The sequence below is a fragment of the Streptomyces monashensis genome (assembly GCF_001866665.1).
In the GTDB taxonomy this organism is placed as follows: Bacteria; Actinomycetota; Actinomycetes; order Streptomycetales; family Streptomycetaceae; genus Streptomyces; species Streptomyces monashensis.
Map to the genome: position 1 here is coordinate 1 of NZ_MLYO01000063.1, position 114,746 is coordinate 114,746.

The window sequence follows — 114,746 nt, forward strand, 5'->3', positions numbered from 1 at the left end:
TTGGCGACCTTGACGTGCAGGTCGAGGAAGACCGGCGTACCCAGGAGCGCCTCGATCTGCTTGCGGGACTTGATGCCGACGTCCTTCAGGCGCTTGCCTTTGGGGCCGATGATGATGCCCTTCTGGCTGGGACGCTCGATGTAGACGTTGGCGTGGATGTCCAGCAGCGGCTTGTCCGCCGGGCGGTCCTCGCGCGGGAGCATCTCCTCGACGACCACCGCGATGGAGTGCGGCAGCTCGTCCCGCACGCCTTCCAGCGCGGCCTCGCGGATCAGCTCGGCGATCATGACCTGCTCGGGCTCGTCGGTGAGGTCGCCCTCGGGATAGAGCGCCGGGCCCTCGGGCAGGAGCGGGATCAGGAGGTCGGCCAGCAGGCTCACCTGCTTGTCCCCCACCGCCGACACCGGCACGATCTCCGCCCACTCGATGCCCAGTTCCCTGCCCAGCTGGTCGATCGCGATCAGCTGCTCGGCGAGGGTCTTCGAGTCCACGAGGTCGGTCTTGGTGACGATCGCGACCTTCGGGGTCTTCTTGATCCCCGCCAGTTCCTTGGCGATGAACCGGTCGCCCGGGCCGATCTTCTCGTTCGCCGGGAGGCAGAAGCCGATCACGTCCACCTCGGCCCAGGTGGTGCGTACGACGTCGTTGAGCCGCTCGCCGAGCAGCGTGCGCGGTTTGTGCAGCCCCGGGGTGTCGACCAGGATGAGCTGGGCGTCCTCCCGGTGCACGATGCCCCGCACGGTGTGCCGCGTCGTCTGCGGCTGGTTCGCGGTGATCGCCACCTTCTGCCCCACCAGAGCGTTGGTGAGGGTGGACTTGCCCGCGTTCGGGCGGCCCACGAAGCAGGCGAAGCCGGCGCGGTGGACGGCCTCGGCCGACTGCTCGGATGACTGGGTACGCACGCTCATGCCGTTCATTGTCCCTGATCCACGACCCCCCGCCGCACCGTGAGGTTTCGGTAACCCTCAGGCAATGAAACGTCACGGAAACACACCCGTACACGGCCGGAAACGCGCGCCGGTGACCCTCTGACGCAGCCCCCACCTCGTTGGAGACGCCCGTGACCCTCGCCGCCGCACCCCAGGTGAACACCGTGAACACCGGCGACACCGCCTGGCTCCTCGCCGCGACCGCCCTCGTCCTGCTGATGACGCCGGGCCTCGCCCTGTTCTACGGCGGCATGGTCCGCACGAAGAGCGTCCTCAACATGCTGATGATGAGCTTCGTGTCGATCGCCCTGGTCACCGTGGTCTGGCTGGCCGCCGGCTACTCCCTCGCCTTCGGGAACGACGCGTTCGGCGGGCTGATCGGCGGGCTCGGCCACGCCGGGATGCGCGGCCTCGGCCCGGGCAGCGTCCACGGCACGGTCCCCACCCTCCTCTTCGCCACCTTCCAGCTGACCTTCGCGATCATCACCGCCGCCCTGATCAGCGGTGCGGTGGCCGACCGGACGAACTTCTCGGCGTGGCTGGTCCTCGTCCCCGTCTGGGCCCTCGTCGTATACGTCCCCGTCACCCACTGGGTCTGGGGCCCCGGCGGCTGGATCGCGAACAGGCTCGGCGCGCTCGACTTCGCGGGCGGTCTGCCGGTCGAGATCACCTCCGGTGCCTCCGGTCTCGCCCTGTGCCTGGTCCTCGGGCCCCGGCTCGGGTTCAAGAGGGACGCCATGCGCCCGCACAACCTGCCCATGGTGATGCTCGGCGCGGGTCTGCTCTGGTTCGGCTGGTTCGGCTTCAACGCGGGCAGCGCGCTCGGCGCGAACGGCCTCGCCGCGGCCGCCTTCCTCAACACCATGGCCGCCGGCTGCACCGGCCTGCTGGGCTGGCTCTTCGTGGAACACCGGCGCGACGGCCACCCGACCACCCTCGGCGCCGCCTCCGGCGCGGTGGCCGGTCTCGTCGCGATCACACCCTCCTGCGGCACGGTCTCCCTGCTCGGCGCCCTCGTCGTGGGCCTGGCCGCGGGCGTCGTCTGCTCCTCCGCGGTGAGCTGGAAGTTCCGGCTGGACTACGACGACTCCCTCGACGTCGTCGGCGTCCACCTGGTCGGCGGCGTCATCGGCACGCTCCTGATCGGCCTGTTCGCCGACAAGGCGATGACCGGCGGCGCCGAGGGCCTCCTCTACGGCGGCGGGCTCGCCCCGCTCGGCAGGCAGCTGCTCGCCGTGGTGGTCGTCGCGGTGTACGCCTTCGCGGTGACGTACGGGCTCGGCAAGCTGCTCGACAGGGCGATGGGCCTGCGGGCCAGCGAGGAGCAGGAGCACACCGGCCTGGACCTTACGGTGCATGCGGAGACGGCATACGATCACGGCGTCCTGGGCCACGGCGCCCCGGTCAGCGCGTCCGTCGTCCCCTCCGCCCAGAAGGTCGAGCGCCAGGCATGAAGCTCATCACCGCCATCGTCAAGCCGTACCGCCTCGACGAGGTCAAGACCGCCCTGCAGGAGCTGGGCGTGCACGGTCTGACCGTCACCGAGGCGAGCGGCTACGGCCGGCAGCGCGGCCACACCGAGGTGTACCGGGGCGCGGAGTACCGGGTCGACCTGGTGCCGAAGGCGCGTATCGAGGTCGTGGTGGAGGACGCGGACGCCGACGCCGTGATCGACGCGGTCGTCAGGGCCGCGCGGACGGGGAAGATCGGGGACGGGAAGGTGTGGTCCGTGCCGGTCGAGACCGTCGTACGGGTGCGGACCGGCGAACACGGCCCCGACGCGCTCTGACCAGCAGCACCCCGGCCGCCACGCCCACGAGGAACACCAGCGCCGCGGCGAGCCACGGCAGCGCGAGGAACGAGGCGCTCGCCGACTGCCGGGTGCCCGGCGCGCTCGCGGTCAACGTCACGTCGCCCCAGTCGAGTTGGGGCGCCCCGTCCCAGGGCTCGGTGAGCCGTACCGTCTGCCCCGGCAGCAGCTCGGAGGGGACCCGGGTGAGGGTGCGGTCGAGCAGCGTACGGCCGAACAGCCCGTGTGCCGTCAGCTCCACCTTCGGGTCGAGGGTGACGTTGCCGGTGTTGCGCAGGGTGTAGGAGACGGTCGCCGTACCGGCGCCGAGGCCCGGGATCAGCGGCTGGTGACGGCTGATCCGCACGTGTTCCACGGACACGGCGGGCAGCGTGGGCCCGCCGACCCGGAGATAGACGCGGGCGCCGACGGCCTGCCGCACACCGAGGGCGAGGGAGCCGCTGCCGCGGTCCACGTTCCCCCACTCTCGGCTTCGCTCGAGCGGGGGGACCCCCATGTCGAGCGCGACGATCGCGCCGGGGTGGTCGCCGGGCTCGGCCCCGTCGGGCACGCGCAGGGTGAACGGCACGGTGACGGTCCGGTGCCCCGGCACGGTGATCCGGGAGCCGGCCGGTCTCGCCCAGGCGCCCACCCCGTGCATCCGCTCCGCCGGGCCGCGGACCGCGAATCCGCCGTCGCGCGCGGTGTTGTACGCGTCGGCCGCGTAGAGGCGGAAGGTGAGCGGCGCGCCGGTCTTGTTCTGGACGGCGACCTTGTCGGTGAGGGTCTGGCCCGGCTCCGCGGAGAGGTAGAAGTACGGGCGCGCGGCGGCCTTGGAGGCGACCGGGTAGACGGACCAGCTGCCGTTGTCGGCTGCGTGTGCGGGCGTGGCCTGCGCGGTGAGCAGGAGGCCGAGGAGGCTCAGGAGGAGGACGTACGGCTTGCGCATGGGTGCGGACCCCTACGGGCGGGAGACGGAGGGACGGGCGGGTGCGGACGCCCGCACGCTCAGGTGAGCGTCAGCGTGAGCACGCCGGAGTACGCGCCCGGAGGCGTGAACGCCGGTACGTCCAGGGAGAGTCCGGCGTCGACGGTGAACTCACCGCCGGTGAGCGTGCCGTTCGGGGTCTGCGCGAGGGTCGCCCCCGAGCCGCCCACGGCGCCCGCCGAACCCGCCTTGCAGGTGCTGGGGCTGCCCGCCTTGGTCGCACAGGCGGGAGTCCAGCTCAGTCTGCCGGCGTCGATCTTCGCGCCGGGTCCGCTGAAGTCGGTGACCCTGGCGGTGAGGGACCAGCCGGCCGGTCCGCCGCGGAAGTCCTTGACGGTGACGGTCTGGAGCTTGCCGGTGGAGGCCCCGCCCTGGCCGAAGTCGACCGCCGCCAGCGCGACGGAGTCCCCGGCCTGGGACATGGCCAGCGTGCCCGGCTTCACGCTGGTCGTCAGCTTCTGGCTGCCCGGCGGGACGGGCGTGGTGTCGTTGACGACGTAGGCGGCGGGCCCGGCGCCCGTGTCCGCGCTCCAGGAGCCGCCCTCGTACGCGACGATCCCCGTCGTCGTCCTGTCGTTGACGACGAGGGACCCGCTGAAGGAGCCCTGCGCGTTCGCGGTCACGGTGGCCGTGTCGGCCGTCTGCCGGTCCCCGGCCCGCCCGGCGAGGGTGACGCTCGCACCCGGCGTGAAGTTGCCGCCGGTGACGGTGACGCCGGCGCCCGGGTCGCCGGAGGCCGAACTCAGCGAAATGGTACGGGTGTTGGCCGGAGTGCCGCTGGTCGCCGTGACGGTCTCGGAGACCGGGGCGGGCGGGGTGGTGACCGTGCAGGGGGTGTCCAGCTCCATGATGTAGCTGGTGTGGATGTTGTAGTCGCCCGGCGAGAGGGTGATCCGGCCCGGCTTGGTGACGGTGAACGTGCCGGTCATGGAGAAGGACGGGAACGCGGCCTTCCCGGGGACCGGCGGGTTCTTCTTCGGCCCGGCGACCGTCACGTCCCCCGTCTGCGCACCGCCGAGGGTGACCTTCCCGGTCGGGGTCATGATGTCGGCGGGCAGGGCGAGTTCGGTGGGGTTGGCCGCGGCGGCCGTGACCACGGTGTACGTGACGGTGACGGTGTCGCCGACCTTCGGGCTGGTGTTGTCCACCGAGACACCGGCGGTGGTCGTGCCGTCGATCGGCGGCAGGCCCGCGACGGCGGGCGGGATGCAGTGCGTGGCGAAGTCCACGTTCGTACCGGCGGCACCGGCCGGACACGCCAGCGCACCGCCCGCGGTGACCGCGAGGGCGGTCGCCCCGAACAGTGTGATCCAGCGCCGTCGCAGGGATCTTCGTGAGCTTGGGGGTGTGGCACCCATGGGCCCCCTCCTGAGGGTTGCGGGCGCAGCGGCTCGGCTGCGCCGACAGGGGGCATTGATGTGGAGCCGGGGTGAGAAGTCAATGGAGATGCCGCAGAAATCTGACGGATCATCAGCTTCTGCGGCATCCATGGGATTTCCGGCCCGAACCGGAACAGATCGCTCAGGCCGGCCCGGTTCGGCCGTTCGCGGGCGTCAGTCGAAGACGAAGGGACCGGGGGACTGCGGGCCGTTCGCCGTACAGGTCACGGTGACCCCGAAGATCACCATCTTCAGCGTGCCGCCATTGGCGTCCAGGCTGTCACCGGAGGCGACGGTGCCGGGCAGCGGGCCGACGCTGACCGAGTCGCCGGCGCTCATGGCGGGGTTCTTGGTCCCGCTGAAGACGACCGAGCCGCCGCCGGACTTGGCCATGGTGAGGGTGGAGGAGATGGAGTCCGCCGCCACGGCGACCGGCGCCGTGATCGCGGAGGAACTGAGGGAGATGGTGGCCGAGGTGCCGCTCTGGGTGGCGGTCAGCGTCGCCGATCCGCCGCCGAAGACGCCGCAGCTCGCGGTGATGGTCGCCGTCTGTGGGGTGACGGCGGCCGCGGAGGGGGCGAAGGCGAGACCGGTGACCGCGAGGGCCCCGGCGGCCAGTGCCGCACCCATTGCCGTGCGCTTGCCTCTCATGGAGATCCGCTTCCCTTCCCTGGTGGGGAGTGCCAAGTGGGGGGACCGACGGACAAGAGGCCTGAGCAGGCGGGTGCGGGCGCGCTGCAGGGCGGTGCGGATCTGACGGTCCGTCGGAAAGTTACGGCTCCATTGATGCGCAGGGGCAGGAACCGAACAAGGTTGAATTCCAGCCGACCTTTCGTTCGGCGGCCGTCGCCCGCATCGGCACCAGGACAGAGCCGTGGTCAGCCCGCGGAGACGGTGCTCCGGACGGTTCCGTCCGGCCCGGCGAGCAGGACCGGGGTCTGCGGCCCGCCGAGGTCGGACACGGCGTCCAGGTCCTGTGCCGGCACGGACTCCGCCTCGCTCACCACGGCCGCCGCCTCCAGGGACGTCGCCCCGGAGGCCACCGCCATGGCGACGGCCGTACGCAACGCGCTCAGCCGCAGCGACGCGAGCTCCACCGACCCGGCGACATACGTCCGCCCGGTCTCGTCCCGTACGGCGGCCCCCTCGGGCACACCGTTGCGGGCCCGCGCGGAACGGGCCAGGGTCACGATCTTGCGGTCCTCGGGATCAAGCGCGCTGCTCTCGGTCATGCCCCTAGCTTAGAGATCCACGCGCCGGCGGCACCGCCCGGGAGACCGAGTCCGCCTGCCGGGCGGGCGGCGCTACCCCAGCCACCCCCGCAGCAGTTCCTCCCGCTCCGGCCCGCGGGGGGATCCCCCCTCCCACGCGCGGCCCCACTGCGACATCGCCGCCAGCGTCGTCTCCATCGTCGCGGCGCCCTCCGTGAGACGGGCCAGAAGGGCCTGGGAGATGTCGGCCTCGCTCCGGGCGTAGCCGACGGCCGCGGCGACGTGGGCGGGCAGCTGGTGCTCGCCGTCGGACGCCTCCACACGGACTGTCATGAGCGGCGGGGCGTCGTCCCCCCAGGCCGAGCCGAGGGGCGTGGCCAGCTCCAGCACCGTGTTCAGCGCCAGGTCCTTGACCGCGTTCACCTGCCGCAGCAGCGACTTCACGGGAACGTCCGCCACCGTCAGGGCGCGCACGTCCTCCCACAGGTGGAGGCCGGACCGCCCGTCGCCGAGCGCCACCACGCCCTCGGGGGTCAGCCGCACCCCGGGAGCCAGGCCGGCCGGCTTCGCGCCCACGTACAAGCGATCCAGAACAGGCCGACCATGGCCACGGGTTGCCCACTTCCCCCGAACGATCAGATCCTCCCCCGCAGCGCGCGCGGGAGTCCGGAAGTTCCCGTACCCGACCGGGCTCAGTCCAGGGTCTGCACGATCCCGCTGCGCGCGGCTGTGTGCAGCACGCGCCCGCGCGCGCCGTTGACCAGCGGCAGGAAGGGCGCGACGTGCCCGCACTCGACGTCGGCGACGATCGGCACCCCGAGCGGGCCGAGCGCGTCGAGCACGGCCTCGTGCTGGGTGAGGGTGCGGCTGTCGGGGGCGTGGGTGCGGCCGACGAGGACGGCGGCGGCGCGGTCGAAGAAGCCGGCGAGACGCAGGCCGTGCAGCTGGCGGCAGATGGTGAACGCGTTGCCCTCGCAGGCCTCGACGTAGACCAGCGACGGCGCGTTTCCGGCGAACCGCGAGGTGTCGAGGTACGGGCTGCCGGTGAGCGGGCCGAGGGTCTCGATGCAGCCGCCGATCAGCCGCCCCTCGACATCGACGTCGCCGCTGCCGTCGAGCCGGGTCCAGGTGCCCTCGGCGTCCAGCGTGAACTCCCGTACCTCCGGGTGTCGTTGCCAGTCGTCGTACCCCCCGGACCGGTACCGCCCGGGCGGGGTCTGGGTGAACGGCTCGCCCTGCGGCGCGGCCACGATGTCGAGCCAGGACCGCAGCCCCTCGGGCACCCGGTACGGCGTGTCCATGAGGTTGCCGCCGTGCACGGTCGCGACCCCGGTGAGCAGGGTCAGCGGGGTGATCACGGTCGACATGTCCGAGTAGCCGACGACCCAGGTCGGCTCGGCCCGCCCGATCGCCTCGAAGTCGAGCAGCGGCAGCAGGTCGATCGCGGTCTCCCCGCCCCACGGAGGCACCACGGCCCGGATCGTCGGGTCGGTCAGCATGCCGGTGAGCTCGGCGGCGCGCTCGGCGGCCGGGGCGCTGACGTGTGTCGAGCCGTCCATGCACCGCCCGACCACCACCTCGTACCCACGCGCCTCGATCTCCCGGACCGCGACGTCGAGCCGCCCCCGAAGTTCCTTGGCCACTCCGCTGGACGGAGAGGTCACACCGACACGGTCACCGGGGCGCAGGGGGCGCGGGTATCGAACAGTCATGGGCCCGATCCTTCCGGCGCCCGGCGGGGCCGGCAACGCGATTACGGCCGGTCCAGCCGCAGCCGCTCCGCTCGTGGCAGGCTCGCGACGACCAGGTCGTAGGAGTCCTCGATCAGCTCCCGGAGCAGCCGCGGCGGCAGTCCGCCGTCCACCGTCACGGTGTTCCAGTGGCGCTTGTTCATGTGCCAGCCGGGGACGATCAGGCCCTCGTGCTCGACGCGCAGCCGGACGGCGTCCTCCGGGTCGCACTTGAGGTTGACCGTCAGGGGCCGCCCGGCGAGGTGCGTCAGGGCGAACATCTTGCCCAGCACCTTGAAGACCGAGGTCTCCGGGTTGAACGGGAAGTCCTCCACGGCCGCGTTGAAGGACAGGCAGAAGGCGCGCAGTTCCTCGGGGGTCACCCGGCTCCCTCCTCCGTGGCCCGCCCGCCCTTCCCGGAGGGTTCGACCAGGACCGTGACGATCTTGTTGCGGCGGCCGGCGGCGGCTTCCGCCGTGAGCTTCAGGCGGCGCTCGTCGGGCAGTTCGACCTCGGCGGACGCGCCCGCGATGGGCACGCGGCCGAGGGCCTTGGCGAGGAGTCCGCCGACCGTCTCCACGTCCTCGTCGTCGTACTCGTCCAGCCCGTACAGCTCGCCGAGGTCGGTGATGTCGAGGCGGGCGGTGACCCGGTAGCGGTCGTCGCCGAGCTCCTCGACGGGCGGCAGTTCGCGGTCGTACTCGTCGGTGATCTCGCCGACGATCTCCTCCAGGATGTCCTCGATGGTGACGATGCCGGCGGTGCCGCCGTACTCGTCGATGACGACGGCGACGTGATTGCGGTCCTTCTGCATCTCGCGCAGCAGGTCACCGGCGTTCTTCGTGTCGGGCACGAAGACGGCGGGCCGCATCGCGGTCGACACGACGTCGTTCTCGGACTCGCGGTTGATGTGCGTCTTGCGGACCAGGTCCTTCAGGTACACGACCCCGACGATGTCGTCCTCGCTCTCGCCGGTGACCGGGATCCGGGAGAAGCCCGAGCGGAGCGCCAGCGTCAGCGCCTGGCGGATGGTCTTGAAGCGCTCGATGGTGATCAGGTCGGTCCTCGGCACCATCACCTCGCGCACGAGCGTGTCTCCGAGCTCGAAGACCGAGTGCACCATCCGGCGCTCCTCGTCCTCGATCAGCGACTCCTGCTCGGCGAGGTCGACCAGCGCGCGCAGCTCCGCCTCGGAGGCGAACGGGCCGCGCCTGAAGCCCTTGCCCGGGGTGAGGGCGTTGCCGATGAGGATGAGGAGGTACGGGATCGGGCCCATCACGCGCGCGAGCGGCAGCAACACGTAGGCCGCCGCCGTCGCGGTGTTGAGGGGGTGCTGGCGGCCGATGGTGCGCGGCGACACGCCGACCGCGACGTACGACACCAGCACCATGACCCCGATGGCGACCAGCAGGGCCTCCCAGGTGGCGGTGAACTCCTTCAGGCAGGCGTACGTCACCAGGGCCGCGGCCGCCATCTCGCAGGCGACGCGGACCAGCAGGGCCACGTTCAGATAGCGGGTGGGGTCGGCGGCGACCTGGGCGAGCCCGGCGCTGCCGCGCCGGCCGGCCTTGACGGCCTCCTCGGCGCGGAAGCCGGAGACGCGCGCGAGGCCCGCCTCCGCGCAGGCGGCGAGCCAGGCGACGACGACCAGCGCGATCGCGCCGATCACGATCTGCGGGGACACGGGAGACGACCGATCCGCTTACGAGACCGTGGGCGCCGGGGACGGGCCGGTCAGGCCCTGCTCGCCGCGCCATCCGTCGACAATGGCGGCCTGCAGCCCGAACATCTCGGCCTTCTCGTCGGGCTCCTCGTGGTCGTACCCGAGCAGGTGCAGCACGCCGTGGACGGTGAGCAGCTGGAGCTCCTCGTCCATGGAGTGCTGCGTCGGAGCCTCGGCCCCCTGCTTGGCGGCGACCTCCGGGCACAGCACGATGTCGCCGAGCAGGCCCTGCGGCGGCTCGTCGTCGTCCTTCGACGGCGGCCGCAGCTCGTCCATCGGGAACGACATGACATCGGTCGGCCCGGGCAGGTCCATCCACTGGATGTGCAGTTGCTCCATGGCGTCGGCGTCCACGACGATCACCGAGAGCTCGGAGAGCGGGTGGATGCGCATCCGTGCGAGTGCGTAGCGGGCGATGTCGAGGATCGCCTGCTCGTCGACCTCGGTTCCGGACTCGTTGTTGACGTCGATCGACATGGTCGTGCTGGTCTACTTCCCCTTGGAGCCCTTGGCACCGGACTTGCCGTGGCCGCCCTTGTGGGTGCCGTTCTCGGTGCCGTGCTTGCTGTCGTACAACTCGTACGCGTCGACGATACGGCCCACCAGCTTGTGCCGTACGACATCGTGGGACGACAGCCGGGAGAAGTGGACGTCCTCGACGCCCTCCAGGATGTCCTGCACCTGCCGCAGACCGGACTTCGTGCCGTTCGGCAGGTCGACCTGCGTCACGTCACCGGTGATGACGATCTTCGAGTCGAAGCCGAGCCGGGTGAGGAACATCTTCATCTGCTCGGGGCTCGTGTTCTGGGCCTCGTCCAGGATGATGAAGGCGTCGTTGAGCGTGCGGCCGCGCATGTAGGCGAGCGGCGCGACCTCGATCGTCCCGGCCGCCATCAGCCGCGGGATCGAATCCGGGTCGAGCATGTCGTGCAGCGCGTCGTAGAGCGGGCGCAGGTACGGGTCGATCTTCTCGTAGAGCGTGCCGGGCAGGAAGCCCAGCCGCTCGCCGGCCTCGACCGCGGGACGGGTGAGGATGATGCGGTTGACCTGCTTGGACTGGAGGGCCTGGACGGCCTTGGCCATGGCCAGGTAGGTCTTTCCGGTACCGGCGGGGCCGATGCCGAAGACGATCGTGTGCTGGTCGATCGCGTCGACGTACCGCTTCTGGTTGAGGGTCTTCGGGCGGATCGTGCGGCCTCGCGAGGACAGGATGTTCTGCGTCAGCACCTGGGCCGGGGTCTCCGGGCCGTCGCTCGTCCCGTTCTCGCTCGCCTTCAGCATGGCGATCGAGCGTTCCACTGCGTCCTCCGTCATCGGCTGCCCGGTGCGGAGCACCAGCATCATCTCGTCGAACACGCGCGAAATGAGGGCGACGTCGTCCGCATCGCCGACCGCGCTGATCTCATTGCCCCGGACATGGATGTCGGCCGCCGGGAAGGCCCTCTCTATGACGCGCAGGAGGGAGTCGCCAGAACCCAGCACGGTCACCATGGGGTGCTGGGCGGGGACGGTGAACTGCGCTCTCGCCTGCTCCTGCGCGGGGGTGGTGTGAGCTGTGGATGTCTGTGTCATGGGCCGGCGCTGAAGGCCTGCGCTTCCTCCTCGTCACGGCCGCCTGGCTGAGGGCGGCCTCGCGACTCCAGAGTACGACGGGGGGCTGACAACACCGTAGGACTTTTCCCGGACCTCCATGACCCGCCCGTCAGCCCGAGCGCCGGAACCCGATCGTCGGCACCGCCCGCCGCAGCGGCCACGGCCGGTCCAGCTCCTCCGGGACGAGCCCGTCGAGGAAGGCGTACCGCCGCAGGGCCGCCGGGTCCTGCCCGGGAAGGGCCTGCACCCGGCGCCACCACGCCCCGATCTCGGACCACCCCGGCGCCGACAGGGACCCCCCGAACTCCTGCACCGACAGGGCCGCCGTCAGCCCCGCGAACGCCAGCCGGTCGGCCAGCGGCCAGCCCGCGAGGGACCCGGTCACGAAGCCGGCGACGAACACGTCCCCCGCCCCGGTCGGGTCCAGCGCCTCCACGGCGATCGCGGGCACCTCCGCCGCCTCCCCCGTCCGCCGGTCCACCGCGTACGCCCCCTCCGAGCCCAGCGTCACGACGGCCACCGGCACGTACGCGGTCAGCGCGTGGGCGGCCACGCGGGGGCAGCCGGCCCCGGTGTAGCGCTTCGCCTCCTCCGCGTTCGGCAGGAACGCCTCGCAGTGCTCCAGGTCGGCCAGGCTCGACAGATCCCAGGCCCCGGTGTCGTCCCAGCCGACGTCGGCGAAGATCCGGGTGCCCTCGCGGGCGGCCTGCGCGATCCAGGGCGCGCGCGTGCCCGGCGTCAGCGACGCCACGGCGGCACGCGCGCGGGGCGGTCGGTCCGGCGTGCCCTCCCGGAGGAACGCGGCCCCGGAGGGCGGCTCGTGCCCGTGGGACACCATCGTCCGCTCGCCCTCGTACGCCATCGACACCGTCACCGGCGAGTGCCAGCCGGGCACGGTCCGCGAGGCCGTGAGGTCGATGCCCTCGCCCTGTGCCAGCGCGTCCCAGCAGTACTCGCCGTAGTGGTCGTCGCCGAAGGCCGCCGCGAGGGAGGTCCGCAGGCCGAGCCGGGCCAGGGCGGTGGCCATGTTGGCGACCCCGCCGGGGCTGGAGCCCATGCCCCGGGCCCAGGACTCGGTGCCGCGCACGGGCGCCGTGTCCAGGCCGGTGAAGATGATGTCGAGGAAGACCGTGCCGGTCAGGTAGACGTCCCAGGGCGGGTCGCCGGGTGCGCGCAGCGCGGCGAGCGGGTCGACGTCGGCCCGTCGGCTCCCGGCCCGGGTGAGGTGGTCCGGTTCCTCTGCGGCGATGGCGTGCGAGGGGGTCACGGTGCGCTCCCTGACGTGGTGCGGGTCTGGCCAGTGTGCACCAGGGAGCGCTCCGCACGAGGGGCATACGGGGGGATATGCGCGGGGTGTGTACGGGGTGTGCGCGCGGTATGCCCCGGGTTACCAGCGCGGCATCACCGGCTGCCGCCACCCGGGCTCGCCGGTCCGCATCGCCGCCGCGTCGTCGCGGTCGCGCAGCGTGCCGTCGTCCTCGGTCCACCTGCGGTGCAGCCGCTCCAGTTCGTCGCGGTCGAGGGTGACGCCGAGGCCCGGCGCGTCGGTCACGGCGACCCGGCCGCCGTCGAAGGCGACCCGCTCGGTGAGGACGTCCTCGGACTGCCAGGGGTAGTGGGTGTCGCAGGCGTGGTGGAGGTTCGGGACGGTGGCGGCGACCTGGGTCATCGCGGCGAGGCTGATGCCGAGGTGGGTGTTGGAGTGCATGGACACCCCGACCCCGAACGCGGCGCAGATCGCGGCGAGTTCACGGGTGCCCCGCAGCCCGCCCCAGTAGTGGTGGTCGGAGAGGACCACCTGGACGGCGTCCTTCGTGAACGCCTCCTTGATCTCCCCGAAGGTGGTCACGCACATGTTGGTCGCGAGCGGCACCTGCGTGCCCGCCGAGACCTGCGCCATGGCCGGGGTGCCCAGCGTCGGGTCCTCCAGGTATTCGAGGACGTCGCCGAGTTCCTTCGCCACCTTCAGCGAGGTCTCCACGGACCAGGCGCCGTTGGGGTCGAGGCGCAGCGGGTGCCCGGGGAAGGCCTCGGCGAGGGCGCGGACGGCCGCGATCTCCTCGTCGGGCGGGAAGACACCGCCCTTGAGCTTGAAGGAGGTGAAGCCGTAGCGGTCCTTGAACGTCCGCGCCTGCGCCACGACTCCGGCCGGGTCGAGGGCGGCGCCCCAGTCGTCGGGCTCGGCGGTGACGCCCGCCGGGTGGCCGGCCCACTTGTAGAACAGGTAGGCGCTGTACTCGACGGAGTCGCGCAGCCTGCCGCCGAGCAGCGCGTGCACGGGCAGGCCGAGCGCCCTGCCCTGGGCGTCGAGGCAGGCGACCTCGAAGGCGGAGAGCACGGACAGCCGCAGTTTGTCGGCGCTCTGCACGCCGCGCAGCCCGCCCGCGTCGACCTGCCCCTGGACCCGGGACGCGTCCACGCCGAGGTCGAGCGCGAACAGCCCGTTCACATCCATGACCGATCGCCCGGTGAGCCGCTCGGCCAACGGGCGGGCGATCTCCAGGTACTTGGTGTCGCCGTAGGTCTCGCCGAGCCCGGTGATCCCGTCGGCGGTGACGATCTCCACGATCAGCCGGGGGGTGTACGGCTGGTGCACGCCCTGGGTGTTGAGCAGCGGCGCGTCGGCCACCAGGATCGGCGTCAGGCGCACCTCGGCGATGGTCAGGTCACGGGTCGGTGCGGTCGTCGCGGTCGTCACAGGGCGGCTCCTACGAGGTCGAGTCCGGTGGTGAGCAGGGCCTTGAGGCCGGCGAGGTCGGCGGGCGCGGGGTCGGCGAGCGGGGCGCGCACGGGTCCGACGCGCTGTCCGCGCAGCCGGGCCGCCGCCTTCACCAGGGACACGGCGTACCCGGGCGCGCGGTCGCGCAGTTCGACGAGGGGGACGTAGAACTCCCGCAGCAGTTCGTCCATGGTCCCCCGGTCGCCGTCGCCGAGCGCCGTGAAGAAGGCGCCGGCGATCTCGGGGGCGAAGGCGTGCACGGCGGAGGAGTAGGCGGGGACTCCGACGGCGGCGTAGGCGCGGGCCTGGATCTCGGCGGTGGCGGCGCCGTTGAAGAAGAGGAAGCCGTCGGGGGCGGCGAGGGTGAGGCGCTGGAGCCGGTCGAGGTCGCTGTGGCCGTCCTTGAGTCCGATGACGTTCGGGATGCCCGCGATGCGCCGCAACGCCTCGATGCCGTAGGCGACTTGGCCGCGCTGGTAGGCGATCAGGGGCAGCCGGGTGCGGGCGGCGAGCCGCTCCAGCTGGGCGGCGAGGCCGGACTGCGGGGCCTCGACGAGGTAGTGGGGCAGGGTGAGCAGGGCGTCGGCGCCGGCCTCCTCGGCGATCCGCGCGAACCGGGCGGCCTGCGCCCAGCCGTACCCGGTCCCGGCCACCACGGGCACCTGCCCGGCCGCCTCCTCCACGGTGATCGAGACGACCGTCCGGTACTCCTCCTCGTCCAGCGAGAAGAACTCCCCGGTGCCGCAGGCGGGGAAGACGGCGCCGGGACCGGTGGCGAGCCGGCCGGCGACATGGGCGCGGAAGCCGTCGGGGTCGAGGGAGCCGTCGTCGTGGAAGGCGGTGAGCGGGAAGGACAGCACACCCCGTGTCATGCCCTCCCGCAAGCGCCGCGCCACATGCTGCGGACTCGGGTCGCCATCCACCGTGAGCATCTCCTCTTCTGAATATTGTCCATATATGAGAACAGCTGTCGAAGATTCCGACTACCCCCACCAGCACCCTGCAAACCGGAAAGTGACTCGGATCACCCGACCCCGCCTTCTTCAAGCCCCGCCCGCTTGATACAACTTGCTCGCCTCCCCCTCTCCCCCTGTCGAGCCACGGCTCCTCACGCATGCCCTGGAAACGCCCGTGCCCGCCCCCCGCACCCTGCCCTGGCCCCTCGTCGCCCTCTTCACGGCCGGCTATCTCGCCCCCTACCTGCTGCCGACCACCGTCGGCCGACTCGGCAGCGGGCTTCCGCTGACCGCCACCCAGGCCGGGGCCATCGGCAGTGCCCTGCTGCTGAGTTCGGCGACGGCGGGCTTCCTGCTCGCGTCCCGGGTGGACCGGATCGGCGCCCGCACCCTGGCCCGCGCCGGCCTCGCGCTCGTCGTCCTCGGCTACGGCGGCGCCGCCCTCGCCGGCGTCGTACCGGTCGTCGTCGCGGGCGCGGTCCTCGGCGGCCTCGGCTCGGGCACGGTCACGGCGGTCGCCGCGAGCGGCATCGCCGCCCAGAGAGACCCGCACCGGGTCACGACGCTCGGCCTGCTCGGCGTCTCGGCGCTCGCCGGGGCCCTGTACCTGGCCATCCCCCGGCTCGGACCCGGGCACGGCTCGCCGCTGGCCGCGATCGCGCTCACCGCGCTCGCCGTCTGGCCGCTCACCGGCCGGCTGTCCGGCCCCACGACACCGGCCCGTACGGCCGCCGTTCCGCACGGCCGGCTTCCGCACCTGCGCGCGGGTCTGCTGCTGGCCGCCGCCCTGACCTGCTGGTCCCTCGCCCAGAACTCCCTGTGGGGGGTCAGCGGCCGGATCGGGCTCGTCCAGGCGCACCTCACCGAGGTGGGCGTCGGCGCGGTGTTCGCGGTCGCGCTCGGCGCCGGGCTGCTCGGGGTGCTGGGCGCGGGCGTGCTCGGCTCCCGGCTGGGCCGCGCGCTGCCCATCGGGGCCGGTACGGCCCTGATCGCCGGGTGCATCGCGCTGAGCGCGTCGGCCCGGGACCTGTCCGCCTTCGCGGCCGGCGAGATCTCCTGGAACCTGCTCTACCCGGTGGTCCTGTCGTACGTCCTCGGCCTCGCCGCCTCCCTCGACCCGCGCGGCCGCTGGGCGGTCCTGGTCGGCTCGGCCTCCTCGCTGGGCACGGCGGCGGGCCCGCTGGCCGGGAGCGTGCTGGCGTCGGGGGTGGGCTTCCCGGTCATGGGCGACGTGCTGGCCGCCGGGCTGCTGCTGATCGCCGTCCCGATGACGGCGGTGGCGCTGCGCACGGGCAGGCGCCCCCTGCCGGTGACGGACCTGCCCGTCGTGGAACTCCCGGTGGAGACGCCAGCCCTCTCCGCACAGCGGGCTTACGACACCGCGTCGCCCGCGAACTCGTAGGCGTCGACCTCGGCCAGGCAGCGCGCCCGCCGCTCCTCGTCGTCCTCCAGGAAGGAGGCGAGGAAGGAGTTGCGGGCCAGTTCGCGCAGCCGGTCCTCGGTCAGGCCGAGGGTGTGGTGCACGGCCGCGAAGTTGTCGCCCGCGTAGCCGCCGAAGTAGGCCGGGTCGTCGGAGTTGACCGTGCACACGAGGCCGGCGTCGAGCATGGCCGGCAGCGGGTGGTCGGCGAGCGTGTCGACCGTCCGCAGCCGGACGTTGGACAGCGGGCACAGGGTCAGCGGGATCCGCTCCCGGACCAGCCGCTCGACCAGCGCCGGGTCCTCCATGCAGCGCAGCCCGTGGTCGACGCGTTCGACGCCGAGCGCGTCCAGGGCCTCGGTGATGTACGCCGGCGGCCCCTCCTCACCGGCGTGCGCCACGCGCCGCAGCCCGAGCGCGGCGGCGGCCTCGTACACCTCGCGGAACTTCACCGGCGGATGCCCGACCTCGGCGGAGTCGAGCCCGACACCGGTGATCCGGTCCAGGTACGGCCGCGCCGCGTCGAGCGTCCGCAGGGCCGACTCGGCGGACTCGTCACGCAGGAAGCAGAGGATGAGCCGGGTGGAGATCCCGTGGTTCTCCTCGCTGCTGCCGAGCGCCCGCCACAGCCCCTCCACGACGGTGCCCATGGACACGCCCCGGGCGAGGTGGGCCTGCGGGTCGAAGAAGATCTCCGCGTGCCGGACGCCCTGCGCGGCGGCGCGGGCGAGGTAGGCGTTCGCCAGGTCCGCGAAGTCCTGTTCGGTGCGCAGGACGGCCATCAGCTCGTAGTACAGGTTCAGGAAGGACTGGAGGTCCTCGAAGTCGTACGCCTTGCGCAGCTCGTCGGTGTCCGCGTACGGCAGGGTCACGCCATTGCGGGCGGCCAGCTCGAACGCCAGCTCCGGCTCCAGGGTGCCTTCGATGTGGAGGTGCAGTTCTGCTTTCGGGAGGGGCATCGACGTATCGTACGGGGGCTCTACCGCTGTTTCGCGTCAGCGCCGCTTCGGCACCGGCACGCGCAGCAGATCGTGCGCCACGGTCAGTTCGCCCTCGAAACCGGCGGCCCGCGCCTGCCGCTCGAACTCCTCCGGCTCGGCGTAGCGCTGGCTGAAGTGGGTCAGGACGAGGTGCCGCACGCCCGCGTCCCGGGCGACGGCGGCGGCCTGCCCGGCGGTCAGGTGACCGTGTTCCACGGCGAGTGCGGCGTCCTCGTCCAGGAAGGTCGACTCGATCACGAGCAGGTCGCAGCCCTCCGCGAGCGCGTGCACGCCGTCGCAGAGCCGGGTGTCCATGACGAAGGCGAACCGCTGTCCGCGCCGTACCTCGCTGACGTCCTCCAGCCTGACGTCCCCGATCCGCCCCTCGCGCTGCAGCCGGCCGACGTCCGGCCCCTTGACGCCGTGCATGGCGAGCCGGTCGGGCAGCATCCGGCGGCCGTCGGGCTCGATGAGGCGGTAGCCGTAGGACTCGACCGGGTGGGACAGTCTGCGGGCCTCCAGGGTGTACGACGAGGTCACCGCGAGGATGCCGTCGGCGGCGACGGGCGCCTCGGTGATGCCGACCGTCTCCCGGTAGGCCGTCGCGTACCGCAGCCGGTCGAAGAAGCGCTGGCCGGAGCGCGGGTAGTGCGCGGTGACCTCGTGCGGCACCTGGTCGAGGTTGATCCGCTGGATCACGCCGGCGAGGCCGAGGCAGTGGTCGCCGTGGAAGTGTGTGACGCAGACGCGGTTCAGGTCGTGGGCGGCGACCCCGGCGCGCACCATCTGGCGCTGTGTGCCCTCGCCGGGGTCGAACAGGATGCCCGTGCCGTCCCAGCGCAGCAGGTAGCCGTTGTGGTTGCGGTGCCGGGTCGGGACCTGGCTGGCGGTGCCGAGGACCACCAGTTCACGTACGGACACGATGAGTTACCCGGGGGGCCATTCCAGGCCGCGGCCGCCGAGGACGTGGGCGTGGGCGTGGAAGACGGTCTGGCCGGCGCCGGAGCCGGTGTTGAAGACGGTGCGGTAGCTCTCCAGCTTTTCCTCCTCGGCGACCTCGCCGATGGTGCGGAGGACGTCGGCCGCGCTCCGCGGGTCGCCCGCGCCGAGCGACGCCGCGTCCGGGTAGTGGACCTTGGGGATCACCAGGATGTGGGTCGGCGCCTGGGGGTTTATGTCCCGGAAGGCGACGGTGGTGTCCGTCTCGCGGACGATCGTCGCCGGGACGTGTCCCGCGACGATCTTGCAGAACAGGCAGTCGTCCTGCGGTTCGCCGGCCATACGCGTGCGCTCGCTTTCGCCAGTGATCGATACGGGGGCCAATCGTAGTCGTTCGGGTGCGGCCCGGTGGGGGCCGTTCGCGCCCCCGCGGCGGAGCCGCACATCGATACGGCCCCGCGCCCCTAAGTCGGCAGCCCCGGGGGCGTCTTCGCGGGTGCCGCTTCCAAGGCCTCGAGCGCCAGCCCGATCGCCGCGTCGAGCTGCGCGTCCGTGCCCGATGCCCAGTCCTGGGGACGCTGGACGACCTCCACGTCCGGGTCCACGCCGTGGTTCTCCACGTCCCAGCCCAGGCCCTCCAGCCAGATCGCGTACTTCGGCTGGGTGACCAGGGTGCCGTCGAGCAGGTGGTAGCGGCTGTCGATGCCGATGACGCCGCCCCAGGTGCGGGTGCCGACGACCGGGCCGATGCCGAGGGCCCTGATCGCCCCGTTGACGATGTCGCCGTCGGAGCCGGAGAACTCGTTGGCGACGGCGACGACCGGACCGCGCGGGGCGTCGACGGGGTAGCTGGTGGGGCGCATGCCGCGCGGGACGTCCCAGCCGATGACGCGGCGGGCGAGTTTCTCGACCACGAGCTGGGAGGTGTGGCCGCCGCGGTTCTCGCGGACGTCGACCACCAGGCCCTCACGGGCGACCTCGACACGCAGGTCGCGGTGGATCTGGGCCCAGCCGGGGGCCTGCATGTCGGGGACGTGGAGGTAGCCGAGGCGGCCGGCGGAGGCCGCGTGGACGTGGGCGCGGCGGCCGGTGACCCAGGCGTGGTAGCGCAGGGGTTCCTCGTCGGCGAGGGGGACGACGACCGTGTGCCGGGGTTCGCCGCCGCCCGCCGGGGAGACGGTCAGCTCGACCGGGCGGCCCGCCGTGCCGACGAGGAGCGGGCCCGGTCCCGTCACCGGGTCGACCGGGTGGCCGGCGACCGCGATGATCGCGTCGCCGGGGCGGACCGCGACGCCGGGCGCGGCGAGCGGGGAGCGGGCGTCCGGGTCGGAGGTCTCCGACGGCAGGATGCGGTCGATGCGCCAACTGCCGTCCTCGTGGCGGGAGATGTCGGCGCCGAGCAGTCCGTGCCGGGCGCCGCCGCGGCCGCCGGCGGGGATGACGTAGGCGTGCGAGGTGCCGAGTTCGCCCTGCACCTCCCAGAGCAGGTCGGTCAGGTCGCTGTGGGTGGCGAGGCGGGCCAGCAGGGGGCGGTAGCGGGAGAGGACGGCCGTCCAGTCGGTGCCGCCCAGGTCGGGGCGCCAGAAGTGGTCGCGCATGAGGCGGCCGGTCTCGTCGTACATCTGGCGCCACTCGGCGACCGGGTCGAGGGTCTGCCGGACCCGGGCGAGGTCGACGGTGACGCTGGTGTCGCCGTCGTCGTCGGTGCCGGTGCGGCGGTCGCCCGGCACGACGCGCAGCCGCTCGTCGCTCCACAGCAGGACGCGTTTGCCGTCGCCGCTGACCTCGAAGTGGTCGGCGTCGGAGGCCAGTTGCTCCAGGCGCCGCTGGGCGAGGTCGTAGCGCTCCAGCTCGGTGTGCGGGTCGGGGTCCTCCGGGTGGGCGCGGGCGGAGCCGAGGACACCGTGCACGGGGTGGCGCAGCCACAGGACGCCGTCCTTGGCCGCGCGGAGGGTGGAGTAGCGCCCCGCCTCCACCGGGAAGGGCACGATGCGGTCGGCGAGGCCCTCCAGGTCGATGCGGGTGGCGGGGGTGCCCTCGCTGTCCGGGGTCTCGTCCTTGTCCGGGGTCTCGAAGGGGCGGCCGTGCCGCTGCGGGCCGAAGGGCGAGGGCGTGGTGGCCGCCAGGGTGATCAGGTGCGGGCGGGCGCCGACGACGAAGGCGAGGTCGAAGACGTGCTCGTCGTAGACCGGGTCGAAGGCGCGATTGGACAGGAACGCCAGGTGCTTGCCGTCGAGGGTGAAGGCGGGGGCGTAGTCCATGAAGCGCAGCGGGGTCGCCTCGGTGACCGAGAGGTCGGTGGTGTGGGCGAGGCGCAGCTGGGAGAGCGGGCGGGGGCCGGGGTGGGCCCAGGCGAGCCAGGCGGAGTCGGGTGAGAAGGCGAGGCCGCTGACCTCGCCGTCGTCGCTGTGGTCGACCTCGCGGACCTCGCCGGTCTCGCGCTCGACGAGCAGCAGCCGTCCGTCGTGCGCGGCGACGGCGGCACGGCTGCCGTCGGGGGCCATGGCCAGCTCCAGGACCCGGCCGAGCTGTCCGGCGGCGAGGCGGCGCGGGGTGGCGCCGGGCACGTTGCCGGTGGCGGGGGCGAACTCCAGGGCGTCGTCGCCCTCGGCGTCCGTCACCCAGACCACCCACTCCTCGCCGTCGGCGCGGAAGGTGCGGGGCAGCCGGGCGCGCACGCCGGGGGTGGCGGCGAGGGCGCGGGCGGGGCCGGAGCGGTGGGTGACCCAGTGGATCCCGCCGCGCACGCAGACGGCGCTGCCGCGCGCGGTGTGGTCGGGCGACGCCGCCCCGAACCAGCGGGCGGCGTCCACCGGGCGGGGGCGCAGGTCGACGCGGGGCCCGCCGAGGCGGACGTCCAGCCGGCGCGGCTCGGCGCCCTCCAGGTCGTCCAGGAGCCAGAGTTCACCGCCCGAGACGTAGACGACGCGGGTGCCGTCGCCGGCGGCGTGGCGGGCGTAGAAGCCCCCGACCGGGGTGTGGCGGCGCAGGTCGGAGCCGTCGGCGAGGGAGGAGTACAGGGCGCCGGTGCCCTCGTGGTCGGAGAGGAAGGCGAGCCGGTCGCCGGCCCAGACCGGGCACTCCAGGTTCCCGTCGAGCTCGGCATGCAGCCGGACGAACTCCCCGTTCCCCTCCCGGTCGATCCACAACCTGCCCGCCGTGCCGCCCCGGTAGCGCTTCCAGTACGCCGCCTCGCGGCCCATCTGCGCGGACAGCAGCACGGTGGCCGGGCCGGGCGCCACGTCGCCGACCGGGCCGTACGGCAGGGTCTCGGCGGGGCCGCCGTCCAGCGGGACGGCGTGCGCCCAGCTCTGGCGGAAGCTGGGGCGGCCCTGCGCGCTGAGCGCGAGGACCCGCCCGTCGGGGGTCCAGCCGCGCACCTCGGTACGGCGGTTGCCCCAGTACGTCAGCCGCTCGGCGGGGCCGCCGTCGACGGGGGCGACATGCACCTCGGGTGCGCCGTCCCGGGTGGAGGTCCAGGCGAGACGGCGTCCGTCCGGGGATATCCGGGGGTGGGTCACGGGCCGGTTGTCGGCGCTGACCCGCCAGGCGCGACCGCCGTCGACGGGGGCGAGCCATACGTCGTCCTCGGCGACGAAGGTCACCAAGTCGCCGTGCACATGGGGGAATCGGAGATAGCCGTCGGACGCCGAGGTTCCCGTCGTTCCCGTCGTTCCGGTCGTTCCCGTCGAAGCACCCTGAGTCACCCCGTCACTGTACGCAGCGACCGGCGTGCCCCGCCCGGGTTTCGATCACTTGCCCCGGACGGGCCAGCAGGTCGGATCGCCCTTGCACCACAGGGTGCGGGTGACGGTGACCGTGACGGTGGGCTGCCCGCCGCCGGGGTGGTACGTGGGCGGCTCGTACGTCGGTCCGGGCGTGGCGGAGCAGTCGCCGAGCCCGCTGACGTGGAACACCTGCCGGCCCCCGACCCTGGCGGTCAGGCTGCCGCGCACACACGCCCCGCCGACGGCCTCGGTGACCCTCCCGGTGACGGTGATCTTCTTCCCGCTCCTGGTCTCGCCCTGGCACTCGACGGAGACGACGGTGGTCTCGGTCGGCGAGGGCGTGCCCGCCTTCCCGTTGTCGCCGTGGTTCCCGGTGCAGTTGAGCCAACTGACGTCCACATGCTGCTGTTTCAGCCTGGCCGTGGCGGTCGTGCCGGTGGTGTAGGCGGCGGAGGAGGAGTTGAGACCGGTCGGCTGACAGCCCACCAGCGCCCCGCCGGCCACGACGACGACCCCCACCGCACCCGCGACCCGCACCCCGCGCGCCCCGCACCCGATCCGCCCGAAAGCCCCCATGCAGGGCAGACTGCCACCGCCCCGCCCCGGGGGGAAGGCGGCATACGGCCACTCACCCGTTCGGAGTGCCGGGCCTTCCCGTCCGGTGCGGCACACGGCGGACGTAGTGTGGCCGGGTGCGCGGTGAACGCAGGCTCAGGCGGCTCGTGCTGCCGGACGGAACGGTGTGGGGGTGGACGGTCCGGCACCGGCACCGGGACGGCGGCCCCTGCCAGGAGGTGCTGACGCTGTACCTGGACGGGACGCCGGTCCGGATCGTGTTCCCGGGCACGGGTGGCGCCTACGGGCACTACGGTCTCGTCTCCGACCGCCGCGGGAACGCCGTCAATCTGCACGAGCCCGGCGTCGTACGGGCGTTCGTGGACGCGGTGCGGCGCCGGGGAGCCTCGGGCGGTGAGGTGGACGGGTGGGCGCTGCTGCCCGGCGTCGTCGTCAGCCTCGCAGCAGCAGCCACTCCTGAAGCTCCACCAGGTTGCCCTCCGGGTCCTTGAGGTGGGCCACGCGCATGCGGTCGGTCATGGGGGCCGGGCCGTGCAGGACGGTGGCGCCGCGGGCGGTGATCTGCGCGCAGTAGGCGTCGAGGTCGTCCACGCGCAGCACCACCAGGGAGCGGTGGCCGTTGACGGTGTCGCTCAGCTCGTCCAGGATCTCGGCCATCATCGCCCGGTCCTGGAGGGCGATGCCGGCGGAACCGGTGTGCGGGCTGAACTTCTCGTACGGGCCCTCGGTCGCGCCGGACTGCGGCTTCAGGCCGAGGACGTCGGCGTAGAAGTGGTAGCAGGCGGCGAAGTCGGTGACCAGGAGCCGGACTTGGGCGAGTTCCACGGTGTCCCCCAGGTGGGTGTCAGGACCAGCGCCCGGTGCGGCCCAGCAGCAGGGCCGCGGCGGCGGTGCCGGCGGTGGACGTGCGCAGGACGGTGGGCCCGAGGACGTACGGCCGCGCACCGGCCTGCGCGAAGAGCGCCAACTCCTCGGGGGAGACGCCTCCTTCGGGGCCGACGACCAGCACGATCTCGCCCTCGGCGGGGAGTTCGGCGGTGGCGAGGCGTTCCTCGCCGCTCTCGTGGAGGACGGCGGCGAAGTCCGCCGTGGCCACGAGCGCGCCCACCTGCTTGGTGGTCGCCGCGTCCGCGACCTCCGGGAAGCGGACCCGGCGGGACTGCTTGCCGGACTCGCGTGCGGTCGCCCGCCACTTGCCGAGCGCCTTCAGGCCGCGCTCGCCCTTCCACTGGGTGATGCAGCGCGACGCCTGCCAGGGCACGATCGCGTCGACGCCGACCTCGGTCATCGTCTCCACGGCGACCTCGCCCCGGTCGCCCTTGGGCAGGGCCTGGACGACGGTGATGCGCGGGGCGGCCGGCGGCTCCTCGTGGACCGACGCCACGTCCACCACGAGCCGGTCCTTGCCCTCGGCCGCCGTGACGACGCCCTCGGCCCAGCGGCCGAGCCCGTCGGTGAGGACCACGTCCTCGCCGGGCCGCAGCCGCTTCACGGAGACGGCGTGCCGCCCCTCGGGTCCGTCGAGCACGAACTCCGGCCCGGCGAGGTCGAGTCGGTCCACCACGAAGACGGGTGCGGTCATCGCGCGTCACCTCCGGCCGACAACGCTGTCCGGGCGGCGGCGAGTTCGGCCGCCAGCACCTCCACCAGCTCTCCGGCGGGCAGCTCCCGGGCGAGCCGGTGGCCCTGGCCCGCGAACAGCGACATGCCCTGCGCGTCCCCGGCCCTGGCGGCGGCCTTGCGCAGCGGCGAGGTCAGATGGTTGACCTCGGGGTAGGCGGCGGGGGCGTACGGGCCGTGCTCGCGCACGAAGCGGTTGACCAGTACGCGCGCCGGGCGGCCCGAGAACGCGCGGGTCAGCTCGGTGCGCGCGTACAGGGGGTTGGTCAGCGCCTGCTTGTGCAGGGCGTGGGCGCCGGACTCGGGGGTGGCGAGGAACGCGGTGCCCAGCTGGGCCGCGCTCGCGCCCGCCGCGAGGACGGCGGCGATCTGACCGCCCCGCATGATGCCGCCGGCGGCGACGACCGGCAGGCTCACGGCCTCCCGGATCTGCGCGACCAGCGACAGCAGTCCGATGCCGGAGCCGTCGTTCTCGGGCAGGTCCCGGTGCGTGCCCTGATGACCGCCGGCCTCCACGCCCTGCGCGATCACCGCGTCCGCCCCGGCCCGCTCGACCGCGCGCGCCTCCTCGGCGGTGGTGGCGGTGACCAGGGTGAGGGTGCCGGCCCGGCGCAGCCGGTCGAGCACGTCCCGGCCGGGCACGCCGAAGTGGAAGGAGACCACCGGCACCGGGTTGTCGAGGAGTACGGCGAGCTTGGCGTCGTAGCCGTCGTCCCGGCCGCTGTCGGGGTCGCCCAGCTCGGTCTCGTACCAGGCTGCCTCGCCGGCCAGCTGATGCGCGTAGACCTCTACGGCGCCCGACTCGGACAGCTCGGGCTGCGGCACGAACACGTTCACGCCGAAGGGACGGCTCGTGAGTCCCCGCAGCTGTTTGATCTCCTGGTACATCCCGTCGGCGGTCTTGTAACCGGCGGCGAGGAACCCGAGGCCACCGGCCTCGGAGACGGCGGCGACGAGCTGCGGGACGGAGACGCCGCCCGCCATGGGGGCCTGCACGATCGGGTGGGGGAAGAGATCGGTCAGTGCGGAGGACATGACCGCATGTTGTCACGTCCTTCGAACAAGTCCGAATCCGGGCTTCCCACGGCATAGGACAGGGGCATACGGGCCCTCCGAGCGCCCCGCACGCCCCTGATCCAGCAGGTCTCAGCGACCGTTGAACGCGTCCTTCAACCGGCTGAACAGACCCTGCTGCCCCGGCCGACTGTGCCCGCCCGGAGGCCACCCCCCGGACCCCCGGCCCACCCGGCAGCTCGCGTCAGCGCCCGTTGAACGCATCTTTCAGCCGCGAGAACAGACCCTGCTGACCCGGCTGGAACTGCCCCTGCGGACGCTCCTCGCCGCGGAGCTTGGCCAGCTCGCGCAGCAGTCGCTCCTGCTCGGGGTCCAGCTTGGTCGGCGTCGTGACCTCGACGTGCACGATGAGGTCACCCCGGCCGCCGCCGCGCAGATGCGTGACGCCGCGGCCGTGCAGCGGGATCGACTGGCCGGACTGGGTGCCGGGCCGGATGTCGACCTCCTCCATGCCGTCCAGGGTCTCCAGCGGCACCTTGGTGCCGAGCGCGGCCGCGGTCATCGGGATCGTGACCGTGCAGTGCAGGTCGTCGCCGCGCCGCTGGAAGGTCGAGTGCGGCAGCTCGTGGATCTCGACGTACAGGTCGCCCGCCGGACCGCCGCCGGGACCGACCTCGCCCTCGCCGGCGAGCTGGATCCGGGTGCCGTTGTCGACACCGGCCGGAATCTTGACCGTCAGCGTGCGCCGGGAGCGGACCCGGCCGTCGCCCGCGCACTCCGGGCACGGGGTCGGCACGACGGTGCCGAAGCCCTGGCACTGGGGGCAGGGGCGGGAGGTCATGACCTGGCCCAGGAAGGACCGGGTGACCTGCGAGACCTCGCCGCGGCCGCGGCACATGTCACACGTCTGGGCGGTCGTACCCGGAGCCGCGCCCTCGCCGTTGCAGGTGTTGCAGACGACCGCCGTGTCGACCTGGATGTCCTTGGTGGTCCCGAAGGCCGCCTCGTCCAGCTCGACCTCGATGCGGATCATCGCGTCCTGGCCGCGCCGGGTGCGCGAGCGCGGCCCGCGCTGCGACGCCGTGCCGAAGAACGCGTCCATGATGTCGGAGAAGTTGCCGAAGCCACCGGCTCCGAAGCCGCCCGCCCCGGCGCCGCCGCTCTGCGAGAGGGGGTCGCCGCCGAGGTCGTAGACCTGCTTCTTCTGCGGGTCCGAGAGCACCTCGTAAGCGGCGTTGATCTCCTTGAACCGCTCCTGGGTCTTCGGATCGGGGTTGACGTCCGGGTGCAGCTCTCGCGCGAGCCGACGGAACGCCTTCTTGATCTCATCCTGCGACGCGTCGCGGCGCACGCCGAGAACGGCGTAGTAGTCCGTGGCCACTTACGACTCCGCCAGGATCTGTCCGACGTACCGTGCCACTGCGCGTACCGCTCCCATCGTTCCCGGGTAGTCCATGCGGGTCGGTCCGACCACGCCGAGCTTGGCAACCGCCTCGCCGCCCGAACCGTAGCCCACCGACACCACTGAGGTGGAGTTGAGTCCCTCGTGGGCGTTCTCGTGGCCGATACGCACGGTCACGCCCGGATCCTTCGCCTCGCCGAGGAGTTTGAGGAGCACGACCTGCTCCTCGAGGGCCTCCAGGACGGGCCGGATCGTGAGGGGAAAGTCATGTCCGAAGCGGGTGAGATTGGCGGTGCCGCCGATCATCAGCCGCTCCTCGTTCTCCTCCACGAGTGTCTCCAGAAGAGTGGAGAGCACTGTGGAGACCGTACCGCGGTCCTCCGGATCGAAGGCGTCCGGAAGGTCCTCGACCAGCGTCGGCACGTCCGTGAACCGGCGCCCCGCGACCCGGCTGTTGAGCCGCGCCCGGAGATCCGCCAGCGAGGCCTCGCCGAACGGGGCCGGGCAGTCGACCATCCGCTGCTCGACCCGGCCGGTGTCCGTGATCAGCACGAGCATCACGCGCGCGGGCGCGAGCGCGAGCAGCTCGACGTGGCGGACGGTGGACCGGGTCAGGGACGGGTACTGCACGACGGCGACCTGCCGCGTGAGCTGCGCGAGCAGCCGTACGGTACGGGCCACGACGTCGTCGAGGTCGACGGCGCCCTCCAGGAAGTTCTGGATGGCCCGCCGCTCCGGAGCCGTCATCGGCTTGACGCCGGCGAGTTTGTCGACGAACAGCCGATAGCCCTTGTCGGTCGGAATCCGCCCGGCGCTGGTGTGCGGCTGCGCGATGAACCCCTCGTCCTCCAGGGCCGCCATGTCGTTGCGGACGGTGGCCGGGGAGACCCCGAGGTTGTGCCGCTCGGTCAGTGCCTTGGAGCCGACCGGCTCCTCGGTCCCGACGTAGTCCTGGACGATCGCGCGCAGCACCTGAAGCCTGCGTTCACTCAGCATGCGCGCGCACCTCCAACACGTCGTCCCCTCGCCCCGCTCGTCCGCCGGGGTCGGCCTCCTGGCACTCTTCCCATACGAGTGCCAGCCCTTTCCCGGCCCCAGTGTACGGCTGTCCGGTACACCCGGGGCAAGGTCGGTGCGCCCGCCACGGTTCGTACGGCTAGCGTCGCGGTATGACCGTGACTTGGGAAGAGCTGGGGTGGGACCGGCTGGCCGCCGGGGTCGGGCGGTGCCGGCTGCCGGGCTGGGACTGCACGGTGGGGCTGGTCCTCGGCGAGGGTACGGCGCTCATGGTGGACGCCGGCTCGAGTCTGGCCGAAGGCGCGCGGCTGCGGGCGCGGGCCGAGGAACTGGCCGGCCGCCGTGTGACCCATCTCGCGCTCACCCACCCCCATTTCGACCACGTCCTCGGGGCGCCGGCGTTCGCCGGGGCGCGGGTGTACGCGGCGGTGGGGGTGGACGCGGTGTTCGCCCACGAGCGTGAGGAGCTGCGTCTGGACGCGATCAGGAACGGCCTGCCGGTGGCCGACGCCGACGAGGCGGCGGACGCGCTGGTCCCGCCCACCCACCTGGTGTCGGGCGAGTGGACCCTGGACCTGGGCGCCGGCCGCCAGGTCCTGCTGGCCAACGTGGGCCCCGGCCACACGGCGAACGACCTGGCGGTCCTGGTCCCGGGCGACCGTGAGGTGGTCTTCTGCGGCGACCTGGTCGAGGAGTCCGGCGAACCCCAGGCGGGCCCGGACGCGGTCCCGTCCCGCTGGCCCGCCGCTCTCGACCGGCTGCTCGCCCTGGGCGGCGAGGACGCTCTGTACGTGCCGGGTCACGGAGCGGTGGTGGACGCCGGCTTCGTCCGCGGGCAGCGCGATCGGCTGGCGGCCCGCTTCGGCGTGTCGTAGGCGCTGGTCCGCGACTTCTCCTATCGTCACTCGAATGCGCCAGTACTCCGCCGATCTGACCCCGCCGTGGAAGAAGTCCCCGCCCGTGCCGGAGGTGGCGGCGGAGCCGGGGCTGGTGGTGGAGGAGCCCGGCACCGGGTTCTGCGGGGCGGTGATCCGCTGCGAGGCGGGCACGGTGACCCTGGAGGACCGCTTCGGCAAGCATCGCGTCTTCCCGCTGGAGCCACGCGGCTTCCTGCTGGAGGGGCGGGTGGTGACGCTGGTGAGGCCTTCCGCCGCTCCGGTACGACCGACCCGCACCGCCTCCGGTTCCGTCGCCGTCCCCGGCGCCCGCGCCCGCGTGGCCCGGGCCGGCCGTATCTACGTCGAGGGCCGGCACGACGCCGAACTGGTCGAGAAGGTCTGGGGCGACGACCTGCGCGTCGAGGGCGTGGTGGTGGAGTACCTGGAGGGCGTGGACGATCTGCCGTCGATCGTCGCGGACTTCGCGCCGGGACCGGACGCGCGGTTGGGGGTGCTCGTGGACCACCTGGTGCCGGGCACGAAGGAGTGGCGGATCGCCGAGTCGGTGACGAGCGAACACGCGCTGGTCGTCGGCCACCCGTACATCGACATCTGGGAGGCGGTGAAGCCGTCGTCCCTGGGGATCGCGGGGTGGCCCAGGGTCCCGCACGGCCAGGACTGGAAGACGGGCGTGTGCCGCGCCCTGGGCTGGCCTTCTGAGAACACCAGCGCGGTGTGGCAGGCGATCCTGAAGCGGGTGGGCTCCTACAAGGACCTGGAGCCGGAGCTGCTGGGCAGGGTGGAGGAGCTGATCGACTTCGTCACGGGTAGCGGTGGGGCCTGACGTTGGGGAGCGTTCCGAACTCGCTGGTGTCCAGTTCGAGTCCCAGAACGTCCAACGGAACGGGATCGCCGAATTTGATGATCTCCTGACTCAGGTAGTCGGCATCCTCGCCCTCGCCCGCGGGCTTCGTCAGCAGGACACAGTGCCTCATGATCGGGTCGAGGATGAGGTAGGCGGGGATCTTCCCGCCGGCGTAGATCGAGCGCTTGATCACGTAGTCCTGATGGACGCTGGACTTGGAGACGACCTCCACGACCATCGCGACCAGTTTGGAGGGCAGCAGACGGCCCGAGTCGGGAAGGGCGTCTCGCGCCACGACCACCAGATCCGGTACCGGCTCACTGGCCTCCTCCAGGATGTTCACGTCCTGGGTCTGAAGGCGAGACCAGCGCTGTCGCGGGATCTGGTCCTGCACATCGGCAACGATCATGTTGTGCACGATGTCAGGGCTGGCCATCATCACGATTACCCCCCGGAGAAGCTCCATCTTGACGCCCTCAGGAGGCTCAAGCTCCTCGAAGATCTTCACCATGCCGGTGGTCATCGGTCGGTCGTCCACAGCGGTCATCTCCGCAGCCCTCCGGTTCCCGCCACCGTGCAATTACGGCGGCAGCCTACGAACCAGGTTAGGGACCGAACCGGAGTTCCGGGGCGAATCACTCGCCGGAGTGATCAGTCCACCAGATCCCGCACCACCGCGTCCGCCAGCAACCGCCCCCGCAGCGTCAGCACGGCCCGCCCCTCCTCGTACGGCCCCTCCTCGAGCAGCCCCTCGCCCAGCGCCCGCCGGGATGCCGCCAGTCCCTCCTCCTTCAGCAGGGACAGCGGTACGCCCTCGCGCAGGCGCAGCTCCAGGAGGATGCGCTCGACCCGCCGGTCCTCGTCGGAGAGCAGTTCGCGCCCGGCGCCCGGTGAGCGGCCGGAGGCCAGGGCCGTCGCGTACGCCCCCGGATGCTTGACGTTCCACCAGCGCACGCCGCCTACGTGGGAGTGCGCCCCCGGGCCCGCGCCCCACCAGTCGGCGCCGCGCCAGTACAGCTCGTTGTGCAGGCAGCGGCCGGCGTCCGAGGTGGCCCAGTTGGAGACCTCGTACCAGTCGAAGCCCGCCGCGGACAGCAGTTCCTCGGCGATCAGGTAGCGGTCGGCGTGGACGTCGTCGTCGGTCATCGGGATCTCGCCCCGGCGGATCCGGCGGGCCAGCTGCGTGCCCTCCTCGACGATCAGCGCGTAGGCGCTGATGTGGTCCGGGCCCGCGCCCAGCGCCGCCCGCAGCGACGCCCGCCAGTCGTCGTCGCCCTCGCCCGGCGTGCCGTAGATCAGGTCGAGGTTGACGTGCTCGAAGCCCGCCGCCCTCGCCTCCGCCACACAGGCCTCGGGACGGCCGGGGGTGTGGGTCCGGTCCAGGATCCTCAGCACGTGCTGCTTCGCGCTCTGCATGCCGAAGGAGATCCGGTTGAAGCCGCCCTCCCGGAGGGTCGCGAGGTACGCGGGGTCGACCGACTCCGGGTTCGCCTCCGTCGTCACCTCCGCGTCCGGCGCCAGGCCGAACTCGTCGCGGATCGCGCCCAGCATCCGGACGAGATCGTCGGCGGCCAGCAGCGTCGGCGTACCGCCTCCGACGAAGACCGTGCGAACCTCGCGCGGGTCGTCGCCGAGGACCTTGCGGGCGAGGCGGATCTCGTCGGTCAGCGTCTGAGCGTAGTTGTCGCGGGAGGCCAGCACCCCGCCCGTGCCGCGCAGCTCGGTCGCGGTGTAGGTGTTGAAGTCGCAGTAGCCGCAGCGGGTCGCGCAGTACGGCACGTGCAGGTAGAAGCCGAGCGGGCGGTCTGCGGCCCCGGCGAGCGCGGACGCGGGCAGCGCACCGTCGGCGGGGACGGGCTCGCCGTCGGGGAGTGCGGAAGGCATGTCCCCATTGTCCAGCACCCCGGGCGTCACTCCGCCTGGAGGACGAGCAGCGCCAGATCGTCCTCGGGCTGGCCGCCGCCGAAGTCGTGCACCAGACCGCGGATCGTCTCCGCGATCAGCTCGGCGTTCAGGCCCGCGCAGCCGGACAGGGCGCGGGCGAGTCCGTCGCCGTCGTCGAACTGGCGGGAGCCGGAGCGCCGCTCGGTCACCCCGTCGGTGACGCACAGCAGGCTGTCGCCGGGCCGCAGGTCGAGGGTCTCGCTGGTGTAGGTCTCGTCCTCGATCACGCCGAGCAGCGTCTGCGGGCGGGCCGCCGTACGCACCGTGCCGTCGGGGCACAGGACGAGCGGCAGCGGGTGGCCGGCGGAGGCGAGCGTGCAGCGGACCCCGCCCGCGTGCGGTGTCAGCTCGCCGTAGAGGAGGGAGAGGAATCGTGTCTGCGGGCCGTCCCCGGTGGCCACGGGACGGCCGCCCGCCGCGACCAGGGCGCGGGCGGCGGCGTCGGCGGCCTCGGTGGCGTCGTCCAGGAGGAGCTGGTTGAGGCGGTCGAGGACGTCGGCGACCCGGTAGCCCTCGCGGGCGAGCAGGCGCAGCCAGGGCCGGGCGAGGCCGATCACGACGGCCGCCTCGGGGCCCTTGCCCTGGACGTCGCCGATGGCGAAGCACCAGCGGCCGTCGCCCGCCGGGAACAGGTCGTAGAAGTCGCCGCTGGGTCCGCCCTTGTCGCACGGCTCGTACACGAGCGCGCTGCTCATCCCGGGGATCTGGGCGACCGCGCCGGGCAGCAGACCGCGCTGGAGGACGGCGCTGATGGTGGCCTGGCGGGCGTACTGACGGGCCGCGCCGATGGCGAGCGCCACCCGGCGGCCCAGGTCCTCCACGAGCCCGGTGACCTCGTCGGGGAAGGCGGCGGGGCCGCACCGGCCGATGACCAGCGTGCCGAGCGGCCGGCCGCCCGCGATCAGCCGGTACGCCAGCGCCGTGCCCTCGGCGCCGCGCGGGCCGAGCGCGTCGCCGGGCCAGGGGTACGGCTCGGGGCCCGAGCGCAGTCCCTCGCGCGGAGCGGGCGGCTCCTTCTCCAGGGTGCGGTGCAGCTCCTCGACGAGGCCCTCGCAGGTGTGCCAGACCCGGGCGGGTCCGCCGCCGGCGCCGCCGCGCGCGCTCGCCTCGTCCTCCAGCCACACCGCGCACCAGTCGGCGAGCCGGGGCACGATGAGCTGGCCGGTGAGCGCGGTGACCAGGGTCTCGTCCAGCTGCCCGGCGAGCAGGTCGGAGGCCTCGGCGAGGAAGGACAGCGCGCCCCGGCCGAGCCACTCGCCCTCGCCGCCGGCCCGCAGCGGCTGCGGGGCCAGCTCCTCGGCGACCGCGAGGGCGGCGCCCGGGGCCGGTCCGTCCGGCTCGCCGACGCCGCCCGGGGGCAGCCGCGCCCAGACGGTCTTGGCGCCGACGCGGTAGGTGACGCCCCAGGACTCGGCGAGCGTGGCGACCAGCCGCAGCCCGCGCCCGTACTCGACGGCGTCGTACGGCGCCTCGCCGCCGAGGGGGTCGCGCGGGGCGCGCGAGGGGTGCCGGTCGCACACCTCCACGGTGAACGCGCCGGTCTCCTCCAGCCACCACTCGACCTCGACGTCCGTACCGGCGTGCACGACGGCGTTGGTCACCAGCTCGCTGACGACGGCCATGGCGTCGTCGGCGAGCCGGGGCGCCACGCCCGGCTCGTCGGCGAGCGCGGCCCGCACCAGCGACCGCGCCGCCCCGGGCGCCAGGGCGCTCCCGGGCAGCGCCGCCCGCCCCCGTGCCTCCCTGGCCCGTGGCTCGCTCTCCCGCTGCGTGGGTATGGCCGCCATGTCCATGCGGCCAGGGTGACAGACAGGGGGTGATCGGAAGCGCTCAGTTATCGAAGTGGCCAGAAGATAGCGACTTTTGAACGGCCGTGACTATCGCGCTACTTCTCCCTCGTCCCGGCGTACATCTCGTCGATGAGGTGCCTGTACTCCCGCTCCACGACGGGCCGCTTGAGCTTCAGGCTCGGCGTGATCTCGCCGTGCTCCACGTCGAGGTCCCGGGGCAGCAGCCGGAACTTCTTGATCGTCTGCCACTTCTGCAGCCCCGCGTTGAGCTCCCGCACGTACCCGTCGACCATCTCGACGGTCTGCGGCGCGGCCACGACGTCGGCGTACGACCGTCCCTCCAGGCCGTTCTCCTTCGCCCAGTCCAGGATCGCGATCTCGTCGAGGGCGATGAGGGCGGTGCAGTAGTTCCGGTCGGCGCCGTGCACCAGGATGTTGGAGACGTACGGGCACACGCCCTTGAACTGGCCCTCGACCTCGGCCGGGGCGACGTACTTGCCGCCGGAGGTCTTGATGAGGTCCTTCTTGCGGTCGGTGATGCGCAGGTAGCCGTCGGGGGACAGCTCGCCGATGTCGCCGGTGTGGAACCAGCCGTCGGACTCCAGCACCTCGGAGGTCTTGTCGGGCAGCTTGTGGTAGCCCTGCATGATGCCGGGGCCGCGCAGCAGGATCTCGCCGTCCTCGGCGATGCGGACCTCCGTGCCGGGCAGCGGCTTGCCGACCGTGCCGGTGCGGTAGGCCTCGCCGGGGTTGACGAAGGAAGCCGCGGAGGACTCGGTGAGGCCGTAGCCCTCCAGGATGTGAATGCCGGCGCCGGCGAAGAAGTAGCCGATCTCGGGCGCGAGCGCGGAGGCGCCGGAGACACAGGCGCGCAGCCGGCCGCCGAAGGCCTCGCGGAGCTTGGCGTAGACGAGGGTGTCGGCGACCTTGTGCTTGGCGGCGAGGCCGAAGGGTGCCGCGTGGGTGCCGGTGCGGCGGAAGTTGTCCTGGGTGACCTTGGCGTACTCGCGGGAGACCTCGGCGGCCCACTGGAAGATCTTGTACTTGGCCGGGCCGCCCTCGCGGGCCTTGGCGGCGACGCCGTTGTAGACCTTCTCGAAGATGCGCGGCACGGCCGCCATGTACGTCGGCTGCACCACCGGAAGGTTCTCGATGATCTTGTCGACGCGGCCGTCCACGGCGGTGACGTGCCCGACCTCGATCTGCCCGGAGGTGAGCACCTTGCCGAAGACGTGCGCGAGCGGCAGCCACAGGTACTGCACGTCGTCGATGGTGACCAGGCCGGTCGCGGCGATCGCCTTCGCCATGTACGACCAGTTGTCGTGCGGCAGGCGCACGCCCTTGGGGCGGCCGGTGGTGCCGGAGGTGTAGATGAGGGTGGCGAGCTGGTCCTTGGCGATCGCGCCGACCCGCTCCTTGATCAGCTCGGGGTGCTCCTCCAGGTAGGCGGCGCCGCGCAGCTCCAGCTCGGCGAGGGTGGTCACCCAGTCGTCCGTCTCGACGCCGGCCGGGTCGATGACGACGACCTTGGTCAGCTCGGGCAGCTCGGCACGCTTCTCGACGGCCTTGGCGACCTGCGCCGCGTCCTCGGCGATGAGCACCCGGCTCTCGGAGTCGGAGAGGATGAAGGCCGACTCGTCGGCGTTGGTCTGCGGGTAGATCGTGGTCGTCGCACCGCCCGCGCACAGGATGCCGAGGTCGGACAGGATCCACTCGACGCGGGTCGAGGCCGCGAGTGCCACCCGCTGCTCGGGCTGGAGGCCCAGCTCGATGAGCCCGGCCGCGATCGCGTACACCCGCTCGGCCGCCTGCGCCCAGCTCAGCGACTTCCAGTCGTCGGGCCCCTGGCCCGAGGACGGCGGCACGGGGTAGCGGTAGGCCTCGGCGTCCGGTGTGGCGGTGACGCGTTCCAGGAAGAGGGACGCCACGGACGGCGGTCGGTTCTCGATCAGGGTCTGTGTGTCGCTCACGACATCCTCCGGGGCCCGCGACGGTGCGGCTGGCTCAGTGCGGCTGGGGTGACTCACGGGTGGGGTCCGTGCGGTGGCCGCACGGTTGTTTAACTCGTGAGTAACTATCGAGCAGGGATCAGAGTAAGCCGCGACCGGCCGCTGCGTAAGGGGCATCGGGCTGTCTGTTTCCCCGCGCGTTCCACGCAGAGCGACGTTACGCACGCGTAGGGGCCCGCCGCACTTTCGTACGACGAGCCCCTTCATGCCCGGTTTGCGGACGTAACCCGTTGTTACCCGTGGTTACTTCTTGCCCTTGGCCGACCCCGCGCTGTCATCGCTGGACAGGACGGCGATGAAGGCTTCCTGCGGAACCTCCACGGAACCCACCATCTTCATCCGCTTCTTGCCTTCCTTCTGCTTCTCCAGCAGCTTCCGCTTACGGGAGATGTCACCGCCGTAGCACTTGGCGAGGACGTCCTTGCGGATGGCGCGGATGGTCTCGCGGGCGATCACCCGGGAGCCGATGGCGGCCTGCACCGGCACCTCGAAGCTCTGCCGCGGGATCAGCTCCTTGAGCTTGGCGACGAGCCGCACGCCGTAGGCGTACGCCTGGTCCTTGTGGGTGATCGCCGAGAAGGCGTCCACCTTGTCGCCGTGCAGCAGGATGTCGACCTTGACCAGGGAGCTGGTCTGCTCGCCCGTGGGCTCGTAGTCCAGGGAGGCGTAGCCGCGCGTCTTGGACTTCAGCTGGTCGAAGAAGTCGAAGACGATCTCCGCGAGCGGGAGGGTGTAGCGGATCTCGACGCGGTCCTCGGAGAGGTAGTCCATGCCGAGCAGGGTGCCGCGCCGGGTCTGGCACAGCTCCATGATCGCGCCGATGAACTCGGTCGGCGCGAGGATCGTCGCCCGCACGACCGGCTCGAAGACCTCGTCGATCTTCCCCTCGGGGAACTCGCTCGGGTTGGTGACGACGTGCTCGCTGCCGTCCTCCATGTTCACGCGGTAGACCACGTTGGGGGCGGTGGCGATCAGGTCGAGGCCGAACTCGCGCTCCAGCCGCTCCCGGATCACGTCCAGGTGCAGCAGGCCGAGGAAGCCGACGCGGAAGCCGAAGCCGAGGGCCGCGGAGGTCTCCGGCTCGTAGACCAGCGCGGCGTCGTTGAGCTGGAGCTTGTCCAGCGCCTCGCGCAGCTCGGGGTAGTCGGAGCCGTCCAGCGGATACAGACCGGAGAAGACCATCGGCTTCGGGTCCTTGTAGCCGCCGAGGGCTTCCGTGGCCCCCTTCTGCTGGCTGGTGACGGTGTCGCCGACCTTGGACTGGCGGACGTCCTTCACACCGGTGATGAGGTAACCCACCTCGCCGACGCCCAGGCCGTCGGCCGGCAGCATCTCGGGCGAGTTGACGCCGATCTCCAGCAGCTCGTGGGTGGCGCCGGTGGACATCATCCTGATCCGCTCACGCTTGTTGAGCTGACCGTCGATGACACGCACGTACGTCACGACACCGCGGTAGGAGTCGTAGACCGAGTCGAAGATCATCGCGCGGGCGGGGGCGTCGGCGACGCCGACCGGGGCCGGGATCTCCTTGACGACCTTGTCCAGCAGCGCGTCCACGCCGAGGCCGGTCTTGGCGGAGACCTTCAGCACGTCGGACGGGTCGCAGCCGACCAGGTTCGCCAGCTCCTCGGCGAACTTCTCCGGCTGGGCGGCCGGCAGGTCGATCTTGTTCAGCACGGGAATGATCGTGAGGTCGTTCTCCATCGCCAGGTAGAGGTTGGCGAGGGTCTGGGCCTCGATGCCCTGGGCGGCGTCGACGAGGAGGATGGTCCCCTCGCAGGCGGCCAGCGACCGCGAGACCTCATAGGTGAAGTCGACGTGCCCCGGGGTGTCGATCATGTTGAGGATGTGGGTCGTGCCCTGATCGGGGCCCTCGGTGGGGGCCCAGGGCAGACGCACCGCCTGGGACTTGATCGTGATGCCGCGCTCGCGCTCGATGTCCATCCGGTCGAGGTACTGAGCACGCATCTGCCGCTGCTCGACCACACCGGTCAGCTGGAGCATCCGGTCGGCGAGCGTGGACTTGCCGTGGTCGATGTGCGCGATGATGCAGAAATTGCGGATCAGCGCCGGGGCGGTACGGCTCGGCTCGGGCACATGCTTAGGGGTCGCGGGCACGCAGGGTCCTGTCTCTTGAGGCGCCTTATGCCTCGGGTCGGATCGATACGTAGTCTCCATGGTCCCACGGAGAGCGACCGGGGACCGTTTTGGGCTGTCGGCAGAGCCGCTGGTACTGTAGATGGCTGTGCCTCATGCCCTCTCAGCGCGAGGCACGTCCGAGAAATTTTGGATCACCGGTACGGGACCCGAGCGGCCCCGCACCAGAACCTGAAAAGGCTCCTTCGTGGCGAACATCAAGTCCCAGATCAAGCGGATCAAGACCAACGAGAAGGCGCGGCTGCGCAACAAGGCCGTCAAGTCCTCCCTGAAGACCGCGATCCGCAAGGCCCGTGAGGCCGCTGCCGCGGGTGACGTCGAGAAGGCCACCGAGCTCCAGCGCGCCGCTGCGCGCGCGCTCGACAAGGCCGTCTCGAAGGGCGTCATCCACAAGAACCAGGCTGCCAACAAGAAGTCGGCGCTCGCTTCCAAGGTCGCGACCCTCAAGGGCTGAACCTCCTTTTGATCTGACCGCCGGAAGGACCCAGAGCGGGCCCTCTCTCATCCGCTCCCGTCCGGCGCCCACGGATTCGCACGCGGCCTGCGTTCGCCACGCGGGTGCGAATCCAGCAGCTTCAGTCGCAGACCCCGGTATCTCTCCCTTCCCCAGGGCGGATGCCGGGGTTTTCGGTGTCCGGGTGCGGCCTACCCGCGCCCGCGCGAGCGAGCGGCCCGGGCGACAGTCACGACCGCCTTCTCCAGCGCGTACTCCGGATCATCGCCCCCGCCCTTCACTCCGGCGTCCGCCTCGGCGACAGCGCGGAGCGCCACCGCGACACCGTCCGGCGTCCACCCCCGCATCTGCTGCCGCACCCGGTCGATCTTCCACGGCGGCATTCCCAGCTCACGGGCCAGGTCGGCCGGCCGCCCGCCCCGCGCGGACGACAGCTTCCCGATGGCCCGCACGCCCTGGGCCAGGGCGCTGGTGATCATCACCGGCGCCACCCCCGTGGCCAGCGACCAGCGCAGCGCCTCCAGCGCCTCCGCAGTACGCCCCTCCACGGCCCGGTCGGCGACCGTGAAGCTGGAGGCCTCGGCCCGGCCGGTGTAGTACCGCCCGACGACCGCCTCGTCGATCGTCCCCTCCACGTCGGCGACCAACTGCGACACCGCCGAGGCCAGCTCGCGCAGATCGCTGCCGATGGCGTCGCAGAGCGTCTGGCACGCCTCGGGCGTCGCCGAGCGCCCCGCAGCGCGGAACTCCTGCCGTACGAAGGCCAGCCGGTCCGCCGGCTTGGTCATCTTCGGGCAGGCCACCTCCCGCGCCCCCACCTTGCGCGCGGCGTCCAGCAGGCCCTTGCCCTTGGCCCCGCCCGCATGCAGCAGCACGAGGGTGATCTCCTCGGCGGGCGAGCCGAGATACGCCTTGACGTCCTTGACCGTGTCGGCCGAAAGGTCCTGTGCGTTGCGTACGACCACGACTTTGCGCTCGGCGAAGAGCGAGGGACTGGTCAGCTCGGCGAGCGTGCCGGGCTGCAACTGGTCCGGGGTGAGGTCGCGTACGTCCGTGTCGGCGTCGGCGGCCCTGGCGGCGGCCACCACCTCCTGCACGGCACGGTCGAGCAGGAGGTCCTCCTGGCCCACGGCAAGCGTCACCGGGGCGAGAGGGTCGTCATTCGCAGTCTTCCTGGCCATCGCCTACAGCATCCCACGCGGCACTGACAACGAGTCCGCCCGCGCACCCCGAGCGGTCCCTGAACCGACCCGGAGCCCGCCTCGGGGGCCCGGCTCAGGGGTCTACTGGCTCGGGGACCGGAACCGGGGACCGGAACCGGGGACCGGAACCGGGGACCGGAACCGGGGACCGGATTCAGGGGGGGGAGAGATTCGGGAGGCCAGATTCGGGAGGCAGGCTCGCGAGGTCAGGGCTCCTCGCGCCAGCCGTCCCACTCCCCGGCGAACGCGTCCAGTTCGGCAGGGTCCAGCCGCCCGCCCTCGTCGCGCAGGACCAGCAGCCACTGCGCGTCCTCGGCGTCGTCCTCGCCGGCCAGCGCGTCCCGGACCAGTTGGGGCTCCTCGGCCAGGCCGAACCGCTCCCCGAGCGCCTCGGCCGCCTCCTCGGCGGCATCCCGGTCGGGCAGCACCAGCACATGTCTCACATCGCTCACCCGCCCATTCTCCGGCACGCGGCAAGCCACGAACCGCCAGGTCGGCCCTCGACCGCGCCCCGGTCAGCCCTTGGCCACGAGCTGCACGTCGAGGTCGACCCGGACGCTGGATCCGACCACCGCGATGCCCCGCGCCAGCATGGACTGCCAGTTGACCGTGAAGTCGTCCCGGTGCAGTTCGGTGGTGGCCCGGCAGGCGGCCCGCACCTCGCCCTCCATGCCGTTGCCGAGGCCGAGGTACTCGGTGTCGAGCGTGACCGTGCGCGTCACCCCGTGCAGCGACAGCGCGCCGGTGACCGCCCACCGGCTGCCGCCCTTGTGCACGAACCGTTCGCTGTAGAACTCCAGGGTCGGGAACCGCTGCACGTCGAGGAAGTCCGCCGACCGCAGATGGTCGTCCCGCATCCGCACCCCCGTGTCGATGGAGGCGGCGTCGATCACGACGTGCATCGCCGACCGCTCCACCCGCTCGCCGATCCGCACCGCCCCGGCGAAGGAGGTGAACTGCCCGTGGATCCGGGCCAGTCCGATGTGCCGCGCGGTGAAGCCGATCGAGGAGTGCATGGTCTCGATCTCCCAGTCGCCCGGCGCGGGCGGCTCCGGCGGATGGGACACCTGGAGGGTCACGTCGCCCAGCGAGGCGAGGGAGTTCTCGCCGACCAGCGCGGTGGCCCGGTAAGGGGTGTACCCCTCGGCCGACAGCGCGAGCCGGTACTCCCCCGCCGGCACCGTCGCCATGAACGTCCCGTAGGGGTCCGTGCCGCCGTACACGACCTTGCGGCCCATGGTGTCGCTGACCGTGAACTCGGCGCCCGCGACCGGCTCGTGGACCGGATCGACCACCCGGCAGCTGAGCACCCCGGCGCCCGGCGGTGTCCGCACCGCCGCCAGGGGACTCGTCCGATCCTTCTGGTCCGTCCGGTTACCCAGCCAGCGGCCGAACATCTACGACACCCCTGTACGCCTCGACATCACCTGCTGCCGAAGACCCATTCGATCACCGATGCGGCTTTCGGGGCAACACGGGATCACATCGCGGGAATCCGCAGCATCCGCCGGAACTGATCCGAATTAGGGGGCCGGATTCCGGTTTCGCACAGCCGGAACACAGCTCAGCTCGATCCCGAACCACTCCCGGTACGCCGCCAGCACCTCCTCGTCCGTCCCCAACTCCCTTGTCTCGCGCGCACCGTCCGCGTCCGTCGTGGTCAGCGTCCGCCCGCCGAGCGTGATCCGCCCTCCGTCGTCCGCGACCCGTGAGCAGACCAGCGATCCGGTGAAGTGCGACAGCGGCGAGGTGCTGTGCCACCACGCACCCGCCCTGAAGTCCGCGAGCACCCGGGGCCGCGTCTCCAGCCGGTACTGCGGCACCCCGTCCCGCACGACGTCCAGGTCCGGCTCCCCGGACCCCGCCGGGCCGTCGCCGCGCATCCCCGCCGCGTCCGGTGCCGCCCGCGCGATGCGGAACACCCCGGCCGGGTCGGCCTGCTCCCCGCGCTCGGCGAACCGCAACGGGTAGTGGCTGTTCGCCCCGAACCCGACGTCGGCGAGCCTGCTGTCCCCCTCTGCCGTCCGCACCCGCAGCGCGAGATGGTCGTACGGGACACCGAGCCGCCCCTCGTCCCCGTACACCCGCGCCGCGAGCAACTCGACCTCGTAGCCGAGGGCGGCGAGCAACGCACCGAAGGCGCCGTTCAGTTCGTAGCAGAAGCCGCCCCGGGCCGCCCCGACCAGCTTGTCCAGCAGCCGTTCCTCCTCCAGCACGATCTCCTCGCCGAGGTGGACGGAGAGATTCTCGAAGGGGACGGTCCGCAGATGGCACAGATGCAGCTCGCGCAGCGCCTCGCCGGTGGGACGCTGCGGGCGCCCGGCCCCGATCCGGCGGAGGTAGGCGTCGACCTGGCGTGAGTTCATGCGCTCAGTCTCTCGTCACCCGCACCTCACCGCCCGGCCCTCCCGTCCCGGCGACCGCGAGGGCGCCGTCCCGGTCGGTGCGCAGCACCAGCGCGCCGCCCGCCCGCAGCGCGGCCAGGGTCGCCGGTGCCGGATGGCCGTACGGGTTGCCGGCCCCGGCGGAGATCAGGGCAACCCGGGGCGCCGCGAGCCGGATCAGGTCCGGGTCCTGGTAGGCCGAGCCGTGATGGGCCACCTTGAGCACGTCCACACGGGCCAGCTCCGCCGCCCGCGGGGACCGCAACAGCGCCTGCTGGGCGGGGGGTTCGAGGTCACCGAGCAGCAGCAGACGCAGCCCGCCCGAGCGGACCAGCATCGCCACGCTGGCGTCGTTCGGCCCGTCCGGCACCGGCTCCGGGCCGGCGAGCGTGCCCGGCCGTCCGGGGACCCCCGGCTCCGGCGGCGTGCCGCCGCTCGGCGGGGGCCAGAGCACCCGCCAGGCGAGCGGACCGGTGCGCCGCTCCTCCCCGGCCACGGCCCGCGTGAGCGGGATGTGCCGTCTTGCCGCCTCCTTCCTGACGAACTCGGCCTGGTCGGCGGGCTCTTCCAGGCCGGTGGTCTCGATCGCGGCCACCGTGCGGCCCCGCAGCACGCCGGTCAGTCCGGCGACGTGGTCCGCGTGGAAGTGGGTCAGGACGAGCAACGGGATCCGCGTGATGCCCAGCTGCCGCAGACAGCGGTCCACCGGCACCGGATCCGGTCCGGCGTCCACGACCACCCCGGCGCCGTCCCCCGCCGCCAGTACCGTCGCGTCGCCCTGTCCGACATCGCACATCGCGAACCGCCAGCCGGGCGGCGGCCAGCCCGTGAGCACCCGGGTCAGCGGTGCCGGCCGGACCACCGCCAGCAGGAGCAGCAGCGCGAGCAGCCCGCACCACCACGGGTGCCGTGACAACCGCCGCCCGGCCAGGACGACGCCCACGGTGACGGCCGCGAGCGCCAGCGCCCCCGCCCAGCTCCCCGGCCAGTCCACACCCGCGCCGGGCAGCGAAGCCCCGGTCCGGGCGACCCCGGCGATCCATCCCGCGGGCCAACTCGCGCACCACGCCAGCGCCGTGGCCACCGGCATCACCACGGGTGCCGTCACCAGCGCCGCGAACCCCAGCACGGTCGCCGGTGCCACCGCCGCCTCGGCCAGCAGATTGCACGGCACCGCCACCAGGCTCACCCGGGCCGACAGCACCGCCACGACCGGCGCGCACACCGCCTGCGCGGCGGCGGCCGCCGCCAGCGCCTCCGCGAGCCTCGCCGGCACCCCGCGCCGGTGCAGCGCCTCTCCCCAGCCCGGTGCCAGCACGAGCAGCGCGCCGGTGGCCAGCACGGAGAGCAGGAAGCCGTAGCTCCGGGCCAGCCACGGGTCGTGGAGCACCAGCAGCAGGACGGCCGTGGCCAGTGCCGGGACCAGGGATCTGCGGCGCCCGGTGGCCAGCGCGACCAGCGCGAGCGTGCCGCAGGCGGCGGCGCGCAGCACACTGGGGTCGGGGCGGCACACGACCACGAAGCCCAGGGTGAGCACCCCGGCGGCGAGCGCGGTCGCGCGCAGCGAGAGCCCCAGGCGCGGGGCCAGGCCACGGCGTTCGGCCCGCTGGGCCAGCCCGGGCGGCCCGATGAGCAGCGCGAGCAGCACGGTGAGGTTGCTGCCGGACACGGCGAGCGTGTGCGCCAGGTCGGTCTCCTTGAACGCCTCGTCCAGCTCGGGGGTGATCCGCGTGGTGTCCCCGACGACCAGCCCGGGCAGCAGCGCCCGCGCGTCCTCCGGCAGGCCGTCCGTCGCCTCCCGCAGCCCTGCTCTGAGCCGGCCCGCCAGCCGCTGCGGCCCACTGGGCCCCGCGACGATCCGCGGCCCCGGCCGGCCGCGCACCCGCAGCACGGCCGCGGTCCGGTCGCCGTCCGTCAGCGGGGGCGCCAGCCGTCCGCCCAGTCGGAGCCGCGTGGACGGCAGCAACCCGAGCCATGCGGCCCGCGCCTGCTGCGCCCGCCGGGCGGCGACCGCCGGTGCCGCCCCGGAAGCCCCGCTCCCTGCCCCGCCCCCGTCCGCCGCATCACTCCTCCCTCGGGCGCTCCCCTCGGGTGCCGGGACGTCGGCGTCGACGACCAGCAGCACCGGGCTCCGGGTCCGCACCCGGGTCCCGTCGCTCCGCTCGACGCCGCGCACCTCCGCGCGCGCCAGCACCGCCAGGGGTGCCGTGTGATCGCCGCGCACCTTCGGCCGGCTGAGCCAGGGGTCGCCGCTCACCTCGATCTCGGCGGTCACGGTCGCGAACCGCCGGGCCAGCTCGGGCACCGGCCCGCGCCGCGCGTCGGCCCCGTGCAGCCCGGCGGAGACGGCGGCCGCGGCCATACAGAGCAGCACGGCGGCGACCGAGGCCCGGGCCCACGCGAACCGCCTCGGCAGCAGCACACCGCCTACCCCGCGGAACCACAGCAGCGCGGCCCCGCCCACCAGGCAGACCCCTGCCGCCGCGAGGGTCCAGCTCACCGGTGTGTCCAGCGTCAGGGCCGCCGTGGCCCAGGCCGCGAGCGCGGGCGGCACGAGGCGCAGGTCCAGGGGCCCTCCCCGGTCGTCGCGTGAGCTCCCCCGCGCCTCGCGCGACGCCTCCCGCCTCTCTGGTCCACGGCTCGCGGCGGTCCCGGGCGGTCCGGTGCCGGTCGCGCGGCTCATGGCCGTACCAGCTCGCGCAGGTCGCTGAAGCGGCGGTCGCCGATGCCGTTGACCTGGCGCAGTTCGTCCACCGAGCGGAAACCGCCGTGCTGGGTGCGGTAGTCGACGATGTGCCGGGCCAGCACCGGGCCGACGCCGGGCAGGGCGTCGAGCTGGTCCGCCGTGGCCGTGTTGAGGGAGACCGGGGCCGAGGGGACCGTGCCCGCCGCCGCGGAGGCCGCCCCGCCCGCCGGACCGGACGGCACCGCCGCCCCGGCGGGCACGCCGACGACGACCTGTTCGCCGTCGACCAGGAAGCGGGCCCGGTTGAGCCCCTCGACGCTCACGCCCGGACGGACCCCGCCGGCGGCCCGCAGCGCGTCTGCCACCCGGGAGCCGGCCGGCAGCCGCCGGATCCCCGGTTCCCGCACCTTGCCGCTGACGTCCACGACGATCTCCCCAGTCGGCGCCCCCGAGGCACCCGCGCCCACCCCCGCACTCGCCCCGCCGCCCCCACCGGCCTTCGCGTCCTGCCCCTGTCCCTCTCCCCTCTTGCCGTACGGCGCCTCGGCACGCACCACCTGAGGGGCTTTCAGGGACTCGGCCCGCCCGGCCCAGAAGTGCTGGACGGCGAGCACGGCGGCGACCGCGAGCAGCACCGTGAGCGCGACGACGCCCCGCCGCTCCACCCCGCACCGCGTCTGCAACCACACCGGCATCCGCTCCCGCACCGCCAGCCCCACCCGCTCCCGCACACCGGGACCGGAGGGGCCGGCGGGGCCCGCAGGTGGCGGCGGCTCCAACCGGCGTGCGGAATCGGCTGGTTCGGGATCGAGCGTCGCGGTGGCAGGCGCCCGCTCCTGCCCCCGCTCCTCCCCCTGCGGCGGTCCGTGGTCCAACTCCAGTCGCCGCACCGCTCGTTCGCCGAAGAGGAGTTCCGCTCGACGGCGCAGTTCGTCCCCCGGCGCCGACGGACGGCGGCCGGCGCGACGGTGATACCGGACCCGCCCGTCCGACGCGGGCCCGCGGCCGGGTCCACTGCTCGCAGCGGTGATGCGTGTGCGTGATCGAAGTGCCATGCGACGAGGATGGAACATCTCGCCGAATCGCGATGATCTTGGTCAATTCCCGGGTATTACCGCCCGGTTGTGGAAAACTCCGCCACCCGCACGAGTGAGACGGGAGACCCGCGCACCCGGGTCAGCGGGGCGAGACCACCGCTCCCAGCAGCCCCGGCCCGGTGTGCGCCCCGATCACCGCTCCGACCTCGCTGACATGCAGGTCGGCCAGGCCCGGCACCCGTGCCCGGAGCCGGTCGGCGAGGGCGGCGGCGCGCTCGGGGGCGGCGAGGTGATGGACGGCGATGTCGACGTCGGCGTCGCCTGCCCGCTCGGCGGTCAGCTCCTCCAGGCGCGCGATGGCCTTGGACGCCGTACGGACCTTCTCCAGCAGCTCGATACGGCCACCGTCCAGCTGGAGCAGGGGTTTGACGGCGAGCGCGGAGCCGAGGAGGGCCTGGGCGGCTCCGATGCGGCCGCCGCGGCGCAGATAGTCGAGGGTGTCGACGTAGAAGTAGGCGGACGTGCCCGCGGCGCGCTTCTCCGCGGCCGTGACGGCCTCGTCCACCGTGCCGCCGGCCTCCGCGGTCTCGGCCGCGGAGAGCGCGCAGAAGCCCAGGGCCATGGCGACCATGCCGGTGTCCACCACCCGCACCGGCACTGGCGCTTCACGCGCCGCGAGGACCGCCGCGTCGTAGGTGCCGGACAGTTCGGCGGACAGGTGCAGCGAGACGATGCCGTCGGCGCCGGACTCCGCCACCCTGCGGTAGGTCTCCGCGAAGACTTCGGGGCTCGGCCGGGACGTCGTGACGGGGCGGCGCTTCTGCAGCGCCTGGGCGAGCGAGCGGGTCGAGATCTCCGTGCCCTCTTCGAGCGCCTCGTCGCCGAGGACCACGGTCAGGGGTACCGCCGTGATGCCGTGACGCTCCATCGTCCGGGGCGGCAGGTAGGCCGTTGAATCGGTGACGATCGCGACATGGCGGGACATGAGCTGGAGGTTACCTGCCGTAGCGCGCACGCGGCAGCCCGGCCCCCGTCGACGGGAACGCGCCGCTCCGCTCAGGCCGTGCTCTCCGGGCGGGGCTTCTTCTGCCAGGGGTGGGCGGGGCGGGGTGCCGGCGGGGTGATCGCCTGCGGAGCCGGTGGGTCCTCGGCGGGACGGGAGCCCGGGGCCCAGGACTGGGTGTGCTGAGCGGCCGGGTCCCCGGCGTCGGAGGCGTCGGGCCACGGCGAAGCCGGCTGGGCCGGCCCGGCCGGCGTCCAGTGGCGCAGGGCGTCCGCCTCGAGGTCGATCTGGTCGCTGAGGGCGTCGAGATCGTCGTCGGAGAAGCGGTGGGCGCGGTCGCGCACGGCCCGGCGCAGGGAGTCCGCGGACTTGGTGATCCGCTCGGTACGGCCGCGCAGCTCGGCCAGCCGCTCTGTGACCTCGGCCCGGTCGGGCTCGGTCTCCAGGCGCCTGAGGTCGGCGTCCAGCTGATGTCCGTGGGCGCTGAGCCGCTCGAAGAGGGCGAAGGACTCCTTCAGGGACTCGTCCTCGGCGGAACCCGTGCGCAGCGCGTCCTGGGTGGCGCGCATCGACGTGCGCAGCGTCAGCCTCAGCTGCGCGATCTCGGCGGTGGGGCCGACCTGGACGAAGGACTTCGCGCGCAGGGTGTGGTCCTCGACCGTGCGCCGAGCCTGCTCGATCGTGCGGTCCACGCCGCGCTTGGCGGCACCGATCGCCTTCACCGTGGCGTACGCGCCCAGGCCGACGAACAGCAGGAAGAGAAGGGCGAAGACGGCGATCACTGCTTCCACGACGCTCCTCCTCCGGCCGGCGCGGCACTCGCCGCCGCGCTCTCCACGGTAAACGCCGCGGGCAGGCCCGGAGTTCCGGAAGAACCCCGAACCTGCCCCGAGTCTGCCCGTAGGGGTCGGCCCTCAGACCTCAGCCGCAGGCCGCCGCCCTCCCAGCTGACAGCCGTCGGCCGTCAGCCCGTGACGATGTTCACCAGCTTCGGTGCGCGCACGATCACCTTGCGGACGGTCGCGCCGTCCAGTGCCCGGACGACGGCCTCGTCGGCCAGCGCGACCTTCTCCAGCTCCTCCTCGGAGATCGCCGGTGCCACCTCCAGGCGGGCCTTGACCTTGCCCTTGATCTGCACGACGCAGGTCACGGTCTCGTCGACGACGTACTGCGGGTCCGCGACCGGGAAGTCCTGGTGGACGACCGAGTCGGTGTGGCCCAGCTTGCGCCACAGCTCCTCCGCGATGTGCGGGGCCAGCGGGGCCACCATCAGCACCAGCGACTCGGCGACCGGACGCGACACCGCGCCGCCGGCCTTGGTCAGGTGGTTGTTCAGCTCGGTGACCTTGGCGATGGCGGTGTTGAAGCGCAGGCCCTCCAGGTCCTGGCCGACACCGTCGACGGCCTTGTGCAGGGCACGCAGCGTGTCCTCGTCGGGGGCCGTGTCGACCACCGTGACCTCGCCGGTGTTCTCGTCGACGATGTTGCGCCACAGCCGCTGCAGCAGCCGGAACTGGCCGACCACCGCGCGCGTGTCCCACGGGCGGGAGACGTCCAGCGGGCCCATCGCCATCTCGTACAGGCGCAGGGTGTCGGCACCGTACTCGGCGGCGATCTCGTCCGGAGTCACCGCGTTCTTCAGGGACTTGCCCATCTTGCCCAGCAGACGGGAGACCTTCTCGCCCTGGTAGTAGTAGGCGCCGTCGCGCTCCTCCACCTCGGCGGCGGGCACCGCGATGCCGCGGCTGTCGCGGTAGACGTAGGCCTGGATCATGCCCTGGTTGAACAGCTTGTGGAACGGCTCCGCGGAGGAGACGTGGCCCAGGTCGTACAGGACCTTGGACCAGAAGCGCGCGTACAGCAGGTGCAGCACGGCGTGCTCGGCGCCGCCGACGTACAGGTCGACACCGCCGTGCGGCTGGCCCGCGCGGGGGCCCATCCAGTACTGCTCGATCTCGGGGTCGACCAGCTTCTGGTCGTTGTGCGGGTCCAGGTAGCGGAACTCGTACCAGCAGGAGCCGGCCCAGTTGGGCATGGTGTTGGTCTCGCGGCGGTACTTCTTCGGCCCGTCGCCCAGGTCCAGGGTGACGTTGACCCATTCCTCGTTGCGCGACAGCGGCGTCTCGGGCTGGGTGTCGGCGTCGTCCGGGTCGAAGGTGCGCGGGCTGTAGTCCTCGACCTCGGGCAGCTCCAGCGGCAGCATCGACTCGGGCAGCGCGTGGGCGGTGCCGTCCTCGTCGTAGACGATCGGGAAAGGCTCGCCCCAGTAGCGCTGGCGGCTGAACAGCCAGTCGCGCAGGCGGAAGTTGACGGTGCCCTCGCCGATGCCCCGCTCCGCCATCCACGCGGTGACGCGGGCCTTGGCCTCGGTGACGGCCAGGCCGTCCAGGGAGATGTCGTCGTTCGAGGAGTTGATGATCTTCGCGTCGTACGACCCGAAGGCGTTCTCCCAGGTCGCGGTGTCGGTGCCGCGGCCGTCGGTGGGCTCCACGATGCAGTGGATCGGCAGGTCGAAGGCGCGCGCGAACTCGAAGTCGCGCTGGTCGCCCGCGGGGACGGCCATGATCGCGCCGGTGCCGTAGCCCATCAGGACGTAGTCGGCGATGAAGACCGGGACCTGCTCGCCGTTGACGGGGTTGGTCGCGTACGCGCCGATGAAGACGCCGGTCTTGTCCTTGGCCTCGGCCTGGCGCTCGACGTCGGACTTCGAGGCGGCCTGCGCGCGGTAGGCGGCGACGGCCTCGGCCGGGGTGGCGTGGCCGCCGGTCCACACCGCGCGCGTGCCCTCGGGCCAGGCGGCCGGGACGAACTTCTCGACCAGCGGGTGCTCGGGCGCCAGCACCATGTAGGTCGCGCCGAACAGGGTGTCGGGGCGGGTGGTGAAGACCGTGATCTTCTCGCCGTCGATCGGGAAGTCGACGCGGGCGCCCTCGCTGCGGCCGATCCAGTTGCGCTGCTGCAGCTTGATGGCCTCGGGCCAGTCCAGCTCCTCCAGGTCCTCCAGCAGCCGGTCGGCGTAGGCGGTGATGCGCATGTTCCACTGGCGCAGCTTGGCCTTGAAGACCGGGTAGTTGCCGCGCTCGGAGCGGCCGTCGGCGGTGACCTCTTCGTTGGCCAGCACGGTGCCCAGGCCCGGGCACCAGTTCACGGGCGCGTCGGAGGCGTAGGCCAGGCGGTACTCGCCCAGGACGTCGGCGCGCTCGCCGGTGCTCAGCTCGCTCCACGCGCGCGTGGAGCCCGGGATCGCACGCTCACCGGACTCGAACTGCGCGATCAGCTCGGCGATCGGGCGGGCCCTCCTCGCCTCCTCGTCGTACCAGGAGTTGAAGATCTGCAGGAAGATCCACTGGGTCCACTTGTAGTAGTCCGGGTCGATCGTGGCGAACGAGCGGCGCTTGTCGTGGCCCAGGCCCAGCCGGCGCAGCTGGGCCTTCATGTTCTCGATGTTGGCCTCGGTGGAGACACGCGGGTGCGTGCCGGTCTGCACGGCGTACTGCTCGGCGGGCAGGCCGAAGGCGTCGAAGCCCAGGGTGTGCAGGACGTTGTGGCCGGTCATGCGCTGGAACCGGGCGTAGACGTCGGTGGCGATGTAGCCCAGCGGGTGGCCGACGTGCAGGCCCGCACCGGAGGGGTACGGGAACATGTCCATGATGAACTTCTTGGGCCGGGCGACGATCTCGGGGTCGCCCCCCAGGTCGCCCTTGGGGTTCGGGGCCGCATAGGTGCCGTCGGCGTCCCAGAAGTCCTGCCAGCGTGCCTCGATGTCGGCCGCCATGGCGGCCGTGTAGCGGTGCGGCGCGACCTCCGCCGACGTGGCGGCGGCGGCAGCGGGGTTCGTCTCGCTCATGATCCTCAAAGCTCCATCGATCGTCTCTGCCTGCGGCTGTTCAAAGAAACGAAAAATCCCCTCACACAGGAGGGGACGCCGCGCCGATGCCGACCTCACGGGTTCGACCGGGGTCGGTGCTGATCAGCGCGGCCCGCTAAGCAGAAGGCGTACGGCACGCATGGCGTTAGGGTACCGCAGGCCCCGAGCGGGCCGCGACGGCCTTGAGCAAGCCGGGACGCGCGTCCGTATCCCTGATGGACATGCCAGGAACCCGCCGTAACTGAACCAAGGTCAAGAAATACATCGCGTACTGTCCCCTAAGGGACGCCGTCCAGTCATATTGCCCGTTGATAACAACGCAATAACTGAAACCCCCGTACCGATCGGTATGGCGCCGCTTAGAGTTCGGCAGCGGGACCGCTTTCCCGGAACTGCTCGGAGTTGCCCCCATGAACCCTCGTCGTAGTGCCAGCTCACTCCCCAAACCGGGCCGCTCGGCCTATGGGGTGGCGACCGCTGTCGCCCTGCTGCTGATACCCGTGATCGTGCTGGTCGGAGGCGGCCCGCTCCGCGACTTCCTGAACTTCGGCGCGGGCGTGCTGTCCCTGGTCTCGCTCAGCTGCTCGGTGATCTGGGGCCTGTTCGCCCAGGACCGGATCTTCCTGAACATCCGGCAGCGGATCGTCGGCCAGGCCGTCCACCGCACGCTGGGAATCGCCTCGATCGCGTTCCTTCTGCTGCACATCGTCACGAAGATCGCGCTCGGTCACACCCAGGTGATCGGCGCGATCATTCCGTTCTCGCTCGGCGTCACCGGAATCGGCGGTCTGATCGGCCTCGGCTCGACGGCGGGCCTTTTGATGATCTTCGTGGGTGTCACCGGCGCCCTCCGCAGCAATTTCGCCACCCCCGCCCCGGTCGCCGCCCGCTGGCGCGCGATGCACATGCTGGCCTACCCGGCCTGGTGCGCGGCGCTGATCCACGGCCTGTACGCGGGCCGCGCGGCCAAGCCGTTCTTCGTGATCTCCTACGGCCTGTCGCTGCTCGGCGTGATGGCCGCCCTGACCCTGCGCTCCGCCCCGCGCCCGGTCAAGCGCAGGGTCGCCGACCGCCTGGTGGCGCTGTTCGGCAGCTCGGAGCGGCCGGGGCTCGACGAGCTGGAGGCGAGCCGCTCCCGGGTCGCCGAGGCGGGCCTCGCCGGCTTCGGAAGCACCCGCGAGCCCGATGCGACGGCGGCCACGGCGGCCCCCTCGGCACCGCTGTACCAGACCCCCGCGGCCCCCTCCGGGCAGCCGGCGTCGGGCTTCGCGGCCGCCTACCGCGCGGTGTCCCCGCGCGGTGGCGCCCAGCAGCCGTTCGCGGCCGGCCAGACCGCGCGCATGGACCTGCCGCCGGACTTCCAGGCCACGGAGGCCATCCCGCGCGTGGACGGCCCGTCCAGCACCTCGGGCAGCTGGCCGATCCCGTCCCCGCCGCCGGTCGGCGAGGCCCCGCCGTCCGTGTACGACCCGCTCCAGGACACCGGATTCAACATTCCGGTCTACGACAATCCGGGCACGTCCGGATACGGCGGAAGTGAGATGTACGACACCGGTGAGACAAACGGCCGGTATGGCACGTACAACGCCAGTGACACGTACGACAACGGTCCCTCGACCGGACCGCTGCCAGGTTCGTCCTTCGACGCACCGGGTTCGGGCGAATCCTGGAACACCCCGTCCGGAGGCTTTAAGTGAACGAGGCCCTGCCCGACGTCCCCGAGGTCCGCGTCGTCGGCCTTCCGCAGCTCACGTCGGGCTTCGACCTTGTGGAACGACTCGACCTGCCCATGCACCTGAAGGTGCACGGGCCGCTCGATCCGCTGGGCGGCGAACAGCTCGCGCAGCTCGCCGAGAACATCAACCTCAAGGGCCGCGGCGGCGCCGGCTTCCCCTTCCACAAGAAGCTGCGCTCGGTCGCCGAGTCGGCGATCAAGCGCGGGGTGCGCCCGGTCGTCGTGGTCAACGGCAGCGAGGACGAGCCGGCCTGCCGCAAGGACACGGTGCTGATCAACCGCGCCCCGCACCTGATCCTGGACGGCGCGCTGCTGTGCGCGGAGGCGCTCGGCGCACGCACGCTCGTGATCGGCGTCACGCGCGAGTCGACCCAGCGCTCCATGGAGGCCGCGCTCGCCGAGCGCGGGCTGAGCAACAGCCGTAGATCGGCGCTGCGCGCGTGGGTGCAGCGCAACCCCGTGCGCATGGTCACCGGCGCCGCCGCGTCGCTGATCCGCTCGGTCGACGGCGGCCCGGCGATCCCACCCGGCCGCAAGATCAGCGCCTCGCAGAGCGGTGTCGGCGGGGCGCCCACGCTGCTGTCGAACGCCGAGACGTTCGCGCAGCTGGCCATCGCCGCCCGCATCGGCCCGGAGCGCTACGGCAACACCGGCCTGTACGACGAGCCGGGCACGGTCATGCTCACCGTCTCCGGCGCGGTGGCCCGCCCGATGGTCCTGGAGGTCCCCACGGGCGTGCCACTGCGCTACGTGCTCCAGCTGGCGGGCGCCCCGCCGGTGCCGCAGGGCGTGCTGACCGGCGGCTACCACGGCAAGTGGATCGACGCCGCGACCGTCGACGAGGCGATCGTCTCGCGCAACTCCCTGGACGCGGTGGGCGGTTCGCTGGGCGCGGGCGCGATCCTGCCGATCAGCCAGGAGACCTGCCCGCTGGGCGAGTCGCTGCGGGTGGCGCAGTGGCTGGCCGAGGAGAGCGCCGGCCAGTGCGGCCCCTGCTACCTCGGACTGCCCGCGGCCGCGCGCGGGATGGAGGACATCCTGAACGGCGGCGGACCGGCCGCCCTGGAGGCGCTCAAGCAGGTCGCGAAGAACGTCAAGCGCCGCGGGGCGTGTTCGCACCCGGACGGCTCCGCGATGTTCCTGGAGTCGACCATCAAGGCGTTCACCGACGACCTGGCCGCCCATGTCCTCGGCAACGGCTGCGGACGGCCCGTGGAGGGCGTTCTGCCGCTCTTCGAGGGAGGCAGGGCCCCTACGGGCATCCCGGGCGGCCAAGAGCCCGAGGAGACCGGCGCGAGCCGTCAGAAGATCTACGTCGACTGGACGCTGTGCCGGGGCCACGGGCTGTGCGCCGACATCCTGCCCGAGGTGTTCGAGCTGGGCGCCGACGGGTTCCCGACCGTCGCCCAGGCGCAGGTGCCGCGCTACGCCGAGGCCAAGGCGCTGCGCGCGGTGCGCCGCTGCCCGGCGCTCGCCCTGCGCCTGGAGGAGGACACGCGCGGGCAGGCGCCGTCGCGCAACCTGCCGGTCCTCTCGCAGGGCCGCGGACGGCGGGCCCTGGGCCGCTGAGCGGAGCGACCAACACGTCGAAGGCGGACCATCCTCGGGATGGTCCGCCTTCGACTTCTGTGGAGCTAAGGAGAATTGAACTCCTGACCTCCTGCATGCCATGCAGGCGCTCTACCAACTGAGCTATAGCCCCTTGTTTTGTTGTTTCGCCCGGTTCCCCCGGCGACGTCGTAAACATTACAGGGCCGTGGGCGGAGCGCAAAATCGGTTTCGGAGCCGCACCAATGTGCTCACGTATGTCCGTTTTGCACAGCAGTTGTCAGGCCGTCACGAACGAGTAGAACCGCTTGAGCGTGCAGTGTTCTTCGAGGAGGCGGCCGTAGATCGGCTCGCCCTCCAGCTCCCGGTACGTCTCGATCGGGTCGCCCTTTATGATCAGCGCCCGCGCGCATTCCTCGCACCAGTACTGGTAGTCGGGGTTGATCGGCTCCATGTCACGGACGATCGGCGTACCGCTGCCGCACCAGTCGCACTTTCGCCTGTGTGCACCCATCGATCAGCTCCAGCTGTGGCCGCAGGCCGTGCACACGTAGGAGATCCCGCCGTTGTCGCCGAGGACTTGGGCCACATGCAGGGAACCGCAGGAAGGGCAGAGCAGCCGGGTCGTCGTGTTCCGTATCAACGCCGCACCGAGGAGGTCGCCGCCCTCCCCAAGGATGCTCGCAGGCATCGCTACTCCCTCCCGTCGGGCCGCGCCCCCTTCCGGCCGTTTGATTCTGCCACGGGAACGCCTCCGGAGGGGTATACGAGCACGGGACCCCGAGCGACTCAAAGGCCGCCGCCGACAAACAGAAGATCCCGCCCCCTCGGGGGACGGGATCTTCTCACCGATCTCTGACACTCGACAGAGTGTCGATCAGTGGAGCTAAGGAGAATTGAACTCCTGACCTCCTGCATGCCATGCAGGCGCTCTACCAACTGAGCTATAGCCCCTAGTCACGCGGCGGAGCCGCATGATGTTTCGCTTCCCGCTCGGCGGGGCGAACAAGAAGAACTCTAGCCTGTGACCTGCCAGAAAGTGAAATCCGGGGTTCGGGAGCCCCGGCGGGCCGGCCGGCGGGTCAGTCGTCGTCGCCGAGGACGGGCTCCGGGAGGGTGCCGGCGTTGTGCTCCAGCAGGCGCCAGCCGCGGGCGCCCTCGCCCAGCACGGACCAGCAGCAGTTGGACAGACCGCCGAGGCTCTCCCAGTCCCGGGCCGCCAGCCCGAGGAGCCGGCCGATGGTCGTGCGGATGGTGCCGCCGTGGCTGACGACGACGAGCGTGCCGTCCTCGGGCAGCTTCTCGGCGTGCCGCAGCACGACGGGGGCGGCCCGGTCGGCGACCTCGGTCTCCAGCTCACCGCCGCCGCGGCGGACCGGCTCGCCGCGCTTCCACGCGGCGTACTCCGCGCCGTGGCGGGCGATGATCTCCTCGTGCGTCAGCCCCTGCCACACGCCCGCGTACGTCTCGCGCAGACCCTCCTCGCGGACGATGTCGAGACCGGTGAGGGCGCCCAGCTCGGCGGCCGTGTGCGCCGCCCGCTGGAGGTCGGAGGAGACGATCGCGTCCGGCCCCAGGGAGGCCAGCAGCCGGGCGGCGCGGCGGGCCTGGCCGACGCCGGTCTCGGTCAGCGCGACGTCCGTGCTGCCCTGGAAGCGGCGCTCGACGTTCCACGCGGTCTGGCCGTGCCGCCACAGGATGATGCGGCGGCCGCGGCCCTTGCGGTCGGTGACCTCTCCGGTGGCGCTCATCACCACTCCCCGCCCGGCCCCTGGTCTGCCTCGGCGGCCTGCTGCTTCGCGTGCGCCTCGGCCTTGCCGCGGGTGGCCTTGGCGTCGGCGGGCAGCTCCAGCTCGGGGCAGTCCTTCCACAGCCGCTCCAGGGCGTAGAAGACCCGCTCCTCGCTGTGCTGGACGTGGACGACGATGTCGACGTAGTCGAGCAGGATCCAGCGGGCGTCGCGGTCGCCCTCGCGGCGCACCGGCTTGGCGCCGAGTTCCTTCTGCAGGCGCTCCTCGATCTCGTCGACGATGGCCTTGACCTGGCGGTCGTTCGGCGCGGAGGCCAGCAGGAAGGCGTCCGTGATCGACAGGACGTCGCTGACGTCGTAGGCGATGACGTCGTGGGCGAGCTTGTCGGCAGCCGCCTGGGCGGCGGTGTGGATGAGCTCAAGGGAACGGTCGGTGGCGGTCACTACATGGCTTTCCGTCGGCGGTCTTTTGCCCCCAAGGGTCTCACGGACCGACCGGGGCACCCCACGTGATTAACGGGTCGCGCAGGGTGCCCCGGTCACCCCGGCCGGGAGGCGGCCGGGAGGCCGGCGGTCAGGAGGCGGACGGTTTGTAGTCCAGGCCGAGTACGACCGAGACGTCGGCGCCCGAGGAGACCGTGCCCTTGGCCACGGAGCTGCTCGGCAGGCCGAGGGTCTTGGCGACCTCGGTGGCGTTCCGCTGGGCGGAGGCGCCCGAGTAGAGCACCTTCGAGACGGCCTGGGTGCCGGTGGCGCTGCCGCCCTCCAGGAACGTGAAGCCGCCGTTGAGGAGCACCACGCGGGCCTTCTCCGTGTCGTCCTTCACACCGGTGGCGTTCTGCACGGAGACCCGGACCGCGGAGCCGGCGTCGGGGCTCTTCGCGGTGCCGCCGAGGATGTCCTTCACCACGCTGTCGCTGGTCTTCGCGCTCAGGGTGCCGTCGGTCTGCACGGGCAGCAGGGCGGTCTTGTAGTCGCCGCTCTTGGCGAGGTCGGAGAGCTTGGCGAGGAAGGTGCCGAGGTCCTTGTCGGTGAGCGGCGGGTCGAGGATCTGCGCCAGGGTCTGCACCGTGGTGATCGCCGCCGACGGGTCGGACGACAGCTTGCGCAGCGTGCCCTGCATGACCTGCCCGAACCGCTCCAGCTGGGCGTTCTCGTTCTCCCCGGGGGCGCGGTAGGTGGCGTAGGCGACGGCCATCTTGCCGCTGAGGGTCTGCTGGCTGCCCTTGTGGACGAGCGGCTCGGCACCGGCCTTCTTCGCGGTCGGGTCCGGCACGTCGGCGTTGGTGTCGATGTCGATGTTGCCGACCAGGTCGACCAGGTTCTGCAGGTAGGGGGTGTCGAGGCGCCAGGTGGCCTGGATGTTGGTGCCGAGGACGGTGCCGAGCTGGTCGCGGGTGCCGGAGGAGCCGTCGCCGTCCACCGACTTGGCGAGCGTCGTGGTGGCGCCCGAGTCGTCGCTCAGGGCGAGGTTGTTGGGCAGCAGCACGGTGCTGCCCTGCTTGGTGGTGGTGTTGTCGACCAGCAGCGCCGTGGACGTGCCGCCCTTGTCGGTGTTGTGCAGGTGGACGACGATCACGTCGCGCTTCTGGGCTCCGACGGGCGTGGCCGCGCCGGGCCCCGCGGCCGCGGAGGACAGGCCGGGCAGCTTTCCGGCGTACCAGAGGTAGCCGACACCGCCGACGGCGACCAGGGCGAGGACGACGACCAGGGCGACCAGCCGGCTGCGGGCGCGGCGCCTGGCCTCCTCGCGGCGCTCGGTGCGGTTCTCGGTGAAGTTCAGCCAGTCGATGACGTCCTCGGAGTCACCGTCCGGGTCCTCGACGAACGCGAACTGCCCGGTGCGGTGGTCCCGTTCGCCCCCGTCCCGGGGCTCAGCGGGCCGCTCCCCCGGTTCCCGCGGCCCCGGTGCCGGGCCGGGCTGGTGCGGGATGTGGGCGGTCTGTCCGGCAACCCGGGGCTGCTGCCCGCTGGTCGCGGCCTGCCCGTAGGGGTCGTGGCCGGGCACCTGCTGGGTGCCGGTCCCGTAGGGGTCGTACGGGTTCTGGGCCGCATAGGGGTCGTACGCCGGCTGCTGCCCCGAGTCGTAGGAGGGCACGGGCGGCTGCTGGCCGGTGGCGTAGGGGTCGTAGCCGTAGCCCTGTTGCTGGGCGTACGGGTCGTAGCCGGCCTGCTGGGTGTGCTGGGCCTGCTGCGCCGTGACCTGCTGGTAGACGGGCCGGCCGTACTCGTCGTAGCCGACGATCTCGTACGGGTCGGCGCCGTATCCGCCGTTGCCCGTGTCGTATCGGTCGTTCACCGGTGCCCCTCTCGGCTCACTCGCCGCGGTACAGCTCGCGCTTGGCGATGTAGCGCACGACTCCGTCCGGCACCATGTACCAGATGGGGTCTCCCTTCGCGACTCTCGCACGGCAGTCGGTGGACGAGATGGCGAGCGCGGGAACCTCGACCAGCGAGGCGCCGCCCTCGGGAAGGCCGGGGTCGGTCAGGTGGTGGCCGGGCCGGGTGACGCCGACGAAGTGCGCGAGGGAGAACAGCTCCTCGCTGTCGTGCCAGGTCAGCAGCTGGGCGAGCGCGTCGGCACCGGTGATGAAGAACAGATCGGTGTCGGGGTTGAGGGCCCTGAGGTCGCGCAGGGTGTCCACGGTGTAGGTCGGCCCGCCGCGGTCGATGTCGATACGGCTGACGGAGAACTGGGGGTTCTCGGCGGTCGCGATGACCGTCATCAGGTAGCGGTCCTCGGCCGGGGAGACCTTGCGGTGGGACTTCTGCCACGGCTGGCCGGTGGGCACGAACACCACCTCGTCCAGCTGGAACTGCGCGGCGACCTCGCTGGCCGCCACCAGGTGTCCGTGGTGGATCGGGTCAAACGTTCCGCCCATGACGCCCAGGCGTCGCTTGCCCGTGTGCACGGGGCCGGTAGGCATGTCCTGCTCTCCCATGCGTGCAGACCCTACCGGCCCGGCCTCCGAGGTCCCGCCGGGGACGGGGTCCCGGCTCAGCGGTCGCGGTTGAACCGCGTGGTGATCCACAGCAGGAGCAGCAGGATGACGAAGGCGCTGCCGCCGGTGATGGCCGGGTTGAGGCTGTTGTGGTGGCCGCCCTCGGCTTCGGCGAGGGTGACCATCTGGGCTGCGGCGCTGTGAAGGCTCATCTTCGGCAGGACCTAACGCGTGTGGGCGGGATAAAGATGTCGGCTCATCGTATGCGGGCGGCCCGGCGACGATCACGCCGACTCCGCCGTCGGGACCCGGCGGGGAACTTTCGCCGCCGCTCAGTCGTCCTTGCGCTTGTAGCCCCTGAGCAGGAACCAGGCGGTCAGCGCGCAGCCCAGGACCATCACGACCAGAACGATGCGGAGCAGATTCCCTGTCCCGTGCTGCTGGGCGGCGCTGGTGGCGGCCTCGGTCAGCCAGGCGGCTGCGGGGTGGTGATCCATCGGTGGACTCCTTCGGCTGTACTGCCCGTCCACCGTATCTCCGCCTAGGCTGGGCCCTGCCTCGGGGGCACAGTGGGCACTCAACGCACATGGGGGACGACATGTCCGACGACGGCCAGCACACCGGGCACGAGCGCGTGCCGAGCAGGCAGCGCAGGCGCTTCCCGGGGATCTCCTCACGTGCCTACGAGCATCCGGCCGACCGTTCGGCCCTGGTCGCGCTGCGCAAGCTGAGCGGATTCGACACGGTCTTCAAGGCGCTCAGCGGGCTGCTGCCCGAGCGGAGCCTGAGGCTGCTGTTCCTGTCCGACTCGGTCCGCGTCTCCGAGCGGCAGTTCCAGCATCTGCACGACATGCTGCTGGACGCCTGTCACATCCTGGACCTGGAGAAGGTCCCGCCGATGTACGTCAACCAGGACCCGCAGCCCAACGCGATGTGCATCGGCCTGGACGAGCCGATCATCGTGGTCACGACGGGCCTCGTGGAGCTCCTCGACGAGGAGGAGATGCGCGCGGTCGTCGGCCACGAGGTGGGCCACGCCCTGTCCGGTCACTCGGTGTACCGCACGATCCTGCTCTTCCTGACCAGCCTCGCGCTGAAGGTCGCCTGGATCCCGCTGGGCAACTTCGCGATCATGGCGATCATCACGGCCCTGCGGGAGTGGTTCCGCAAGTCGGAGCTGTCCGCGGACCGCGCGGGTCTGCTGGTGGGCCAGGACGTACAGGCCTCGATGCGCGGCCTGATGAAGATCGCGGGCGGCAACCACCTGCACGAGATGAACGTGGACGCCTTCCTGGAGCAGGCCGAGGAGTACGACGCCGCGGGCGACCTGCGCGACTCGGTGCTGAAGATCCTGAACGTGCTGCCCCGCTCGCACCCGTTCGCCGCCGTGCGGGCGGCCGAGCTGAAGAAGTGGTCCGAGTCCCGGGACTTCCAGCGGATCATGGACGGCCACTACGCACGCCGCGACGAGGACAGGGACACCTCGGTCAGCGACTCCTTCCGCGAGTCGGCGGCCGCCTACGCGAGCGACGTCAAGAGCTCCAAGGACCCGCTGATGAAGCTGGTCTCGGACCTCGCGGGCGGGGCGGGCGACCTGGGCGGCCGGGTGCGTCGCGGCTTCGACGGCTTCAAGAGCGCCCCGCCTACGGCGCAGGAGGGGCCGACGGACGAGGAGTAGCCAGGGTCCCGCACAGCGCCGCCGGGCTGTCCGTGGCGAACGGGTCGGTGCCCGCCGGGCCCCCGCTGCGGGCCGTCTGCCCGGCCAGCAGCGGCCGCAGGTACGCCGAGGAGTCCTCGGCACAGGCGAGGGGGCCCGCCTGGACGTACGAGGTGAGCAGCTGGACCTGGTGGGTGCGCAGGTCGTCGCGGCTGAAGCCGAAGGTCAGCTCGCGGCGGACGGTGAACAGGGAGACCCGCGCACCGGCCGGGGCGCCGGTGGGCCGCAGCGCGTAGACCAGGGTGTGGTCGGCGGTGACCTCCAGCGTGTCCGCGTCGGTCTCGACGGCCTGGAGGTCGCCCTGGACCCGGATCCGGTCGTCGGCGAGCTGGGTGCGGGCGGGGTCGAAGCGGACCACCCAGCCGGTGGCGGCGTGCCGGCCGTCGGCCGCCGGGCGGGCGAAGCTCTGGTCGAACTGGTCGAGCTGGTCGGCGTCGAGCAGGGCCCGGGCGGGGGCGTTCTGGCGGCCGGTCAGCACCTCGGGGTAGAGCGCGGAGCGGACGATGTAGTCCTTGGCGCTGGTGAGCGCGGTGACCACCTGGCTGTCGGAGAAGTGGACGGTGCCGCGCGCGGCCGGCAGCGGGATCCCCTCGGCGCCGATGTCGAACTGGGCGGCGGGGCTGTGCGCGTACAGGCTCTCGGCGTCGGCCCCGCCGGGCACCTCGGCCGTCGGGGCGAGCGGGATCACCGTCGTGCGCAGGGGCTCGGCGGGGCGCCGGGCCTGCGGGGAGCCGTAGGGATGACGCACGCTCATGTAGACCGCGGTGGCCAGGGCTACGGCGAACAGCACGACGAGGATCAGCAACTGCCGGGGCAGGCCGCGGTGCAGGGGCGGGCGGCGGCGTACGGCCGGTGTGTGGTCGGCCATCCGCTCCTCGGCGGAGTACTCCTGGAGGCGGGCAGCGCGGACGAACGACTCGTCGAAGACGACGGATCGGTACTCGTCCTCGCCACCTGCGGGGCCGCCCTCGGGTGTCCCCTCCGGTGGGTCTCCTGGCCCGCCCATACTTTCAGGGTAGGTCTCAGGGGCCTCGGGTAAACGCCCTGGTACACGACAACTTCTGACAGGTTCTCACCAAGGGGCGAGCGGGTGCGCTCAGGGGGTGCGCGGCACGGCCGAGGCGACCGGCTGGCCGGTGTCGGCGGAGACGGAGGGCGCGGCGGCGCCGCCCTGTTCCACCCCGGTCGAGGCGGGGGCGGGCACCCGGTCGCGGGCGCCGGAGGAGCCGCCGCGGTAGACCGCGGCGAAGGCGAGGGCGACCATGCCTATGCCCATCACGACGGCGAGCACCCAGGCCACGGGCCGGTGCCAGCGGACCTGTCTGCCGTGGGGGCCGAAGGGGCCGTCGCCGTCGTCGAGGACGTAGAGGTCGTCCAGGTCGTCGTCGCGATCTTGGCCGAGACCGGTGCCCTCGGGGGCGTACTTGTCGTCGTAGCGCTCGCCGCGGGCGCGGGCGCGGCGGGCCTCCGCCTCGGAGGCCTCGGCTCTCGCCTGCGCGGCGGCCAGGAGGCGCTCCACGGCGGTCGGTTCATGGACCGTGGCCGCCTGCACGAAGGCCTCGTCGAAGACCACGGAGGCGAACTCTTCGTCCGACACCCCGCGGTCGTGGTCGTCGTCGGGCTCCCAGCCGTCAGGGAACGGCATGCCCCCCACGTCCTCCGGCACACGTCCAGAGTAGACCTGAGGGGTCAATTTGGGCAGGCGCTGGGGAAATTCGTCTGACTGGTGAGACGCCTTTCGGCCGTCCGCCCGGATGCCGGACGTACGGCCGAACGGGTGATTCTCAGGGGCGTACGTGGCCGTCGCCGGTGACGATGTATTTCGTGCTGGTCAGCTCCGGCAGGCCCATCGGGCCCCGGGCGTGCAGCTTCTGGGTGGAGATGCCGATCTCGGCTCCGAAGCCGAACTGGCCGCCGTCGGTGAACCGGGTGGAGGCGTTCACGGCGACGGTGGTGGAGTCGACCAGCTGGGTGAAGCGGCGGGCGGCCTGCTGGGAGGTGGTGACGATCGCCTCGGTGTGGCCGGAGGTCCACAGCCGGATGTGCTCGACGGCCTTGTCGAGGGAGTCGACGACGGCGGCGGCGATGTCGTACGAGAGGTACTCGGTCTCCCAGTCCTCGGCCACCGCCTCGACGACGGTCGCCTTGGAGTCCTTGGCGTGGGCCATCACGCGCTCGTCGGCGTGCACGGTGACGCCGGCCTCGGCGAGGGCGTCCAGGGCGCGCGGCAGGAACTCGGCGGCGATGTCCTGGTGGACCAGGAGGGTCTCGGCGGCGTTGCAGACGCTGACCCGCTGGGCCTTGGAGTTGATCAGGATGTCGACCGCCATGTCGATGTCGGCGGCGGCGTCGACGTAGACGTGGCAGTTGCCGGTGCCGGTCTCGATGACGGGGACGGTGGACTCGCTGACCACGGTCTGGATCAGGGAGGCGCCGCCGCGCGGGATGAGGACGTCGACCAGGCCGCGGGCGCGCATGAGCTCGCGCACGGAGTCCCGGCTCTCGCCGGGCACCAGCTGTACGGCGTCGGCGGGCAGCCCGGCGCCGCCCACGGCGTCGCGCACCACCCGCACCAGCGCGGTGTTCGACTCGTACGCGGAGGCGGAGCCGCGCAGCAGGACGGCGTTGCCGGACTTCAGGCACAGGGCGGCGGCGTCGACGGTGACGTTCGGGCGGGCCTCGTAGATGATGCCGACGACGCCGAGCGGGACGCGGACCTGGCGCAGGTCGATGCCGTTGGGGAGGGTGGAGCCGCGGACGACCTCGCCGACCGGGTCGGGCAGCTTCGCGACGTCGCGGACGTCGGAGGCGATGGCGCGGACCCGCGCGGGGGTGAGGGTCAGCCGGTCGACGACGGACTCGCTGGTGCCGTTCTCCCGGGCCCTGGCCACGTCCTTGGCGTTGGCCTCGACGATCTCGGCGGTCCGTACCTCCAGCGCGTCGGCGATGGCGAGCAGCGCGTCGTCCTTCACGGCGCGCGGCAGCGGCGCGAGGTCGGCGGCCGCGGCCTTGGCCCGGTAGGCGGCCTGGGTGACCGGGGACATCGAGTCGTACGGCGAGAGCGTGGTCATGAGGGAAGGGTAGTGCGCGCCGCGTACGCCTCCGGCGCACGTCCCACACACCGAGACGAAACCCCCGTACGGGATCAGAACGTACGGGATCAGAAGGGGTGGACCCCTACGGGTGTCGCGGGCGACGGGCCGTAGCCCTCGGCGATGCGGTGGTGGTAGGTCTCGCGGTCGATGACCTCCAGGCCGACGATCTCCCACGCGGGCAGTCCGGCGCTCTGCCGGTGCTCGCCCCACAGGCGCAGGGCGACGGCCGCGGCGTCGTGCAGGTCGCGGGCCTCCTCCCAGTACCGGATCTCGGCGTGATCGGTCGCGTATCTGCTGGTCAGGAGGAAGGGGTGGTCATGGGCCAGCTGTTCCAGGGCCCGGCGCAGATCGGGCAGGGGGACGGTGTCCCCGGAGACGCTGAGGGTGACGTGCCACAGCCGGGGCAGGTCTTTCGGCTCCTCGTAGGTGTCCCCGGCCGCGACGCTCGTCAGAGCACCGCGCGACGTCGCCCCAGGGCGCACTCGTCTCACGACGGCCTCCTTCATGGCTCGCTCGGCCCCTTGACGGAAGGCGTGTCCTGCCAACATGCCCCCGAGACAAAGTTGAGCAGGCCGCAGGGCTCCGCGTGGTGGTTTTACGGAACGTCCCCCACCGGGGGCGTGCCGTACGCCCTGTTTTACGAGCGGTCTTGCGACTGTCAGAGGTGCAGGAGCACCAGGTCGTCCCTGTGTACGACCTCGCGCTCGTACGCCGGGCCCAGCTCGCGGGCCAGCTCGTGGGTCGAACGCCCGATCAGCCGGGGGATCTCCTTGGCGTCGAAGTTGACGAGGCCCCGGGCCACCGCGCGACCGGCCGTGTCCCGCAGTTCGACGGGGTCGCCGGCGCTGAACTCGCCCTCCACGGAGGCGATTCCGGCGGGCAGCAGCGACTTGCGGCCCTTGACGACGGCCTCGACGGCGCCGTCGTCGAGGGTCAGCGCGCCCTGCGGGGTGGAGGCGTGCTGGAGCCACAGCAGCCGGTCGGCGGAGCGCCTGCCGGTGGGGTGGAAGTAGGTGCCGGTGTCGCCGCCGCTCAGCGCGTCCGCCGCGTGCACGGCGCTGGTGAGGACGACGGGGATGCCCGCGGCGGCCGCGATCCGGGCGGCCTCGACCTTGGTGACCATGCCGCCGGTGCCGACGCCGGCCTTGCCCGTGCTGCCGATCTCCACGCCCGCGAGGTCCTCCGGCCCCGTCACCTCCGCCACCCGCGAGGTGCCGGGCCTGCTGGGGTCCCCGTCGTAGACCCCGTCGATGTCGGAGAGCAGGACGAGCAGGTCGGCGTGGACGAGGTGGGCGACGAGGGCGGCGAGGCGGTCGTTGTCGCCGAAGCGGATCTCGTCGGTGGCGACGGTGTCGTTCTCGTTGACGATCGGGAAGGCACCCATGGCGAGCAGCTTGTCGAGGGTGCGGGAGGCGTTGCGGTGGTGGGCGCGGCGGCTCATGTCGTCGGAGGTGAGCAGGACCTGGCCGACACGGACGCCGTAGCGGGCGAAGGAGGCGGTGTAGCGGGCGACGAGCAGGCCCTGGCCGACGCTGGCGGCGGCCTGCTGCCGGGCCAGGTCCTTGGGGCGGCGGCGCAGGCCGAGCGGGGCGAGACCTGCGGCGATGGCGCCGGAGGAGACCAGGACGATCTCCCGCTCTCCCCCGCTGCGGATCTTGGCCAGCACGTCGACCAGCGCGTCGACGCGGTCGGCGTCGAGTCCGCCGACGGCGGTGGTCAGGGAGGAGGACCCCACCTTGACGACGATCCTGCGGGCCTCGCGTACGGCCTGCCTTGCCCTTGCCACCTTGCTGTCCGTCCCCTCGCGCGGTCCATCACCCGAGCCGCAATCTACGCGAACGGGTGCGGGTGGTGCGTTCAGGTCCGGTGGGTGGAACGCGAAAAGCCGCCCAGCCACCCAGCCGGGCAGGATCGCAGGGCGGATCGGCGCGTCAACGGAAAACGGGATTCCGCGGCCCTCTCGACAGGGAATTGTCCATTTACGCGCCAAAGGTGCATCAAAGATGTGAACAGTGAATCTTTTCCTCTTCTTACCTTCGGAGCCATCTCACACGGTGCGTCTCACACTCAGCAGCCCGGGTGAGCCCTGCCACACCCCAACTGACCAGCGACGGACGGGCTGTGGTAAGAACGTTCCACGAGTGACGTTAGGGTAGGATTAAACGAACCTTAACCTTGCACTCCTTGTGCCTCTCGCCACCCGCGCCGCATGTCAGCAGCGGGGCGCGGGTGAGTCTGATCGACAGTCCAGGAGCCCCAAGCATGCCCCTCGCGGATGGAAGCACTTCGCCCAAAATAAGCGTGGTCGTCCCTGTTTATAAAGTTCAGGGATATCTGCGCGCATGCTTGGACTCCATCCTCTCCCAGTCCTTCGAGGACTTCGAGGTCGTCGCGATCGACGACCACTCCCCCGACTCCTGCGGGCGCATACTCGACGAATACGCCGCCCTGGACGCGCGCGTCGTACCCGTGCACCTGGCGGAGAACCAGGGCATAGGAAAGGCACGGGACGCCGGCGCGCTGAAGGCACGCGGCGAGTACATCCTCTTCCTCGACAGCGACGACACCCTCGCCGACGGCGCTCTCCAGGCGATAGCCGACCGGCTGGCCGCCACGGACAACCCCGACATCCTCCTGCTCAACCACGTCCGCACGTACTGGAACAACCGGGTGCAGGCGAGCGCGGCCGGCGAACTGCTCGCCGCGGCCGGCGAGGACGTCTTCACGGCGCTGGAGCGTCCCGAGTACCTCGGCATGTTCGCCGTGGTGTGGAACCGCGCCTACCGCCGCGAGTTCTACGTCGACGACCACCACTTCACCTTCACCGACGGCATCTACGAGGATGCCCTCATGGTCTACAAGACCATGCTGACCGCGCAGCGCATCGCCGCCACGGACCACGTCTGCGTCGAGTACCGCCAGCGCCGCCAGGGCAACTCCATGCGCACGCCCGGACGCAAGCACTTCGGGATCTTCGAGCAGTACCAGCGGCTCTTCGCGTTCCTCGACGAGCGTCCCCACCTGGAGCCGGTGCGGGCCCTGCTGTTCGAGCGCGCCGTCAGCCACTACCTGTTCACCCTGGCCCGTGAGGACCGCATCGTCCCCAAGGACCGCGCGGAGTTCTTCAAGCTGGCGGCCGCCGACTACAAGCGCTTCAAGCCGCGGGGCCTCGTCCTCCCGGAGGGCACGCAGGGCACCCGGTTCCAGCTGCTGGAGCGCGGCTCCTACACGGCGTACTCGGCGGTGATGGCCGCGAGCAACACCCGTCGCGAGGTGATCAAGCGGGCCACCAAGGTCAAGACCAAGCTCGGCAAGACCGCCTACAACCGGCTGTACCAGCTGCACCTGCGCCGGCCCGTCGACGAGAACCTCGCCGTCTACGCGGCCTACTGGAACCGCGGTGTCGCCTGCAACCCCGGAGCCGTCTACGAGAAGGCGAAGGAGCTGGCCCCGAACGTCCACGGTGTGTGGGTCGTCAAGCGCGACGCGGTGGACACCGTCCCCGCGGGCGTCGACTACGTGGTGGCCAACTCGCCGCGCTACTGGGAGGTCATGGCCCGGGCCAAGTACCTCGTCAACAACGTCAACTTCCCGAACGACATCGTCAAGCGGCCCGAGCAGGTCTTCCTCCAGACCCACCACGGCACCCCGCTGAAGCAGATGGGCATCGACCAGCAGAAGTACCCGGCGGCGGCCAAGAACATGAGCTTCGCCAAGATGCTGGAGCGGGCCGACAAGTGGGACCTCAGCCTCACCTCCAACCAGCACTCCACGGAGATCTGGGAGCGGGTGTACCCCTGCGCGTTCGAGGCCGTCGAGTTCGGATACCCGCGCAACGACGTCTACTTCCGGGCCACCTCCGAGGACGTCACGCGGATCCGCCGTGAACTCGGCATCGAGGACGGCAAGACCGCCATCCTCTACTGCCCGACGGTGCGCGACTACCAGAAGGGCTACGTGCCCCGGATCGACCTCGAGCGCTTCTGCCGCGAGCTCGGCCCCGACCATGTCGTCCTGGTGCGCACCCACTACTTCTACGGTGCCGACCCCCGGCTGGCGGCCCTCCAGGAGCGCGGGCTGATCAAGGACGTGTCGCGGTACCCGGTGGTCGAGGACCTCTGCCTGGCCGCCGACGCGCTGATCACGGACTACTCGTCGATCATGTTCGACTACGCGTGCCTCGACCGCCCGATCGTCAGCTACGCGGACGACTGGGAGGTCTACCGCAAGGCCCGCGGTGTCTACTTCGACATCCTCTCCGGGCAGCCGGGCGAGACCCCCGGCGCGACCGCCACCACGGAGGACGAGCTGATCTCGGTCTTCCGCTCCGGCGCCTGGAACAGCGCCGAGGCCGCCGAGCTGCGGGCCGCGTTCCGCGAGCGGTTCGTGCAGTTCGACGACGGCAACGCGGCGGAGCGCGTCGTGCGCCGGCTGTTCCTCGGCCAGGACCGGGGTCCCACGGTGCTGCCCCTGGACGAGCGGACCCCGGCTCCCGCGCCGGGAGTCGTCGCCAAGGCGCGCATTCCGCAGCAGCCGACCGCTGAGCGTGGCCTCATCGGCGCCTGACGCACGGCCTGACGTACCGAACGAGAGAGACGAGCACCCCGTGGTTTCCCGCCCCTCCATTTCCAAGGCTGTCATCCCTGCGGCAGGCCTCGGGACCCGGTTCCTGCCGGCCACGAAGGCCACTCCCAAGGAGATGCTGCCGGTCGTCGACAAGCCGGCGATCCAGTACGTGGTCGAGGAGGCCGTGGCGGCGGGGCTCGACGACGTGCTCATGGTCACCGGACGCAACAAGCGTCCCCTGGAGGACCACTTCGACCGCAACTACGAGCTGGAGTCGGCCCTTCAGAAGAAGGGCGACGCCGGCCGGCTCGCCAAGGTCCAGGAGTCCAGCGACCTGGCCACCATGCACTACGTCCGCCAGGGCGACCCCAGGGGCCTCGGCCACGCCGTCCTGTGCGCCGCCCCGCACGTGGGCCACGAGCCCTTCGCCGTCCTCCTCGGCGACGACCTGATCGACCCGCGCGACCCGCTGCTCCGGCGCATGATCGAGACCCAGGAACAGCACGGCGGCAGCGTGATCGCCCTCATGGAGGTCGCGCCCGAGCAGATCCACCTCTACGGCTGCGCGGCCGTGGAGGCCACCGCCGACGGCGACGTCGTCAAGGTGACCGGGCTGGTCGAGAAGCCGGACCCGGCGGACGCCCCCTCGAACTACGCGGTCATCGGCCGCTACGTCCTCGACCCGCACATCTTCGACGTACTCCGCCGGACCGAGCCCGGCCGCGGCGGCGAGATCCAGCTCACCGACGCCCTCCAGCAGCTCGCGCAGACGCATTCATCAGCGGCTGCCGCCGCGGGGAAGGTCGGCGGACCGGTGCACGGCGTCGTCTTCGAGGGCCGCCGCTACGACACCGGCGACCGGGGCGACTATCTGCGTGCCATCGTCAGACTCGCGTGCGAACGTGAAGACCTGGGCCCGGACTTCCGGACCTGGCTTCGCAGTTACGTGGCCGAGGAGCTGACGGACGCGGACAGCTGACGTCGGTAGGGAAGAGCCGGGACGGGAACAGCCGGTACGGAACACAGGAGGGCGGGCCCGGAGGAAAACCTCCGGGCCCGCCCTCCTGTCTGACCGTCGCCTAGAACGGCTCGAAGTCGTCGAACTCCCGGCCGGCCTCGTCCCGCTCCGCCTGCCTGTCCCTACGGCGCTGCGCCGCGGGCCGCTGCGCGTCGAAGCGGTGGTCCTCGCCTCGGCGGCCCAGCATCTCCGCGCCGGCCATGACCGTCGGCTCCCAGTCGAAGACGACCGCGTTCTCCTCGGGGCCGATGGCGACGCCGTCGCCGTTCCGGGCGCCCGCCTTCATCAACTCCTCTTCCACACCGAGGCGGTTGAGGCGGTCGGCGAGGTAGCCGACGGCCTCGTCGTTGTTGAAGTCGGTCTGGCGGACCCAACGCTCGGGCTTGTCGCCGCGCACCCGGAACAGCAGCTCGCCGCCGACCTCCTCGCGCGTGACGGTGAAGCCGGCGTCGTCCACGGCCTTGGGCCGGATGACGATCCGCGTCGCCTCCTCCTTCGGCTTCGCGGCACGCGCCTGGGCGACCAGCTCACCGAGCCCGAAGGACAGCTCGCGCAGCCCGATGTGAGCGACGGCCGACACCTCGAAGACGCGGTAGCCGCGGGCCTCCAGGTCGGGGCGGACCATCTCGGCGAGGTCCTTGCCGTCGGGCACGTCGACCTTGTTCAGGACGACGATCCGGGGCCGGTTGTCGAGACCGCCGTACTGGCGCAGCTCCTCCTCGATGATGTCGAGGTCGGAGACCGGGTCGCGGTCGGACTCCAGCGTCGCGGTGTCCAGCACGTGCACCAGCACGCTGCACCGCTCCACGTGCCGCAGGAACTCCAGGCCGAGGCCCTTGCCCTGGCTGGCGCCCGGGATCAGACCGGGCACGTCGGCGATGGTGTAGACGGTCGAACCGGCCGTCACGACACCGAGGTTGGGCACGAGGGTCGTGAAGGGGTAGTCGGCGATCTTCGGCTTGGCCGCGCTGAGCACCGAGATCAGCGAGGACTTGCCCGCGCTCGGGTAGCCGACGAGGGCCACGTCGGCGACGGTCTTCAGCTCCAGGACGACGTCCTGCAGGTCACCGGGCTCGCCGAGCAGCGCGAAGCCGGGGGCCTTGCGGCGGGCGGAGGCCAGCGCCGCGTTCCCGAGCCCGCCGCGGCCGCCCTGCGCGGCGATGTACGACGTCCCGTGCCCGATCAGGTCGGCGAGGACATTGCCGGCCTTGTCGAGGACGACGGTCCCGTCCGGCACGGGCAGGACCAGGTCCTGGCCGTCCTTGCCGGACCGGTTGCCGCCCTCGCCGGGCTTGCCGTTGGTGGCCTTGCGGTGCGGCGAGTGGTGGTAGTCGAGCAGGGTGGTCACGGACTGGTCGACGGTGAGGATGATGTCACCGCCACGTCCGCCGTTGCCGCCGTCCGGGCCGCCGAGCGGCTTGAACTTCTCGCGGTGGACGGAGGCACAGCCGTGGCCTCCGTTACCCGCGGCGACGTGCAGCTCGACGCGGTCCACGAAGGTGGTCATGGTTCAGTGCCTCCAGAAACTCACGGGTATTACCTATGTCAACACGCGAAAGGCGGACCCGCCTTCCCGACCGGGAAGTGAGGTCCGCCTCGCGAAGTGAAGCGTTCGGCGCCGAATCAGGCGATTCAGGCGACCGGAACGATGTTCACGACCTTGCGGCCGCGGTGGGTACCGAACTCCACCGCACCGGCCTCGAGGGCGAACAGCGTGTCGTCGCCGCCACGGCCGACACCTGCGCCGGGGTGGAAGTGGGTGCCGCGCTGGCGAACCAGGATCTCACCAGCGTTCACGACCTGACCGCCGAAGCGCTTCACGCCGAGCCGCTGGGCATTGGAGTCGCGACCGTTCCGGGTGGACGATGCGCCCTTCTTGTGTGCCATGTCTCCTCAGTCCCTTACTTCGCAGCCGCGGGGATCGACGTGACCTTGATCGCCGTGTACTGCTGGCGGTGGCCCTGACGACGGCGGTAGCCGGTCTTGTTCTTGTAGCGCAGAATGTCGATCTTCTGGCCCTTGTGGTGGTCCACGACCTCGGCCTGGACCTTGATGCCGGCCAGCACCCACGGGTCGCTGGTCACGGCGTCGCCGTCGACAACGAGCAGGGTCGAGAGCTCGACCGTGTCGCCAACCTTGGCAGTGGAAATCTTGTCAACCTCAACGATGTCGCCGACAGCAACCTTGTGCTGGCGACCACCGCTGCGCACGATGGCGTACACGCGGATCTCTCTTTCGCTCGTCCAGAACCGGCACCCCCGCAGGCCAGCCGCCCGACAACACACGGGCGACCTCTCCCGGCCCGCACTGCGCCCGGGAGGATGAGGTTTACGGGGATGTGGCGTGCTCAGTGACACGCCGACGGTCAAGGTTACGGGGCCGGGCTGTGGGGGTCAAACTGGACGGCCCGGCCGGCCCGCGACCGCGGTCACGTACGCGGCGTACGCCGTCCCGATGTCGCTCGGCGACAGCGCGAGATGCTCCAGGATCGTGTAGCGGCCGGGCCGGGTCTCCGGGGCGAACCCGACGGCCCCGACGAACTCCTCGTCGCTGAAGCCGAGCTCCCGCGCCACCACGGGCAGACCGCGCCGGCGCAGCACGTCGGCCATCAGCCGGGCCGTGCCGTGCCCGCCCCGCAGGTACGTCGCGAAGGCGGCGCCGACGCCCACCTGCTCTCCGTGATTCGCCGCCCGGTGCGGATACGGATGGCCGAGCGCGGGCCATGGCCGCGGCCAGACCGTCGAGCTTCTCGCCGGTGACCCGGTGGGCCGGCTCCCAGTCCGCGACCGCGGAGATGTCGGACAGGGCCTCGCCGATGCCCGAGCGCTCGAACCGGGTCGGCGCCTCCCGTATCACCGTGAGGTCGACGCGAGGAGGGCGATCGGTGTGGGCACGCCGTACGCGCCACGGCCGGCGTCGTTGTCCGGATCGCCTCGTCCAGGGTGCCGCCGCCCACCTCGAACCAGACGGCGCCGGGCAGCGAGGACGCGCCCGCCGGAAAGCAGGCGGTGAAACAGAAAACAGGTGTGGCCCTGTCCGCGAACGGACAGGGCCACACCTGGTACGGCGACTGATCAGTCGTCGGCGGTGGCGACCGTGGTGGTCTTCTTCGCCGTCGACTTCGCGGCGGCCGTCTTGGTCGCCTTCTTGGCCGTGGTCTTCTTGGCCGCCGTCTTCTTCGCGGCGGTCTTCTTCGCCACGGTCTTCTTGGCTGCCGTCTTCTTCGCCGGGGCCTTCTTGGCGGTCTTGCGGGCCGCCTTCTTGGCCGGAGCGACCTCCTCGACCGGAGCCTCGGCCCCGGCCTCGGGCGCCTCCGCGGCCTCCGTCGCCGACGGGACGACCACGACGGCCGCCTCCTCGGACGCGGTCGGCGCGGTGGCCTTGCGCACGGCACGCCGACGCGGGCGGGCCGGGGCGGCGCTCTCGGCGGGCGCCTCCTCGACCGGAGCCGGCGCAGCGGCCTCGGCCTCGACCGCGGCCTCGACCGCGGTCTCGGGCACCGTCACCACGGTCGCCTCGACCCCCGCCGGGGAACCGGCCGGCGCGGACACCTTCCGGGTCGCACGACGGCGCGTGCGGCCCTTGGGCGCGGCCTCCTCGACCGCCTCGACGGCCTCGGCCGGCGGCTCCGCGACGACCGGCTCGGCAGCGGGCACCCCGGCGACCGGCGCCGCGGCGGCCGCGGGGGCCTCCTCGACCGGCTCGGCCTGCACAGCCTGCTCGGCCTTGGGGGCCTTCTCCGCCTTCGGCGCGCCCGCCGGAGCCGACGCACGGCGGCTCGCCCGGCGCCGCGAACGGCCACGGGTGGCCGCCGCCTCCGCCTCGGCGACGCTGCTGTACAGCTCCTCGTCCGGTGCGAACTCGGGCGCGGGCAGGGCGACCGGCTCGGCGGCCTCGGCGGCGACCTCGGCGGCGGTCTCCGCCTCGGGCTCGACGGCCTCGCCGGTCTCCACGGCCGCGGCCGCGGTCTCGTGCACGTGCTCCGCGGTCACGTGCTCGTGCACGTCACCGCCCTTGCCGCGCTTCTTGCGCTTGCCGCCACCGCCGCCGGCGGGCACGCTCGGCTGCTCCATGTGCACGATGACACCGCGGCCGTTGCAGTGGACACAGGTCTCGGAGAAGGACTCCAGCAGGCCCTGGCCGACGCGCTTGCGGGTCATCTGGACCAGACCCAGCGAGGTCACCTCGGCGACCTGGTGCTTCGTGCGGTCCCGGCCCAGGCACTCCAGCAGGCGCCGCAGCACCAGGTCCCGGTTGGACTCCAGCACCATGTCGATGAAGTCGATGACGACGATGCCGCCGAGGTCGCGCAGCCGCAGCTGACGCACGATCTCCTCGGCCGCCTCCAGGTTGTTCCGGGTCACGGTCTCTTCGAGGTTGCCGCCCTGGCCGGTGAACTTGCCGGTGTTGACATCGATCACGACCATGGCCTCGGTCTTGTCGATCACCAGCGAACCACCGCTGGGCAGCCAGACCTTGCGGTCGAGCGCCTTGGCGAGCTGCTCGTCGATCCGGTACGTGGCGAAGACGTCGACCTCGGAGGTCCACTTCGACAGCCGGCCCGCGAGATCCGGCGCGACGTGCGAGACGTACCCGTGGATCGTCTCCCAGGCGTCGGCACCGCTGACGACGACCTTGGAGAAGTCCTCGTTGAAGATGTCGCGCACGACCCGGACGGTCATGTCCGGCTCGCCGTACAGCAGCGTCGGGGCGTTGCCGTTCTTCGCCTTCTTCTGGATCTCCTCCCACTGCGCCTGGAGCCGCTCGACGTCGCGGCGCAGCTCGTCCTCGCTCGCGCCCTCGGCGGCGGTGCGCACGATGACGCCCGCGTCCTCGGGCACGATCTTCTTGAGGATGGTCTTCAGCCGGGCCCGCTCGGTGTCGGGCAGCTTGCGGCTGATACCGGTCATCGAGCCCTCGGGGACGTACACGAGGTAGCGGCCCGGCAGCGAGACCTGGCTGGTCAGACGCGCACCCTTGTGTCCGATCGGGTCCTTGGTGACCTGCACGAGGACGGACTGGCCGGACTTGAGGGCGGACTCGATGCGGCGGGGGCCGCCCGCCATGCCCAGCGCCTCGAAGTTGACCTCACCGGCGTAGAGCACGGCGTTGCGGCCCTTGCCGATGTCGATGAAGGCGGCCTCCATCGACGGCAGCACGTTCTGCACCTTGCCCAGGTACACGTTGCCGACGTACGAGGTCGACTGCTCCTTGTTGACGTAGTGCTCGACGAGCACGCCGTCCTCCAGGACGCCGATCTGCGTGCGCTCGCCGTACTGGCGCACGACCATCACGCGCTCGACGGCCTCGCGGCGGGCCAGGAACTCGGCCTCGGTGATGATCGGAACGCGTCGGCGGCCCTGCTCACGGCCCTCGCGGCGGCGCTGCTTCTTGGCCTCCAGACGCGTCGAGCCCTTGATGGACTGCACCTCGTCGGACGGCTCGCTCGGCTTGCGCGGCTCGCGGACCTTGACGACCGTACGCTCCGGGTCGCCCTCGCCGGGCTCGGTGTCGGTACCGGTGTCACCGGCGCGGCGACGGCGGCGACGGCGACGGCGGCTGCTGGAGCTGGAACCGCCGGACTCGTCGCCACGAGCCTCCTCGGCGTCCTCTTCCTCCTGCTCGGCGGTGTCCTCGGCGTCCTGCTCGGCCTGCTCGGCGGCCAGCTCGTCGGCCTCGGCGCCCTCGCCGTCGGCGGCCTCACCGCGACGGCGGCGACGGCCGCCCCGACGGCGGCGGCGACGGGAGCCGGCCTCCTCGAAGCCCTCGGTCTCGTCGGTCTCCTCGCCCTCGCCGAGTTCCTCGGCGGCCTCGACGGACTCGGCGGCCTCGACGGCGGTCTCCTCCGTCTCCTCGACGGCGGGGGCGGTCTCGACGGCCTGCGGCTCCTCGGCGGCACCCCGACGGCGGCGGCGACGGCGCGCACCGGCCTCGGGGCGCTCCTCGGTGTACTCGTCGGCCTCCTCGGGCTCCTCCGTCCCGGCGGCCTCGGCAGCGGCCTCGGCGGCGGCGCGCTGCGGGGTCTGGAACCTCGGCTCGGCGAACACCGGCGCCTGGAACACGGCGACGGCGGGGCGGGCGGGCCTGCGCGGAGAGCGACTCCCCGAGGCCTCAGCGGCCTCGGCGGGCTCGGCCGCTTCGGTGACCTCGGTCTTCGCGGACCGGGCCGACGCGGAGAACCCGGACGCGGCGCGCACGGCCCGACGCCGGGCACGCCGCGGAGCGGCTTCCTCGGCCGGAGCCTGCGGGGCTTCCTCGGCGGCGGGGGCGGGAGCTTCCTCGGCCACGACGGCCTCCTCCTGCACGGGGGCACCGGCGGGCGCGGACACCCGCCGGGTGGCACGCCGACGGGTACGGCTCACAGCGGCCTCCTCGGCGGGAGCGGCGGCCGGAGCCTCCTCGCTCACCGGAGCCTCCTCGCTCACCGGAGCCTCGGCGGCCTCCTCCTGGGCGGGGGCACCGGCGGGCGCCGAGGCGCGGCGCGTGGCGCGACGGCGCGGACGCGCGGCGGCCGGAGCCTCCTCGGCGGCGGGCTCGGCAGCCTCGACCGCGGCGACCTCCTGCGGGGCGGCCTCGGCCTCGGCCTCGACGACGGCCGACGTCTCCTCGGCGGCCTTCGGGGCACCGGCGGGCGCGGAGGCGCGGCGTGCGGCGCGACGGCGCGGACGCGCGGCGGCCGGGGCCTCCTCGACCTCGGCGGCAGCGGGCTCGGTGGCCTCGGCGGCGCCGGTCTCGGCGGCGGTCGGTGCGGAAACGGTGCGGGTGGCCCGGCGGCGGGTGCGGCGCGGTGCGGCGTCCTCGCCGACGACGACCTCGCCGCCCTCGGCCACGGCAGCGGCGGGCTGCTCGGTCGCCTCGGCGGCGGGCGCGGCCGGTGCGACGGCCTCGGCGGCCGCCGGTGCCCCGGCGGGGGCGGAGGCGCGGCGCGTGGCCCGTCGGCGCGGGCGGCCGGCGGTCGGCGCCTCGGCGGTCTTCCCGGCCTCGACGGACGCTTCGCCACCTTCGGCGGCGATCAGTGCCTCGGTGTCCTCCGCGCCCTCGATGTCCTCGGTGTCCTCATCGGCCGGTATGGCCGGCAGGGTCACCTCGGTGGCTGCCCCGGCCGCGGCGGGCGGGCCCGCCGGGCGGGAGGCGGCACGGCGACGCCTGCGCGGCGGCAGGGTGTCGCTCGGAGTGTTCGGTTCGGAGCCCTCGACGGGCTCGGTCGGTTCGAGCATGCGGGCGTTTCTCCCGTCAGGCTCCCGGGCGCCGCGCCTGGTCCGGCGTCGGCCTCGAAGGGCCGTCCGCCGTTGACGTCCGCGGCCCGCGCGATGCGCGATGGCCGCCGTCCGGGGCGCGGGCGCCGCACGGGAGCACTCTGTGTCCTGTCTCGCCGGTTCCGTACGCCTTGTCGGTACGGCCTGGCGAAAGTCTTCTGGTCGGTGCGCTGCCCGACCCAGGTGGCTCCCGAGTACGAGGGCGGCGCTACGACGTCCGTCCCTACGCGGAACCTTCCGGCGTCGGCGCCGTCGCGGCGGCAGCCGGTCTGGCCGTCAGGGCCTCGGCTGCCTCGCGGTCGGGCGCGAGCGGGTCGGTCACCGTGCCGGTCTCTTCATCGAACAGCCCCTGCGCCAGCCTGGTCACCGCTGCGGGGACCGGCGGCGCCAGGTCGGCCACGGCGCGGAGACCGGACAGGACGTCGTCGGGTCGTACGGCAGGCGTCACGTGCCGAACAACCAGCCGCAGTATCGCACAGGGCTGGTCGGTCGGCCTATCAGCCGGTGAACTGTGCGTTTCCAGACTCACCACGGCCGGGCGGGCGTCGAAGGTGCGGACGCCGTTCTTGGTCGTGCGCTGCACCTCGACGGTCTCGGCCTCGGTGAAGGCCTCGACCGCGCGCTCGGCGTCGACCGGGTCCACGCCGTCCAGCCGCAGCTCCCAGACGGAGGCCGTCAGCCGGTCGGCGAGGCCCGAGGTCCGCGCCTCGACCGCGTCGACGACGTCGAGCCCGGCGGGCAGCGACTCGTCGAGGAGGACGCGCAGCGTCTGCGGGTCACGCGCCTGTGTCAGCGCGATCTCCAGGTACTCCGCCTCGCTGCCCGTGCCGGTGGGTGCGGCATTGGCGTACGACACCTTGGGGTGCGGCGTGAACCCTGCCGAGTACGCCATGGGCACCTCGGCACGGCGCAGCGCACGCTCGAAGGCGCGCTGGAAGTCTCGGTGGCTGGTGAACCTCAGGCGGCCGCGCTTGGTGTAGCGCAGTCGGATGCGCTGCACCGCGGGTGCGGGCGGCGGGCCTTCGGGCTGTCGCTTGCCCAGTGTCCTAGTCCTTCGTGAGAGCGGTCGTACTGCTACCAAGAGTACGTGCAGCGGGCCCCTGAGGTTCCCGCCGGTCCACCGCGGCCGGCTGCCGGGGCTCGCCGAACAGCGCCCGCCGTACGTCGGCGCGGACCTGCCGCACCGTGTCCCGCGCGCCGGCCGGCGCCCCGCGGACGGCCCGCCCCACCGCACGCGCGCCCCGGGCGGCGGGCCGCAGGACGGCGTCCCGGACGAGACGTCCGACGGGCGTGAGAAGACTCCGGTACACCCGGCGCACGGATTCGACGAGGATCCACCGCACGAGCGTCCCGAGCAGCCGCCCCACGGCCCGCGAGAGCCGCCCCGCGACCCGCCACGCGTGCGAGAGGGCCTCCCCCGCCTCCCGCGCCACGACGGCGAGGACGCGGCCGACGGGCGCGAGCACCCAGCGCCACAGGGCGAGCGCGGGCAGGACGAACACCACGCGCAGCGCCCCGTACACGGCGAGGCCGACGGCGGTGGCGACGGGGGCGAGGACCCGGGCGCACAGCCACCGCGCGGGCACGACGAACAGATACCGCCCGAGGGGGGTGAGCACCGACCGGTGGAGCCACGCGGCCGGTACGACGACGAGCACGCGTCCGAGCCACCCGAGCGCGCCGCCCACCGGCACCAGGACGTACCGCCACAACCCGGCGGCCACCCGTGCCAGAGCGCGTCCGCGCGGCCGCAGCAACGTGCCCGGCAGGAACCGCCCGACGACGACAAGCCCGTCCCACACCACCCGCACCGGTACGACCAGGACGAGGACGACGATCCGGACCGGGATCCGGATCGCGACGACGAGACACCCTTCGGACTGCCGGGACTCGGGCGACGGCTTCTGCGGTTCCATATCCGTCAGGACGCCCCGGCCCGCCGGCCCGGCTCCCCCCTGCCGGATTGCGATGCCGTCACGACTGCTGCGGCGGTCCGGCCCGGTCAGCGGGCTTCGATGACGACGGACTCGATGACGACGTCCTGCACGGGTCGGTCGGTGCGCGGGTTGGTCTGCGTCGCCGCGATGGTGTCGACCACCTTCCTGCCGGCGTCGTTGGCCACTTCGCCGAAGATGGTGTGCTTGCCGGTGAGCCACGTGGTCGGACCCACCGTGATGAAGAACTGGGACCCGTTCGTGCCCGGACCGGCGTTGGCCATGGCCAGCAGGTAGGGCTTGGTGAAGGCCAGGTCGGGGTGGAACTCGTCGGCGAACTCGTACCCCGGGCCGCCCGTGCCGTTGCCCAGCGGGTCACCGCCCTGGATCATGAAGCCCTCGATGACCCGGTGGAAGACCGTGCCGTCGTAGAGCCGGTCCGTGGTCTTCGCGCCCGTCTTGGGATGGGTCCACTCCCGCTCGCCCTTCGCCAGCTCGACGAAGTTCCTCACCGTCTTCGGCGCGTGATCCGGGAAGAGCCGGATCTCGATGTCGCCCTGACTGGTCTTCAACGTCGCGTACAGCTGCTCTGCCACCCGTCACGCCTCTCTGCCTGGTCGTCACGTGATCGTGACACGACCCTGTGTGCCGTATGCCCGGTTGACCGCGCGGGCGGCGGCATTACCGCCGAACGAGTGACGGCGGGCGGGACGTGCACAGCGGCGAGCCCCTTCCCGGTCGGGGGAAGGGGCTCTGCGCGGCGGCCGGGGTGCGGGCTGTCAGAAGGCCTGGTTGTTGCAGCCCATGTCCGAGCCGAGGTGGCTCTGCTGCGCACCCGGGTTGCCTTCGCCGTTCAGCGCGTTGCCCAGCGCGCCGGTGAGGGCGCTGACGTTGCCGAGCACGTTGATGTTCATGTCGTGCGAGCGGCACTCGGTGTTCTGCGTGACGTCGAAGTCACGGTCGAACCCGCCGTGCGCGGAGGCGGAGGCGGCGCCGAACGAGGCGACGCTGCCGAGGACGGCACCCACGAGGACGGCCCTCTGGAACTTGCGCATTGGTTCTCCGTTGGTCGGGCAGATGGGATCTGCAACAGGGTCGAGAGTCGGGATTGCGGACGGTTACGGGGCGGCGGTCAGCCGAGTTGCGGAAGCCCCAGCTGGCCGACGGGAGGTGCGGCGACCTGCCCGAGGCCGACCGGGGACAGCTGCGGCACGCTCGGCGCCCCGACCAGCGGGTTGACGAGCGGGTTCACCTGCGGGTTCACCTGGGGGTTCACCTGCGGGGTGACGTGCGTCGGGCCGTCCGTCGCGGGGATGCCCTGGGGCGCGGCCAGCTGCGGGGCGACCTTCGGCATCACCTCCGGCATGACCTGCGGTACGACCTGCGAAGACGGCTGCGCGGGCGCGTACTGCGGCGCGGGCGCGTACTGCTGGGGCGGGGCGTACTGCGGCGGCGGCGCGTACTGCGGCGCGGGCGCGTACTGCGGCGGCGGCGCGTACTGCGGCTGCGGGTACGGCGAGGCGTTGGCCTGCGCCGCCCCCTGCGACGAGGCCGAGGCGGAGGCGTAGCCGGTCTGTTGGGGCGGCGGCGGGGCGTACTGCGGTGCCGGCTGCGGCACGTACTGCGGCGGCGGGGCGTACTGCGGGTACTGAGGGGGAGCGACCTGTGCCATTCCCCTCGACGTGCCCGAAGCGGCGGCGTACCCGGCCTGTTGGGGCGGCGGAGCGGCGTATTGCGGAGCCGGCTGCGGCGCGTACTGCGGCGGAGGGGCGGCCTGGGGGGCCGGCTGCTCCGGAGCCGGTGCTGGAGCGGGACCGCCATATCCGTATCCGACAGGGGAGTCGGCATGGCTGACGCCGGCACCGATGGCGGACAGACCACCTGCCGCTGCTAGAACGAGCGCGGCCCTGTGAAGCTTGCGCATGAAACCCTCGGCCCTTCGATACCTGAAAAGGGGAAATCCATTGCATTCGATCGCGGTCACGCGTGCAGTCGGTGCGGTAGTCGCACGGCACCGTCAGCAGCGGTACTCCTGAGTAGCACGCGGACGTCGCATCGAAACCGGGAGCGAATTCCCTCACCCCACTTCGAAGTCCACGGTCGCTGCCCTCTCCCGGTCGGAACGACGATTCACGCAGTGTGGTCACGGCATCCGAAGACCCGTCACCCATTTGCCAGCCACCGGAACACACGTCGCGGTCCCGGGCTCTTACGACAAATGGGTGACCACGGTCCTGCACCCGTATCCGGGCTTGCGCACACCTCGTTCCCCACAGGGTGAGAACGATGGTCCATCGCAGCCGTTCAAGGCAGTTGTCGCAGCCACAACTGCGCTGCCCCATCCCGCATTTCACCAGGTTCCGTGCACAGGTCAATGAAGGGCCGAGGATTCCATGCGCAAGCTCCAGCACGTCGCGCTCGTCATCGCAGCAGCCGGCGGTCTGACCGCCGTCGGTGCCGGCCCCAGCTCCGCCGCCACCCCGGCCTACAACGGAGCTGTGCCGCCGCCCGCTTCACAGCCGGACGCCCAGGCCACCTCGGCCACCTCCGCCGCGGCGACCGCGCAGTCCTACGGCACGCCGCAGCAGGCGCCGTCGCGGGGCACCGATGTCGCCCCGCAGCTCAACCCCCAGCTGAACCCGCAGATCAACCCCCAGATTTCGCCCCAGACACCGCAGTCGGTGGAAGGCGGCCCGGTCGGCCAGGCCAACCTGTTCCGTCCGTCCCAGGAGTGCAGCCCGCAGACCCTGCTCGGCGCGAACGTCCCGGTCGGCCTGCTCGGCGCCGCCCAGACCCGCGGCATCGACTGCACCCAGGCCAACACCCAGTCGAACGCCCTCGCCAACGCGCTGCACGGCTGACAAACCGTCAACTCCGCCCGTGAACGGGCCTCTTGGGCATCATGCCCAAGGGGCCCGTTCACGGGCTTATATGACTTTTTCGTGTTTCTACCGTGTGATCAAGAAAGCGGCGCGTCGTTGCCGGTTTTAGCGTATTTGCTACTAATCTCCCGTAACTGTAGAAAGTCGATCTGCCACAGATCGCATCCACTCACTCCACGGAGATGACATGCGCAAGCTTCGCAACGTTGCCGTTCTGGTCGCCGCTCTCGGCAGCATCGGCCTCGTGAGCGGCACTGCCTACGCCGGCGAGGGCGGCGGCCACGGCGAGCACGGGGACAAGTTCAACATCACCCAGAGCTCTCAGTGCAGGTCGCACGACCTGAACCTCGACGTCCTCGGCGAGGTCGGCATCCTCAACGGCCTGCTGGGCAACGCCCTGAACGGCGAGGGCAACCCGGGCGCCCAGGCCACGAGCATCGGCTCGACGATGGGCTGCAACAACAGCGCCTTCTGAGGCCTCGCCCACGGCGCTGAGGCGCCGGTCGGGTAAATGGTCCCGACACCGGGCCGCGGGCCGGGTGTCGGGACCTTTCCTGTGCGCCGACAAATCTGCACTGCGGTGAAAAGCAAGCGAAAAGCATTCGGTTCGGCGCGTCGCTCGATTCTCTCGGGTATTTCGTATCACCATTCATCACGGCATAGATGGCGATTTCTCGCGCATCGCATCCACCTCATTCCACGGAGATCACATGCACAAGGTCCGCACCGCTGCCGTTCTCCTCGCCGCATTCGGGAGCCTCGGCCTCCTGGGTGCCGGCACCGCCCACGCCGGTCAGGGCGGGGGCAAGGGAGACGAATTCAACGTCACGCAGAGCAGCACCTGCAGGTCGCACGACCTGAACCTCGACGTCCTCGGCGAAGTCGGCATTCTCAACGGCCTCGGCGGCAACCTGCTGAACGGCGAAGGCAACGCCGGAGCCCAGCAGTCCTCCCTGGGCTCGTCCATGGGGTGCAGCAACTCGTTCAAGTAGGCCGGTGAGCAAGGCCGACGAGTAGCGCCGAACGACAATCCCCGGTATCCCGACCACTGGTTGGGACACCGGGGATTTTCGCTGTTCCGGCGGCGCTCAGATCTCGATGTGCGGCTTCCGGAAGCCCTTGGGCAGCTTTGCCGTGTTGGAGCAGTCCACGACCGGCCCGACACTGGCGGATCCGCCGTCCATCGGCGGGCCGTCCGGGAACACCACGTGCGGGCGGCCCTCTGCCGAGCAGTCCTGCGCCTGCTGGAGGACGTGCTTGCCGTCCTTGTCCGAGCGGTTCTCGGTCCTGTGCACACAGACGGTACTGCCCTGCTCAGTGGTCCTGCAGTCGCCCCTGGGGCCCTCTGCGTACGCGTGTCCGGCGCCGACGCAGAACACGGCGAGACTTCCGACGAGCCCCGAGACGGTGGCGATCTTCCGCGGACTGAACATGTCTTGCCTTCCTTTCTTCCTTTACGACGAAGGCCCGGGCGCATGCGCCAGTGACTGGCGTGCGCCCGGGCCCGATGGGGTCGAAACTGAGGATCCCGCGCCTGGACACGCGCTGTGCGCGCCCAGTTGCGGGAGTGCCACAGCCCGGACGCGTGCCCCGACGGGGCCGTCGTGCGTCCGGGCTGCCTCTGCCACGGGGGTCACTCAACAGACCGGTGAACAGACCGAATCGGTGCAGGTCCGGGATGCCGAGCTCGTGCGATACACATCAGGTTTCCGAAGAGGATCGATGCGCCCGTGGCGGCGACGAGGGGATGAGTCCTCGGTGCGGTCTTACTCGCCGCCCTCGGGGCCCTGGGGGCCCTGGGGGCCGTAGCCCTCGGGGCCCTGCTCGGGGCCTTGCTCCTGCGGCCCGTGGCCCTGCGGCGGGGCGTAGAAGTTACCGCCGGTGGCAACGGCGTTGGCCGACGAGTTGGCCACGGCGGTGATCTGCGGGGGCGCGTCCTCGCCGCCGGCTGCGGAGCTGACCCCGGCGCCGAGGGCGCACAGCCCCGCAACCGCCGCCGCTACAACTGCAACGCGCTGAAACTTACGCATGGATAGACCCTTCGTTACCCAGGCGGAGCGCCTGGCTTGACTACTTAATGTGAGCATATACAAGCGCTCCGTAGTTATTGAGGATCTACACCACATGTCGCGTCACGCGGTTCAACGTGGCATGTCGAGCGGCATTCGCCTGCCGTCGGCGCCGGCGGGAACTCCCACCGTCCTAGGTGCGTTTGCGGGCACTCCGACCGTCTGGGGTGAACACGTCACCTCGGGCCCGAGTCGCTCGATCCCGGTGCCCAGGAACCCGGGCACCGTCACGGGCTGCACCGGCTTGCAGGTCTCCTGGTGCGGAGGGGTCTCGCCCTCGGGCACCTCGCCCTGGATCCGCTGCGTGCAGGTGAGGTTGCCCAGAAGGTCGTTGCTGCAGCCTCCCGGACCTCCCGCGGTGTGCGCCTGGGCGAGGCCGACGCAGGACACGGCGATGCCGCCCACGAGCCCCGAGACGGCCGCGATCTTCTTCCTGCTGAACATGGGACGCGCCTTCCTTTGCAGGTGCCGCTCAGCCGGCGAAGGCCTGGTTGAACTGGCCGCAGCTGCTCTCCACGTTGTCGGCGAGGCCGAGCACGCCGACCGGGACGTTGGCCACGCCCGCCTCCTGCGGGCTGCACTCCTGGTAGGGACGGAAGAGGTCGACCTGCTGCGGCTGGTCACCGCCGTAGGAGTCGGCGATGGCAGTGCCGGCGCCGATGGCGGACAGGCCACCGGCCGCCAGTGCCGCGATCACGACCTGCTGAAGCTTGCGCATGGAGCCCTCGGTTCTGTGCTGATACAGCGAAGCTGATTGCCTAGAGTGACGAGATAAACACTAGCAGTAGCAATGCGGGAGGTTCCACAACGGACATCCATCCTGAGGCGGATATAGCCCCACAGAATCACCGGATGGGCGCCAACTGGCCGATAAAAGACCTGGATTGCCGGGCGGCGCGGGACGTCGCGGCATGCGGACCCGCGTCAGGTGCCGTACGGCACCGGTACCAACACGGGTGAATCGGGGGAAAGTTGCGTCAGGAGAACGCCGGCTCCGCGACCCGCGGCCGATCGCCCGCGGATACCGACACGATCATGTCCCGCAACGCCTCGGCATACCGCCGCACGTTCTTGTACGCGATGTCGGTGTCCGGGTAGCGGCAGGCGAACCACAGCCCCTCGTCCAGCCGGTTGATCCAGGCGCACACCTGGTCGCCGTACGACACCCGGAGCAGCCCGTACGCCTTCTGCTCGGTCCAGCGGGCCGAGCCGGGGATGAGGCGCGCGTCCACGTACGAGATGATCGAGTACATGTCCGGCGAGGTCGGCCGGAAGTCCGCACCCAGCAGGCGCAGCACCCGGGCCAGCGGGATGCGGGCCAGCGACCGGTTGGCCCGCAGTTCGGCGCGGACCGTGCCGAGCGCGCTCGCGAAGTCCGGTGCCGCGGGCACCTCGATCGGTGCGCCGCCGACGTACCAGCCCACGGAGTCCGACCACGCGGACTTCACCCGGGTGTGGAACGGCACGACCGTGCGGTAGACCGGCTGTCCGCCGAGTTCGTGGACGATCAGGCTGGTCGCCGCCAGGATGCCCACGAGGCTGCCGCCATAGGGCCGGCAGTGCGCCTCGAACGCCGCGGCGGCCTCCGCGTCGACGAGCGGCTCGCACAGCAGCTTCTGGGCGGGCAGCACACCATCGGGTCGCAGTCCGAGGTCGACGGGGAACTCCGGGAGCCTTCCGTCGCACCGGCCGATGAACTCCCGCCAGCGCGCGACGATCGCGTGCGTGTCGTCGATGCCGTCCGCGTTCGCCCGCTCCAGCTCGCAGAAGTCGACGTAACTGCCCACGGGCGTACCGGTGACGGGCCGGCCCGTGACGCCCGCCGTGTACAGCGTGTGGATCTCGTCCGGGATGCGCTGGAGGGAGTAGGCGTCGACGTTGGTGTGGTCGAAGGCCAGGTACACGCTGGTGGAGTCCTCGCGCACGACGGCCGCGTAGATGAAGTTCGGCCAGCCCAGCGCGTCCGCCGCGGTGTCGAACCGGTCCTGCAGGTAGCGGATCAGCGCCCCCGCGTCGGCGAAGTCGCCGACCACCTCGCGGCGCAGGGTCACGTCGTTCTCGTCGAGCGTGAACCGGTGCATGTCGTCCCCGGCCCATCTGAAGCCGCTGCGCAGCGTCTCGTGGCGCAGCATCCAGTCGCGCAACGCCTGTTCCAGCGCGTCGAGATCGGCGCGGCCCGGCAGGTCGAACGCCGCGCCGATCCACGTCGGCACGAACAGCCCGTCCTCCCGCACCGAACGTGCCGTTCTGATGTGCGACTCCTGGATGTACGCCGGCGGTCGCGGATCCGGCGGCAACGCCGCCGCGGCCGCGATGGTCGCCGGGCTGAGCGTCCACTCGACGAGCCGCCCGGGCCGGACCTCACAGCGCTGAATGTCAGAAACTCGCACAGTGGCGTCTCCTTCGCAGAAGACACCAGCTTGATCAAGGGGGCGCCGTACGCGAGCGGTGGTCGCTGTGTCGTCGGCTTTTCAGCGGGACGTGTGATGCCTCGAACGGAGAAGCGACCCCTCAACGGCCTTTGCCGGCATGGACTCTGCCCGCGTGGCGGTTTCCGTGGCACCGGAACGTCCTCACTCGTACCGGTAGATCCCGCTCATGTCCTCCAGTTCGGCCGGCGTGACGTCCCACGGCGGCAGCCTCTGGTCCCGGGCCACGACCCGGCCGTGCTGGACGTCACGCGCGCCCGGGGGCTCGGCGGGCAGATACCGGCCACCGGAGTGCCGTTGCTGCCAGCGGGTCCACTGCAGGTCGACGAAGGCGTGATGCAGCCAGAAGACGGGGTCGTTGGGGGAGGCGGCGCCGAGCATCACGCCGCCGACCCAGTGGTGCACCCGGTTGTGGTTGTGCCAGGAGACGCTGCCTCGGCCCTTCCCCCATCCCTCCAGCTTGTTGCGGAAGCCTTGGGTGACCGTCGAGTTCCAGGGCCAGACGTCGTAGACCGGGTCGGCCAGCGCGAATTCGACCTCGTCGCCGGTCGGCAGCTGGATCGGGCTGCGGGCGCGGCCGAGGTCGCGGGTGAGGTACTGCACGTCGGTCACACGGTCGGTGAGCCTCCAGTGCCCCGCCCGGTAGGCGAACGGGCCGGTCATCACCTGCCGGTCCGAGCGCCGTCCGGTGCCGCCGAGCAGGTCGTCGGTCCACGGGAGGGAGTTCGCCGTGCGGTCACGGGTCCAGTCCCAGTACGGCACGGTCACCGACGCGTCCACCCGGCGCAGCGCCCGCTCCAGTTCCAGCAGCAGTTTGCGGTGCCAGGGCAGGAAGGACGGCGTCATGTGGGCGGTACGCAGATGGTGTTCGCCGTCGGGCGAGTTGTGCGTGATGTGGATGTGCACGAACTCGTCGTATTCTCCACGGCGTTTGATCTCCAGCAGAGCGCTCACGAACCGCCGTCGCTCGGAGCGGGTCAGCCTGTTGACGTTCTTACGGGTGTACGCCATGCTCGCCCTCCTCGTGCACCGGCCCCGAGCGGCAGTGGTCGGCCCTGCGGCAGTCCGGTTCGTCGGCCGAACCGGTAACTGCCGGACGATCCTCCAGGTCACCGCGGTGCGGCCGGACCGGTGACACAGCAGTGCGGGGGCGCACTTCTCCGATTGGCATTCAGAAATGCTTTTTCTCCGGCCAGTTGGCGGAAGAGGTCAGGGGATGTCGCCCGGTCGCAGGTCCTGTTCGGTCCAGATCGTCTTGCCGCCGGAGGTGTAGCGGGTGCCCCAGTGGTGGGTCATCCGGGCGATGATGAACAGACCCCGGCCGCCCTCGTCGTCGCTCGCGGCGTGCCGCAGATGAGGGGAGGTGTGGCCGGTGTCGGAGACCTCGCAGATCAGGGCCCGGTCGCGGATCAGGCGTACCTGGATCGGACCGCCGACGTAGCGGATGGCGTTGGTGACGAGCTCACTGACGATGAGCTCCGTGGTGAACGCCAGATCGCCCAGCCCCCAGTCGCCGAGCTGCTTGGTGACGGCGGCGCGGATGGTGGCCACCGCCGCCGGTTCCGGGAGCACCGCCCATTCGACGTGCTGGTTCCGGTCGAGCAGACGCGTGCGGACCATGAGGAGCGTCGCGTCCACGTCCGCGGGCCCGGGCAGCAGGCCGGCCACCGCCCTGTCGCACCGCTCCTCCAGGGATCCCCGGCCGTCGGCCAGGACGCGGCACAGCCGGGCGAACCCGGCGTCGCGGCCGTCGGCCGCCTGGAGGAGGCCCTCCGTGAAGAGAGCGAGGAGACTGTCCGGCTCCAGGTCCAGTTCCGTGCTCCGGTACGGCAGGCCGCCGATGCCCAGCGGCGGGCCGGGCGGCAGCTCCGGACAGTCGGCGACGCCGGTGCGCGGTGGGACGACCGCCAGCCCCACCGGTTCCCCGGCCCGCGCCACGCCGCACTTCCCCGAGACGGGGTCGTACACCGCGTACAGGCAGCTCACGCCCAGGGCCGCGTCGGCGTGCGGCATCCGGCGGCCCGGGCCCCGGGGGCCTGCCCCGGCGTCGTGCGCGGTCTGCTCGACCAGGTCGGTCAGGCGGGACAGCAGCTCGTCCGGGCTCAGGTCCAGCCGGGCCAGCACGCGCACCCCCGTCCGCAGCCGCCCCATGGTGGCCGCGGCGCCCAGGCCGTGGCCGAGCACGTCGCCGACGACCAGGCCGATCCGGGTGCCCGACAAGGGAATGACGTCGTACCAGTCGCCGCCCACCCCGGACCTGTTGTCGGCGGGCACATAGCGGCTCGCCGATTCGACGGCGGCGTGCTGCGGCAGACGGCGCGGAAGCAGGCCCCGCTGGAGCTTGAGGGCCACGCCGTAGCCACGGGTGACCGCCGGCATCAGCAGGACACCGACCAGCAGGGCGCCCAGACCGAGGACGGTGACCCCGCCCGTCCTGCCGATCAGCGGCAGGTCGACGGCGGTCGTGCCGTACGCGGGATCCGCGTAGACGACGAAGGCGGCGTACAGGAACAGCAGGGCCATCATCAGGCCGCCGAGCCCGGGCAGTACGCCCTTGAAGACCAGGTCGCGGGCGCTGCGGGCGAGGATCTTGCGGTGGTACCAGAGGCAGGCGAAGCCCGTCACCCCGTACTGGAACGCGATCGCGAGACCGACCGAGTCGATCGAGTCGGCCAGGATGTTCCGGCTGAACGACGACAGCAGCACGAACAGGGCGATCGAGATCGCGCCCATGCCGAGGGTGCCCCAGGTCGGGGTGAGGAACCTGCGGTGGATCCGGGCGAACCGGGAGGGGACCGCCTTGTGGACCGCCATGGAGAAGACGGTCCTGGCCAGGGGCAGGATGGTGGTCTCGGCGGAGGCCAGGGCGGAGGTCAGCACCATGAGGATCAGCAGCCTCGACAGGAGCAGCCCCGTGCCGTGGCTTCCGAACACGGCCTCCCCCAGCCCGGACAGCACGTCGTCCGAGTTGTCGGTGTTGCCGAGTCCGATGCCCGAGGTGCCGACTCCCGCGAACGCCTGCACCGACGTGGACACCAGCGCGTACATGAGCAGGAGCAGCACGGTGGACATGACCGCGGCGCGTCCGGGGACGCGCGCGCTGTCGACGGTCTCCTCGTTGACCGAGAACGAGGTGTCCCAGCCCCAGTAGATGAAGACCCCCGCGAGGATGCCCGAGGTGAGGGCCTTCACCGAGGCCACCTCGAAGGGGTTGAACCAGGAGGCCGAGACATGGATCGCCGTCGCGGGCGGAGCGGTGTAGACCCTGACCAGCGCTGCGACGGCGAAGACGATCAGCACCACGACTTCCAGGCACAGCAGCCAGCGCTGGACGGCCGCCGAGAACTCGATGCCGACGTAGCAGATCGCGGTCAGTACGGCGATCCAGACGACCCCCGCCACCGTGGTCCACAGCCGGTTGTCCGCCAGCCCGTGCAGGCCCGCCAGCCGGAAGCCGTAGGCGGCGGCGATATGGGCGAGGTTCGCCATGACGATGACGTCGGCGACGACGATGCCCCAGCCGCCCATCCAGCCGATACGTGGTCCGAAGGCCCGGGTGGCCCAGGTGAAGGTGGTGCCGCAGTCGGCGTTGCTCGCGTTGAGCTCACGGAAGGCGTACGCGACCAGCAGCATCGGTATGAACGCCAGCATCGTGACGATCGGGGCCTGCAGTCCGACCCCGGCCACGATGACGCCCAGCGTGGCGGCCAGGCTGTATGCGGGACCGGCGGAGGCGAGCCCCATGGCCACGGAGGAGAACATGCCAAGGGCGTCGTTCCTGAGCCCCTTCCGGCCGGCCCCTGTCCCGGGGGCGGGGCGATCGACCGGGACGACGCCGCCGAAGTGCCTCACACTTGATTGCACCGCCGGGCGGCTGCCCTCCGCAACAGCTGCCCGGGCCGCTCAGGCCGGGCTCACCCCGCAGCGCGTCGCCACTCGCCGCACGGGCCGGAGGTCACCACTCACCGTGGTGACCGACCACCCGGAAGCTGCCCACGACGCCTTCCTCCCCGAACACGCCACCGGCACCGAGGACGCCTCCGCGGCCGAACACGCCCTCGTCACCGAAGACGCCTCCGTGGTCGCTGCGGGTCACCTCGCCAAACGTCTCGCCGTGGGGACCCACGGTGGTGACCGGAGCGCCGCCGTCACAGGTGAAGCCCCGGAACACCTCGACGGTCCTGCGGCTGTCGTTGAAGACGCTGAAGCTGCTGGAGCCGCTCACGGTGATGCAGCCCTCGGCGGAGGCGGAGTACGTACGTTCGTTGAAGTAGATCCTTCCGCCTCGCTCACGGCCGCGATCGCCCCCGTCACGGCCGTGGTCGCGTCCACCGCCGTCGCGGCCCTCGCCCTTCTCCCCGCCCGCTCCCCTGCCGCCCACGGGAACCGTGGGAGCCGCGGGAGGAGCGGCTCGGTGCACGGACCGGACCGCGTGGTGGACGGCGGAGGCCCTCGGGGCGGATCCGTCGGCCGAGGCGTAGGGGATGCCGGCGGCCACGAGGACGGTCACACCCACTCCGGTGCCGACCACAGCAAAGGTACGCGGAGACATGTCACTTCTCTCTGTCGCACGGACGTCGGCCGGGCGACCGATCTGCGACGAACGTACCGACAGCCCCGACAACCGGCATTTCAGGCAAATCACCCGTGTGACGGCGAGGGTCCGAACGGGTCGTCAGGCCGAGGCCGCCGGGAGCGGCTGTTCGGTCCAGATGGACTTGCCGGTTCGGGTGTGCCGGGTGCCCCAGCGCCGGCAGAGTGCGGAGATGAGCTGCAGGCCCCGGCCACCCTCGTCGGTGGCGGAGGTGTGGCGGATGTGCGGAGTGGTCAGGCTGGCGTCGGAGACCTCGCAGATCAGTGCGCGGCTGCGGAGCATGCGCAGCCGGACGGGGCCGCAGGCGTGCCGGACGACGTTCCCGACCAGCTCGCTGACCAGGAGTTCGGTGGTCATGATCAGGTCGTCGTCGACCAGGTCCCAGTCGGTGAGCTGGGCGCGGACCAGCTCACGGGCCTGGCCCGCCGCCATCGGGTCCTCCGGCAACGGCCACTCCGCGACGTTCTCCGCGTCCAGCGGGTGGGTACGGGCCAGCAGCAGGGCGGCGTCGTCCACCAGCGCGCCCTGGGCGGGGAGGAGAGCGGAGGTGAGGGAGGCGCAGAGGGCGTCCAGGCCGGACGCGTCCGCCCGTGAGGCCGGCATGGCGTTCACGGACTGGGAGAGGAGCTCGGCGAGGCGGCCCATGCCGGCCGTGACGTCCCGGTCCTTGCTCTCGACCAGGCCGTCGCTGTAGAGGGCGAGCAGGCTGTCGGCGGGCAGCAGGGTCTCGTGGCTCTCGAAGGGCGGAGCGGCCACCCCCAGCGGCGGGTCCGGGGTCATGGGCAGGAAGGTGACGGACCCGCCGGGGTGGGCCACCGCCGGGGGCGGATGACCGGCGCTGGCGTACGACAGACGTCGGCTCACCGGGTCGTAGATGCCGTACAGGCAGGTCGCGAAGGCGTCGTTGCCCAGGTCGCCGACGATGTCGTTGAGGTGACCGAGGATCTCGTCGGGCGGCAGCTCCAGCTCCGAAAGGGTGCGCACGGCCGTACGGAGCCCGCCCATCGTGGCGGCCTCGGCCATGCCGTGGCCCATGACATCACCGATCACGAGCGCCACCCGGGCCCCGGACAGCGGGATCACGTCGTACCAGTCGCCGCCGACGTCGGCCCCCTGCTTGGCCGGCTGGTAGCGCGCCGCCGTCGTCACCTCGGGCAGCTCGGGCAGTGCCCGCGGCAGCAGGCTGCGCTGGAGAGTACGGGCCCGGGTCGTCGCCTCGTCATAGAGCCCGGCCCGCTCCAGGGCCTGCGCGATCAGCCCGCTGAGCGCGGTCAGCAGCGTTCGCTCGTCGTCGTCCAGCACCCGCGGCCGGCCGAAGGAGAGCACCGCCGCGCCGATCTCGCGCCCCGACACCGCCAGCGGCAGAAAGGCCCACGCCTGCTTGCCGCCCTCCCGCATCAGCATCTCGGTCCTCGGGTATCGCTCCAGGAGCTCCTCCGGGGAGGAGACGAAGAGGGTGGTGCGGGTGCGCAGGGCGTCCCCCATCGGACCGCCGGCGTCCCGCACCGTCCACAGCCCGTCCAGCCGTCGGGTGAAGCGCTCGGAATACCCGCGGGAACCGACCACGGTCAGCCGGTCGCCGACCACCTCCAGCATCACGAGTCCGGTGGCCCCGAAGGGTGTCATCACGCCGTCGGCCACCGCCGCCATCACGTCCTGGGCCGTGACGGCCTCGGCCAGCTCCCGGGTGATCCCCTGCACCAGGGCCGCCCGCTCCGCCGCCGCCCGCTCCGCCGCCGCCCGCTCGCTCTCCCGCAGATGCCGCTCGGTGGTGTCGGTGATGTAGAGCGTCAGGCCCTGCGGCACCGGCACCAGCCGCAGGTGGTACCAGGACGCCCCGTCCGGCCCCGGTACGTCGAATCCGGCCGGCCGGCCCTCGGCGGCCGTGGCCCGGCACCGTTGCTCCAGCCCCGGCACGGCGTGCAGCGCGGGAATGTCCCAGAGCAGGGCTCCGGCCACGTCTCCCGCCGCGCCGAGGAGCCGCTCGGCGGCCTGGTTGAGAAATCCGACGCGCCAGTCCGTGTCGAGCGAGACGAAGCCGTCGCTCATGTGCCGCAGCGCCCGCCCCACCGACTCGGCGGCGGTGTGCGTCTCACTGCTGTCCCGGAGGGTGCCGATCACCTTCACCGGTGCCCCCTCGTCGTCCGTGAGCGTCCGGGCGCGGGCCTCGATCCAGAGGTACGTGCCGTCCTGACGCCGGATGCGGTACTCGTCCTGGAAGCCGCCGCGGAACTGGATGCCCATGTCGAAGCCGCTGACCGCCCCCGGCAGGTCGTCCGGGTGGATCAGCTCCGCCCACGCCTCGATGCCGCCGGCCATCACCTCCGGATCGATGCCGGCCAGCACCTCCTCGACAGGCCGGTCGGAGGTCAGCCTGCCGGTGCGCAGGTCCCAGGTGTACGTGAGGGACGGCGTCCCTTCCGCGTCCCGCGGGAGTGCCTCCCGTTCGGCATCCCACGGGGAGGTCTCCGGCAGTCCCGCCCCGCTCTCCAGGGCGTGCAACAGGGCGGAGGACGGACTGAGCATCCCGGACGACCGGAGCCGCTCGGACATCCATGCCGCCACCTCGCCCAGGAAGGCGCGCTCCGCCGCGCCGGGCCCGTCGCCCGGGGCGAAGAGGACCGAGAGCGCGCCCCGTCGTCGACCGCCCGGAATGGGGACGGCCAGGTGCGCGATGCCGGCGGGAACCCGGGAAGGCCACAGTGCGGCGGGGTCCCGGCCCGGCACCGGGTCGGGCGGGGCCAGGTCGGGCTGCCAGGCGGGGGTGTCCTCGCGGGCGGCCCTGCTGGGCGGCGCCGTGCCGCGTGCCGGGATGATCAGCCAGGGCCGGACCATCGACTCCGGCAGGCCGCTGTCGGCGACCAGGTAGAGGATGCCGCTCATGCCGCCGCCCGGGAGATGAACCATCCCGCCCAGGCCGCGCACCTCGGCCACCGCCTGCTGGAGCGCGGTCAGCAGCACATCGACATCGCGCCGGTCCTCGTCCACGGCGTCGAGCAGCCGCATCCGCAGGAGAGGCCGCTCCGCGGGTCGTACGGCCTGCACGGTCCCCGGGCCCTGCGGCTGGTGCGACGGGCGGGCGAAACCCGGCATGGACGGGACGGTGTCGTGCGCATCGCTGTCTCTGGAATCGACCACGGTCGACAGTCACCTCCGCTCGCCCACTGGGCCGCATGGGTTTCGGATGCGCACCTACGGCGATCTACCTCCGCAAAGCATCCTAGTCGGGACAACTTACGCGATTTCACCCACTCGGGGGAAACGCTCGCCTCGATCCCGTCCCTGGACCGCACTCCCGGTCGGACCGTGGCGGCCAGATCCGTTTCGGAGCAGAGGTCGTCACATCCATGGCCTCAGCCGTGGCCGAGGCAATCGGCAGCGGGCGGGGCGGCCCCCGCATCTCAGCCGGAAACCCGTACTCCGACACGACCGGGAACAGTGGCCGTGGTCTCGTGCTCTGCCCTATGAGGTTCGCCAGGCTGGGGCCGGGGCTGGTCCGGCGCCTGTGGGGCTGCCATCTTGTGATCATGAGGGCACATGTTCTGGAGGCCGGCGAGATCGATCGGCCTCCCTGGTCCTGGTGCACGGTGCCGGGCAGGGCGGCCGGATGTGGCGACGTCAGCTGGGAGCGTTGTCCGACGGCTTTCACGTCGTTGCACCTGATCTGCCGGGTTTCGGCGGCATGCCGGGCCCGTTCAGCTTGACGGCGGCGGTCGAATCCATCGCCGAGATCGCCCGACAGCTACGGCTGGTTCACCTGTGCGGCCATTCCCTTGGGGCGATCGTGGCCGCGCAGGTCGCAGCTGAGAACCCGGACCTCGTTGCCCGGTTGATGCTGTCCGGGGGGCCTGAGATCGCACCGGGCACGACGTCACAGCGACGGCTTCGGATGGAACGGCATCGCCCCGGCCGGCTGGTCCGGGCAATCTCCGACCTGCCCGATCGCAACGGATGGATCGACATGCTGGACGCTCTGCAGACGAGCGACCTCTCCCGTGTACTTCCTCAGATCACCGCGCCCACCCTTGTGCTGTGCGGAAAGCGGGATCGCGCCGGCCTGCCGGACGCCCGACGGACCGCGGCGGCCATCCCGGGAGCCCACCTGTCCGTGGTTCCGCACGCCGGGCATCTCCTGCCCGTGACGGCGCCGCATGCCTTCAATGCCATCGCCCGGGGATTCCTCAACGCGGAATGCCGACAGGCGCAGTGAGGGCGTCATGATGCAGTACTGTAACCGCAGGTCCGGTGGCTCAGTTTGGGAAGCTCCGATCATTGGCGGTCGGTTCTAGCCCTGGCCTGGGAGAAAATTCAGCCCGTGGTCCGTCCGGGCTGAGCCGCCTTCATCGTGGTTCCCCGCTGCTCCCCGCTCGTTCTGGTGCGGTAGTGGTGCAGAACTCGGCCGATCAGGACGTAATCACCTTCCCTGGCGCCGCGATATCAGGTGAAGACTGCGTTCTAGCGTTCTGTTTTTTGAAGCTTGCGCACGGACGCTTTCGCCACCTCTTGGAGCAGGTTGGGGTAATAACCGTCATGTGCGAATACCGTGATGGTGAGCGATACTGTGCCCACTCGCACCAGGCCAAGGGTCAGGCACTCACTCAGCCTGCTGGAAATCAGACCGACACGGGTAACGGTGGAATCGTCGCCCATCACCGGCAGTGTCAGGGGGGCCAAGTTCATGCGCTGTGTTCCATCTGTGAGATGGGGGCATCCCTTGGCGGAACTGCGAGTTTCGTTGATGACCCGCTGCGCATCGGCCGATGAGGCATGGCCGACCAACGAGACCCTGACGAGCATCGTTCCGGCGGTCGTGTCGGCAGTGAAGGCCCTACCCAGCTCGGAAGAGGGTCGGTAGGAGTCAGCGGATGCGTTGGAAGCGTTCAGGAATTCTGTGCAGACCGACCCTCCGGAGCTCGCTGTGAGCTTTCGACTCATGATCCCGGTGCTGTTCCGGGCTGTGTCAGCTCGCAGTCCCGGAACATCTGCGGCGGTTATCGCGGCAGCTTTGAGTTGGTTCTCCGTCATCGGCGTCTCACTCGCCACCGAAGGAGAAGCGGCACCTGTTGGTGAGCCGGTGAGGTTGGTGCTCGACTGCGTCGACCGCCTTGCGGCAGTTGGCGCAGGATTTTGGTGTGCCTGGGCCGTTCCGCTGCCACTGCTGCACGCCGACACCAGGACAATGCCCAGCGAGAGAACCGCTGCGCACGCAACGCGTCTGGCCTTGAGATCCACAGCCCCAACCCCTGGGTCATCAGTTCGATCAGCGCAGGCAGTGTAGCGGCCGTGACTCCTCAGTCCAGGGCACAGGATGCCGACCGGTGCCGGTGGCACGTCATGCCGCCGGACATTGTTGCCCCTGACAGGTCAAAAGGCGGCGGCGTGGGTCGGATCGCCGTCCCTCGCAGCCCGGTCGGCCGGAGGCCGCTCATGATGCGTACCTGCTCAACCCGCCACTAGCCCCAGCTCCCATCCCGTACGCCACCACGGACCCACGGCCGGGAACGGTGCCCCCTCCGTCCCGGTGCCGGCCGATCCCCCGCCGGAGGCAGGAGCGCAGGCCCGGCCGGGGCCGGGCCGCGCGCGGCGAGCGGAGCGAGCCGACTTGAAATCCAGCAGAGAAAGTTGTGACTCAGTCGGCTGCGTGGGGGCTGCATGGGGTTGAGCACTGCACAACGACGCCCACGGACTCACGCGCCACCGAACACCAACGAGCCCCCTCCCAACCAGGAAAGGGGGCTCGCGGGGCCAGGCGGTCGCGCACAGACCTGGAATGGGCCTCAGACCCACTCCACCTCGGAGACAATGTGTGGAGCTCGTCCAGGGACCGGCAGCGGTGTATGGGAGAGCACTGGCGGCGCCGACGGACGAGAGCTCGAAGCACCGGCCGCAGCCAACGCCGCAGCCACCTCCTCCTCGCTCACCCCCGCCAACGCCTCAACCACCCGATCGAGTGCCTCGCCCACCTCAGTGCGCGTGACCACTCGAAGCAGGCGCCGGACCTGCGTTCTTGACCGTCAGCGGCAGCAACTTCTTGCCGGTCGGGCCGATTTGAATGGCCGTGTCCATCTGCGGGCAGACGCCGCAGTCGAAGCACGGGGTCCAGCGGCAGTCGTCGACCTCCGTCTCGTCGAGGGCGTCCTGCCAGTCCTCCCAGAGCCAGTCCTTGTCCAGGCCGGAGTCGAGGTGGTCCCAGGGGAGGACTTCCTCGTAGGAGCGCTCGCGCGTCGTGTACCAGTCGACGTCCACGCCGAAGGGGACCAGGGCCTTGTCGGCGCAGGCCATCCAGCGGTCGTAGGAGAAGTGCTCGCGCCAGCCGTCGAAGCGGCCGCCATCGTCGTAGACCGCGCGGATCACGGCGCCGATGCGGCGGTCGCCGCGGGAGAGGAGGCCTTCGACGATGCCCGGCTTGCCGTCGTGGTAGCGGAAGCCGATCGAGCGGCCGTACTTCTTGTCGCCGCGGATCTTGTCACGAAGCTTGGCCAGGCGGGCGTCCGTCTCCTCCGCGGAGAGCTGCGGGGCCCACTGGAACGGCGTGTGGGGCTTGGGGACGAAGCCGCCGATCGAGACCGTGCAGCGGATGTCGTTCGAGCCCGAGACCTCGCGGCCCTTCTGGATGACGTGTGTCGCCATGTCGGCGATCTGGAGGACGTCGTCGTCGGTCTCGGTGGGCAGGCCGCACATGAAGTAGAGCTTCACCTGGCGCCAGCCGTTGCCGTAGGCCGTCGCGACCGTCCGGATGAGGTCCTCTTCCGAGACCATCTTGTTGATGACCTTGCGCATGCGCTCCGAACCGCCCTCGGGGGCGAAGGTCAGGCCGGAGCGGCGGCCGTTGCGGGTCAGCTCGTTCGCCAGGTCGACGTTGAAGGCGTCGACCCGGGTGGAGGGGAGCGAGAGGCCGATCTTGTCGTCCGTGTAGCGGTCCGCCAGGCCCTTGGCGATGTCGCCGATCTCCGAGTGGTCCGCGGAGGAGAGGGAGAGGAGGCCCACCTCCTCGAAACCCGTCGCCTTCAGGCCCTTGTCGACCATGTCGCCGATGCCCGTGATCGAGCGCTCGCGCACCGGGCGGGTGATCATGCCCGCCTGGCAGAAGCGGCAGCCGCGCGTGCAGCCGCGGAAGATCTCGACCGACATGCGCTCGTGGACCGTCTCGGCCAGGGGGACGAGGGGCTGCTTGGGGTACGGCCACTCGTCGAGGTCCATGACGGTGTGCTTCGACACGCGCCAGGGGACACCGCTCTTGTTCGGGACCACGCGGGCGATGCGGCCGTCCGGGAGGTACTCGACGTCGTAGAACGCCGGGATGTAGACCGCTCCGGTCTTCGCGAGGCGGAAGAGGACCTCCTCGCGGCCGCCCGGGCGGCCCTCCGCCTTCCACTGACGGATGATCTTCGTCATGTCGAGGACGGCCTGCTCGCCGTCGCCGATGATCGCCGCGTCGATGAAGTCCGCGATCGGCTCGGGGTTGAAGGCCGCGTGGCCGCCCGCGAGGACGATCGGGTCGTCGATGGTGCGGTCCTTGGACTCCAGCGGGATGCCCGCCAGGTCCAGCGCCGTCAGCATGTTGGTGTAGCCCAGCTCCGTGGAGAAGGACAGGCCGAACACGTCGAAGGCCTTCACCGGGCGGTGGCTGTCGACCGTGAACTGCGGGAGGCGGTGCTCGCGCATCAGCGCCTCCAGGTCCGGCCACACGCTGTACGTGCGCTCGGCGAGGACGCCGTCCTGCTCGTTGAGCACCTCGTAGAGGATCATGACGCCCTGGTTGGGCAGACCGACCTCGTACGCGTCCGGGTACATGAGCGCCCAGCGGACGTCGCAGCTGTCCCACTCCTTGACGGTGGAGTTCAGCTCGCCGCCCACGTACTGGATCGGCTTCTGCACATGCGGGAGCAGGGCTTCGAGCTGCGGGAACACCGACTCGACAGACATCGGGGGAACCTTTGTGAGCTGACAGGGGTGACCATCAAGCGTAACCCGACCGGACGGCCTCCCCGAACGCTCAGCCGGAGGTCCGGTGCGTGATCTCCCGCCACAGGCCGGGCAGCTCCGCCTCCGCGGCCGCCGCCCGCGCCTCCTCCCTGCCGTACAGCAGTCCGTACGTGAACCCGCTCTCCCCCGCCCCGTGCGCCACCGCGGCCAGCTCGCGAAGCGTCCGGCGGGCCATGACGCTGTCCTGGTGCTCGCCGAGGAGGGTCGTGAGGGACTTCATGTCCTTGGTGAGGGCGCGGGCCGACTTGCCGAGGGCCTCGGTGGCCGCCTCGGCCGCGTACCGGGTGCGCTTGGCCTTCTTGCGGGCCTCGTGCACGGCGACGTCGCGCTCCTGGCCGGGCGGGGCGTCGAGCGCCTGCCCGATCAGGTCGGACAAGGTCGCCAGGTCCTTGCGTACGGCCTTGTCGAGCACCTTCTGCGGCGGCTTGCCGGCTGCGGGGCGCAGAGGTGGGGCGGTGAGGAGGGTGTCCAGGGTGTCCAGCAGGGTCAGATGGCGGCGGGAGTCCAGGACGCCGGTGAGATGGCCGTGCGCGCTGCCGTGCCGGGCCTCGGCCCAGGAGGCGAGGCGGGCTCGGACCGGGCCGGTGACGAGCTCGGGCGGGAGGGCGTCGAGGGCGGTCGTCAGGCGGTCGGCCAGCACCTCCTGGTCGCGGTCGACGCCCAGCTCGCCCGCGAGCCACTTCAGCTCCACGCCGACGGTGTCGGTGACGCTCCGGTCGAGGACCGAGCGGAAGCTGCGCAGGGTGCTGCGGGCGCGGCGGGTGGCGACCCGCATACGGTGCACCGAGTCGGGCACGTCACGGCGGACGGCGGGGTCCAGTTCGACCAGTACGTCCCGCTGGGCGCGGAGGTAGGCGAGGACGTGGTCGCCTGCCGTCACCGGCGGTCGTGCGGCCTTGCTCCGCTGTCCGGTCTCGCTCTTCCGGTGCTCCCGGCCCGAGGTCTGCTCCAGGGCGCGGGCGAGCTTCGACGGCGACGTCGAGGGGTGTACGCCGGCCTTGCGCAGCCGCTTCTCCACCTGGTCCAGGAAGGCGGGGTCGCCGTCGTCGGCCAGCTCCACCTCGATCTCGGTCCACTGGGCGGCCCCGCCCTTGCCGGCGAGCCGCTCCGCGGTCACGGAGTCGACGCTCGCCTCGGCCAGCAGTACGCCGTCGGCGTCGAGCAGATGCCGGACGTCGCGTACGGAGCGGAGGCGGACCAGGGGGATCAGCTCGGCGTCCCTGACCCGGGAACGGACCAGGGCGGCCAGCTCCTCGGGGAGGGTGTCGGAGAGCGGGGCGCGGATCTCGTCGCGGACCCCGGGAGCGACCGGGAGCTTCAGGTGCCAGCCGGCGTCCGAGCCGCCGGTGCGGCGGCGCAGGGTGAGGGAGGCTGTGGCCAGGCGTTCGTCGGCGGTGTCGTAGTAGACGGCGTCGAGGTCGACCACGCCCTTGTCGAGCACGGCCGCCACTCCGCCGACGCCGGTCAGGTCGGGCAGCCCACTGTCGTCGGATTCGTACTTGCGCTCGATCTCGCGTTTCGCATCCGCCATGGACCGAATCTAGTGCGGCGCGGGCCGAAGCGGCAGGGGCCGCCCCGGGTGAATGGCGGGAAAACTCCCGTCCTCCACCCGGAAAACGACCTCACGCCGACATGGGTCTCTGCACCTTGATCGACTGGAGCAGCCCGACGGCCACCCAGACGGCGAACATCGACGAGCCGCCGTACGACACGAACGGCAGCGGCAGGCCGGTGACCGGCATGATGCCGAGGGTCATGCCGATGTTCTCGAAGGACTGGAAGGCGAACCAGGCGACGATCCCGGCGGCCACCACCGTGCCGTACAGCTCCGTCGAGTCGCGGGCGATGCGGCAGGCCCGCCACAGGATCAGCCCCACCAGGGCGATGATCAGGCCCGCGCCGAGGAAGCCCAGCTCCTCCCCCGCGACCGTGAAGACGAAGTCCGTCTGCTGCTCGGGCACGAACTGACCGGTGGTCTGCGAGCCGTGGAACAGGCCCTGCCCGGCCAGACCGCCGGAACCGATGGCGATCCGGGCCTGGTTGGTGTTGTAGCCCACGCCCGCCGGGTCCAGGTTCGGGTTGGCGAAGGCCGCGAAGCGGTTGATCTGGTACTGGTCCAGGATGTGCAGCTGCCAGATGGCGACGCAGCCGATCACGCCGACGGTGAGCAGGCCGAACACCCAGCGGTTGGAGGCACCGGACGCCAGCAGGATGCCCAGGATGATGGCCACCATGGCCAGCACCGAGCCGAGGTCCGGCATCAGCAGCAGGATCATGCACGGTACGGCCGCGAGGCCGAGGGACTGGGCCACGGTGCGGTGGTCCGGGTACGTCTTGTCGCCCGCGTCGACCCGCGTGGCCAGCATCATCGCCATGCCGAGGATGATCGCGACCTTGAGGAACTCGGCGGGCTGGATCGAGAAGCCGCCGATCACGATCCAGTTGCGCTGGCCGTTGATGGTGGCGCCGAGCGGGGTGAGGACCACGAGCGCCAGCAGGACCGACAGGCCGTAGAGGATCGGCACGGCGTTGCGCAGGGCACGGTGGCCCAGCCAGATCGTGCCGATCATCAGGGCGAACCCGATGCCGAGGTTCATCAGATGGCGGACCAGGAAGTAGTACGGGTCGCCCTGGTTGATCTCCGTGCGGTTGCGGGTCGCCGAGAACACCAGCAGCGAGCCCAGCAGGGACAGCGCGAGCGCGGCGAGGAGTATCGGCCAGTCCAGCCGGCGGGCCAGCGAGTCGCGGGCGAAGAGCCTGGTCCAGCCGGCCCGCGCCGGGCCGTACCCGGAGACGGAGAAGCTGTGGCCGGTCATGCGGGCATCCGCCGCCTTCCCCGCTTCGGGATACGTCGTGGCCGCCTGCGGGTGTTGCGGTTGCCCGTGGTGGGCGAGGGCGAGGTGGCGGGCTGCTGGTCGGTGCCGTTGCTCGGGTTGTTCTGCTGCGAGGCCTCGGCGTCCTTGCCGGGGTCGCCGGTGACCTTCGGGGCGGCGATGGTGCCGTCCGGGCGCACCTTCGGCAGGGTCTTCTGCGGCTCCGGCAGCAGTGCCTTCCTGGTGTCGACGGAACCGTCGCCCTGGACGCCGTAGAGCGCGCTGTAGATGTTGCGCACGGCCTCACCGGCGGCTCCTGAACCCGTACCGGCCTGGGAGATCGTCATGATCACCGAGTAGTCCTTGGAGTACGTGGCCAGCCAGCCGGTGGTCTGCTTGCCGTAGACCTCGGCCGTACCGGTCTTGCCGTGCAGCTGGATCTTGTTCTGCGGCCAGCCGTTGAACTTCCACGCCGCCGTACCGCGTGTGATGACACCTGCGAAGGCGTCGTTCATGCCGTTGAGGGTGGCCTGGCTGACCGGGAGCTTGCGCGCGACCTTGGGCTTGATCTCCTGGACGGTCCTGCCGTCGGGGCTGATGACCGCCTTGCCGATGGTCGGGACGTACTCGGTGCCGCCGTTGGCGACGGCGCCGTAGATCATCGCCTCCTGGATCGGCGTGACGAGCGTGTCGCCCTGGCCGATGGAGTAGTTGATCTCGTCACCCTCGCGCATCTTGTTGCCTTCGAGGCAGTTCTCGTAATAGATCTTCTGGACGTAGGAGCCGTCCTTCTTGCCGTACTTGCACCAGACGTCCTTGTTGGCCTTCCAGTAGTCGAGCTTCCACTGGCGGTCGGGGACGCGGCCGGTGACCTCGTTGGGCAGGTCGACGCCGGTCTCCTTGCCGAGGCCGAACTGGTGGGCCGTCCTGAAGAACCAGTCCTTCGGCTGGCCCTTCTTGGGGTTGATGCCGCCGTCCTTCTTCCACTCGTTGTCGCCGAGGCCGTAGAAGACGGTGTCGCAGGAGACCTCCAGGGCGCGACCGAGGGAGATCGGGCCGAAGTTCTCCCCCTCGAAGTTCTTGAAGACCTGGCCGCCGACGGAGTAGGAGCTGGTGCAGGGGTAGCCGCCGTCCCAGGCGTAGCCGGCCTGGACCGCGGCGGCCGTGGAGACCACCTTGAACGTCGAACCGGGGGCCGCCTGACCCTGTATGGCCCGGTTGAGCAGCGGGTAGTCGGAGTCCTTGCCGGTGAGGGCCTTGTAGTCCTTGGCGGAGATGCCGCCCACCCAGACGTTCGGGTCGTAGGTCGGCGCCGAGGCCATGGCGACGATCCGGCCGGTCTTGGCCTCCATGACGATGACAGCGCCGGAGTCGGCCTTGAAGTTCTCGCCGGTGTTCTTGTCGAACTGCTGGCGGGCGGCCTTCATGGCCTTGTCCAGCTCGTACTCGGCGACGCGCTGCACCCGGGAGTCGATGCTGGTGACCAGGTTGGAACCCGACTCGGGCGGTGTCGCCTTGGCCTTGCCGATGACCCGGCCGAGGTTGTCCACCTCGTAGCGGGTCACGCCGGCCTTGCCGCGCAGTTCCTTGTCGTACTCCCGCTCCAGGCCGGAGCGGCCGACCATGTCGGAGCGCAGGTAGGGCGATTCGCTGTTCTTGGCCTGCTGGATCTCGGCGTCGGTGACGGGCGAGAGATAGCCGAGCACCTGGGCGGTGTTGGAGCTGCCCGGGCCGGGGTAGCTGCGCACGGCCTCGGGCTCGGCGCTGATGCCGGGGTAGTCCTCGGAGGCCTCGCGGATCTGCAGGGCCTGCCGGGGCGTGGCCTTGTCGGTGATCGGGATCGGCTGGTACGGCGAGCCGTTCCAGCACGGCTGGGGGGTCTTGGCGTCGCACAGCCGGACCTTCTGCATGACCTCCTCGGGCTTCATGCCGAGGACGCCGGCCAGCTTGGTGAGGACGGCCTTGCCGTCGTGCGGCTGCTTGAGCAGGTCGGTGCGGGAGGCGGAGACGACCAGGCGGGTCTCGTTGTCGGCGAGGGGAACGCCCCGGGCGTCCAGGATGTCGCCGCGCACGGCGGGGTCCACGACCTGCTGGACGTGGTTGCCGGACGCCTCCTTCTGGTACTGCGCGCCCTCGCGGATCTGGAGGTACCACAGGCGGCCGCCGAGCGTGCCGAGGAGGGAGAGGACGAGGATCTGGATCACGACGAGCCGGATCTGGACCCGTGGGGTCCGACCGGTCTCGGGGATGTTGGTCACTGCGGCTGCCTCCCCCTCTCAGAGCACAAATGCGCGTACGCGTACGAATGATGAACGATCAGTCTGTGAACGCGCGTTCCGCGAAAGCTGACTCGTTCGGGTGAACTCGGCGCCGCTCACAGCCGCTTGACCCCCTTGATCCGGCCGACCCGGGTCGTGCGGGTGCGGGCCTTGGCCTTGAGCACGCCGAGGCCGCCGCGCTGGTTGCCGATGCGCAGCCCGGTGCCGGACGAGAGCCAGCCCGAGGTGACGTCCCCGGCCTTGGCGGCGGGGCCGGTCTCGGTCAGCGGGTCGTTGTCGGCGCGGCGGGCCAGCCACATGATCGCGGGGACCACGAACGGGGCGAGCAGCAGGTCGTACAGGGCGGCCGAGATCAGCAGGCCGGGCAGGCCGACGTGGCGCGCGGCGGTGTCGCCGACCAGGGCGCCCACGCCCGCGTACAGCAGCGTGGAACCGATGGCGGCGGCCACCACGACGGCCATCGGGCCGGTCGCCGACTTCAGCCGGCCGTTCTCCGGCCTGATCAGCCCGGCGAAGTAGCCGGTGACGCACAGGACGAGCGCGTAGCGGCCGGCGGCGTGGTCGGCGGGCGGGGCGAGGTCGGCGAGCAGGCCGGCGCCGAAGCCGACGAGGGCGCCGCCGACATGGCCGTACACCATGGCGAGGCCGAGGACGGTGAGCAGCAGCAGGTCGGGGACGGCACCCGGCAGATGCAGGCGGGCGAGGACGCTCACCTGGATCACCAGGGCCACGACGACCAGCGCGCTGGAGAGCAGGATCCGGTTGAAGCGCATGGGAAGTCAGCTCCTAGTGCTGCTGGCCGGTCGAGTCGGACGCGTTGGCCGAGGGGGTCACCGTGACGGTGACCGTCGGCGTCGGAACCGGCTTGGGCTGGGCCGGGAGCACGGTGTCCCGCGGGTCCTTCTTCGGGCCCTCGACGACCACACCGACGATGTCGAGCTTGGTGAAGCCGACGTACGGGGTGACGTAGATCGTGCGGGTCAGGCCGCCGTTGGACGGGTCGACCCGGGAGACCACGCCGACCGGCACGCCCGGCACGAACGGGCGGTCGTTCTGCGAGCCGAAGGTGACGAGGCGGTCGCCCTTGTGCACCTCCGCCTTGCCGTCGAGCAGTTCGACGCGCAGCGGGCGGTCGCCCTGGCCGGAGGCGAAGCCGAGTTCGTCGCTGCCCTCCATCCGCGTGCCCACGGTGAAGTCGGGGTCGTTGGCGAGCAGGACGGTGGAGGTGTCCGGGCCGACGGTGGTGACCCGGCCGACCAGTCCGTCGCCGTTGAGGACGGTCATGTCCCGCTTGATGCCGTCGTTGGCGCCGGCGTCGATGGTGACGGTCCAGGAGAAGCCCTGCGCCGACCCTATGGCGATGACCTGGGCGCCCTTGATGCCGTACTGGCCCTCGCCGGCGATCTTCAGCATCTTGTCGAGCTGGTTCAGCCGGCTGCGGTTGCGGTCGTCGCTGCCCAGCTTCGCCTTGAGGGCCGCGTTCTCCTTCTCCAGGGCGGCCAGGCGGTTGTGGCGGGTGCCGGAGTCACGGATCGCGGAGACGGCGTTGCCGACGGGATCGACCGCCGAGGACAGGCCGTTCTCCACGGGGCCGAACACCGCGGCCGCGGCCTGCCGGGCACCGTCGACCGGGGAATTCCGACCCCCTCGGATGTCCACCGTGATCAGCGCGAACGCGATGGCGACCAGCAGGACCAGGAGCAGCCGGCTCTCTTTCGTGTCCCTCACGTGCTGCGGCCGTGCCCTTCCTCGATAGGAATTCGGAAGCCCCTTTGCGGCGGTGTGCGAAACGCAAACCGAAGGGGCCCGTTCAGGGGAGCTTATGCCTCTATATCAACGATCCGCCGTACGAGAGGAGTATGTCCCGTACGGCGGAATCGAAGAGTTACGTCATCTGCGCGGCTGGGCGTCCAGCACCTGCTGGAGCGCCTCGAACTCCTCGACACACTTGCCGGAGCCGAGCGCCACGCTGTCCAGCGGGTCCTCGGCGATGTGGATGGGCATGCCGGTCTCCCGGCGCAGCCGCTCGTCGAGACCGCGCAGCAGGGCTCCGCCGCCGGTCAGAACGATTCCCCGGTCCATGATGTCGCCGGACAGCTCCGGCGGGCACTTGTCGAGGGTCGTCTTGACCGCGTCCACGATCGCGTTGACCGGTTCCTCGATCGCCTTGCGGACCTCGGCGGCCGAGATGACGACGGTCTTGGGCAGCCCGGAGACCAGGTCCCGGCCGCGCACTTCGGTGTGCTCGTCAGCGTCGAGGTCGTACGCCGAGCCGATCGTGATCTTGATCTGCTCGGCCGTGCGCTCGCCCAGCAGAAGGCTGTACTCCTTCTTGATGTACTGGATGATCGCGTTGTCCAGCTCGTCGCCCGCGACGCGGATGGACTGGGCGGTGACGATGCCGCCGAGCGAGATGACCGCGACCTCCGTGGTGCCGCCGCCGATGTCCACCACCATGTTGCCCGTGGCCTCGTGGACCGGCAGGCCGGAGCCGATGGCGGCGGCCATGGGCTCCTCGATGATGTGCACCTGGCGGGCGCCGGCCTGGGTGGACGCCTCGATCACGGCGCGGCGCTCGACGCCCGTGATGCCCGAGGGCACACAGACGACGACCCGCGGCCTGGCGAGATACCGCCGCTTGTGGATCTTCAGGATGAAGTAGCGGAGCATCCGCTCGGTGATCTCGAAGTCGGCGATCACACCGTCCTTCAGCGGACGGACGGCCACGATGTTGCCCGGCGTCCGGCCGATCATCTTCTTCGCTTCGGCACCGACCGCGAGGATCCCACCCGTGTTGGTGTTGATCGCGACGACGGACGGCTCGTTCAGTACGATCCCGCGACCCCTGACGTACACCAGCGTGTTGGCGGTCCCGAGGTCGACAGCCATGTCACGGCCGATGAACGACATTGAGTTCCCCATCCGGATTCATCTGGCCTTCCTGTGCTTCTGAGGGCATATCAGGTCGGCGAGGCGGGTGCTGTGACGTGAAGGCTTCCATCGTAAACGCGCCTGCACGGCCACTGCGCGAGGGTCTCCGCCATTGTCACCAGATGGCGGGCCGCCTCGCCTGTGGAGACGGTCCATCGGAGGCACGCGTTCCCCCGATCGGCAAGGCATATGCCAAGGGACGGCCGGAAATATACGGCCGCCCCTGGTCGCGTGTCGTCGAACCGGTCCGGAATCGAGCTGACACTCCGTCAGAAAATTTAGCGAAAACTCCTCGCGAGGTTCAGGCGCGGCCCGTCACGCCCGGCCCGGGAAGAAGATCTTCACCTCGCGCTCGGCGGACTCCTCGGAGTCGGACGCGTGGATCAGGTTCTCCCGGACGATCACGCCGTAGTCACCGCGGACGGAGCCCGGCGCGGCGGCGATCGGGTCGGTCGGGCCGGCGAGCGCGCGCACGCCCTCGATGACCCGCTCGCCCTCGACGATCAGCGCGACGACCGGACCCGAGGACATGAACGCGACCAGCGGCTCGTAGAAGGGCTTGCCCTTGTGCTCGCCGTAGTGCTGCTCCAGGGTCTCCTGGTCCAGGGTCCGCAGCTCCAGCGCGGTGATCTGCCAGCCGGCCTTGCGCTCGATACGGCTGATGATCTCGCCGGTCAGGCCACGACGGACGGCGTCGGGCTTGAGCAGGACGAGGGTGCGCTGGGTCACGAGGTGCTCCTTACAACTGACGTGTGCGGTGGGACGAGGCTACAGGGCGTGTCCGTGCACCCGTCACACAGCGTCAGGTGTAGAGGAGGCGGACTCCGCCCGGGCGGCGAATCCGGCCTTCGCCTCGTCCACCTTCCGGCCGAAGTGCACCGACGCCCACCACAGGGCCGCGAACACCGCGCCCATGAAGTACATGGTCGGGACGAAGATGCCGGAGGCGATCAGCGCGATCTGGAGCACCCAGCCGAGGGCCACCCCGCCCGGCCGGGTCACCATGGCGCACATCAGCACGCACAGCACCATGGCGATACCGCTGACCAGCCACACCGTCGACACCGACAGGCTCGGGTCCTTCATCGCGACGAGCCCGGCGAAGCCGATGATGAAGAACTCGCCGATCAAGGTCGAGGAGCACAGCGTACGCATCGTTCGAGCCTCAGCCCTTCCCCAGCAGCAGCCGGGCCTCGCCGACCGTGATGACAGAACCCGTGACCAGCACGCCACCGCCCGCGAACTCGCCCTCCTCCTCGGCCAGCGTGATCGCGGCCTCCAGGGCGTCCGGCAGCCGCGGCTCGACCTGGACGCGCTCCTCGCCGAACACCTCGACGGCGATCGCGGCCAGCTCGTCCGCGTCCATGGCGCGCGGGGTGGAGTTCTGCGTGACGACGACCTCGGCGAAGATCGGCTCGAAGGCCTCCAGCAGGCCGCGCACGTTCTTGTCGGCGCTCGCGCCCACCACACCGATCAGCCGCGTGAAGTCGAACGCCTCCCGCACGGCCTCCGCCGTGGCCTCGGCGCCCGCCGGGTTGTGCGCCGCGTCCAGCACGACGGTCGGGGAGCGCCGTACGACCTCCAGCCGGCCCGGCGAGGACACGGCCGCGAAGGCCTTGCGGACGGTGTCGATGTCGAGCGGCTGCGCGCGCTGGGCGCCGACGCCGAAGAACGCCTCGACGGCGGCGAGCGCGACGGCCGCGTTGTGCGCCTGATACGCGCCGTGCAGCGGGAGGTACACCTCGGGGTACTCGCCGCCGAGGCCGCGCAGCGTGAGCAGCTGCCCGCCGACGGCGACCTGCCGCGCCACGACCCCGAACTCCAGCCCCTCGCGGGCCACGGTGGCGTCCACCTCGACGGCCTTCTTCAGCAGCACCTGCGCCGCGTCGACCGGCTGCTGGGCCAGGATCACCGTCGCGTCCTGCTTGATGATCCCGCTCTTCTCGCCGGCGATCTCGGCGGGCGTCCCGCCCAGCCGGTCCGTGTGGTCCAGGGCGATGGGCGTGATCACGGCGACGTCGCCGTCGATGACGTTGGTGGCGTCCCAGGAGCCGCCCATGCCGACCTCGACGACCGCCACGTCGACGGGCGCGTCCGCGAAGGCGGCGTACGCCATGCCGGTGAGCACCTCGAAGAAGGACAGCCGGTACTCCTGCGCGGCGTCGACCATCTCGACGTACGGCGTGATGTCCCGGTACGTCTCGATGAACCCCTCGGCGGAGATCGGGGCGCCGTCCAGGCTGATCCGCTCGGTGATCGACTGCACGTGAGGACTCGTGTAGCGGCCGGTGCGCAGCTCGAAGGCGCCGAGCAGGGCCTCGATCATGCGGGCCGTGGAGGTCTTGCCGTTCGTGCCCGTGATGTGGATCGAGGGGTACGCGCGCTGCGGCTCGCCGAGCAGGTCCATCAGCGCGGAGATACGGCTGACCGAGGGCTCCAGCTTCGTCTCGCCCCAGCGGCCGGCCAGCTCCGTCTCGACCTCCCGCAGCGCCCGGTCGACCTCCGGGTCCTCGGGCCGCCCGGGCACCTCGGCCTGCGGCTGCCCGCCCTGGGTGCGCAGGGTGCGGCTGCCGGCCTCGATCACCGCGAGGTCGGGGTCGCGCGTGGTCTCGGCCTCGACGAGTTCGTCGAAGCCGTCGAGGGGATCGGGTCGGTCGTCTTCGTGTGGGTGGTCGCTCACAGGGCCAGTCTACGGAGGGGCACCGACAAAGCGTGCGGCGGCTTGTACGGCCGCGGGCCCGGCGTCTGTTCGACACCGGGCCCGCGTCCCTCCGCAGCGGCGGAGACCGTCACTTGATCAAGCTGCCGGGAGCTTCTCCAGCTGTGCCGTGATCCGCGCGATGTCCTCCTCCGCCTTGGCCAGGCGGGTGCGGATCTTGTCCACCACGTGGTCCGGGGCCTTGCCCAGGAAGGCCTCGTTGCCGAGCTTGGCGTTCGCCTGGGCCTTCTCCTTCTCGGCCGCGGCCAGGTCCTTCGCGAGGCGCTTGCGCTCGGCCGCCACGTCGATCGTGCCGGACAGGTCCAGCGCGACCTCGGCGCCGGCGACCGGGAGGGTGGCCGTCGCGGTGAACGAGTCGCCCTCGGGCTGCAGGCGCAGGAGCTGGCGGATGGCGGCCTCGTGCGGCGCCAGGGCCGTACCGTCCAGGGACAGGCGGGCCGGGACGCGCTGGCCGGGCTGGAGGCCCTGGTCGGCGCGGAAGCGGCGGACCTCGGTGATGACCGACCGGAGCGACTCGATCTCCTGCTCGGCCGCCCGGTCGTGGAAGCCGCCCGGTGCGTCAGCACCAGGAACGGACACAGCCTTCGGCCAGTCGGCGATCACGACCGACTCGCCGCCCGTCAGCGTCGTCCACAGCGTCTCGGTGACGAACGGGACGACCGGGTGCAGCAGCTTCAGGGTGACGTCCAGGACCTCGCCGAGGACGCGCTTGCTGACCTCGGCCGGGGCGCCGCCCGCCATGAACACCGTCTTGGACAGCTCGACGTACCAGTCGAAGACCTCGTCCCACGCGAAGTGGAAGAGGGCGTCGGAGAGCTTGGCGAACTGGAAGTCCTCGTAGAGCGCGTCGACTTCGGCGACGACCGAGTTGAGGCGGGAGAGGATCCAGCGGTCCGTGGCGGACATCGCGGAGGCGTCCGGCAGCGGGCCCTCCACCGTCGCGCCGTTCATCAGCGCGAAGCGGGTGGCGTTCCAGATCTTGTTGGCGAAGTTGCGGGAACCCTGGACCCAGTCCTCGCCGATCGGGACGTCGACACCGGGGTTGGCACCGCGCGCGAGGGTGAACCGGAGCGCGTCGGAGCCGTACTTGTCCATCCAGTCCAGCGGGTTGACCGCGTTGCCGAAGGACTTCGACATCTTCTTGCCGAACTGGTCGCGGACCATGCCGTGCAGGGCGATGGTGTGGAACGGCGGGGTGCCGTCCATCGCGTACAGGCCGAACATCATCATCCGGGCGACCCAGAAGAAGAGGATGTCGTAACCCGTGACCAGGACGGAGTTCGGGTAGAACTTCGCGAGCGACTCGGTCTGTTCGGGCCAGCCGAGCGTGGAGAAGGGCCACAGGCCGGAGGAGAACCAGGTGTCGAGGACGTCGGTGTCCTGGTGCCAGCCCTCGGCCTCGGTCCCGGGCGGCTGCTCGTCGGGCCCGACGCAGACGACCTCGCCCTCCGGGCCGTACCAGACCGGGATCCGGTGGCCCCACCACAACTGCCGTGAGATGCACCAGTCGTGGAGGTTGTCGACCCAGTCGAAGTACCGCTTCTCCATCTCCTGTGGGTGGATCTTGACCTTGCCCTCGCGGACGGCGTCACCGGCCGCCTTGGCGAGCGGGCCGACCTTGACCCACCACTGCATCGACAGGCGCGGCTCGATGGTGGTCTTGCAGCGCGAGCAGTGGCCGACGGAGTGGACGTACGGCCGCTTCTCGGCGACGATCCGGCCCTCGGCGCGCAGCGCGGCGACGATCGCCGAGCGGGCCTCCAGGCGGTCCATGCCCTGGAAGGGGCCGTGGACCGTGATGACGGCGTGCTCGTCCATCACCGCGAGGGACGGCAGGTTGTGCCGCTGGCCGATCTCGAAGTCGTTCGGGTCGTGGGCCGGGGTGACCTTGACGGCGCCGGTGCCGAACTCGGGGTCGACGTGCTCGTCGGCGACGACCGGGATGGAACGCTCGGTCAGCGGGAGCCGGATGAGCTTGCCGACGAGGTGCTTGTACCGCTCGTCCTCGGGGTGGACGGCGACGGCCGTGTCACCGAGCATCGTCTCGGCACGGGTCGTGGCGACGACGATGGTGTCGTCTCCCTCGCCGTACGTCATGGAGACCAGCTCGCCGTCGTCGTCCTGGTACTCCACCTCGATGTCCGAGATGGCCGTCAGACAGCGCGGGCACCAGTTGATGATGCGCTCGGCGCGGTAGATCAGCTCGTCGTCGTAGAGCCGCTTGAAGATGGTCTGGACGGCCTGCGAGAGCCCCTCGTCCATCGTGAACCGCTCACGCGACCACGCGACGCCGTCACCGAGGCGGCGCATCTGCCCGCTGATCTGGCCGCCGGACTCGCCCTTCCACTGCCAGACGCGCTCGATGAAGGCTTCCCGTCCCAGGTCGTGCCGGGACTTCCCCTCCTTGCCCAGCTCGCGCTCGACGACGTTCTGCGTGGCGATGCCGGCGTGGTCCATGCCCGGCTGCCACAGCGTCTCGTAGCCCTGCATGCGCTTGCGGCGCGTCAGCGCGTCGATGAGCGTGTGCTCGAAGGCGTGGCCCAGGTGGAGGCTGCCGGTGACGTTGGGCGGCGGGATGACGACGGTGAACGGCGGCTTCTCGCTCTTCTCGTCCGCCTCGAAGTAACCACGCTCTACCCAGCGCTCGTACAGCGGCCCCTCTACATCGGCCGGCGCGTACTGGGTCGGCAGTTCGGTGTCGGGCGCGGGTGGCTGCTGCTGAGCGTTCTCGGTCACCCGGCCAGTTTAGAGGTGCGAACCTCCCCGACGAAAACGCCGAGGTTTCTGCCTTCCGGGACCCTTCGGACGGTACGAGCGGACGCTCGGCCGGTACCTCTGACGGGGTAGCGGCACCGTCGTGCTTGATCACCGCGGTTCCCCCTTGGGGACGGCAGCAACGCCTGCATCGCCGACATCAGCGGTGCAGGTGGCCCGGTACCAGGCACTACTACGTGCTTCGCGCCACCGACTCGCACCGGCGCGCGCCTGCGCATGCTGGTGGAAACCATGGCGCTCCCGCTGGCCAGACGACCAGCCGGGTTGGGCTCGTAGATACTTCACCCGGATATCGGTGCCGGGTGGGACCGGGACGAAGGTCCCGTCATTGACGGCAAGGGTGTGGATGTTCACCCCGCCCACAGCGTCCCGGTGCAGTACCAGGGCGCAAGCCTTGTTCGCGCAGACGTACCTGCGACCACGCACTTTGCGGCGGTGGAGACAGAAGGGACATGTCTGCGAGGAGTTCGCCTCACTGATGTACTGGATCGGCAGTCCAGTCTTATAGGCGAGCTGCCGCTCCTGGGTCCCCCGCTCCCATTGCGACAGCTGTTGGCGCGTCGAGCGCGAGGCACGACGCCGCTTCTCAGTGTTCCTCTCGATCCCTCGCACGTCTCCTACGACAAGTCGCACGACCACGTCGGTGCCGTCGGCAGTTGTTCGCTCATGCGCCGCCACCAGCTCCCGGATGAAGCGGTTGGCCTTCGCGGTGACCTGATGGTTGAAGTCACGCAAGCGACGAGTGGTCTTCGCCCGCAGTTTCCTCTTCGCCTCGGCGAGCCTGCGGTGCCGACGGGACCCCGTGCGACAGCAGGACATCTTGGACTGAAGCCGGGCCATCCCCTTGTTGCGCACCTGCTTGGCTGCACGCGCCCCTCTCCCATTGATCACAAGCACTTCGTAAGCGCCGTACGGGCCGAGCGCCGCGAGCGTCATGGGGTTGATGACACCTTCGTCGACCGCGACCGTCACGGCGTGCACGGACACGGCACCTGGTTCCGGGGCCTCGGGCGAACCGGCACCAGGCAGACTGTCATCGACAGCCCTGTAGGAGATATGCAATGCCCAACTGCGGGCCACGGTGCTCCAGCACAGTTTCATCTCGCCCCAGCGCTCCGGGGTTACCAGGTGGCCCGACCTGTCAGTGAACTCCGGCACCGGCAGCACGATCCGGTCCCGCAATCGTCCCAGCGACAGGAGGAGTCGGTCTCCGTCCCTGACCTTCCAGCCGAAGCGGGCGGTGAACACAAGAGGCCTGTACTTCTTCTCGCGCCAGGGGAGCTTCGCCTTGGCGATGCCTTGAGCCTTGTTGGCTCGGGCCAGAGCGATGGCGTCCGCCAGGTCGTACGCCACTGCCTGAGCGGTGTGGGCATGGATCGGACGTACCTCAGCGGGCAGGGAGGTGACGTAACGGCGGATGTCCTCCCGGCCAGGTGACCGACCGGTCTCCCATTCTTCACGTACCCAGGCAAGAGTCCGGTTCCACAGCAACGCGGAGGCATGACACGCCTCGTGCGCACGTTCGTGGTGGGCTCGGTTCAACCACACCGGCACCACGGCTGTGAGCACCCGCAAGTGCTCGCCGCCCACCAGATGCCCCATGGCCACCTCCCCGATGACACACCCGAACCAGGCTCATACGAACATGCGATATCGCTCTGCCTAACGCCCCACACCCGGATCAGGTCACGGCAAGGGGACGCCCTGTCACAGGGATGTAGTGAAACCGGCAGGATCGGTAACGGGTTGACCCCCGATGACCCGAACAGCCGCCCCTTAGGACAGGATGTTCGGAACACATAAGCGTCCTAGGGGGAACCCAGAAATGAGCAACAACCAGCCGGGCCCGTACGGCCAGCCGCCCCAGCAGCCGGGTCCGTACGGCCAGCCGGGGCAGCCGGGTCCGTACGGTCAGCCGGGGCCCTACGGCCAGCCGGGCCAGCCGGGCCCGTACGGCCAGCCGCCGCAGGCTCCGCAGCCCGGCTACGGCTACCCCCAGCAGGCCCCGCCGGCGGCCCCGCCGCAGCCCAGTTACGGCTACCCCCAGCAGGGCGGCATGCCTCCGCAGCCGAACCCGTACGGCCAGCAGCCCGGCCCCTACGGGCAGCAGCCGTACGGCGTGCCGCAGCCTCCGGCTGCTGGAGGCGGCGGCAAGAAGACGGCCGTCATCATCGGCGCGGTGGCGGTCGTGGCGGCGATCGCGGTCGGGGCGTACCTCGTGATCGGCGGGGGTGGCGGGGGTTCCGTCGCGGACGACGGTGCCCACAAGCTGATCACGCCCGCGACGGTGATCAACGGGACCTACACGAAGAACGCCGACGCCGGCTCCTCGGACACCATGACCGACTCCGACCGCTCGGACTTCGAGAAGTGGGGAGTGAGCAACCCCCAGCAGGTGACGGGCGTCTACGAGAACGGCACGGGGCTCACCAAGAAGGGGCTCAACTTCAAGGGTGTGTACGGGACCATCAAGAATCCCGAAGCGGTCGTCGACGCCATGTTCGCCAAGGCCAAGGCGGGCTCCTCGAAGGACCAGAGCGGCGACTCCGGCTTCCAGGGCAAGCTGATCGGCAGCCCCCAGACCGTCAACCCCTCGGGCCTCTCCAACGCCGTCATGAAGTGCCAGGTGGCCCAGATCGACACCTCCGGCTCCGCGCAGTCCGGGGTACCGAAGACCGTGAAGATGCCGGTGTGCATCTGGGGTGACCACAGCACGGTCGCCCTGGTCACGGCCTACAGCGTCGCCACCCTCGCCTCGGGCGACGGCGGCTCGATCGACGACACGGCGGGAATCGCGGCCAAGCTGCGCAACGACGTCCGGGTGAAGGCCTAATCACTCACCTACGCCAACATGGCGAGGCACGGCCACTGACCCCAGTGGCCGTGCCCCCGGTCGTCACTTGCTATCAGCTAGCCGGCAAACGGTAAGCGCGTCGTCGGGCTTTACCCCTATACCGATGAGATCGGAAGCGCACACAGGCACCTCGATCCAGCCGCTCGCGCCGACCTCGCAGTACCTCTCCACCAGGGGGCCCACTCGGTAGCCATGGTTGCCCAGGTAGTTGTCGCACATACTCACGTTGGCGCTCGCGGACGTTCGTGGAACTCCTCCGTTTTCACGGCCACAAGCCAGCCGAACTCATGTCCGTTTCCGTCGGGCGCATAAGATCACGGAAAGTCGGCTTCGACAAGACATGACGTGAACCTGTCGCAATCCTTTCGATTATGCTCCGCAAAAGGAAAGTCCGGCACCTCCCAAGTGCCGGGCAGCACCCATGACTTTGGAGAAGCATCTACGCCGACTTCCGCTCTCCCGACCCCCGCCCCCGCGCATCGCGCGGGATCAGGTCGGGTTGACGTTGCATTGCGGGGCTCGACGAGGATCTTCAGCAACGTCTCGCGGTCCAGGTCGTGGACGCTCGTGATGACTGGCAGGCGGCCGATGAACTCCGGGATCATGCCGCGCTTCACCAGGCCATCCGGCCTGACGACCTCCGGCGCACAGCGATGGGGCACCTGAGGTCGGCTTACACCGATCGGCTGTCACCGGCTGCGGCTACGCTGAGTATCGACTGGCCCACACTGCGAGGGAGACGCATCATGTCAGTGATGCTGGAACGACCGACGATAAGCGGCACCGACCCCCACCGCTTCGAGGATCTGCTCAACGCCCTCGACGAGCTGCACGTGCCTGACGGCTTCAAGGCCGAGATCATCA

Annotated in this window: 100 protein-coding genes, 2 tRNA genes and 2 pseudogenes (1 of these 104 running past the window's edge); 18 read left to right on the top strand and 86 right to left on the bottom strand. The window is 71.4% G+C overall.

The window, feature by feature from the left end; genetic code table 11:
* The coding region (gene era, locus BIV23_RS33190) for a GTPase Era (protein ID WP_071384864.1) at window positions 1-908 on the bottom strand (908 nt) is incomplete at its 3' end.
* A gap of 152 nt (window positions 909-1,060) precedes the next feature.
* Here era and BIV23_RS33195 point away from each other — a divergent pair.
* Complete coding sequence (locus BIV23_RS33195) at window positions 1,061-2,383, top strand: ammonium transporter (protein ID WP_071384701.1); 1,323 nt, start codon at window positions 1,061-1,063, stop codon at window positions 2,381-2,383.
* A complete protein-coding gene (locus BIV23_RS33200; RefSeq protein WP_071384702.1) occupies window positions 2,380-2,718 on the top strand; it encodes a P-II family nitrogen regulator in 339 nt (112 codons plus the stop codon). Before BIV23_RS33195 ends, BIV23_RS33200 begins: the two co-directional genes overlap by 4 nt.
* Here the strand turns inward: BIV23_RS33200 and BIV23_RS33205 are convergent.
* From BIV23_RS33205 to BIV23_RS33265, 13 genes are all read right to left on the bottom strand, one after another.
* Entirely contained in the window at window positions 2,612-3,667 is a 1,056-nt protein-coding gene (locus tag BIV23_RS33205) for a WxL protein peptidoglycan domain-containing protein (RefSeq protein WP_071384703.1), read from the bottom strand. The two genes, BIV23_RS33200 and BIV23_RS33205, sit on opposite strands and share 107 nt — an antisense overlap.
* Window positions 3,668-3,726: 59 nt before the next feature.
* Window positions 3,727-5,064, bottom strand: a complete 1,338-nt coding sequence (locus BIV23_RS33210) for a beta-xylosidase (protein WP_071384704.1) — start codon at window positions 5,062-5,064, stop codon at window positions 3,727-3,729.
* A gap of 195 nt (window positions 5,065-5,259) precedes the next feature.
* Window positions 5,260-5,736, bottom strand: a complete 477-nt coding sequence (locus tag BIV23_RS33215) for a hypothetical protein (RefSeq protein ID WP_071384705.1) — start codon at window positions 5,734-5,736, stop codon at window positions 5,260-5,262.
* 227 nt (window positions 5,737-5,963) lie between these two features.
* Window positions 5,964-6,317: a cytidine/deoxycytidylate deaminase family protein gene (locus BIV23_RS33220; RefSeq protein WP_071371047.1), complete on the bottom strand. Its 354-nt coding sequence runs from the start codon at window positions 6,315-6,317 to the stop codon at window positions 5,964-5,966.
* Window positions 6,318-6,389: 72 nt separating this feature from the next.
* Complete coding sequence (locus BIV23_RS33225; protein WP_079173571.1) at window positions 6,390-6,872, bottom strand: hypothetical protein; 483 nt, start codon at window positions 6,870-6,872, stop codon at window positions 6,390-6,392.
* Between the two features lie 116 nt (window positions 6,873-6,988).
* Window positions 6,989-8,008 (bottom strand): S66 family peptidase, encoded by a 1,020-nt coding sequence (locus tag BIV23_RS33230; protein WP_071384706.1) that lies wholly within the window; start codon window positions 8,006-8,008, stop codon window positions 6,989-6,991.
* 41 nt (window positions 8,009-8,049) lie between these two features.
* Window positions 8,050-8,409 carry an MmcQ/YjbR family DNA-binding protein gene (locus tag BIV23_RS33235; protein WP_071384707.1) on the bottom strand — a complete coding sequence of 120 codons (360 nt, stop codon included), beginning with the start codon at window positions 8,407-8,409 and terminating at the stop codon, window positions 8,050-8,052.
* Window positions 8,406-9,710 carry a hemolysin family protein gene (locus tag BIV23_RS33240; protein ID WP_071384708.1) on the bottom strand — a complete coding sequence of 435 codons (1,305 nt, stop codon included), beginning with the start codon at window positions 9,708-9,710 and terminating at the stop codon, window positions 8,406-8,408. Before BIV23_RS33240 ends, BIV23_RS33235 begins: the two co-directional genes overlap by 4 nt.
* 18 nt (window positions 9,711-9,728) lie before the next feature.
* The gene (ybeY, locus tag BIV23_RS33245; protein WP_071384709.1) at window positions 9,729-10,226 is read right to left on the bottom strand and encodes an rRNA maturation RNase YbeY; all 498 of its coding nucleotides are present in this window, start codon (window positions 10,224-10,226) and stop codon (window positions 9,729-9,731) included.
* Between the two features lie 12 nt (window positions 10,227-10,238).
* Window positions 10,239-11,321: a PhoH family protein gene (locus BIV23_RS33250; protein WP_071384710.1), complete on the bottom strand. Its 1,083-nt coding sequence runs from the start codon at window positions 11,319-11,321 to the stop codon at window positions 10,239-10,241.
* Between the two features lie 130 nt (window positions 11,322-11,451).
* Window positions 11,452-12,609 carry a carbohydrate kinase family protein gene (locus tag BIV23_RS33255; protein ID WP_071384711.1) on the bottom strand — a complete coding sequence of 386 codons (1,158 nt, stop codon included), beginning with the start codon at window positions 12,607-12,609 and terminating at the stop codon, window positions 11,452-11,454.
* Between the two features lie 120 nt (window positions 12,610-12,729).
* Entirely contained in the window at window positions 12,730-14,040 is a 1,311-nt protein-coding gene (locus BIV23_RS33260; protein WP_071384712.1) for a glucarate dehydratase family protein, read from the bottom strand.
* Window positions 14,037-14,933, bottom strand: coding sequence for a 5-dehydro-4-deoxyglucarate dehydratase (locus BIV23_RS33265; RefSeq protein ID WP_425443550.1), 897 nt, complete (start codon window positions 14,931-14,933; stop codon window positions 14,037-14,039). The genes BIV23_RS33260 and BIV23_RS33265 overlap by 4 nt, the downstream gene beginning before the upstream one ends.
* Window positions 14,934-15,192: 259 nt before the next feature.
* Here BIV23_RS33265 and BIV23_RS33270 point away from each other — a divergent pair, with 259 nt between their 5' ends.
* Window positions 15,193-16,419 carry an MFS transporter gene (locus BIV23_RS33270; RefSeq protein WP_071384714.1) on the top strand — a complete coding sequence of 409 codons (1,227 nt, stop codon included), beginning with the start codon at window positions 15,193-15,195 and terminating at the stop codon, window positions 16,417-16,419.
* On the opposite strand, the gene BIV23_RS33275 is transcribed toward BIV23_RS33270, so the two are convergent.
* From BIV23_RS33275 to BIV23_RS33295, 5 genes are all read right to left on the bottom strand, one after another.
* Complete coding sequence (locus BIV23_RS33275) at window positions 16,389-17,396, bottom strand: adenosine deaminase (RefSeq protein WP_071384715.1); 1,008 nt, start codon at window positions 17,394-17,396, stop codon at window positions 16,389-16,391. The genes BIV23_RS33270 and BIV23_RS33275 overlap by 31 nt on opposite strands.
* Window positions 17,397-17,432: 36 nt before the next feature.
* Window positions 17,433-18,338, bottom strand: coding sequence for a ribonuclease Z (locus tag BIV23_RS33280; RefSeq protein ID WP_071384716.1), 906 nt, complete (start codon window positions 18,336-18,338; stop codon window positions 17,433-17,435).
* 6 nt (window positions 18,339-18,344) lie between these two features.
* On the bottom strand, window positions 18,345-18,698 hold the full coding sequence (locus BIV23_RS33285; protein WP_071384717.1) for a histidine triad nucleotide-binding protein: 354 nt from the start codon (window positions 18,696-18,698) through the stop codon (window positions 18,345-18,347).
* A gap of 122 nt (window positions 18,699-18,820) precedes the next feature.
* Entirely contained in the window at window positions 18,821-22,063 is a 3,243-nt protein-coding gene (locus tag BIV23_RS33290; protein ID WP_483883313.1) for a S41 family peptidase, read from the bottom strand.
* A 45-nt stretch (window positions 22,064-22,108) separates the two neighbouring features.
* Window positions 22,109-22,660: a hypothetical protein gene (locus BIV23_RS33295; protein ID WP_071384719.1), complete on the bottom strand. Its 552-nt coding sequence runs from the start codon at window positions 22,658-22,660 to the stop codon at window positions 22,109-22,111.
* Between the two features lie 116 nt (window positions 22,661-22,776).
* On the opposite strand from BIV23_RS33295, the gene BIV23_RS47265 reads away from it, so the two are divergent.
* Window positions 22,777-23,151, top strand: a complete 375-nt coding sequence (locus tag BIV23_RS47265; RefSeq protein ID WP_245790770.1) for a hypothetical protein — start codon at window positions 22,777-22,779, stop codon at window positions 23,149-23,151.
* On the opposite strand, the gene BIV23_RS33300 is transcribed toward BIV23_RS47265, so the two are convergent.
* The 5 genes from BIV23_RS33300 to hrcA all read right to left on the bottom strand — a co-directional run bounded on the left by BIV23_RS33300 (window position 23,093) and on the right by hrcA (window position 27,692).
* Complete coding sequence (locus tag BIV23_RS33300) at window positions 23,093-23,485, bottom strand: VOC family protein (RefSeq protein WP_071384720.1); 393 nt, start codon at window positions 23,483-23,485, stop codon at window positions 23,093-23,095. The two genes, BIV23_RS47265 and BIV23_RS33300, sit on opposite strands and share 59 nt — an antisense overlap.
* A gap of 19 nt (window positions 23,486-23,504) precedes the next feature.
* A complete protein-coding gene (locus BIV23_RS33305) occupies window positions 23,505-24,242 on the bottom strand; it encodes a 16S rRNA (uracil(1498)-N(3))-methyltransferase (RefSeq protein ID WP_071384721.1) in 738 nt (245 codons plus the stop codon).
* Complete coding sequence (locus BIV23_RS33310; RefSeq protein ID WP_071384722.1) at window positions 24,239-25,315, bottom strand: nitronate monooxygenase; 1,077 nt, start codon at window positions 25,313-25,315, stop codon at window positions 24,239-24,241. Before BIV23_RS33310 ends, BIV23_RS33305 begins: the two co-directional genes overlap by 4 nt.
* A 223-nt stretch (window positions 25,316-25,538) precedes the next feature.
* Entirely contained in the window at window positions 25,539-26,675 is a 1,137-nt protein-coding gene (gene dnaJ / locus BIV23_RS33315; protein WP_071371028.1) for a molecular chaperone DnaJ, read from the bottom strand.
* Window positions 26,676-27,692 carry a heat-inducible transcriptional repressor HrcA gene (gene hrcA / locus BIV23_RS33320; RefSeq protein ID WP_071371027.1) on the bottom strand — a complete coding sequence of 339 codons (1,017 nt, stop codon included), beginning with the start codon at window positions 27,690-27,692 and terminating at the stop codon, window positions 26,676-26,678.
* Window positions 27,693-27,865: 173 nt separating this feature from the next.
* Here hrcA and BIV23_RS33325 point away from each other — a divergent pair, with 173 nt between their 5' ends.
* Both BIV23_RS33325 and BIV23_RS33330 read left to right on the top strand, forming a co-directional pair.
* Entirely contained in the window at window positions 27,866-28,588 is a 723-nt protein-coding gene (locus tag BIV23_RS33325; RefSeq protein WP_071384723.1) for an MBL fold metallo-hydrolase, read from the top strand.
* A gap of 34 nt (window positions 28,589-28,622) precedes the next feature.
* Window positions 28,623-29,435, top strand: coding sequence for a DUF3097 domain-containing protein (locus BIV23_RS33330; RefSeq protein WP_071384724.1), 813 nt, complete (start codon window positions 28,623-28,625; stop codon window positions 29,433-29,435).
* On the opposite strand, the gene BIV23_RS33335 is transcribed toward BIV23_RS33330, so the two are convergent.
* The 5 genes from BIV23_RS33335 to lepA all read right to left on the bottom strand — a co-directional run bounded on the left by BIV23_RS33335 (window position 29,413) and on the right by lepA (window position 37,317).
* Window positions 29,413-30,003 (bottom strand): Uma2 family endonuclease, encoded by a 591-nt coding sequence (locus BIV23_RS33335; protein ID WP_071384725.1) that lies wholly within the window; start codon window positions 30,001-30,003, stop codon window positions 29,413-29,415. The genes BIV23_RS33330 and BIV23_RS33335 overlap by 23 nt on opposite strands.
* A gap of 104 nt (window positions 30,004-30,107) precedes the next feature.
* Window positions 30,108-31,340 (bottom strand): radical SAM family heme chaperone HemW, encoded by a 1,233-nt coding sequence (gene hemW, locus BIV23_RS33340; RefSeq protein WP_071384726.1) that lies wholly within the window; start codon window positions 31,338-31,340, stop codon window positions 30,108-30,110.
* A gap of 26 nt (window positions 31,341-31,366) precedes the next feature.
* Entirely contained in the window at window positions 31,367-33,187 is a 1,821-nt protein-coding gene (locus BIV23_RS33345) for a SpoIIE family protein phosphatase (RefSeq protein ID WP_177240136.1), read from the bottom strand.
* A 98-nt stretch (window positions 33,188-33,285) separates the two neighbouring features.
* Complete coding sequence (locus BIV23_RS33350) at window positions 33,286-35,160, bottom strand: AMP-dependent synthetase/ligase (RefSeq protein ID WP_071384728.1); 1,875 nt, start codon at window positions 35,158-35,160, stop codon at window positions 33,286-33,288.
* Between the two features lie 282 nt (window positions 35,161-35,442).
* Window positions 35,443-37,317: a translation elongation factor 4 gene (gene lepA / locus BIV23_RS33355; RefSeq protein ID WP_071384729.1), complete on the bottom strand. Its 1,875-nt coding sequence runs from the start codon at window positions 37,315-37,317 to the stop codon at window positions 35,443-35,445.
* A 226-nt stretch (window positions 37,318-37,543) separates the two neighbouring features.
* Here lepA and rpsT point away from each other — a divergent pair, with 226 nt between their 5' ends.
* Complete coding sequence (rpsT, locus tag BIV23_RS33360) at window positions 37,544-37,810, top strand: 30S ribosomal protein S20 (RefSeq protein WP_061922887.1); 267 nt, start codon at window positions 37,544-37,546, stop codon at window positions 37,808-37,810.
* A gap of 191 nt (window positions 37,811-38,001) precedes the next feature.
* On the opposite strand, the gene holA is transcribed toward rpsT, so the two are convergent.
* The 9 genes from holA to leuS form a co-directional block, all read right to left on the bottom strand.
* Window positions 38,002-38,991 (bottom strand): DNA polymerase III subunit delta, encoded by a 990-nt coding sequence (gene holA / locus BIV23_RS33365; RefSeq protein ID WP_071384730.1) that lies wholly within the window; start codon window positions 38,989-38,991, stop codon window positions 38,002-38,004.
* Between the two features lie 227 nt (window positions 38,992-39,218).
* Window positions 39,219-39,464 (bottom strand): hypothetical protein, encoded by a 246-nt coding sequence (locus tag BIV23_RS33370; protein WP_071384731.1) that lies wholly within the window; start codon window positions 39,462-39,464, stop codon window positions 39,219-39,221.
* Between the two features lie 63 nt (window positions 39,465-39,527).
* Complete coding sequence (locus BIV23_RS33375) at window positions 39,528-40,409, bottom strand: YceI family protein (RefSeq protein WP_071384732.1); 882 nt, start codon at window positions 40,407-40,409, stop codon at window positions 39,528-39,530.
* Window positions 40,410-40,535: 126 nt separating this feature from the next.
* On the bottom strand, window positions 40,536-41,378 hold the full coding sequence (locus BIV23_RS33380) for an arylamine N-acetyltransferase family protein (protein WP_071384733.1): 843 nt from the start codon (window positions 41,376-41,378) through the stop codon (window positions 40,536-40,538).
* Window positions 41,379-41,382: 4 nt separating this feature from the next.
* Window positions 41,383-44,079: a ComEC/Rec2 family competence protein gene (locus BIV23_RS33385; RefSeq protein WP_079173572.1), complete on the bottom strand. Its 2,697-nt coding sequence runs from the start codon at window positions 44,077-44,079 to the stop codon at window positions 41,383-41,385.
* Window positions 44,076-45,137 (bottom strand): ComEA family DNA-binding protein, encoded by a 1,062-nt coding sequence (locus tag BIV23_RS33390; protein WP_071384734.1) that lies wholly within the window; start codon window positions 45,135-45,137, stop codon window positions 44,076-44,078. The genes BIV23_RS33385 and BIV23_RS33390 overlap by 4 nt, the downstream gene beginning before the upstream one ends.
* A 121-nt stretch (window positions 45,138-45,258) precedes the next feature.
* Entirely contained in the window at window positions 45,259-46,104 is an 846-nt protein-coding gene (locus BIV23_RS33395) for a DegV family protein (protein WP_071384735.1), read from the bottom strand.
* Between the two features lie 71 nt (window positions 46,105-46,175).
* Window positions 46,176-46,913: a hypothetical protein gene (locus BIV23_RS33400; RefSeq protein ID WP_071384736.1), complete on the bottom strand. Its 738-nt coding sequence runs from the start codon at window positions 46,911-46,913 to the stop codon at window positions 46,176-46,178.
* A gap of 173 nt (window positions 46,914-47,086) precedes the next feature.
* A complete protein-coding gene (leuS, locus tag BIV23_RS33405; protein WP_071384737.1) occupies window positions 47,087-49,969 on the bottom strand; it encodes a leucine--tRNA ligase in 2,883 nt (960 codons plus the stop codon).
* A gap of 431 nt (window positions 49,970-50,400) precedes the next feature.
* Here leuS and BIV23_RS33410 point away from each other — a divergent pair, with 431 nt between their 5' ends.
* Together BIV23_RS33410 and BIV23_RS33415 are read left to right on the top strand one after the other, a co-directional pair.
* Complete coding sequence (locus BIV23_RS33410) at window positions 50,401-51,687, top strand: ferric reductase-like transmembrane domain-containing protein (RefSeq protein WP_177240128.1); 1,287 nt, start codon at window positions 50,401-50,403, stop codon at window positions 51,685-51,687.
* A complete protein-coding gene (locus BIV23_RS33415; protein WP_071384739.1) occupies window positions 51,684-53,294 on the top strand; it encodes an NADH-quinone oxidoreductase subunit NuoF family protein in 1,611 nt (536 codons plus the stop codon). The genes BIV23_RS33410 and BIV23_RS33415 overlap by 4 nt, the downstream gene beginning before the upstream one ends.
* Window positions 53,295-53,354: 60 nt before the next feature.
* On the opposite strand, the gene BIV23_RS33420 is transcribed toward BIV23_RS33415, so the two are convergent.
* From BIV23_RS33420 to BIV23_RS49110, 10 genes are all read right to left on the bottom strand, one after another.
* Window positions 53,355-53,427 (bottom strand) — tRNA-Ala (locus BIV23_RS33420).
* Between the two features lie 126 nt (window positions 53,428-53,553).
* Window positions 53,554-53,787: a hypothetical protein gene (locus tag BIV23_RS33425; protein ID WP_006136074.1), complete on the bottom strand. Its 234-nt coding sequence runs from the start codon at window positions 53,785-53,787 to the stop codon at window positions 53,554-53,556.
* 3 nt (window positions 53,788-53,790) lie between these two features.
* Entirely contained in the window at window positions 53,791-53,964 is a 174-nt protein-coding gene (locus tag BIV23_RS50735; RefSeq protein WP_177240129.1) for a hypothetical protein, read from the bottom strand.
* A 190-nt stretch (window positions 53,965-54,154) separates the two neighbouring features.
* Window positions 54,155-54,227: transfer RNA gene (locus BIV23_RS33430), tRNA-Ala, on the bottom strand.
* A gap of 128 nt (window positions 54,228-54,355) precedes the next feature.
* On the bottom strand, window positions 54,356-55,024 hold the full coding sequence (locus tag BIV23_RS33435; RefSeq protein ID WP_071384740.1) for a histidine phosphatase family protein: 669 nt from the start codon (window positions 55,022-55,024) through the stop codon (window positions 54,356-54,358).
* Window positions 55,024-55,467 (bottom strand): ribosome silencing factor, encoded by a 444-nt coding sequence (gene rsfS, locus BIV23_RS33440; RefSeq protein WP_071384741.1) that lies wholly within the window; start codon window positions 55,465-55,467, stop codon window positions 55,024-55,026. The genes BIV23_RS33435 and rsfS overlap by 1 nt, the downstream gene beginning before the upstream one ends.
* 130 nt (window positions 55,468-55,597) lie before the next feature.
* Window positions 55,598-57,322, bottom strand: coding sequence for an LCP family protein (locus BIV23_RS33445; protein WP_071384742.1), 1,725 nt, complete (start codon window positions 57,320-57,322; stop codon window positions 55,598-55,600).
* Between the two features lie 16 nt (window positions 57,323-57,338).
* A complete protein-coding gene (nadD, locus tag BIV23_RS33450) occupies window positions 57,339-57,965 on the bottom strand; it encodes a nicotinate-nucleotide adenylyltransferase (RefSeq protein ID WP_071371006.1) in 627 nt (208 codons plus the stop codon).
* 56 nt (window positions 57,966-58,021) lie between these two features.
* On the bottom strand, window positions 58,022-58,177 hold the full coding sequence (locus tag BIV23_RS50740; RefSeq protein ID WP_177235161.1) for a hypothetical protein: 156 nt from the start codon (window positions 58,175-58,177) through the stop codon (window positions 58,022-58,024).
* Between the two features lie 120 nt (window positions 58,178-58,297).
* Entirely contained in the window at window positions 58,298-58,462 is a 165-nt protein-coding gene (locus tag BIV23_RS49110; protein ID WP_107471343.1) for a hypothetical protein, read from the bottom strand.
* A 101-nt stretch (window positions 58,463-58,563) separates the two neighbouring features.
* On the opposite strand from BIV23_RS49110, the gene BIV23_RS33455 reads away from it, so the two are divergent.
* The gene (locus BIV23_RS33455) at window positions 58,564-59,643 is read left to right on the top strand and encodes a M48 family metallopeptidase (protein WP_071384743.1); all 1,080 of its coding nucleotides are present in this window, start codon (window positions 58,564-58,566) and stop codon (window positions 59,641-59,643) included.
* Here the strand turns inward: BIV23_RS33455 and BIV23_RS33460 are convergent.
* From BIV23_RS33460 to proB, 5 genes are all read right to left on the bottom strand, one after another.
* Window positions 59,609-60,688 carry an SCO2583 family membrane protein gene (locus BIV23_RS33460; protein ID WP_071384744.1) on the bottom strand — a complete coding sequence of 360 codons (1,080 nt, stop codon included), beginning with the start codon at window positions 60,686-60,688 and terminating at the stop codon, window positions 59,609-59,611. The genes BIV23_RS33455 and BIV23_RS33460 overlap by 35 nt on opposite strands.
* Window positions 60,689-60,778: 90 nt before the next feature.
* Window positions 60,779-61,348, bottom strand: a complete 570-nt coding sequence (locus BIV23_RS33465; protein ID WP_071384745.1) for an SCO2584 family spore wall biosynthesis protein — start codon at window positions 61,346-61,348, stop codon at window positions 60,779-60,781.
* A 118-nt stretch (window positions 61,349-61,466) separates the two neighbouring features.
* Window positions 61,467-62,753 carry a glutamate-5-semialdehyde dehydrogenase gene (locus BIV23_RS33470; protein ID WP_071384746.1) on the bottom strand — a complete coding sequence of 429 codons (1,287 nt, stop codon included), beginning with the start codon at window positions 62,751-62,753 and terminating at the stop codon, window positions 61,467-61,469.
* Between the two features lie 89 nt (window positions 62,754-62,842).
* Window positions 62,843-63,268 (bottom strand): hypothetical protein, encoded by a 426-nt coding sequence (locus BIV23_RS33475; protein ID WP_071384866.1) that lies wholly within the window; start codon window positions 63,266-63,268, stop codon window positions 62,843-62,845.
* 167 nt (window positions 63,269-63,435) lie between these two features.
* Window positions 63,436-64,563, bottom strand: a complete 1,128-nt coding sequence (gene proB, locus BIV23_RS33480) for a glutamate 5-kinase (protein ID WP_071384747.1) — start codon at window positions 64,561-64,563, stop codon at window positions 63,436-63,438.
* Window positions 64,564-65,039: 476 nt separating this feature from the next.
* On the opposite strand from proB, the gene BIV23_RS33485 reads away from it, so the two are divergent.
* Together BIV23_RS33485 and galU are read left to right on the top strand one after the other, a co-directional pair.
* Window positions 65,040-67,343: a bifunctional glycosyltransferase/CDP-glycerol:glycerophosphate glycerophosphotransferase gene (locus BIV23_RS33485; protein ID WP_071384748.1), complete on the top strand. Its 2,304-nt coding sequence runs from the start codon at window positions 65,040-65,042 to the stop codon at window positions 67,341-67,343.
* 40 nt (window positions 67,344-67,383) lie between these two features.
* Window positions 67,384-68,322, top strand: coding sequence for a UTP--glucose-1-phosphate uridylyltransferase GalU (gene galU, locus BIV23_RS33490; RefSeq protein WP_071384749.1), 939 nt, complete (start codon window positions 67,384-67,386; stop codon window positions 68,320-68,322).
* 100 nt (window positions 68,323-68,422) lie between these two features.
* Here galU and obgE read toward each other — a convergent pair whose 3' ends face one another.
* The 10 genes and pseudogenes from obgE to BIV23_RS33540 all read right to left on the bottom strand — a co-directional run bounded on the left by obgE (window position 68,423) and on the right by BIV23_RS33540 (window position 79,223).
* Window positions 68,423-69,868, bottom strand: coding sequence for a GTPase ObgE (gene obgE, locus BIV23_RS33495; protein ID WP_071384750.1), 1,446 nt, complete (start codon window positions 69,866-69,868; stop codon window positions 68,423-68,425).
* Window positions 69,869-69,993: 125 nt separating this feature from the next.
* Entirely contained in the window at window positions 69,994-70,248 is a 255-nt protein-coding gene (gene rpmA, locus BIV23_RS33500; RefSeq protein ID WP_071384751.1) for a 50S ribosomal protein L27, read from the bottom strand.
* 14 nt (window positions 70,249-70,262) lie between these two features.
* Complete coding sequence (gene rplU / locus BIV23_RS33505) at window positions 70,263-70,583, bottom strand: 50S ribosomal protein L21 (protein ID WP_030749991.1); 321 nt, start codon at window positions 70,581-70,583, stop codon at window positions 70,263-70,265.
* 171 nt (window positions 70,584-70,754) lie between these two features.
* A pseudogene (locus tag BIV23_RS47275) lies at window positions 70,755-71,285 on the bottom strand (dehydroquinate synthase/iron-containing alcohol dehydrogenase family protein); the annotation flags it as partial.
* Between the two features lie 150 nt (window positions 71,286-71,435).
* The gene (locus BIV23_RS33515; RefSeq protein ID WP_071384753.1) at window positions 71,436-75,578 is read right to left on the bottom strand and encodes an Rne/Rng family ribonuclease; all 4,143 of its coding nucleotides are present in this window, start codon (window positions 75,576-75,578) and stop codon (window positions 71,436-71,438) included.
* Between the two features lie 262 nt (window positions 75,579-75,840).
* Window positions 75,841-76,617: a TIGR03936 family radical SAM-associated protein gene (locus BIV23_RS33520; protein ID WP_071384754.1), complete on the bottom strand. Its 777-nt coding sequence runs from the start codon at window positions 76,615-76,617 to the stop codon at window positions 75,841-75,843.
* A gap of 46 nt (window positions 76,618-76,663) precedes the next feature.
* Window positions 76,664-77,533, bottom strand: coding sequence for a hypothetical protein (locus tag BIV23_RS33525; RefSeq protein WP_071384755.1), 870 nt, complete (start codon window positions 77,531-77,533; stop codon window positions 76,664-76,666).
* A gap of 86 nt (window positions 77,534-77,619) precedes the next feature.
* Window positions 77,620-78,147, bottom strand: a complete 528-nt coding sequence (locus BIV23_RS33530) for a peptidylprolyl isomerase (RefSeq protein ID WP_071384756.1) — start codon at window positions 78,145-78,147, stop codon at window positions 77,620-77,622.
* Window positions 78,148-78,330: 183 nt separating this feature from the next.
* Window positions 78,331-78,606 carry a hypothetical protein gene (locus BIV23_RS33535; protein WP_071384757.1) on the bottom strand — a complete coding sequence of 92 codons (276 nt, stop codon included), beginning with the start codon at window positions 78,604-78,606 and terminating at the stop codon, window positions 78,331-78,333.
* Between the two features lie 77 nt (window positions 78,607-78,683).
* Window positions 78,684-79,223, bottom strand: a complete 540-nt coding sequence (locus BIV23_RS33540) for a hypothetical protein (protein ID WP_107471344.1) — start codon at window positions 79,221-79,223, stop codon at window positions 78,684-78,686.
* Window positions 79,224-79,944: 721 nt separating this feature from the next.
* On the opposite strand from BIV23_RS33540, the gene BIV23_RS33545 reads away from it, so the two are divergent.
* The 3 genes from BIV23_RS33545 (at window position 79,945) to BIV23_RS33555 (ending at window position 81,425) form a co-directional block, all read left to right on the top strand.
* Window positions 79,945-80,412: a hypothetical protein gene (locus BIV23_RS33545; protein ID WP_071384759.1), complete on the top strand. Its 468-nt coding sequence runs from the start codon at window positions 79,945-79,947 to the stop codon at window positions 80,410-80,412.
* A 208-nt stretch (window positions 80,413-80,620) separates the two neighbouring features.
* Window positions 80,621-80,908, top strand: a complete 288-nt coding sequence (locus BIV23_RS33550; RefSeq protein WP_071384760.1) for a hypothetical protein — start codon at window positions 80,621-80,623, stop codon at window positions 80,906-80,908.
* Window positions 80,909-81,143: 235 nt separating this feature from the next.
* On the top strand, window positions 81,144-81,425 hold the full coding sequence (locus BIV23_RS33555) for a hypothetical protein (RefSeq protein ID WP_071384761.1): 282 nt from the start codon (window positions 81,144-81,146) through the stop codon (window positions 81,423-81,425).
* A gap of 96 nt (window positions 81,426-81,521) precedes the next feature.
* On the opposite strand, the gene BIV23_RS33560 is transcribed toward BIV23_RS33555, so the two are convergent.
* The 9 genes from BIV23_RS33560 to BIV23_RS33600 form a co-directional block, all read right to left on the bottom strand.
* A complete protein-coding gene (locus tag BIV23_RS33560) occupies window positions 81,522-81,866 on the bottom strand; it encodes a hypothetical protein (RefSeq protein ID WP_079173574.1) in 345 nt (114 codons plus the stop codon).
* Between the two features lie 333 nt (window positions 81,867-82,199).
* Complete coding sequence (locus tag BIV23_RS33565; RefSeq protein WP_071384762.1) at window positions 82,200-82,463, bottom strand: hypothetical protein; 264 nt, start codon at window positions 82,461-82,463, stop codon at window positions 82,200-82,202.
* A gap of 111 nt (window positions 82,464-82,574) precedes the next feature.
* Window positions 82,575-82,946, bottom strand: coding sequence for a hypothetical protein (locus tag BIV23_RS33570; RefSeq protein WP_071384763.1), 372 nt, complete (start codon window positions 82,944-82,946; stop codon window positions 82,575-82,577).
* 28 nt (window positions 82,947-82,974) lie between these two features.
* Window positions 82,975-83,220 carry a hypothetical protein gene (locus BIV23_RS33575; protein WP_071384764.1) on the bottom strand — a complete coding sequence of 82 codons (246 nt, stop codon included), beginning with the start codon at window positions 83,218-83,220 and terminating at the stop codon, window positions 82,975-82,977.
* Window positions 83,221-83,479: 259 nt separating this feature from the next.
* Entirely contained in the window at window positions 83,480-84,892 is a 1,413-nt protein-coding gene (locus BIV23_RS33580; RefSeq protein ID WP_071384765.1) for a condensation domain-containing protein, read from the bottom strand.
* 183 nt (window positions 84,893-85,075) lie between these two features.
* Window positions 85,076-85,942, bottom strand: coding sequence for a tyrosinase family protein (locus BIV23_RS33585; RefSeq protein ID WP_071384766.1), 867 nt, complete (start codon window positions 85,940-85,942; stop codon window positions 85,076-85,078).
* Window positions 85,943-86,140: 198 nt separating this feature from the next.
* Window positions 86,141-88,693 (bottom strand): amino acid permease, encoded by a 2,553-nt coding sequence (locus BIV23_RS52520; protein WP_071384767.1) that lies wholly within the window; start codon window positions 88,691-88,693, stop codon window positions 86,141-86,143.
* Between the two features lie 193 nt (window positions 88,694-88,886).
* Window positions 88,887-89,483 carry a hypothetical protein gene (locus BIV23_RS33595; protein ID WP_143079162.1) on the bottom strand — a complete coding sequence of 199 codons (597 nt, stop codon included), beginning with the start codon at window positions 89,481-89,483 and terminating at the stop codon, window positions 88,887-88,889.
* A gap of 123 nt (window positions 89,484-89,606) precedes the next feature.
* Complete coding sequence (locus BIV23_RS33600; protein ID WP_245790772.1) at window positions 89,607-92,663, bottom strand: SpoIIE family protein phosphatase; 3,057 nt, start codon at window positions 92,661-92,663, stop codon at window positions 89,607-89,609.
* A 46-nt stretch (window positions 92,664-92,709) separates the two neighbouring features.
* On the opposite strand from BIV23_RS33600, the gene BIV23_RS53335 reads away from it, so the two are divergent.
* Window positions 92,710-93,735: an alpha/beta fold hydrolase gene (locus BIV23_RS53335; RefSeq protein WP_281250183.1), complete on the top strand. Its 1,026-nt coding sequence runs from the start codon at window positions 92,710-92,712 to the stop codon at window positions 93,733-93,735.
* 245 nt (window positions 93,736-93,980) lie between these two features.
* Here BIV23_RS53335 and BIV23_RS49830 read toward each other — a convergent pair whose 3' ends face one another.
* The 13 genes from BIV23_RS49830 to BIV23_RS33665 all read right to left on the bottom strand — a co-directional run bounded on the left by BIV23_RS49830 (window position 93,981) and on the right by BIV23_RS33665 (window position 112,630).
* A complete protein-coding gene (locus tag BIV23_RS49830) occupies window positions 93,981-94,550 on the bottom strand; it encodes a hypothetical protein (protein WP_143079164.1) in 570 nt (189 codons plus the stop codon).
* Window positions 94,551-95,489: 939 nt separating this feature from the next.
* A complete protein-coding gene (locus BIV23_RS33610) occupies window positions 95,490-97,451 on the bottom strand; it encodes a TIGR03960 family B12-binding radical SAM protein (protein ID WP_071384770.1) in 1,962 nt (653 codons plus the stop codon).
* Window positions 97,452-97,521: 70 nt separating this feature from the next.
* Window positions 97,522-99,042, bottom strand: coding sequence for a CYTH and CHAD domain-containing protein (locus BIV23_RS33615; RefSeq protein ID WP_071384771.1), 1,521 nt, complete (start codon window positions 99,040-99,042; stop codon window positions 97,522-97,524).
* A 91-nt stretch (window positions 99,043-99,133) separates the two neighbouring features.
* Window positions 99,134-100,327, bottom strand: coding sequence for a rod shape-determining protein RodA (rodA, locus tag BIV23_RS33620; protein WP_071384772.1), 1,194 nt, complete (start codon window positions 100,325-100,327; stop codon window positions 99,134-99,136).
* On the bottom strand, window positions 100,324-102,582 hold the full coding sequence (mrdA, locus tag BIV23_RS33625) for a penicillin-binding protein 2 (protein ID WP_071384773.1): 2,259 nt from the start codon (window positions 102,580-102,582) through the stop codon (window positions 100,324-100,326). The genes rodA and mrdA overlap by 4 nt, the downstream gene beginning before the upstream one ends.
* Window positions 102,583-102,698: 116 nt before the next feature.
* Window positions 102,699-103,376 carry a rod shape-determining protein MreD gene (gene mreD / locus BIV23_RS33630; RefSeq protein ID WP_071384774.1) on the bottom strand — a complete coding sequence of 226 codons (678 nt, stop codon included), beginning with the start codon at window positions 103,374-103,376 and terminating at the stop codon, window positions 102,699-102,701.
* A gap of 13 nt (window positions 103,377-103,389) precedes the next feature.
* Window positions 103,390-104,331: a rod shape-determining protein MreC gene (gene mreC / locus BIV23_RS33635; protein WP_071384775.1), complete on the bottom strand. Its 942-nt coding sequence runs from the start codon at window positions 104,329-104,331 to the stop codon at window positions 103,390-103,392.
* Between the two features lie 162 nt (window positions 104,332-104,493).
* Window positions 104,494-105,513: a rod shape-determining protein gene (locus BIV23_RS33640; RefSeq protein ID WP_071374336.1), complete on the bottom strand. Its 1,020-nt coding sequence runs from the start codon at window positions 105,511-105,513 to the stop codon at window positions 104,494-104,496.
* A gap of 336 nt (window positions 105,514-105,849) precedes the next feature.
* Complete coding sequence (ndk, locus tag BIV23_RS33645; RefSeq protein ID WP_071384776.1) at window positions 105,850-106,263, bottom strand: nucleoside-diphosphate kinase; 414 nt, start codon at window positions 106,261-106,263, stop codon at window positions 105,850-105,852.
* A 63-nt stretch (window positions 106,264-106,326) separates the two neighbouring features.
* Window positions 106,327-106,689, bottom strand: coding sequence for a DUF4233 domain-containing protein (locus BIV23_RS33650; RefSeq protein WP_071384777.1), 363 nt, complete (start codon window positions 106,687-106,689; stop codon window positions 106,327-106,329).
* A 10-nt stretch (window positions 106,690-106,699) separates the two neighbouring features.
* Window positions 106,700-108,214 (bottom strand): bifunctional tetrahydrofolate synthase/dihydrofolate synthase, encoded by a 1,515-nt coding sequence (folC, locus tag BIV23_RS33655; protein WP_071384778.1) that lies wholly within the window; start codon window positions 108,212-108,214, stop codon window positions 106,700-106,702.
* Between the two features lie 117 nt (window positions 108,215-108,331).
* On the bottom strand, window positions 108,332-110,989 hold the full coding sequence (locus BIV23_RS33660) for a valine--tRNA ligase (protein WP_071384779.1): 2,658 nt from the start codon (window positions 110,987-110,989) through the stop codon (window positions 108,332-108,334).
* 129 nt (window positions 110,990-111,118) lie between these two features.
* Complete coding sequence (locus tag BIV23_RS33665) at window positions 111,119-112,630, bottom strand: zinc ribbon domain-containing protein (protein WP_079173576.1); 1,512 nt, start codon at window positions 112,628-112,630, stop codon at window positions 111,119-111,121.
* 223 nt (window positions 112,631-112,853) lie between these two features.
* On the opposite strand from BIV23_RS33665, the gene BIV23_RS33670 reads away from it, so the two are divergent.
* Window positions 112,854-113,861: a hypothetical protein gene (locus tag BIV23_RS33670; RefSeq protein ID WP_071384781.1), complete on the top strand. Its 1,008-nt coding sequence runs from the start codon at window positions 112,854-112,856 to the stop codon at window positions 113,859-113,861.
* Between the two features lie 527 nt (window positions 113,862-114,388).
* Here BIV23_RS33670 and BIV23_RS49125 read toward each other — a convergent pair.
* Window positions 114,389-114,523, bottom strand: a pseudogene (locus BIV23_RS49125) (ATP-dependent Clp protease ATP-binding subunit ClpX); the annotation flags it as partial.
* A 105-nt stretch (window positions 114,524-114,628) separates the two neighbouring features.
* On the opposite strand from BIV23_RS49125, the gene BIV23_RS33675 reads away from it, so the two are divergent.
* Window positions 114,629-114,746, top strand: the 5' portion of a protein-coding gene (locus BIV23_RS33675) for a Uma2 family endonuclease (protein ID WP_071384869.1). The gene runs 500 nt beyond the window's last position; only the first 118 of its 618 coding nucleotides appear in the window; it begins with the start codon at window positions 114,629-114,631; its stop codon lies off the right edge, out of view.

Excerpts from the sequence above, each read along its gene's own strand:
- BIV23_RS33200 (WP_071384702.1), top strand. The coding sequence starts at position 2,380 with ATGAAGCTCATCACCGCCATCGTCAAGCCGTACCGCCTCGACGAGGTC.
- BIV23_RS33205 (WP_071384703.1), bottom strand. The coding sequence starts at position 3,667 with ATGCGCAAGCCGTACGTCCTCCTCCTGAGCCTCCTCGGCCTCCTGCTC.
- BIV23_RS33210 (WP_071384704.1), bottom strand. The coding sequence starts at position 5,064 with ATGGGTGCCACACCCCCAAGCTCACGAAGATCCCTGCGACGGCGCTGG.
- BIV23_RS33215 (WP_071384705.1), bottom strand. The coding sequence starts at position 5,736 with ATGAGAGGCAAGCGCACGGCAATGGGTGCGGCACTGGCCGCCGGGGCC.
- BIV23_RS33220 (WP_071371047.1), bottom strand. The coding sequence starts at position 6,317 with ATGACCGAGAGCAGCGCGCTTGATCCCGAGGACCGCAAGATCGTGACC.
- BIV23_RS33230 (WP_071384706.1), bottom strand. The coding sequence starts at position 8,008 with ATGACTGTTCGATACCCGCGCCCCCTGCGCCCCGGTGACCGTGTCGGT.
- ybeY (WP_071384709.1), bottom strand. The coding sequence starts at position 10,226 with ATGTCGATCGACGTCAACAACGAGTCCGGAACCGAGGTCGACGAGCAG.
- BIV23_RS33250 (WP_071384710.1), bottom strand. The coding sequence starts at position 11,321 with ATGACACAGACATCCACAGCTCACACCACCCCCGCGCAGGAGCAGGCG.
- BIV23_RS33265 (WP_425443550.1), bottom strand. The coding sequence starts at position 14,933 with ATGACACGGGGTGTGCTGTCCTTCCCGCTCACCGCCTTCCACGACGAC.
- BIV23_RS33275 (WP_071384715.1), bottom strand. The coding sequence starts at position 17,396 with ATGCCCCTCCCGAAAGCAGAACTGCACCTCCACATCGAAGGCACCCTG.
- BIV23_RS33285 (WP_071384717.1), bottom strand. The coding sequence starts at position 18,698 with ATGGCCGGCGAACCGCAGGACGACTGCCTGTTCTGCAAGATCGTCGCG.
- BIV23_RS33295 (WP_071384719.1), bottom strand. The coding sequence starts at position 22,660 with ATGGGGGCTTTCGGGCGGATCGGGTGCGGGGCGCGCGGGGTGCGGGTC.
- BIV23_RS33305 (WP_071384721.1), bottom strand. The coding sequence starts at position 24,242 with ATGACCGCACCCGTCTTCGTGGTGGACCGACTCGACCTCGCCGGGCCG.
- BIV23_RS33310 (WP_071384722.1), bottom strand. The coding sequence starts at position 25,315 with ATGTCCTCCGCACTGACCGATCTCTTCCCCCACCCGATCGTGCAGGCC.
- hrcA (WP_071371027.1), bottom strand. The coding sequence starts at position 27,692 with ATGCTGAGTGAACGCAGGCTTCAGGTGCTGCGCGCGATCGTCCAGGAC.
- BIV23_RS33325 (WP_071384723.1), top strand. The coding sequence starts at position 27,866 with ATGACCGTGACTTGGGAAGAGCTGGGGTGGGACCGGCTGGCCGCCGGG.
- BIV23_RS33330 (WP_071384724.1), top strand. The coding sequence starts at position 28,623 with ATGCGCCAGTACTCCGCCGATCTGACCCCGCCGTGGAAGAAGTCCCCG.
- BIV23_RS33335 (WP_071384725.1), bottom strand. The coding sequence starts at position 30,003 with ATGACCGCTGTGGACGACCGACCGATGACCACCGGCATGGTGAAGATC.
- hemW (WP_071384726.1), bottom strand. The coding sequence starts at position 31,340 with ATGCCTTCCGCACTCCCCGACGGCGAGCCCGTCCCCGCCGACGGTGCG.
- BIV23_RS33345 (WP_177240136.1), bottom strand. The coding sequence starts at position 33,187 with ATGGCGGCCATACCCACGCAGCGGGAGAGCGAGCCACGGGCCAGGGAG.
- holA (WP_071384730.1), bottom strand. The coding sequence starts at position 38,991 with ATGGCCAGGAAGACTGCGAATGACGACCCTCTCGCCCCGGTGACGCTT.
- BIV23_RS33375 (WP_071384732.1), bottom strand. The coding sequence starts at position 40,409 with ATGTTCGGCCGCTGGCTGGGTAACCGGACGGACCAGAAGGATCGGACG.
- BIV23_RS33380 (WP_071384733.1), bottom strand. The coding sequence starts at position 41,378 with ATGAACTCACGCCAGGTCGACGCCTACCTCCGCCGGATCGGGGCCGGG.
- BIV23_RS33385 (WP_079173572.1), bottom strand. The coding sequence starts at position 44,079 with ATGAGCCGCGCGACCGGCACCGGACCGCCCGGGACCGCCGCGAGCCGT.
- BIV23_RS33390 (WP_071384734.1), bottom strand. The coding sequence starts at position 45,137 with ATGGCACTTCGATCACGCACACGCATCACCGCTGCGAGCAGTGGACCC.
- BIV23_RS33395 (WP_071384735.1), bottom strand. The coding sequence starts at position 46,104 with ATGTCCCGCCATGTCGCGATCGTCACCGATTCAACGGCCTACCTGCCG.
- leuS (WP_071384737.1), bottom strand. The coding sequence starts at position 49,969 with ATGAGCGAGACGAACCCCGCTGCCGCCGCCGCCACGTCGGCGGAGGTC.
- BIV23_RS33410 (WP_177240128.1), top strand. The coding sequence starts at position 50,401 with ATGAACCCTCGTCGTAGTGCCAGCTCACTCCCCAAACCGGGCCGCTCG.
- BIV23_RS33425 (WP_006136074.1), bottom strand. The coding sequence starts at position 53,787 with ATGGGTGCACACAGGCGAAAGTGCGACTGGTGCGGCAGCGGTACGCCG.
- BIV23_RS50735 (WP_177240129.1), bottom strand. The coding sequence starts at position 53,964 with ATGCCTGCGAGCATCCTTGGGGAGGGCGGCGACCTCCTCGGTGCGGCG.
- BIV23_RS33435 (WP_071384740.1), bottom strand. The coding sequence starts at position 55,024 with ATGAGCGCCACCGGAGAGGTCACCGACCGCAAGGGCCGCGGCCGCCGC.
- nadD (WP_071371006.1), bottom strand. The coding sequence starts at position 57,965 with ATGGGAGAGCAGGACATGCCTACCGGCCCCGTGCACACGGGCAAGCGA.
- BIV23_RS50740 (WP_177235161.1), bottom strand. The coding sequence starts at position 58,177 with ATGAGCCTTCACAGCGCCGCAGCCCAGATGGTCACCCTCGCCGAAGCC.
- BIV23_RS49110 (WP_107471343.1), bottom strand. The coding sequence starts at position 58,462 with ATGGATCACCACCCCGCAGCCGCCTGGCTGACCGAGGCCGCCACCAGC.
- BIV23_RS33455 (WP_071384743.1), top strand. The coding sequence starts at position 58,564 with ATGTCCGACGACGGCCAGCACACCGGGCACGAGCGCGTGCCGAGCAGG.
- BIV23_RS33460 (WP_071384744.1), bottom strand. The coding sequence starts at position 60,688 with ATGGGCGGGCCAGGAGACCCACCGGAGGGGACACCCGAGGGCGGCCCC.
- BIV23_RS33470 (WP_071384746.1), bottom strand. The coding sequence starts at position 62,753 with ATGACCACGCTCTCGCCGTACGACTCGATGTCCCCGGTCACCCAGGCC.
- BIV23_RS33485 (WP_071384748.1), top strand. The coding sequence starts at position 65,040 with ATGCCCCTCGCGGATGGAAGCACTTCGCCCAAAATAAGCGTGGTCGTC.
- obgE (WP_071384750.1), bottom strand. The coding sequence starts at position 69,868 with ATGACCACCTTCGTGGACCGCGTCGAGCTGCACGTCGCCGCGGGTAAC.
- rpmA (WP_071384751.1), bottom strand. The coding sequence starts at position 70,248 with ATGGCACACAAGAAGGGCGCATCGTCCACCCGGAACGGTCGCGACTCC.
- BIV23_RS33515 (WP_071384753.1), bottom strand. The coding sequence starts at position 75,578 with ATGCTCGAACCGACCGAGCCCGTCGAGGGCTCCGAACCGAACACTCCG.
- BIV23_RS33525 (WP_071384755.1), bottom strand. The coding sequence starts at position 77,533 with ATGGAACCGCAGAAGCCGTCGCCCGAGTCCCGGCAGTCCGAAGGGTGT.
- BIV23_RS33535 (WP_071384757.1), bottom strand. The coding sequence starts at position 78,606 with ATGCGCAAGTTCCAGAGGGCCGTCCTCGTGGGTGCCGTCCTCGGCAGC.
- BIV23_RS33540 (WP_107471344.1), bottom strand. The coding sequence starts at position 79,223 with ATGGCACAGGTCGCTCCCCCTCAGTACCCGCAGTACGCCCCGCCGCCG.
- BIV23_RS33545 (WP_071384759.1), top strand. The coding sequence starts at position 79,945 with ATGCGCAAGCTCCAGCACGTCGCGCTCGTCATCGCAGCAGCCGGCGGT.
- BIV23_RS33550 (WP_071384760.1), top strand. The coding sequence starts at position 80,621 with ATGCGCAAGCTTCGCAACGTTGCCGTTCTGGTCGCCGCTCTCGGCAGC.
- BIV23_RS33555 (WP_071384761.1), top strand. The coding sequence starts at position 81,144 with ATGCACAAGGTCCGCACCGCTGCCGTTCTCCTCGCCGCATTCGGGAGC.
- BIV23_RS33560 (WP_079173574.1), bottom strand. The coding sequence starts at position 81,866 with ATGTTCAGTCCGCGGAAGATCGCCACCGTCTCGGGGCTCGTCGGAAGT.
- BIV23_RS33565 (WP_071384762.1), bottom strand. The coding sequence starts at position 82,463 with ATGCGTAAGTTTCAGCGCGTTGCAGTTGTAGCGGCGGCGGTTGCGGGG.
- BIV23_RS33570 (WP_071384763.1), bottom strand. The coding sequence starts at position 82,946 with ATGTTCAGCAGGAAGAAGATCGCGGCCGTCTCGGGGCTCGTGGGCGGC.
- BIV23_RS33575 (WP_071384764.1), bottom strand. The coding sequence starts at position 83,220 with ATGCGCAAGCTTCAGCAGGTCGTGATCGCGGCACTGGCGGCCGGTGGC.
- BIV23_RS33585 (WP_071384766.1), bottom strand. The coding sequence starts at position 85,942 with ATGGCGTACACCCGTAAGAACGTCAACAGGCTGACCCGCTCCGAGCGA.
- BIV23_RS52520 (WP_071384767.1), bottom strand. The coding sequence starts at position 88,693 with ATGTTCTCCTCCGTGGCCATGGGGCTCGCCTCCGCCGGTCCCGCATAC.
- BIV23_RS33595 (WP_143079162.1), bottom strand. The coding sequence starts at position 89,483 with ATGTCTCCGCGTACCTTTGCTGTGGTCGGCACCGGAGTGGGTGTGACC.
- BIV23_RS53335 (WP_281250183.1), top strand. The coding sequence starts at position 92,710 with ATGCGCACCTACGGCGATCTACCTCCGCAAAGCATCCTAGTCGGGACA.
- BIV23_RS49830 (WP_143079164.1), bottom strand. The coding sequence starts at position 94,550 with ATGACGGAGAACCAACTCAAAGCTGCCGCGATAACCGCCGCAGATGTT.
- BIV23_RS33610 (WP_071384770.1), bottom strand. The coding sequence starts at position 97,451 with ATGTCTGTCGAGTCGGTGTTCCCGCAGCTCGAAGCCCTGCTCCCGCAT.
- BIV23_RS33615 (WP_071384771.1), bottom strand. The coding sequence starts at position 99,042 with ATGGCGGATGCGAAACGCGAGATCGAGCGCAAGTACGAATCCGACGAC.
- rodA (WP_071384772.1), bottom strand. The coding sequence starts at position 100,327 with ATGACCGGCCACAGCTTCTCCGTCTCCGGGTACGGCCCGGCGCGGGCC.
- mreD (WP_071384774.1), bottom strand. The coding sequence starts at position 103,376 with ATGCGCTTCAACCGGATCCTGCTCTCCAGCGCGCTGGTCGTCGTGGCC.
- BIV23_RS33640 (WP_071374336.1), bottom strand. The coding sequence starts at position 105,513 with ATGTCGTTCATCGGCCGTGACATGGCTGTCGACCTCGGGACCGCCAAC.
- BIV23_RS33650 (WP_071384777.1), bottom strand. The coding sequence starts at position 106,689 with ATGCGTACGCTGTGCTCCTCGACCTTGATCGGCGAGTTCTTCATCATC.
- BIV23_RS33665 (WP_079173576.1), bottom strand. The coding sequence starts at position 112,630 with ATGGGGCATCTGGTGGGCGGCGAGCACTTGCGGGTGCTCACAGCCGTG.
- BIV23_RS33670 (WP_071384781.1), top strand. The coding sequence starts at position 112,854 with ATGAGCAACAACCAGCCGGGCCCGTACGGCCAGCCGCCCCAGCAGCCG.